The organism is Buttiauxella massiliensis, assembly GCF_902500225.1.
Lineage (GTDB): Bacteria > Pseudomonadota > Gammaproteobacteria > Enterobacterales > Enterobacteriaceae > Buttiauxella > Buttiauxella massiliensis.
In genome coordinates, this window is record NZ_LR722652.1 from 1 (window position 1) to 115,343 (window position 115,343).

At 49.7% G+C, this 115,343-nt stretch carries 118 protein-coding genes, 1 tRNA gene, 1 other RNA gene and 1 pseudogene (1 of these 121 running past the window's edge); 50 read left to right on the plus strand and 71 right to left on the minus strand.

Annotated elements, in window-relative coordinates; all coding sequences use genetic code 11:
- Positions 1–1,106: 1,106 nt before the first annotated feature.
- The 21 genes from GC128_RS08555 to GC128_RS08660 form a co-directional block, all read right to left on the minus strand.
- Positions 1,107–2,218 (minus strand): IS3 family transposase gene (locus GC128_RS08555; protein ID WP_151993943.1). Its coding sequence is split into 2 segments (ribosomal slippage): positions 1,107–1,957 and positions 1,957–2,218, totalling 1,113 coding nucleotides; the frame shifts between segments, so codons are not numbered across the junction.
- 296 nt (positions 2,219–2,514) lie between these two features.
- On the minus strand, positions 2,515–3,312 hold the full coding sequence (locus tag GC128_RS08560) for a helix-turn-helix transcriptional regulator (RefSeq protein WP_151993944.1): 798 nt from the start codon (positions 3,310–3,312) through the stop codon (positions 2,515–2,517).
- Between the two features lie 472 nt (positions 3,313–3,784).
- Positions 3,785–4,093, minus strand: coding sequence for a CcdB family protein (locus GC128_RS08570; RefSeq protein ID WP_151993945.1), 309 nt, complete (start codon positions 4,091–4,093; stop codon positions 3,785–3,787).
- Positions 4,094–4,095: 2 nt separating this feature from the next.
- Entirely contained in the window at positions 4,096–4,335 is a 240-nt protein-coding gene (locus GC128_RS08575; protein ID WP_151993946.1) for a type II toxin-antitoxin system CcdA family antitoxin, read from the minus strand.
- 107 nt (positions 4,336–4,442) lie between these two features.
- Entirely contained in the window at positions 4,443–4,691 is a 249-nt protein-coding gene (locus tag GC128_RS08580) for a CopG family ribbon-helix-helix protein (RefSeq protein ID WP_151993947.1), read from the minus strand.
- A gap of 53 nt (positions 4,692–4,744) precedes the next feature.
- A complete protein-coding gene (locus GC128_RS08585) occupies positions 4,745–5,578 on the minus strand; it encodes a DUF4942 domain-containing protein (protein ID WP_151993948.1) in 834 nt (277 codons plus the stop codon).
- 139 nt (positions 5,579–5,717) lie between these two features.
- Positions 5,718–6,389, minus strand: coding sequence for a metallophosphoesterase (locus GC128_RS08590; RefSeq protein WP_151993949.1), 672 nt, complete (start codon positions 6,387–6,389; stop codon positions 5,718–5,720).
- A gap of 41 nt (positions 6,390–6,430) precedes the next feature.
- The gene (locus GC128_RS08595) at positions 6,431–6,784 is read right to left on the minus strand and encodes a TA system toxin CbtA family protein (protein WP_151993950.1); all 354 of its coding nucleotides are present in this window, start codon (positions 6,782–6,784) and stop codon (positions 6,431–6,433) included.
- Between the two features lie 17 nt (positions 6,785–6,801).
- Positions 6,802–7,155, minus strand: coding sequence for a type IV toxin-antitoxin system YeeU family antitoxin (locus GC128_RS08600; protein WP_151993951.1), 354 nt, complete (start codon positions 7,153–7,155; stop codon positions 6,802–6,804).
- A gap of 17 nt (positions 7,156–7,172) precedes the next feature.
- Entirely contained in the window at positions 7,173–7,646 is a 474-nt protein-coding gene (radC, locus tag GC128_RS08605; RefSeq protein WP_151993952.1) for a RadC family protein, read from the minus strand.
- A gap of 38 nt (positions 7,647–7,684) precedes the next feature.
- Positions 7,685–8,506: a DUF932 domain-containing protein gene (locus tag GC128_RS08610; RefSeq protein ID WP_151993953.1), complete on the minus strand. Its 822-nt coding sequence runs from the start codon at positions 8,504–8,506 to the stop codon at positions 7,685–7,687.
- A gap of 86 nt (positions 8,507–8,592) precedes the next feature.
- The gene (locus GC128_RS08615) at positions 8,593–9,063 is read right to left on the minus strand and encodes a hypothetical protein (protein ID WP_226812034.1); all 471 of its coding nucleotides are present in this window, start codon (positions 9,061–9,063) and stop codon (positions 8,593–8,595) included.
- Positions 9,064–9,185: 122 nt separating this feature from the next.
- The gene (locus GC128_RS08620) at positions 9,186–9,869 is read right to left on the minus strand and encodes a hypothetical protein (RefSeq protein ID WP_151993954.1); all 684 of its coding nucleotides are present in this window, start codon (positions 9,867–9,869) and stop codon (positions 9,186–9,188) included.
- 264 nt (positions 9,870–10,133) lie between these two features.
- Positions 10,134–10,685 carry a hypothetical protein gene (locus GC128_RS08625; protein WP_226812036.1) on the minus strand — a complete coding sequence of 184 codons (552 nt, stop codon included), beginning with the start codon at positions 10,683–10,685 and terminating at the stop codon, positions 10,134–10,136.
- A 25-nt stretch (positions 10,686–10,710) separates the two neighbouring features.
- On the minus strand, positions 10,711–11,742 hold the full coding sequence (locus GC128_RS08630; RefSeq protein WP_151993955.1) for a hypothetical protein: 1,032 nt from the start codon (positions 11,740–11,742) through the stop codon (positions 10,711–10,713).
- Positions 11,743–11,959: 217 nt separating this feature from the next.
- A complete protein-coding gene (locus GC128_RS08635) occupies positions 11,960–12,925 on the minus strand; it encodes a 5'-nucleotidase (protein ID WP_151993956.1) in 966 nt (321 codons plus the stop codon).
- A gap of 104 nt (positions 12,926–13,029) precedes the next feature.
- Positions 13,030–14,766 carry a P-loop NTPase family protein gene (locus GC128_RS08640; RefSeq protein ID WP_151993957.1) on the minus strand — a complete coding sequence of 579 codons (1,737 nt, stop codon included), beginning with the start codon at positions 14,764–14,766 and terminating at the stop codon, positions 13,030–13,032.
- 64 nt (positions 14,767–14,830) lie between these two features.
- Entirely contained in the window at positions 14,831–17,965 is a 3,135-nt protein-coding gene (locus tag GC128_RS08645; RefSeq protein ID WP_151993958.1) for a type I restriction endonuclease subunit R, read from the minus strand.
- Between the two features lie 15 nt (positions 17,966–17,980).
- The gene (locus GC128_RS08650; protein WP_151993959.1) at positions 17,981–19,177 is read right to left on the minus strand and encodes a DUF4268 domain-containing protein; all 1,197 of its coding nucleotides are present in this window, start codon (positions 19,175–19,177) and stop codon (positions 17,981–17,983) included.
- Positions 19,170–20,600, minus strand: coding sequence for a restriction endonuclease subunit S (locus GC128_RS08655; protein WP_151993960.1), 1,431 nt, complete (start codon positions 20,598–20,600; stop codon positions 19,170–19,172). Before GC128_RS08655 ends, GC128_RS08650 begins: the two co-directional genes overlap by 8 nt.
- Positions 20,590–22,296 (minus strand): class I SAM-dependent DNA methyltransferase, encoded by a 1,707-nt coding sequence (locus tag GC128_RS08660; RefSeq protein ID WP_151993961.1) that lies wholly within the window; start codon positions 22,294–22,296, stop codon positions 20,590–20,592. The genes GC128_RS08655 and GC128_RS08660 overlap by 11 nt, the downstream gene beginning before the upstream one ends.
- Before the next feature lie 213 nt (positions 22,297–22,509).
- Between GC128_RS08660 and GC128_RS08665 the strand changes: the two genes are divergently transcribed.
- Entirely contained in the window at positions 22,510–23,487 is a 978-nt protein-coding gene (locus tag GC128_RS08665) for a toll/interleukin-1 receptor domain-containing protein (protein ID WP_151994250.1), read from the plus strand.
- A gap of 40 nt (positions 23,488–23,527) precedes the next feature.
- Here the strand turns inward: GC128_RS08665 and GC128_RS08670 are convergent, their stop codons facing one another.
- Positions 23,528–24,409 (minus strand): phosphorothioated DNA-binding restriction endonuclease, encoded by an 882-nt coding sequence (locus GC128_RS08670; RefSeq protein WP_151993962.1) that lies wholly within the window; start codon positions 24,407–24,409, stop codon positions 23,528–23,530.
- Positions 24,410–24,879: 470 nt separating this feature from the next.
- Here GC128_RS08670 and GC128_RS08675 point away from each other — a divergent pair, with 470 nt between their 5' ends.
- The 5 genes from GC128_RS08675 to GC128_RS22975 all read left to right on the plus strand — a co-directional run bounded on the left by GC128_RS08675 (position 24,880) and on the right by GC128_RS22975 (position 29,171).
- Positions 24,880–26,475 carry a phosphoethanolamine transferase gene (locus GC128_RS08675; protein ID WP_151993963.1) on the plus strand — a complete coding sequence of 532 codons (1,596 nt, stop codon included), beginning with the start codon at positions 24,880–24,882 and terminating at the stop codon, positions 26,473–26,475.
- 72 nt (positions 26,476–26,547) lie between these two features.
- Positions 26,548–27,444: a helix-turn-helix transcriptional regulator gene (locus GC128_RS08680; protein WP_193216234.1), complete on the plus strand. Its 897-nt coding sequence runs from the start codon at positions 26,548–26,550 to the stop codon at positions 27,442–27,444.
- A gap of 70 nt (positions 27,445–27,514) precedes the next feature.
- Entirely contained in the window at positions 27,515–28,156 is a 642-nt protein-coding gene (locus tag GC128_RS08685) for an EcsC family protein (protein ID WP_151993965.1), read from the plus strand.
- 395 nt (positions 28,157–28,551) lie between these two features.
- Positions 28,552–29,007: a hypothetical protein gene (locus GC128_RS08690; protein WP_151993966.1), complete on the plus strand. Its 456-nt coding sequence runs from the start codon at positions 28,552–28,554 to the stop codon at positions 29,005–29,007.
- Between the two features lie 11 nt (positions 29,008–29,018).
- Complete coding sequence (locus GC128_RS22975) at positions 29,019–29,171, plus strand: hypothetical protein (RefSeq protein WP_193216235.1); 153 nt, start codon at positions 29,019–29,021, stop codon at positions 29,169–29,171.
- Between the two features lie 27 nt (positions 29,172–29,198).
- Here GC128_RS22975 and GC128_RS08695 read toward each other — a convergent pair whose 3' ends face one another.
- Both GC128_RS08695 and GC128_RS08700 read right to left on the minus strand, forming a co-directional pair.
- Positions 29,199–29,651: a putative zinc ribbon protein gene (locus tag GC128_RS08695; RefSeq protein ID WP_325063688.1), complete on the minus strand. Its 453-nt coding sequence runs from the start codon at positions 29,649–29,651 to the stop codon at positions 29,199–29,201.
- Positions 29,608–30,171 (minus strand): YagK/YfjJ domain-containing protein, encoded by a 564-nt coding sequence (locus GC128_RS08700; RefSeq protein ID WP_151993968.1) that lies wholly within the window; start codon positions 30,169–30,171, stop codon positions 29,608–29,610. The genes GC128_RS08695 and GC128_RS08700 overlap by 44 nt, the downstream gene beginning before the upstream one ends.
- Here GC128_RS08700 and GC128_RS08705 point away from each other — a divergent pair.
- Positions 30,165–30,404: an NUDIX hydrolase gene (locus tag GC128_RS08705; protein WP_151993969.1), complete on the plus strand. Its 240-nt coding sequence runs from the start codon at positions 30,165–30,167 to the stop codon at positions 30,402–30,404. The genes GC128_RS08700 and GC128_RS08705 overlap by 7 nt on opposite strands.
- Before the next feature lie 386 nt (positions 30,405–30,790).
- Here GC128_RS08705 and GC128_RS08710 read toward each other — a convergent pair whose 3' ends face one another.
- On the minus strand, positions 30,791–31,543 hold the full coding sequence (locus tag GC128_RS08710) for a hypothetical protein (protein WP_151993970.1): 753 nt from the start codon (positions 31,541–31,543) through the stop codon (positions 30,791–30,793).
- 197 nt (positions 31,544–31,740) lie between these two features.
- The gene (locus GC128_RS08715; protein ID WP_151993971.1) at positions 31,741–31,956 is read right to left on the minus strand and encodes a helix-turn-helix transcriptional regulator; all 216 of its coding nucleotides are present in this window, start codon (positions 31,954–31,956) and stop codon (positions 31,741–31,743) included.
- A gap of 389 nt (positions 31,957–32,345) precedes the next feature.
- On the opposite strand from GC128_RS08715, the gene GC128_RS08720 reads away from it, so the two are divergent.
- Positions 32,346–33,638 (plus strand): hypothetical protein, encoded by a 1,293-nt coding sequence (locus tag GC128_RS08720; protein WP_151993972.1) that lies wholly within the window; start codon positions 32,346–32,348, stop codon positions 33,636–33,638.
- A 9-nt stretch (positions 33,639–33,647) separates the two neighbouring features.
- Here GC128_RS08720 and GC128_RS08725 read toward each other — a convergent pair whose 3' ends face one another.
- Both GC128_RS08725 and GC128_RS08730 read right to left on the minus strand, forming a co-directional pair.
- Positions 33,648–34,913, minus strand: a complete 1,266-nt coding sequence (locus GC128_RS08725) for a tyrosine-type recombinase/integrase (RefSeq protein WP_151993973.1) — start codon at positions 34,911–34,913, stop codon at positions 33,648–33,650.
- A gap of 200 nt (positions 34,914–35,113) precedes the next feature.
- Positions 35,114–35,198: transfer RNA gene (locus GC128_RS08730), tRNA-Leu, on the minus strand.
- A gap of 274 nt (positions 35,199–35,472) precedes the next feature.
- On the opposite strand from GC128_RS08730, the gene GC128_RS08735 reads away from it, so the two are divergent.
- The 5 genes from GC128_RS08735 to sstT all read left to right on the plus strand — a co-directional run bounded on the left by GC128_RS08735 (position 35,473) and on the right by sstT (position 40,932).
- Positions 35,473–36,489 (plus strand): HNH endonuclease, encoded by a 1,017-nt coding sequence (locus GC128_RS08735; RefSeq protein WP_151993974.1) that lies wholly within the window; start codon positions 35,473–35,475, stop codon positions 36,487–36,489.
- The gene (locus GC128_RS08740) at positions 36,489–37,082 is read left to right on the plus strand and encodes a class I SAM-dependent methyltransferase (RefSeq protein ID WP_151993975.1); all 594 of its coding nucleotides are present in this window, start codon (positions 36,489–36,491) and stop codon (positions 37,080–37,082) included. The genes GC128_RS08735 and GC128_RS08740 overlap by 1 nt, the downstream gene beginning before the upstream one ends.
- A gap of 73 nt (positions 37,083–37,155) precedes the next feature.
- Complete coding sequence (locus tag GC128_RS08745) at positions 37,156–38,154, plus strand: Gfo/Idh/MocA family protein (RefSeq protein WP_151993976.1); 999 nt, start codon at positions 37,156–37,158, stop codon at positions 38,152–38,154.
- Between the two features lie 268 nt (positions 38,155–38,422).
- A complete protein-coding gene (locus tag GC128_RS08750; RefSeq protein ID WP_151993977.1) occupies positions 38,423–39,391 on the plus strand; it encodes a TerC family protein in 969 nt (322 codons plus the stop codon).
- Positions 39,392–39,687: 296 nt separating this feature from the next.
- Positions 39,688–40,932 (plus strand): serine/threonine transporter SstT, encoded by a 1,245-nt coding sequence (gene sstT / locus GC128_RS08755; protein WP_151993978.1) that lies wholly within the window; start codon positions 39,688–39,690, stop codon positions 40,930–40,932.
- 33 nt (positions 40,933–40,965) lie between these two features.
- On the opposite strand, the pseudogene GC128_RS08760 reads toward sstT, so the two are convergent.
- The 3 genes and pseudogenes from GC128_RS08760 to uxaC form a co-directional block, all read right to left on the minus strand.
- Positions 40,966–41,511: pseudogene (locus tag GC128_RS08760) on the minus strand (YgjV family protein).
- Between the two features lie 88 nt (positions 41,512–41,599).
- Positions 41,600–43,087, minus strand: a complete 1,488-nt coding sequence (locus GC128_RS08765; RefSeq protein ID WP_151993979.1) for a UxaA family hydrolase — start codon at positions 43,085–43,087, stop codon at positions 41,600–41,602.
- Positions 43,088–43,105: 18 nt separating this feature from the next.
- Entirely contained in the window at positions 43,106–44,515 is a 1,410-nt protein-coding gene (gene uxaC, locus GC128_RS08770) for a glucuronate isomerase (protein WP_151993980.1), read from the minus strand.
- Positions 44,516–45,005: 490 nt separating this feature from the next.
- Here uxaC and GC128_RS08775 point away from each other — a divergent pair, with 490 nt between their 5' ends.
- From GC128_RS08775 to GC128_RS08825, 11 genes are all read left to right on the plus strand, one after another.
- Positions 45,006–46,301, plus strand: a complete 1,296-nt coding sequence (locus tag GC128_RS08775) for an MFS transporter (RefSeq protein ID WP_151993981.1) — start codon at positions 45,006–45,008, stop codon at positions 46,299–46,301.
- Between the two features lie 126 nt (positions 46,302–46,427).
- A complete protein-coding gene (gene exuR / locus GC128_RS08780; protein WP_034461334.1) occupies positions 46,428–47,204 on the plus strand; it encodes a transcriptional regulator ExuR in 777 nt (258 codons plus the stop codon).
- Positions 47,205–47,538: 334 nt separating this feature from the next.
- Complete coding sequence (yqjA, locus tag GC128_RS08785) at positions 47,539–48,201, plus strand: DedA family general envelope maintenance protein YqjA (RefSeq protein ID WP_064515935.1); 663 nt, start codon at positions 47,539–47,541, stop codon at positions 48,199–48,201.
- Positions 48,202–48,212: 11 nt separating this feature from the next.
- Complete coding sequence (gene mzrA, locus GC128_RS08790) at positions 48,213–48,590, plus strand: EnvZ/OmpR regulon moderator MzrA (RefSeq protein ID WP_034461332.1); 378 nt, start codon at positions 48,213–48,215, stop codon at positions 48,588–48,590.
- 170 nt (positions 48,591–48,760) lie between these two features.
- A complete protein-coding gene (locus GC128_RS08795; RefSeq protein ID WP_151993982.1) occupies positions 48,761–49,129 on the plus strand; it encodes a DUF1090 domain-containing protein in 369 nt (122 codons plus the stop codon).
- A 35-nt stretch (positions 49,130–49,164) separates the two neighbouring features.
- Positions 49,165–49,470, plus strand: a complete 306-nt coding sequence (locus GC128_RS08800; RefSeq protein ID WP_034461328.1) for a DUF883 family protein — start codon at positions 49,165–49,167, stop codon at positions 49,468–49,470.
- A gap of 2 nt (positions 49,471–49,472) precedes the next feature.
- Positions 49,473–49,871: a phage holin family protein gene (locus GC128_RS08805; RefSeq protein WP_064515930.1), complete on the plus strand. Its 399-nt coding sequence runs from the start codon at positions 49,473–49,475 to the stop codon at positions 49,869–49,871.
- Positions 49,868–50,158 carry a YqjK-like family protein gene (locus GC128_RS08810; protein WP_151993983.1) on the plus strand — a complete coding sequence of 97 codons (291 nt, stop codon included), beginning with the start codon at positions 49,868–49,870 and terminating at the stop codon, positions 50,156–50,158. The genes GC128_RS08805 and GC128_RS08810 overlap by 4 nt, the downstream gene beginning before the upstream one ends.
- Positions 50,159–50,358: 200 nt before the next feature.
- Positions 50,359–50,751 (plus strand): DoxX family protein, encoded by a 393-nt coding sequence (locus tag GC128_RS08815; RefSeq protein WP_064515925.1) that lies wholly within the window; start codon positions 50,359–50,361, stop codon positions 50,749–50,751.
- 78 nt (positions 50,752–50,829) lie between these two features.
- The gene (locus tag GC128_RS08820; protein WP_151993984.1) at positions 50,830–51,822 is read left to right on the plus strand and encodes a glutathione S-transferase family protein; all 993 of its coding nucleotides are present in this window, start codon (positions 50,830–50,832) and stop codon (positions 51,820–51,822) included.
- Between the two features lie 105 nt (positions 51,823–51,927).
- A complete protein-coding gene (locus GC128_RS08825) occupies positions 51,928–52,311 on the plus strand; it encodes a DUF805 domain-containing protein (protein ID WP_151993985.1) in 384 nt (127 codons plus the stop codon).
- Between the two features lie 92 nt (positions 52,312–52,403).
- Here GC128_RS08825 and GC128_RS08830 read toward each other — a convergent pair whose 3' ends face one another.
- Positions 52,404–53,294: a LysR family transcriptional regulator gene (locus GC128_RS08830; protein ID WP_034461321.1), complete on the minus strand. Its 891-nt coding sequence runs from the start codon at positions 53,292–53,294 to the stop codon at positions 52,404–52,406.
- A 106-nt stretch (positions 53,295–53,400) separates the two neighbouring features.
- Here GC128_RS08830 and GC128_RS08835 point away from each other — a divergent pair, with 106 nt between their 5' ends.
- Complete coding sequence (locus GC128_RS08835) at positions 53,401–54,102, plus strand: pirin family protein (RefSeq protein ID WP_151993986.1); 702 nt, start codon at positions 53,401–53,403, stop codon at positions 54,100–54,102.
- 33 nt (positions 54,103–54,135) lie between these two features.
- Entirely contained in the window at positions 54,136–54,306 is a 171-nt protein-coding gene (locus tag GC128_RS08840) for a hypothetical protein (RefSeq protein WP_226812040.1), read from the plus strand.
- 1 nt (position 54,307) lies between these two features.
- Here GC128_RS08840 and GC128_RS08845 read toward each other — a convergent pair whose 3' ends face one another.
- From GC128_RS08845 to GC128_RS08880, 8 genes are all read right to left on the minus strand, one after another.
- Complete coding sequence (locus GC128_RS08845; RefSeq protein WP_151993987.1) at positions 54,308–55,615, minus strand: L-cysteine desulfidase family protein; 1,308 nt, start codon at positions 55,613–55,615, stop codon at positions 54,308–54,310.
- A gap of 43 nt (positions 55,616–55,658) precedes the next feature.
- Positions 55,659–56,981: an SLC5/6 family protein gene (locus GC128_RS08850; protein ID WP_151993988.1), complete on the minus strand. Its 1,323-nt coding sequence runs from the start codon at positions 56,979–56,981 to the stop codon at positions 55,659–55,661.
- A gap of 508 nt (positions 56,982–57,489) precedes the next feature.
- Positions 57,490–58,587 (minus strand): AAA family ATPase, encoded by a 1,098-nt coding sequence (locus GC128_RS08855; protein WP_151993989.1) that lies wholly within the window; start codon positions 58,585–58,587, stop codon positions 57,490–57,492.
- 226 nt (positions 58,588–58,813) lie between these two features.
- Positions 58,814–59,192: RNase P RNA component class A (gene rnpB, locus GC128_RS08860), an RNA gene on the minus strand.
- Positions 59,193–59,234: 42 nt separating this feature from the next.
- On the minus strand, positions 59,235–60,380 hold the full coding sequence (gene garK, locus GC128_RS08865) for a glycerate 2-kinase (RefSeq protein ID WP_151993990.1): 1,146 nt from the start codon (positions 60,378–60,380) through the stop codon (positions 59,235–59,237).
- Between the two features lie 58 nt (positions 60,381–60,438).
- Positions 60,439–61,329 carry a 2-hydroxy-3-oxopropionate reductase gene (garR, locus tag GC128_RS08870; protein WP_151993991.1) on the minus strand — a complete coding sequence of 297 codons (891 nt, stop codon included), beginning with the start codon at positions 61,327–61,329 and terminating at the stop codon, positions 60,439–60,441.
- A gap of 27 nt (positions 61,330–61,356) precedes the next feature.
- On the minus strand, positions 61,357–62,127 hold the full coding sequence (gene garL, locus GC128_RS08875) for a 2-dehydro-3-deoxyglucarate aldolase (protein ID WP_151993992.1): 771 nt from the start codon (positions 62,125–62,127) through the stop codon (positions 61,357–61,359).
- Between the two features lie 37 nt (positions 62,128–62,164).
- Positions 62,165–63,496, minus strand: a complete 1,332-nt coding sequence (locus GC128_RS08880; protein ID WP_151993993.1) for an MFS transporter — start codon at positions 63,494–63,496, stop codon at positions 62,165–62,167.
- A 377-nt stretch (positions 63,497–63,873) separates the two neighbouring features.
- On the opposite strand from GC128_RS08880, the gene garD reads away from it, so the two are divergent.
- The gene (gene garD / locus GC128_RS08885) at positions 63,874–65,445 is read left to right on the plus strand and encodes a galactarate dehydratase (RefSeq protein ID WP_151993994.1); all 1,572 of its coding nucleotides are present in this window, start codon (positions 63,874–63,876) and stop codon (positions 65,443–65,445) included.
- A 146-nt stretch (positions 65,446–65,591) separates the two neighbouring features.
- Here the strand turns inward: garD and GC128_RS08890 are convergent, their stop codons facing one another.
- Entirely contained in the window at positions 65,592–66,521 is a 930-nt protein-coding gene (locus GC128_RS08890; protein ID WP_151993995.1) for a LysR family transcriptional regulator, read from the minus strand.
- 132 nt (positions 66,522–66,653) lie between these two features.
- Between GC128_RS08890 and GC128_RS08895 the strand changes: the two genes are divergently transcribed.
- The gene (locus GC128_RS08895) at positions 66,654–68,048 is read left to right on the plus strand and encodes an MFS transporter (RefSeq protein WP_151993996.1); all 1,395 of its coding nucleotides are present in this window, start codon (positions 66,654–66,656) and stop codon (positions 68,046–68,048) included.
- A 51-nt stretch (positions 68,049–68,099) separates the two neighbouring features.
- Here GC128_RS08895 and GC128_RS08900 read toward each other — a convergent pair whose 3' ends face one another.
- Complete coding sequence (locus GC128_RS08900; protein WP_151993997.1) at positions 68,100–69,053, minus strand: sugar kinase; 954 nt, start codon at positions 69,051–69,053, stop codon at positions 68,100–68,102.
- 10 nt (positions 69,054–69,063) lie between these two features.
- Entirely contained in the window at positions 69,064–69,897 is an 834-nt protein-coding gene (locus GC128_RS08905) for a DeoR/GlpR family DNA-binding transcription regulator (protein ID WP_151993998.1), read from the minus strand.
- A gap of 332 nt (positions 69,898–70,229) precedes the next feature.
- Between GC128_RS08905 and GC128_RS08910 the strand changes: the two genes are divergently transcribed.
- From GC128_RS08910 to GC128_RS08955, 10 genes are all read left to right on the plus strand, one after another.
- Entirely contained in the window at positions 70,230–71,084 is an 855-nt protein-coding gene (locus GC128_RS08910; protein ID WP_151993999.1) for a tagatose bisphosphate family class II aldolase, read from the plus strand.
- A 10-nt stretch (positions 71,085–71,094) separates the two neighbouring features.
- The gene (gene pfkB / locus GC128_RS08915; RefSeq protein WP_151994251.1) at positions 71,095–72,009 is read left to right on the plus strand and encodes a 1-phosphofructokinase; all 915 of its coding nucleotides are present in this window, start codon (positions 71,095–71,097) and stop codon (positions 72,007–72,009) included.
- Between the two features lie 24 nt (positions 72,010–72,033).
- Positions 72,034–73,464, plus strand: a complete 1,431-nt coding sequence (locus GC128_RS08920) for a PTS fructose transporter subunit IIC (RefSeq protein ID WP_151994000.1) — start codon at positions 72,034–72,036, stop codon at positions 73,462–73,464.
- Positions 73,451–74,260, plus strand: coding sequence for an HPr family phosphocarrier protein (locus tag GC128_RS08925; RefSeq protein WP_151994001.1), 810 nt, complete (start codon positions 73,451–73,453; stop codon positions 74,258–74,260). Before GC128_RS08920 ends, GC128_RS08925 begins: the two co-directional genes overlap by 14 nt.
- A 208-nt stretch (positions 74,261–74,468) precedes the next feature.
- Positions 74,469–75,740 (plus strand): tagatose-bisphosphate aldolase subunit GatZ, encoded by a 1,272-nt coding sequence (gene gatZ, locus GC128_RS08930; RefSeq protein ID WP_151994002.1) that lies wholly within the window; start codon positions 74,469–74,471, stop codon positions 75,738–75,740.
- Positions 75,741–75,749: 9 nt separating this feature from the next.
- Complete coding sequence (gatA, locus tag GC128_RS08935) at positions 75,750–76,214, plus strand: PTS galactitol transporter subunit IIA (protein WP_151994003.1); 465 nt, start codon at positions 75,750–75,752, stop codon at positions 76,212–76,214.
- Positions 76,215–76,237: 23 nt separating this feature from the next.
- Positions 76,238–76,522, plus strand: a complete 285-nt coding sequence (gatB, locus tag GC128_RS08940) for a PTS galactitol transporter subunit IIB (protein ID WP_151994004.1) — start codon at positions 76,238–76,240, stop codon at positions 76,520–76,522.
- A 4-nt stretch (positions 76,523–76,526) separates the two neighbouring features.
- A complete protein-coding gene (locus tag GC128_RS08945) occupies positions 76,527–77,906 on the plus strand; it encodes a galactitol-specific PTS transporter subunit IIC (protein ID WP_151994005.1) in 1,380 nt (459 codons plus the stop codon).
- Between the two features lie 45 nt (positions 77,907–77,951).
- The gene (gene gatD / locus GC128_RS08950; protein ID WP_151994006.1) at positions 77,952–78,995 is read left to right on the plus strand and encodes a galactitol-1-phosphate 5-dehydrogenase; all 1,044 of its coding nucleotides are present in this window, start codon (positions 77,952–77,954) and stop codon (positions 78,993–78,995) included.
- A 138-nt stretch (positions 78,996–79,133) separates the two neighbouring features.
- Positions 79,134–79,907 carry a DeoR/GlpR family DNA-binding transcription regulator gene (locus GC128_RS08955; protein WP_151994007.1) on the plus strand — a complete coding sequence of 258 codons (774 nt, stop codon included), beginning with the start codon at positions 79,134–79,136 and terminating at the stop codon, positions 79,905–79,907.
- 38 nt (positions 79,908–79,945) lie between these two features.
- Here GC128_RS08955 and GC128_RS08960 read toward each other — a convergent pair whose 3' ends face one another.
- Positions 79,946–80,593 carry a hypothetical protein gene (locus GC128_RS08960; protein WP_193216237.1) on the minus strand — a complete coding sequence of 216 codons (648 nt, stop codon included), beginning with the start codon at positions 80,591–80,593 and terminating at the stop codon, positions 79,946–79,948.
- Between the two features lie 112 nt (positions 80,594–80,705).
- Entirely contained in the window at positions 80,706–81,572 is an 867-nt protein-coding gene (gene rsmI, locus GC128_RS08965) for a 16S rRNA (cytidine(1402)-2'-O)-methyltransferase (protein WP_064515879.1), read from the minus strand.
- 62 nt (positions 81,573–81,634) lie between these two features.
- Here rsmI and GC128_RS08970 point away from each other — a divergent pair, with 62 nt between their 5' ends.
- Genes GC128_RS08970 through dolP form a run of 4 tightly spaced genes read left to right on the plus strand, consistent with a single transcriptional unit; the run spans position 81,635 to position 85,258 of the window.
- The gene (locus GC128_RS08970; protein ID WP_151994008.1) at positions 81,635–83,710 is read left to right on the plus strand and encodes a penicillin-binding protein activator; all 2,076 of its coding nucleotides are present in this window, start codon (positions 81,635–81,637) and stop codon (positions 83,708–83,710) included.
- A complete protein-coding gene (locus tag GC128_RS08975; protein WP_151994009.1) occupies positions 83,668–84,063 on the plus strand; it encodes a YraN family protein in 396 nt (131 codons plus the stop codon). The genes GC128_RS08970 and GC128_RS08975 overlap by 43 nt, the downstream gene beginning before the upstream one ends.
- A gap of 19 nt (positions 84,064–84,082) precedes the next feature.
- Positions 84,083–84,673, plus strand: coding sequence for a DnaA initiator-associating protein DiaA (diaA, locus tag GC128_RS08980; protein WP_034461282.1), 591 nt, complete (start codon positions 84,083–84,085; stop codon positions 84,671–84,673).
- A gap of 9 nt (positions 84,674–84,682) precedes the next feature.
- Positions 84,683–85,258: a division/outer membrane stress-associated lipid-binding lipoprotein gene (dolP, locus tag GC128_RS08985; protein ID WP_151994010.1), complete on the plus strand. Its 576-nt coding sequence runs from the start codon at positions 84,683–84,685 to the stop codon at positions 85,256–85,258.
- A 673-nt stretch (positions 85,259–85,931) separates the two neighbouring features.
- Here dolP and GC128_RS08990 read toward each other — a convergent pair.
- The 10 genes from GC128_RS08990 to GC128_RS09035 form a co-directional block, all read right to left on the minus strand.
- Positions 85,932–87,842 carry a BglG family transcription antiterminator gene (locus GC128_RS08990; RefSeq protein ID WP_151994011.1) on the minus strand — a complete coding sequence of 637 codons (1,911 nt, stop codon included), beginning with the start codon at positions 87,840–87,842 and terminating at the stop codon, positions 85,932–85,934.
- 15 nt (positions 87,843–87,857) lie between these two features.
- Complete coding sequence (locus tag GC128_RS08995; protein ID WP_151994012.1) at positions 87,858–88,964, minus strand: lactonase family protein; 1,107 nt, start codon at positions 88,962–88,964, stop codon at positions 87,858–87,860.
- Between the two features lie 25 nt (positions 88,965–88,989).
- On the minus strand, positions 88,990–89,730 hold the full coding sequence (dagF, locus tag GC128_RS09000) for a 2-dehydro-3-deoxy-phosphogluconate aldolase (RefSeq protein WP_151994013.1): 741 nt from the start codon (positions 89,728–89,730) through the stop codon (positions 88,990–88,992).
- A complete protein-coding gene (locus GC128_RS09005) occupies positions 89,727–90,845 on the minus strand; it encodes a DgaE family pyridoxal phosphate-dependent ammonia lyase (protein WP_151994014.1) in 1,119 nt (372 codons plus the stop codon). Before GC128_RS09005 ends, dagF begins: the two co-directional genes overlap by 4 nt.
- Complete coding sequence (locus GC128_RS09010; RefSeq protein ID WP_151994015.1) at positions 90,829–91,962, minus strand: amidohydrolase/deacetylase family metallohydrolase; 1,134 nt, start codon at positions 91,960–91,962, stop codon at positions 90,829–90,831. The genes GC128_RS09005 and GC128_RS09010 overlap by 17 nt, the downstream gene beginning before the upstream one ends.
- 117 nt (positions 91,963–92,079) lie before the next feature.
- Positions 92,080–92,721, minus strand: a complete 642-nt coding sequence (locus GC128_RS09015; RefSeq protein ID WP_064515863.1) for a DUF4310 family protein — start codon at positions 92,719–92,721, stop codon at positions 92,080–92,082.
- Positions 92,722–92,732: 11 nt separating this feature from the next.
- Positions 92,733–93,509 (minus strand): DUF4311 domain-containing protein, encoded by a 777-nt coding sequence (locus tag GC128_RS09020; protein WP_064515860.1) that lies wholly within the window; start codon positions 93,507–93,509, stop codon positions 92,733–92,735.
- Between the two features lie 23 nt (positions 93,510–93,532).
- Positions 93,533–93,829 carry a DUF4312 family protein gene (locus GC128_RS09025; RefSeq protein WP_151994016.1) on the minus strand — a complete coding sequence of 99 codons (297 nt, stop codon included), beginning with the start codon at positions 93,827–93,829 and terminating at the stop codon, positions 93,533–93,535.
- A gap of 2 nt (positions 93,830–93,831) precedes the next feature.
- Positions 93,832–94,194, minus strand: a complete 363-nt coding sequence (locus GC128_RS09030) for an SFCGS family glycine-rich protein (RefSeq protein ID WP_064515856.1) — start codon at positions 94,192–94,194, stop codon at positions 93,832–93,834.
- 17 nt (positions 94,195–94,211) lie between these two features.
- Positions 94,212–94,547, minus strand: a complete 336-nt coding sequence (locus GC128_RS09035; RefSeq protein ID WP_064515854.1) for a glycine dehydrogenase — start codon at positions 94,545–94,547, stop codon at positions 94,212–94,214.
- 613 nt (positions 94,548–95,160) lie between these two features.
- Here GC128_RS09035 and GC128_RS09040 point away from each other — a divergent pair.
- The 4 genes from GC128_RS09040 to GC128_RS09055 all read left to right on the plus strand — a co-directional run bounded on the left by GC128_RS09040 (position 95,161) and on the right by GC128_RS09055 (position 97,564).
- On the plus strand, positions 95,161–95,655 hold the full coding sequence (locus tag GC128_RS09040; RefSeq protein WP_151994017.1) for a glutathione peroxidase: 495 nt from the start codon (positions 95,161–95,163) through the stop codon (positions 95,653–95,655).
- Positions 95,656–95,992: 337 nt separating this feature from the next.
- Positions 95,993–96,325 (plus strand): type II toxin-antitoxin system RelE/ParE family toxin, encoded by a 333-nt coding sequence (locus GC128_RS09045; RefSeq protein ID WP_151994018.1) that lies wholly within the window; start codon positions 95,993–95,995, stop codon positions 96,323–96,325.
- Between the two features lies 1 nt (position 96,326).
- Positions 96,327–96,629 carry a NadS family protein gene (gene nadS / locus GC128_RS09050; protein WP_151994019.1) on the plus strand — a complete coding sequence of 101 codons (303 nt, stop codon included), beginning with the start codon at positions 96,327–96,329 and terminating at the stop codon, positions 96,627–96,629.
- Entirely contained in the window at positions 96,626–97,564 is a 939-nt protein-coding gene (locus tag GC128_RS09055; RefSeq protein WP_151994020.1) for a LysR family transcriptional regulator, read from the plus strand. The genes nadS and GC128_RS09055 overlap by 4 nt, the downstream gene beginning before the upstream one ends.
- On the opposite strand, the gene mdcH is transcribed toward GC128_RS09055, so the two are convergent.
- From mdcH to mdcA, 8 genes are all read right to left on the minus strand, one after another.
- Positions 97,548–98,456 carry a malonate decarboxylase subunit epsilon gene (mdcH, locus tag GC128_RS09060; RefSeq protein ID WP_151994021.1) on the minus strand — a complete coding sequence of 303 codons (909 nt, stop codon included), beginning with the start codon at positions 98,454–98,456 and terminating at the stop codon, positions 97,548–97,550. The genes GC128_RS09055 and mdcH overlap by 17 nt on opposite strands.
- A 2-nt stretch (positions 98,457–98,458) precedes the next feature.
- The gene (locus GC128_RS09065; RefSeq protein WP_151994022.1) at positions 98,459–99,076 is read right to left on the minus strand and encodes a malonate decarboxylase holo-ACP synthase; all 618 of its coding nucleotides are present in this window, start codon (positions 99,074–99,076) and stop codon (positions 98,459–98,461) included.
- Positions 99,077–100,036, minus strand: coding sequence for an AEC family transporter (locus GC128_RS09070; RefSeq protein ID WP_151994023.1), 960 nt, complete (start codon positions 100,034–100,036; stop codon positions 99,077–99,079).
- A 133-nt stretch (positions 100,037–100,169) separates the two neighbouring features.
- Complete coding sequence (mdcE, locus tag GC128_RS09075; protein WP_151994024.1) at positions 100,170–100,970, minus strand: biotin-independent malonate decarboxylase subunit gamma; 801 nt, start codon at positions 100,968–100,970, stop codon at positions 100,170–100,172.
- Positions 100,967–101,800: a biotin-independent malonate decarboxylase subunit beta gene (locus GC128_RS09080; RefSeq protein ID WP_151994025.1), complete on the minus strand. Its 834-nt coding sequence runs from the start codon at positions 101,798–101,800 to the stop codon at positions 100,967–100,969. Before GC128_RS09080 ends, mdcE begins: the two co-directional genes overlap by 4 nt.
- Entirely contained in the window at positions 101,793–102,092 is a 300-nt protein-coding gene (mdcC, locus tag GC128_RS09085; RefSeq protein ID WP_151994026.1) for a malonate decarboxylase acyl carrier protein, read from the minus strand. The genes GC128_RS09080 and mdcC overlap by 8 nt, the downstream gene beginning before the upstream one ends.
- Positions 102,093–102,101: 9 nt before the next feature.
- A complete protein-coding gene (locus GC128_RS09090; protein WP_151994027.1) occupies positions 102,102–102,986 on the minus strand; it encodes a triphosphoribosyl-dephospho-CoA synthase in 885 nt (294 codons plus the stop codon).
- Positions 102,986–104,641 carry a malonate decarboxylase subunit alpha gene (gene mdcA / locus GC128_RS09095; protein WP_151994028.1) on the minus strand — a complete coding sequence of 552 codons (1,656 nt, stop codon included), beginning with the start codon at positions 104,639–104,641 and terminating at the stop codon, positions 102,986–102,988. The genes GC128_RS09090 and mdcA overlap by 1 nt, the downstream gene beginning before the upstream one ends.
- Positions 104,642–105,003: 362 nt before the next feature.
- Between mdcA and GC128_RS09100 the strand changes: the two genes are divergently transcribed.
- Positions 105,004–105,354: a type II toxin-antitoxin system RelE/ParE family toxin gene (locus GC128_RS09100; RefSeq protein WP_151994029.1), complete on the plus strand. Its 351-nt coding sequence runs from the start codon at positions 105,004–105,006 to the stop codon at positions 105,352–105,354.
- Between the two features lies 1 nt (position 105,355).
- Complete coding sequence (locus GC128_RS09105) at positions 105,356–105,655, plus strand: helix-turn-helix domain-containing protein (RefSeq protein WP_151994030.1); 300 nt, start codon at positions 105,356–105,358, stop codon at positions 105,653–105,655.
- A gap of 56 nt (positions 105,656–105,711) precedes the next feature.
- On the opposite strand, the gene GC128_RS09110 is transcribed toward GC128_RS09105, so the two are convergent.
- From GC128_RS09110 to pmbA, 3 genes are all read right to left on the minus strand, one after another.
- Complete coding sequence (locus GC128_RS09110) at positions 105,712–106,296, minus strand: hypothetical protein (RefSeq protein WP_151994031.1); 585 nt, start codon at positions 106,294–106,296, stop codon at positions 105,712–105,714.
- A 68-nt stretch (positions 106,297–106,364) separates the two neighbouring features.
- Positions 106,365–106,751, minus strand: a complete 387-nt coding sequence (gene cybC / locus GC128_RS09115) for a cytochrome b562 (protein WP_151994032.1) — start codon at positions 106,749–106,751, stop codon at positions 106,365–106,367.
- A gap of 53 nt (positions 106,752–106,804) precedes the next feature.
- Positions 106,805–108,157, minus strand: a complete 1,353-nt coding sequence (gene pmbA, locus GC128_RS09120; protein WP_151994033.1) for a metalloprotease PmbA — start codon at positions 108,155–108,157, stop codon at positions 106,805–106,807.
- A 99-nt stretch (positions 108,158–108,256) separates the two neighbouring features.
- On the opposite strand from pmbA, the gene yjgA reads away from it, so the two are divergent.
- Positions 108,257–108,808, plus strand: coding sequence for a ribosome biogenesis factor YjgA (yjgA, locus tag GC128_RS09125; RefSeq protein ID WP_064515802.1), 552 nt, complete (start codon positions 108,257–108,259; stop codon positions 108,806–108,808).
- A gap of 45 nt (positions 108,809–108,853) precedes the next feature.
- On the opposite strand, the gene GC128_RS09130 is transcribed toward yjgA, so the two are convergent.
- Both GC128_RS09130 and mpl read right to left on the minus strand, forming a co-directional pair.
- Positions 108,854–109,381: a GNAT family N-acetyltransferase gene (locus GC128_RS09130; RefSeq protein WP_151994034.1), complete on the minus strand. Its 528-nt coding sequence runs from the start codon at positions 109,379–109,381 to the stop codon at positions 108,854–108,856.
- 58 nt (positions 109,382–109,439) lie between these two features.
- Positions 109,440–110,810 carry a UDP-N-acetylmuramate:L-alanyl-gamma-D-glutamyl-meso-diaminopimelate ligase gene (mpl, locus tag GC128_RS09135; RefSeq protein ID WP_151994035.1) on the minus strand — a complete coding sequence of 457 codons (1,371 nt, stop codon included), beginning with the start codon at positions 110,808–110,810 and terminating at the stop codon, positions 109,440–109,442.
- Between the two features lie 174 nt (positions 110,811–110,984).
- Between mpl and fbp the strand changes: the two genes are divergently transcribed.
- Entirely contained in the window at positions 110,985–111,983 is a 999-nt protein-coding gene (gene fbp / locus GC128_RS09140; protein WP_034492895.1) for a class 1 fructose-bisphosphatase, read from the plus strand.
- A 208-nt stretch (positions 111,984–112,191) separates the two neighbouring features.
- Here the strand turns inward: fbp and GC128_RS09145 are convergent, their stop codons facing one another.
- From GC128_RS09145 to ytfT, 3 genes are all read right to left on the minus strand, one after another.
- On the minus strand, positions 112,192–113,757 hold the full coding sequence (locus GC128_RS09145; protein ID WP_151994036.1) for a methyl-accepting chemotaxis protein: 1,566 nt from the start codon (positions 113,755–113,757) through the stop codon (positions 112,192–112,194).
- Positions 113,758–113,836: 79 nt separating this feature from the next.
- A complete protein-coding gene (gene yjfF, locus GC128_RS09150) occupies positions 113,837–114,838 on the minus strand; it encodes a galactofuranose ABC transporter, permease protein YjfF (protein ID WP_151994037.1) in 1,002 nt (333 codons plus the stop codon).
- Positions 114,825–115,343, minus strand: the 3' portion of a protein-coding gene (gene ytfT, locus GC128_RS09155; protein ID WP_193216239.1) for a galactofuranose ABC transporter, ATP-binding protein YtfT. Its footprint extends 513 nt past the window's final position; the window shows 519 of its 1,032 coding nt (coding positions 514–1,032); its start codon lies beyond the right edge, outside the window; its stop codon occupies positions 114,825–114,827. Before ytfT ends, yjfF begins: the two co-directional genes overlap by 14 nt.

Genomic DNA, 115,343 nt, shown 5'->3' on the forward strand with positions numbered 1-115,343 from the left:
CTAAATGAATTACTGCTTGGTCACTCTTCAAGACTTGATATTTTTTTGATACCCGAAGGTATCTGAGATATCAATCCTGCGAGTGCCCACACAGATTGTCTGATAAATTGTTAAAGAGCAGTGAGTTAGACGCTTTCGCTTGCTAACTCGAGGTGGCGTATATTACGCTTTCCTCTTTCAGAGTCAACCCTTAATTTCAGGATATTTGACTCTCATCGCCGCCGTTACTCTGTGATGTTGTTCACATGTTCCGTGTCGATGGAGGCGCATTATAGGGAGTTCTTCTGAGGCTGCAAGCCTAAATATGCAGTAATTTGACTGACTGCTGCAATCCCCAGCAAAACCCCGCCTTATACGCAGTTGTTCACAAAGTTATCCACAAAACTGATCGACTCTCCTTGATAAACTAATCTCAAAGTCAGTACTAACGTCATCAGGACCACCAGAAACGCCCCATGAAGACGCATTTTTCTGCCTCACCGCTCCTTCGCGAAGCCGAGGTTGCCGTTCCTAACCGCGAGATCTGCCTTAAACATGCCACCTCCTGTTCTTCCTTCTATATATAGAAGGCGTAAGAAGTTTGGCGACATGGAGAGCAAGGCTTTTGATGGAGGCAGCATCGTGCGTGAATGTATCCGGCTTCTCCCAAGTGAACAGTTGTTACAGCCGAGCCACGATGAACCCCACACACATCGTTCCTTTATAAGTACACTTCGGGCTTTCGGTACTATCTGCTTTCGGCCTGCGTCGATTCGCAGCTGTGTTATCAGCTTAAACACAGCAAACCAGTGAAACGCATGCGAACCGGTTTAGCTATATAAATGTACGCTGCACGATGATGTCTTTGTCGACCTGTTCGTGAACTGCGTGATGGGTGCCTGGCGCGTAATAAAGAAGGAAATCGTTAAGCCGGAGATTTACGCGGGGAGCCAAGCTTGGGTGTTGCTGGATTTAGATTAGCCCAACTACAAAGATGATTTTGCTTTTGCTTGAGCAAGCAGTTGCATTTTATCCAGGTCAGATAGCTTTCCCCAACTTAATGTCAGCTCTGCTAATTGATCATCAACCATATAGAAGTAAGCAAGCGGGATGTAAGCACACCCGTTTTAGTTCCACGCACTTTTTGAGATTTCCGGGTTATCAGCCATCAGCCGGTATTCTTCCGGCGTCAGGTTATTCAGGGATTCATGAGGCCGCTCGCTGTTATATTCTGACAACCAGCGCTCCGTGATCTCCCGTGCTTCATTCAGTGTTCTGAACAGGTAAAAATCCAGTATTTCGGTCCGGTACGTTCGGTTAAATCGTTCGATAAACGCGTTTTGCGTCGGTTTGCCTGGCTTGATAAATTCCAGCATCACGCCATGCTCCTTAGCCCATTGTGCCAGAGCCAGTGATATCAGCTCCGGTCCGTTATCCATCCGCATCTTCAGTGGATATCCACGGTTTGCCACTATCCTGTCCAGCACCCGCACAACCCGCTGCGCCGGGATATTCAGGTCAATTTCTATCGCCAGAGCCTCGCGGTTAAAATCATCCACGACGTTGAAAGTCCGAAAACGTCGGCCACATGTCAGCGCGTCGTGCATAAAATCAATCGACCAGCTCTGGTTGAGTGCTTCCGGCGTTGCCAGCGGAGCCGGATTGCGCACCGGAAGACGTTGTTTCCCCTTGCGGCGAAAATTGAGTTTCAGCGCGCAGTAAATCCGGTGCACGCGTTTGTGGTTCCAGCCGTGCCCTTGTCTACGAAGCACCTGAAAAAGCTTCTTAAATCCGTATCGCGGATAGCGTTCTGCCAGTTCAGTCAACGCCAGGATCACCGGTTCATCACGCCGGGTATCGGGCTGATAAAAATACACCGTCCTGCTCAGCGAAACTGTCCTGCATGCCTGGCGGATGCTCATGGAAAATTGTGCAGCCAGATAGCTGACAAGTTCCCGCTTTATCGCTGGTTTTAAAGCTTTTTTTCGATAACGTCCTTCAGCGCCCGGCATTCCAGACTCAGATCGGCAAACATCTGCTTCAGACGACGGTTCTCGTCTTCAAGATCTTTTATTTTTTTGATATCAGCGGCTTCCATCCCGCCATATTTCTCCTGCCAGTTGTAGTAGCTGGCTTCGGAAATAGCGGCCTCGCGGCACACATCTTTGACGGTGCGCCCGGCTTCAACAGACTTCAGAACGGCGATGATCTGGTGCTCGGTGAATCGGATCTTACGCATAGTGATCTCCACAGGTGACATAATCAGTATGTCGGAAGAACTCTAAAAGTGAATGGCGCGGATTACGGGGATGCTTACACTAGGAAGAATGGTCAGGCAAAGCCTTGCGGGGACTGGATTTTAGACATAAAAAAAGACCTCAGTTGAGGTCTATTTACATACATATGGTGCGAAGGCCGCACCGCATTTTACGACGTAACTTACTGAAATAAATAACATTACAAAGCAAGATAACCGCCAGATATACTCACATGTATACTCAATGCTATTCTCTGGAAAATCAGCTAACTCAATGATTACTCGTCATCTTCTTCCACAGGCTCCAGCGCGTCAAGTGCGACTCGCACCATGGCAATAGAACCGATACGGATAAAAGCATCTTCGCCATCCTCATCGGTTAGCATATAGCGCTCCGTTGCTTCAGCATCGCTATCAAGCATTTCAAAGAACGCATTCAACTGACCGATTTCGCCCGTCTCTTCATTTGTTGCCACATCAGCCTCAACACTCAGCGGTATCTCTGGTCCGCCGTTCACCAGCGTGATATGGACATTAAAATAATCGTCTTCATAGTCATCATCCTCTTCGCTCACGATGGGTGCAAAGCCATCAGACAGGAACTGGTGAAATACCACTTCACGAATATTTAACGCGTAACGATGCTCGGCGGAATCAAAAACGAAGAAACATTCTGTGTTTGGCGCGGTTTTTTCCTGAAAATAATAATAAAACCGCCGCTTATCCGCAGCCGAAATGGGTAGCAACAAATAGTCCTGCTGCCCCTGCAGCCAAAGCTTTACGGTCCAGAGACCACTATCCATTTCAATGCCACTTGAGGCTATCGTCTCAAGATCTTCATCAGTTTTACGGCGCTTACTACGGAAGTCGTTTATCAACCGATCGCTTTCCGGGAACACGACGTTTAAAGGTTTATCCAGGGCATTGCATATTGACTGTGCGAGGCCCAGCTTCGCGGCAACCGCTCCTGTTTCGATACGTTGGATTTGCTGCTGACTGGTGCCGACCATAGACGCCAGCTCGCGTTGAGTGATCGACAACTGGGTACGAAGTTGTTTGATGTTGTTTTGCGGCATAGTGTCACCCTTCAGATCAGGCAGATGCGATCATTAAAACACAGATAAGAGTATAAAACACATAAATGAGTAAAGCGAAAGGTAAGAGAAGAGGATAATGTGACTGATATCAAAAGCATAAAGATCATTAATAGACGCGAAAGCCCCTATTTAAGGTCTTTTGTGTTTACCTATAGCGAAATTTACCATATGTACGGAAAAACCATTTTCAGATGTCTTTTTGTTACGCAATCTCTGCCGGGTTGGTCGGGATACGCATTTAAGCTGAATAATGTCTAAGCAGGTGGGGGTTGATACACGGGGTGAAGAAGCGATCCGCCAGAGAGGACTGGATAATTTACGCCCGGTAGTGGAAAAAGAACTGCTGCATTATGACATTCTGTTTTGCCTGTCAGAAACGGCAGCAGTCAGTAGGATGTTAACAAAGGCGAATCGTGCCGCGAGCAACTCCCCATGCAGGCCTGCAAGTAAGTTAAAAACCATCAAAGATAAAGTCGAGCGAATTTTTAATGGTTTGCCGGTATGAACGGGCATCCATCACCTCATCACCAATCTGTGACAGCCTGATACTGGCCATTTCGTGAGTCATAACCAGATAGTCATTCCCTTCCACATTCAGAGTAGGCGTCAGGCGCTTAACCGGATTATTTACCAGGCTGCTCACAGGAAACAGCGGGATAACCAAGCGAGTATGCAGCTCATCAATAATATCGCTCTGCACATCAAGTAAATAAGGATAAGCCTTGCTGTTTCCTTTATTGCGATAAACCACGTATTGCATGGTTAAAACGTCCTGTAATCGTCCGACAAAAGGCCGTGCTCATCAGTAATACGATTGAGCTCCTGCAAACCTGCTTTGTTTTCAGCTTTCCAGCGTTCAACACCTGTGGCACTGATTTCCTCTTTCAGCGCAGCGGTAAGCACCGCAGACAGATTGATACCTGCATCACGGGCTTGCTGAAGCAGTACAGGTTCCAGCGTGACGCTGACAGTCTTTTTATGTCGTACACTCATACCTGGCATAAGGCCTCCTGAAATTACACGTGTAGTTAACACATGTACCTAGTATGGGGAAGATTTAAGCAAATCGCAATGGGAGGTGACTATCGGGGGAGCGGCATCTTTGCTTGTCAGGCATCCTTTAAACGATTGGCAAAATCTACCATATCCGAGTGGCTCACCACTTGACTAGCATCCACACCGGCAAGACCGATCTGGATGTTCTGGTGACGTCGTTCTCTTTCAGCCAGAAAACGGGTCAGTGCTTCATTAATAACCCAGTTCTTGGAAAAGCCTAATTCAATAGCCAGATGTTCAACAGCTGCGGCCAACTCCACGGAAATTTGTACATTGATGGTTTGTGTTGTGAGCGAATTCATTAAGATTACCTCGCTAAAAGCCCTGGGTGAGTTTGATAAAGCAATGCTTATCCTCATTTCGCTGGCAGCGCCCCCGGATAGTGCTTCGCCACGATATCATTCATCTTCTCTACCAGATCCAGACGTTTAAACGTGATATGCCCACTTCCCTTCTGGAAATAGCGAAGGGTGAAGAGATCGTCCTCAAACACCTGCTCACGCGGGTTATCGCGAATAAAATCCATAAACCTGATGGAAACATCGTATCGGTTATCGGGAATGGTTTTGCCATCCAGCAGGCACAACATTCTCTCCAAATCGGCTAGCTGATCACGCCGCCAACCCCAGTTCAGGCCGAAGCCCCATTTGTCATACTTCACCAGGCTGTTGATGATGATCCGTTTGCCGAAATAGCAAGGATGGTTTGTTTTGTAGTCCCAGCTTAATCCTTTAAACACGTTGATAATGCCGCGCTCGAATACCTCCTGTTTGTTGTGATGCAACTGCTCAAAGGTGTTGAGGATATTGGCTTCACTGATCGCCGGGAGATCGCCCTCCTCCAGATTCTTCGCCCACTGGCTGCGGGCTTCTGCATCCATCAACGTCAACATGCCAGATTTGAGCATAAGATCACGCCATATGCTGCGGTCGATATTGCGGGTGATCACAGGCATCGCTTTGTCGACAGGTTGAACCAGCCAGCAGTCAAACGAATGCCCCTGACGCATTGCCCAATGATCCGCTACGTCGCCACCAATGCCGGAAGTTAGGCGCGAGATAGCATCAAGCTGGCGGATCAGCACTTCAATCTGCTTCAGAGCAGCATCACGCCCCGTTACGATTCGTTCAATATTGGTCGAGCAAATCAGCTCGGTGTGGTCGGTTAAGACTTCAGCTTCTGTTTGCATGATATTTTGTCCGTACAAAACAAAAGCGCCTGCCGGGAGTGGCAGGCGCATTATGCGGTGAATAAAGAGTGTGGGAAGGTCAGAAAGGTAAATCGGGAAAGCGGCTCGCAGGAAATGATGCGGCCTTACACTGATTTCATTACAGTTGCGATTCACCTCCCTGAATTTGTAGTAGCGTCAGGTTGTCAACGAACACGGCACCGGTATCGATATAGTACTGATTGGCGAATTGCTGCGGTGTTTGCAGCGGCGTATGACCGAAAATAAACTGGTCAGCGCCGTTGATTGCCTTAACCTGCCCATGAGATGACGCGGCAATGCGATCCCGGCTCCAGAGGATCGCCTCTTCATTGACCGGTTTGCCGAAGATGTAGTGATTATCAGGATAATCGGCATGGCAAATAACAAACCTTTTACTCTGGATTGTCACTTCAATAACCAGTGGCAGTGCGGCGATCTGCGGCAACAACGCCCTGACCCGCTGCTCATCTTCAAGATCCAGTTCAAAAAACCAGCCACCGCCGTTCACCCGCCAGTGTTTCGTACTGCCACCATTCAGCAGGCAGTCCAGCAGCATCTGTTCATGATTGCCGAGCACTGACAGAAACCACGGGCGGGTAAGCAACGCCAGACATTCAACGTTTTCCGCCCCGCGATCGGCCATATCACCGACTGAAATCAACAAATCCTGCGAGATATCGAATCCGATGCTGGTTAGCTTTTTCAGCAACAGGCTATGACAACCATGGAGGTCACCGGTAACCCAAATGTTGCGCCAGTCAGCGCCGTTAATGTGTTGGTAAACAGACATTTTCACCTCTGCGTTAACAAGAACATTCAGGCTACTAAAGGTCAGTGACATAACCTGTCAGCGGCAGATAGTGAAGCAACCATTAATCTGCACGCATGACGGGCACGCTGGATATCCAGCGGAGTGAGAAACGGTTCCTGAGCGTCGGCGGTGAAACCATGCCGATCGATACGTACCAGCCCACAGCGATCCACAATGAAGTTCACCGCGTCCATTGGCGACAGAGAGCGATCGATATGTTCCTGAATAACCGCATCGTCACAGAAGGGTGTGTCGTTCAGTGCAAGGCCGTAATGACGATCCAGCAGATACGTCAGCAGCTTTTGCCAGGCTTCCAATGGAGACAGGCGTGGGGAAGCCGCTGCCGCTGAAGACAGTGATAAGGCGTGTGGCATAGGGATTTCCTTGTATATCAGAGCAGGAGGGTTTTCGTTTGGCTTGATGGATAGATGGTGATATAGACGTAGCCGTAACTGCCGTTGGTATCGGCATCACAGCTCAGACCGTTCAGCGAGACGCTAAAGCGTTTTGCCTGACGAGGGTCCAGTTGACCACTTTTCAGTGCCGCCTCCATCTTCTTAACAAACCGTGGAAACGTGCGGTTCAGCGTCTGTAACTGCCTCCGTGTGAACTTGCCGTTAAAACAAGAGCGATCAGGGAGGTAATGCAGTCGCTGACCTTCCTGGACTAACCGTGCACCAAACGATGGTGTGATATCGTCTCGCAGGCCCCACCAACACTGATCAGATGTAGTGTTCTTTTCCATGATGATTTCCTGTGTAGTTATAGCCAGCCGCGTTCCGCGAAAGAAATGGTATCGCCACCAGCAATAATGAAGTGATCCAGCACGCGTACATCCACCAACGCCAGGGCTTTGATGACCTGGCTGGTGAGGTGTTTGTCCTGCTGGCTGGCCTCTGCGGCTCCTGATGGATGGTTATGTGCCAGAATCACTGCCGCCGCATTATGGCGCAGCGCGGATTTCACGATTTCGCGGGGATGAACCTCAACGTGATTAATAGTGCCGAGCGCAAGCGTTTCGTATTCCAGCAGGCGATGCTGGTTATCGAGGTAAAGCACCATAAAAGCTTCACGCTCCTGCTGTGAGAGATTCAGCTGTAGCCAGACTTTTGTGAACGTTGTGGCAAGAAATTGCTCGCCGGGGTGACGCTGGTATTTTTCCAGCAGACGCATTGCCCGGCGAATAACACGCTGCTCATTGGGCGGAAAGGCTGGAGTTAATATCAGTTCAGACATAGAGATCCTTTTAACAGCATGTGATTAAGATGAAAGATTCATGAGACGTGTTGCAGCATGTTCTCTGCCAACACCCACAGAGCGCGGTTCAGTTTGATATCGCCATCGATACCCTGAATGGCGCGGGTATGGCGGCGTTTGCCCTGTGCCGAACGACCGTTTAGCCCGCCTTTTATCAGATTCTCCTGTACACGCTGGAAAGTGGTCCACAGATCGCTCTTCTCATCCTCCCAACGCCGAGCGCTCAGCACCTGCGTTTCAGTGATGGGGTGATGTTCTTCACCGTAGCGATACGTCAGCACGGCACGGGCATAAGCTTGTTGATTTTCCGGCGTGAGCGTAATGGCCTGCATTGCTTCTTTGCCCTGCTCGATACGGTCGAACACATCGAGTACCTCATACGCGCCTTCAATCACCTGCCCCACCACATCACCTTTATGTGGAATGCGGATGTCACCGAAGGACTGACTGCAAACCAGACCATTCGAACAGACCTGGCGATACATTCCCGGCAACATGCGGTAACTGCTGGTACCGTCATGGCTGTTGAGCAGCACGATTTCCTGAACTTCCTTTTGGGTGATTTGCCCGGCACGACGCAGGCGCAGCATATGCTTTGTGTATTCACGGCGATCAGGGTCACGCACGCGAGCCTGACAGGCGAAGAACGGCTGGAACCCTTCATGTTGCAAGCTCTCAAGTACGTTGATAGTCGGGATGTAGGTATAGCGCGAACTGCGTGAAGTGTGCTTATCGTCGCCAAAAACGCCGGGAACAACGCGCATCAACTCATCGTGGGTCAATGGGCGGTCGCGGCGAATTGAAGTTGCCGCGCCATAAAGGGTGGATAATCGGGTCATAGTGAGATTCCTTATAAACGGCAAAAAGCCCGGACACATCGGTGTCCGAGCTTTATCAAAGAGATATTTTCTGCTGATGCAACAACTCAGGACTGATTCATACAATCCTGCCAGGTGATGCCTTTCAGTGCTTCGTTAAGCCCACGGGCGCTGAATGGCTTTGAATCACCGGTCTGGCGGGAAGTGAAAACAATGGTGTCACTTGCTTTCGCGTGCGCCAGCGCCTCAAACACAAGCTGCGCCGGAACCGGCTCGTTCGGGAACATCGTATCGTTACTCAGCTCATAGGTTTTGTTGTTGATCCGCAGATACAGATCATCCAGCGCTTCATCAGATCTGGCCGACCAGTTTTCCTTTTGCGAGCTAAGCGTGACCAGCATCTGTTTGTTACTACAACTGACCGTCAGCGCCTGTCCGGCACGGTTCTGCGTGTTCAGGGCGAACTCCATGCCACCGGTGTTGCCGTACCAGTTCCCCCATTCCTGTTCAGTAACAGCGGCGGAAACACTGGCAGAAATCAGCAGGACGGTGGATAAAGCAATGCGTATTTTATTCATGAAAAAACCTCATTCATCAGAATGTTAGAAATGGATTATTGAAGGTTTGGGAGAGAGATAACATACCAATGGTCAGTGACACAGCCTATCAGCAAGCCATGGCGATAAGAGAAAATGTTGTTTCAGTCTGGGAGACGGGGGATGGCATCCAGAAAGGTAGTACGGGCAATACCACCAATAGTGCGAGTAGAAGCCATGTCCACAGCACCGCTGACAACACCGCCCGCCAGCGGCACCAGACGGATCATGCTTTCCGCGCTCACCAGCCCGGCGCGGGTGACGAGCAGCGCCAGAGTTTTCTCTGCCACCTGCTGCGTTATTGTCACCGCCCAGCGGTTGATAGACTGAAGCGACAATTCATGTAACAACGCTTTTGCCGCGTTACCACACAGGCATAAACCTGCAAGTGCTCGGATGCGCTCGTCAGACAGTCGGTGTTGCCCAAGACAAGCAATCGCCGCTACCAGTCGGGTCTGGAGAAACAACACGCTGGTAACATTCAGCGGCAGCGTAACAGGCAAAGCCACTACACCACCGATGCCGGAGAGAAAGCCACTGCTACCTGCTTTGATACTCTCCCAATGGACTATATTGCGGGAGGCGAGCTGCACATCACCGTTGGCGTCTTCAAGATAGCGAGCAGCGAGCATTTCGGCTGATTCGGCACCTGCGATGCCGCTGACAGCTTTATCGTAGAGCCAGCCGACAATGGTGTGGAAAGAGCGTGGGTGAGCGGTTTCGGGGGACTCATCGGTATCGTCATCTTCGTAGTATTCAGCGTCTTCGTATTGATTGTTCAAATCCATATCACTCCTTTGTTATCAGACAGATAAAAAGAAGGCTGGGACCATCGTGAAGATGATTCCAGCCGGAGGTTCATAAGGGTGATATGGGTGTGAAAATATTTGGATTCGCTGGCGTAAGTATCTTCTACTGAATAGTTACCCAGCCATTAAGCGGATATGGTAGTAATCTGTGCACCCGCCAACAATTTGCTCAGGGACCTGAATGACCAGTGTTGTAAATGCGTGATTCAGGGATGAGGAGTGTTGTTGTGGAAAATTAGAAATTTAATTAATTCTGACTTGTTTATTCTCTGAATAAATATATCGAAACTTATCACCATATATGGATTCAATATCCAGAATAAAATCCAACCTAGATGATTCTAACGTCGCTAACATTAACATCAGAGAATCAAGTGAACAGCTCTTATCTGTTCCCCTTGCCTCAATCAGAAACGTTTCGTCCCCAACTCTGAAGGAGTCATTTGGTCGTGGGCCACCAACGACGAAACACTTTGCATTTAGTCCAAGAGAGCTCACTGCACCAAGAAATACATTGTTATTGATAGGATTAACCTTTTTTCCATCGACAGTGACAGAAATGGCAGAAACAAATGCTGTTCCCATCCCATTATTGATGATGTAAACACCCGATTTGTTAATTCGGCCATCATTGGCAAAGTAGGCATTAACTCGTGGTTCGACAGAAATATGGTTGTGTCGAATTTGTTCCTTTCCTTGCCAGATTGTGAAAAAAAGAGAACCGATAGCAATAATAATTCCCGCTGATGCCAGAACTGTATCTCTGTATTCTTTAAAAAACGCTCTTATATCCATAACCGCCTTCCCTTTATTGATTTAACTAATCACTCACGCGATTAAGGATCCTTTCCAGGTATTCCCCGAGCTGATGTTTATGCAACAAGGCTCCAACGTCTCGCGCCCAGGATTCCCCCTCGCCGAGAATAGCCCGACTGTGAGTTGAAGCGTACAGATAGCGGGTATCATAAAGATTAATCAACGTCTGGTTCACCCCATCAACGCTACATTCAGGGTTTTTACGCTGTTGTTGCTCCAGCGCCCGGACAATACGAGCCTGATGTTCAGGATCTGACGGAAACTCCCTTTCATTCAGTTCACTGAGCACCAGAAACAGAGGCGGGATACCTTCTTCAATCGCCGCCTGAAGACGATAATGACCATCCAGGATCACAAACGATGCCAGCCCGGCAATGTACCAGACCAGCACAGGTGGTAACGTCCCCTCACGGCATTTTTTACGCCACCATTTTAGCCGCCCGGCATCGGTTTTTATCGAGTAACGCCCTAGCAGCAAATTACCGCCCCACCACCAGTCCACCAACCTGACTTTTTGCGGATCCGTTAAATCAGGGAAATCTTCGCCATAGAGAGTCCAATCACAGCCAATATTTCCCGTACTGGCTGGCGAATTAAAACACCAGTGTGCAACCGGTACAGTCTGTTGGCAGGAGTATGGCGCAGTACGGTTGACCAAATCCATTGGTCTCAATAACCAACGACGCGTAGGTAACAGTGGTTCAGGGGCACCCATCAGTTGCCGGGCAAAATAGCGACACCATCCACTTATCCATGCCTGCTTTTTAACTGACTCCACATCGGCCGATGTCACAGGAGGCAACAAGTCCTGCTGACCGGGATGATCGGCATTAAACACCAGCCAGACGCCGGAATGATCTTTAAGCATTGAAGCCCAGAACAATGTCTCTCCCTGAAGCTGAAGCGCCATACGCCCATGGTGACCACTTAGCATCTCCATCGCCTGATCGGAGTGTTGCTCACCCCGGACCATTAACTCCAGTCCCTGCCAGGTGTTATTCCGATCAAGTAAATCCTTCCACCAATATTGCGCCATTTACCATTCCCTGTGACTTATTTGCGAACAGTTTAAGGTAGCCAAAGAGCGTTACATAATGAAGAAATTTATGAGGCATGATTTCTCATTCGCATTCTGAGTTTCCGACTACCAAACACTTCCCCCTGGGTTAGATCTTGCTGGCGTTGAGATTGTACTGGGTGCGCTATGCTGCTTGACCGTCGACAAATATTACTGCGTCATAGCTTTGGACGCTTTATGACGCTTCACTCTTAAAAAGCTCAGAATTACTGGCATAAGGAACCTTCCCTGAAGGAACAACGCTTGCTGCAGCATTCAAATGCACATCCTGATCGTCAAAGAAAATATGCGGCTTAAATGCCTTCAGAACTTTTGTTTTTTCAACACCGCCCAGAAAAAAAGCTTCATCAACATAAACTCCCCAACTTCTCAGCGTTTTAATAACTCGCATTTCCGAAGGGCTGTTTCTGGCCGTCACCAGTGCAATACGGACAGGAGAATACTCAACCCTTGTCGGTAGTCGCTCCTGAAGCTTGGCTATTTTTTTTAGCAAAGTGGCATATGGCCCCTCAGCCATTGGGATATCTTGCTGTGCATCCTCCTGGGCATGAAAAGCAGCCATACCTTGAGTCTTATAAACTAACTCACTTTCATCAGAGAAAAGCACGGCATCACCGTCAAACGCAATGCGGACCTGCCCTTCCGGTATATCGGAGGCGTCGGAAGGTGGATCTTTTAATATAGCGGCGGCGCAAAACCGGGAATCAATGACCTTTTGGGCATCTTCGACATTGGTAGTTAAAAACAGATCGACATCAAAAGCATCAAGGTAATCGGCAACGGTTTCGCCTGCGGTAAAGGCAGTGCGTGTGATATCGAGTTTGTCATGACGAATGGTATTCAAAACGCGGATACCGGTATCAGGACTGTTACGCGACATTACGACAACTTCAACTAACGGTGATTTATCATCCGGTTGACGATGCTGGTTGAGCCCCAGAAGAGCTTTGACTAAGGGGTAACCTGTACCAGGCTGCAAAGGTTGGTTTTCGTGCTCCAGCATATAGGCGCGATACTTTTCGATAGCACTATCGGGATCGGTCGCATAAGTTTCGCGAAACGTGCGATCGGATTCGCTCATGTCAAAAAGCGCCGTTGCGCTAATGCCGATAACCAAGGTGTTACTTAAATCTAAAGGCATTATTACTCTCCTTACACGAATATAAAAAGAACCACCAATGACACTAACAGAAAAATTTTGATAAATAGCCCAAAACATTAGCTTGGGCTATTTACCCACCTGTGCTATTTACAATTATCAATTGACTTAACAACGACCCCCTTCATTTTATCTTTGAATTTTTTAAAACTTTCAACTTGAGAAGAATCGACCACCACGTCATTAATAATAGTGGACACTGCATTTCTTCTCTTTATGGTTGAGCCAGCACCTGCAAATAAATAAGATTCTTTCCATTTTTCATATGGTTCAATGATTAAATTATTGCGAATAAAACCAAGAATAAGTTTATTGAACTCTCTTTTTATTTTATCAATGCTCTTTTGTTTTAAATTATCAACTGCATCACACTCCCAACTTGTTGGCGATGACAAGAAACCACCAATATATTGACTTGCAACCTCTTCAAAATCAGTAATTGGCATAAACATTCTGAATTCATCTATATTTGAATACATCCGCCTGTTAAATGCCTCTATTGTTTTCCAATGCTCCTTATTCAGTAATCTATTGTATTTTGATTTAAAATTATTAGAGGTGGTGTTTATATGCAATGCTAATAATTCGAAGTCATATCTCGGCTCTATAAAAACATCATAATTATCAATCATGGAAACTGTACTTTCGAATATCGAGTTAAAACCGAGCATTAACCTCTCATTGTATTCAGACTTATCAAGATTACCAACAAAATAGATATCATCAATAGCAATATTGCATTTTACATCTTCTTTTTTTAATGCATCCAGTACATTGCTAAGCCCATCTTTTACACAGTCAATTCTTTCATCATCGGTAGGTTCATCAGAATCATAAGGTATAACTTCATCAAGTTTAGTAAAGATCAGCTTTAGTTTATCACCATACCCACGCTGAAATATGCTTTTCAATGCATTTTTACCACCAGCAATAAATGGTTTCTTTGATTCTTCAATAAGCAAAATGGAATTTACATCATAAAAGAAATCATAATGTCTGGCATCTAACTGGGCACTTTCTTTCGTATTATGACCAATACCCTCACCATCAATAATGACTATTTCCGTGCTATCACTTACCCATTCTGATTTGAGCGCCCCACTCACTCTGGAATATTCAACAACAGGGGATATCGATTCTTTATCACTTGATAGTATTTTTTTGCATTTCGTAATAAAAATTTCTTTTTCTGGGGAACTAAATTTGTATATCTGTGATTCGTTATTTAATTCTTTCCCATCACAAATTGACATTACAACCTGCTGGACCGCACCCAATATTTCATTTTGGATACATTCAACTTTATCATTAAGTTCATCAATAGCAAAGCTGATATATTCATCCTGATCAGTAATATCACCTTTAAATATTTCTTTTAGTTCATTTATTTTTTGAGAAAGCAATGGAGTGAGCAAAACAACTTTTTTAGCAAAACCTTCAATATTATTTACATCAAGAAGGTAATATAAACGAAACCGCTGATCGCTTGTCTGACGCAAGCTTCTTATAACGTCATCACCTTTCAATGATTTTTCCAACGCTTCCTTTAGTATTTCCTTAATATATCCTTTAATTTCAGCAACGGATTTTAATAAAATTGTCAATTCAAAATCAGAAGACTTGCATATTACATATTCAGTTGGTGCAACAGTTGTTCTATTCTGTCGGGTAGTTGGGAATTTAGTGTTTTCAGTCCCTAGAACCTTTCGAATAAAAGTTGTTTTTCCTGCACCAGTATCGCCTAAAAGATATATTTTAGGGATTCCTTTAGGGATTGGGCTTACTTTATCTAATTGTTGCTGTATTTCACTATATTTGCTCACGACTGTGCCTCTTAACTAATGATGATTTAGCTATGGCTGGCAGTTGACAGGGCCAGCCCAAAATTCACATCGTCCAGTGATTCGAAATCACTTCCGCTTGTTTCAGAATCAGTTCTACTGCATCAGGTGTTTTATCAGGTGGATACTTATAACGACGCAGTGTCTGACGAACCAGAATACGCAACCTGGCCCGAACGCTCTCGCGCACTTGCCAATCTACGGTGGTGGATTGCCGTAGCTTCAGCGTCACTTCTATCGCTAGCTTCTTAAGCACCTCATCTCCTAATTCCCGAACGGCGCTTTCGTTTTCTGCTAATGCGTCGTAGAAAGCAATCTCATCAGGATTTAGGCCAAGTGCATCATCACGCGCCATTGCGGACTGAAAATCCTTCGCCATCTGGATCAGCTCTTCAATCACCTGTGCCGTCTCAATAGCCCGGTTGTTATATTTAATTAACACCGCCTGAAGACGTTCCGAATACTTCTTCTCCTGCACCACGTTATTTTTTGTGCGGGACTGGATACCATCATTAATCAGTTTTTCCAGCAACTCTACCGCCAGGTTACGATACGGCATATCGTGGACTTCCTGCAAAAACTCATCAGAAAGTAAGCCAATATTGGGTTTATCCAGCCCGGCTAGTGTGAAAATATCATCCACGCCGTTAGCAATTACGGCATTATCCAGAATCTGTTTCAGCGCGGAGTTTTTCTCGGCCTGACTTATTTTTTTGTCCACGCTGGTAAATTTGCTGATAGCGGCCTTCACCGCAGACAAGAACGCAATCTCCAGTTTATAAGGCTGCGCCGCATCCAGCGTACAGCAAAGCGACCAGGCTTTGGTAATTGCCAGTACGTTATCAAGAAAACGCTTCTTACCGTCTTCAAGGCCGAGCACGTAGTTTGCAACAGGCACCAACAGCTTTTGTGCGTAAGCTTCAAAGCCGGTGTAGTCAAAACCCGCTGACGTTGCTGTTTTGGCAAACATACCGTGGATGATGTCTAGCTTTTCCAGCATAATTGCCAGTGCTTCTTCGGCATTAATGGTCGCATCGCCTTTACCGTTTGCATCGGTATAGGTTTTCAGTGCCAGTTTCAGTTCATTGGCGATTCCGATGTAATCAACCACCAGCCCGCCGGGTTTATCTTTAAATACCCGGTTGACGCGGGCAATGGCCTGCATCAGGTTATGTCCGCGCATTGGCTTGTCGATATACATAGTGTGACAGCAGGGGGCGTCGAAGCCGGTCAGCCACATATCGCGCACAATCACCAGCTTCAGTGGATCGTTCACATTCTTGAAGCGTGACTCTAGTCGTTTTTTAGTTCGCTTGTTGTAGATATGCGGTTGCAGCATTGCCTTATCGGACGCTGTACCGGTCATCACGATTTTGATTTGTCCTTTTTCAGGATCGTCATTGTGCCACTCTGGGCGTAGCGCGATAATTTCATCGTAAAGATGGACGCAGATTTCTCGGCTCATCGCGACAATCATCGCCTTGCCGTCCATTACGGTATTGCGCTTCTCAAAGTGGGAAATCAGATCAGCGGCAACCTGCTGGAGACGAGGTTTAGCACCAACCAGTTTCTCCAGACGGCTCCATTCACCTTTGGTTTTTTCACGCAGGTCCAACTCATCATCTTCAATCAGTTCATCAACCTGATCGGAGAGCGCCGCCAGTTCTTCATGATTGAGATCGAGTTTCGCTAGCCGGGATTCGTAGTGAATAGGCACTGTTGCGCCATCGTCCACCGCATCCTGAATATCGTAAATCGAGACGTAATCGCCAAATACAGCGCGGGTATCGCGATCCTCTGCCGAAACCGGTGTTCCAGTAAATCCCAGAAACGAGGCGTTGGGCAGCGCGTCACGCATATGTTTAGCGTAACCGTATTTATAGACGCCGGTTTCCCGGTCCAGGTTGGCTTTCATGCCGTACTGGCTGCGATGCGCTTCATCGGAAATAACAACGATATTGCTGCGCCCATTGAGTACCGGATGGGCGTTTTCCCCTTCTTCCGGGGAGAATTTCTGCACGGTAGTGAAGATAATGCCGCCTGCATCGCGAGTAGCAAGCAGTTCCCGCAGTGCTTCGCGGTCATCCGCCTGCACTGGCATCTGTTTTAGCAGTTCCTGCGCCTGACAGAAGGTGCCGTAAAGCTGACCGTCCAGATCGTTACGATCGGTTACGACCACAATCGTCGGGTTGCCCATCTCCGGCTGTTGTAGCAGTTTGCCGACATAACAACACATGGAGATGCTTTTACCGGAGCCCTGCGTATGCCAGACCACACCTGCTTTCTTACTGCCTGGCTGAATGTTGCTGTGCAGGGCTAGTTGCTTACCGGTAGCAGCGACGATCGTTGCCTGCACGGCCTCACGTACCGCGTGGAACTGGTGATAACCGGCTATTTTTTTAACCAGCCTTTCGTCATTGTTCTCGAATAGGATGAAGTAGCGGATATAGTCGAGCAACAGTTCCCGGTTAAAGAACCCCCGCACCATGGTTTCCAGTTGCCATTCCAGCAGGGGCTTGTCATTTTCATTACTGATGGTCTTCCACGGCATAAAACGTTCTTCCGTGGCTGTCAAAGAACCCACACGTGCCAGATAGCCATCGCTGACAATCAGCGCTTCATTGCTGATAAACAGATCGCGAATTTCATCTTTATAGGTCTGTAACTGGTGGTAGGCATCCCAGATATCTACTTTGTCGTCGATGGGGCTTTTCAGTTCCACCACCGCCAGCGGCAATCCGTTAATAAAGCAGACGATATCCGGGCGACGAGGCTGTTTCGTCCCGCTGATGGTCATCTGATTGACCACCATAAAACGGTTGTTTTGCGGCTGGTTAAAATCCACCAGCAAGGCATGGTCGTGGATAAGTTCTTCGTCGCGGCGGTACTGAACCGGTACACCTTCCAGCAGCCAGTGATGGAAGGCTTTGTTACTGGCAATCAGATCCGGGCTTTCAGCACGAGTAATACGGGAGATAACCTGTTCGAAGACGTCTGCGGGCAGATGCGGGTTGAGTTTTTGCAGGCAGGAGGTCAACACGGGTGTCAGGAATACATCATGATAGCTGGCGCGTTGCGGGTTACTACCATCAGGAGCAATATCCGGCCCGTGATGAATTTCCCAGCCTTGTTCGGCAAACCACCCCAGGCAAAGCTGTTCTAAGTCGTCTTCAGTCAGCATCGGTAACGTCCTGTGTTAAACGTGTTCGGCTTCTTCTATTGTATTTTCAACTTCATCATGCCCGTTAAAGGTTTGTTTAATCAACTGATTAAGATCCGGTAGATAAGTGAAAAATGCTTTTTCAAAAGCTGTCATGCTTTCGATCAACCAATCGATCATCTCCGGCCAGTTTTGCTCATCAGAAATACCGTTAATCGGTTTTTTAAAGCTAATTCGGCAGGATTTTTTCTCTGGTAGAGGTTGCCAGATCAATTCGTGTCCAAAACGATTTTCAATTAATTCTTTGCGTTCATATAGCCAATTAAAAGCGAATGTATTGCTTTGAGCCGAAGGTTTGGCAATCCATAATTCAACTCGAATCTCCTTCTTACTGAAAATCAAGTTATACGAAACGCTGCTGATACCAGAGCCTGCACTTAACCAGTGGTCTGTTGATGGGCTGATATTGTTGTAAAGGGTGCAAGTACTAACGCGGAATTTTTCTAAGGCTTGCGTCCAAAACGCTTTGCGTAAATGGTGGCGCGCTTTTGATTCCCCAGTGGTTGATTGCTCTTCAGCTTCTTTCTGTGCCATGCCGATCATATAGGATTCCGCTTCTGGCGTAGGGATGACCTGCCTGATATCAATGAGCACATCGTTACCATAACGGTAAGGTGTAACTTTGAAGCACTGCGCTCGGATGTTGAACTGCATCAACCAAAGAGCGGTGTTCGTCACCTCTTTGCGAAAATTCGCAGCGACCATCATGATGCGTTGCGATCGGCTCTGGTTAATTTGCACCTCTTCGAGGCTATCGTACTCAAGGAATTCCGCCAGTACGTCAGCCGCAGGCCTGGCTTCGTCTGGTTCGTTCAAGTCAAGATAACGCTGGAAGATCTCAACAATGTGTTCTTTACGCAGATTAGCGCAGTACCCCGCATACTTCAGCGCCTGCCAGACAACATCGCGCCCAGAGTCATCAAGCTTATTTTCAATGATCACCAGATTGCCGTCTTTGTCGATCGCCAGCAGGTCAAGTCGCTCTTTGGTGTCGTCAAACCCGGCAAACTCTTTTTGAATAATAAGTAGCTCGTCATCGCTATTACGGGTCAACGCCTGCGGGTGCTTCGCCAGCCATTCCTGTAAGTGGTAACGTTCGGTAAAACCAGCGTTGCTAAAGGTGGTTTCCTGAAGCGGTTGCAGGCTATTGCTGGGCTGATCGACTTTAAACATAGTCAGCTTCCTTTGCCGTTTCGCTGGATTTTTTCACAACACCTCCAGCTTCCAGTAGAGTGATTTCGCCAGAAAGGAGTTTGGGGAGTAAAGCATCCCGGAGTTTTGAAAGTTGAATATTTTCTCTATTGTGGCTTTCAATATAAGAATAAAATTCTTTCACTTTATTTGAGAAAAGACTAGTTAACTCTACAGTTGGCTCTATACATGACCATTCCATTATGGCTTTTTTGTCTCCTCTGGGCATTTTCACACCTTTTGAAGTTTGCATCATAAAGTCAAAAAATGAGTCTTGATAAAGAACATTATATAAATATTCGGCTGTGATATTTTTTTTATGTTCGAAAGCTAAAACATCCGCAGAGCGTCCCCCTGAAAATCGGGCAAGCCAGATTTTTTTAAAATAAGGACGTATATTTGAAATTAAAATGTGTCCAGATTTAAAAGATGGTGTGGTATTAGCTGAAGGTAGTGATGTAGCACGCTCTATCCCCATTTTTTTACCGAGCATATTTTCAGTAGAGACATATGTATCTTTGGTTAATTCAGATACATTGACCTTCCCTGATGCGAATGAGGCTATGTTATTTAATCGAACTAAACGCCAACCTCTAGGTATTTTAACTAAATCAATATCCTGCATTGCTGACGGAAACAACTCTGCCGCAGCCTTGAGTTCAGCATATTTTTCAGGATAAACCTGCTCAAATACAGTCAAAGAACCAGCGTCTTTTCCAGAAATGGCTGTCATAGCAGCAAACGTTGCTTCTTCCTGCGAGCCACCGGCTTCTAGTACCGCAATTTTGACTTTTACAGGTTCAAATTCGATAAACCAGCTTTTGAACAAGGTCTGAGCCATTTGTTCCAATGTTTGATTGATACGATTATTGATCCTGATTTTTTTATCAAGTGATTCGAGTTGGTCTGCTATCCATTTTTGGATAACCATGCTTGGCTTATATACATCTAGTGTTTCGATATTTGCTTTTGTCAGTGCATTACGAGTAGCTCCTGCACTTGCAAGAGTTAAAAGATAATTTTGTTGTGTCGGTGAAGCCAAGAAATAGCGGAGAAATTTGGCATCAAATTCTTTCGGGTCTGGACGAATTATAGCCACATGCTGATTAACCCTTGCAGGCAGAAACTCTTGAGGAGCAAGACAAACTCGCGCTACAGAATCTCCGGTAATATTAAGTAAAATATCATCAACCTGAACGGCAACATTACTTAACTTTTCAGCGTGATCTGCGGTAATGTAAACCAAACCTTCTGGTCTAAAGCCAGCATTATATATATTCTGGCTCCGGATAAGGCTGATATCTCCTGATGTAAGATAAACATTAGCCCCTCCTTTGGGAGTGGCACCACTACCAATTTTTAGACAATAATCACCAAGTCGAACGCAAGGCCTGTTAACACTCATATCCCAGCCCTCCCAGATTTGCCTTAATTTGCTTCTCCAGTTCAGCTCCTTCCGCCAGTTGTTCTTTAAGCTGGGTCGTTAGTCGTTCCATCTTTTTCGCAAATGGCTCGCCATCTTCATCTTGTTCAACGGCACTAATGTAGCGTCCTGGAGTCAAGACAAAATCTTTTGTCTTTATGTCGTCCAACGTGGCAGCAAAGCAGAAACCGGCTTTATCTTCATAATCTTTATCCGTCTGCCAAGCATGGAAAATATCAGCAATTTTCCTGATATCATCCGTCGAAAAATCGCGCAGTACACGATCTTTCATAAAACCAATCTGGCGAGCGTCGATGAACAACACTTCACCTTTACGGTGTGCTTTACCGTTGCCGCCCGATTTATCTTTGGTCAGCAGCCAGATACAGGCTGGAATTGGAGTATTAGTAAATAGTTGCCCTGGCAGGGACACTATGCACTCCACCAGGTCCGCTTCAATAATCGCCCGGCGGATTTCACCTTCACTGTTGGTATTGGAACTCATTGACCCATTCGCCAACAGTAGCGCCATCGAACCTTTCGGTGCCAGATGGTGGATCATGTGCTGCATCCAGGCAAAATTGGCATTGCCCTGTGGCGGTGTGCCGTACTGCCAGCGGACGTCATCTTCCAGCTTAGCATTCCACCACTCTTTCATGTTGAATGGTGGATTCGCCATGACAAAATCGGCTCGCAGGTCTGGGTGCTGATCGTTCAGGAGTGTATCGGCGTTCTGTTTACCAAAGTTAAAATCGATACCGCGAATCACCATGTTCATCGCCGCCAGACGCCAGGTGGTAGGGTTGGATTCCTGCCCATAAACGGAGATATTGCGTTTTTGCTCAGCAGCGTTGTAATGCTTTTCATCAGCGTGCGCTTCGATAAAGCGATCGCTGGAAACGAAGAAGCCCCCGGACCCCATCGCCGGGTCGTAAACGCGCCCTTTGTAAGGCTGGAGCATTTCCACAATCAGTGTGACGATACTTTTTGGCGTGTAGTATTGCCCGCCCTGCTTGCCTTCCGCCAGCGCGAACTGACCAAGGAAATACTCGTAGACGTGGCCGAGGATATCTTTGCTCTTCAAATTGAGCTTCACGCCATTGTATTTAGGCTCGCTGAAGCTGGTATCGGAGAAAACGTTGATCAGACTGATCAACAGATCGTTGCCAAGCTGGTAGTGGCCGATACGGTTAAGGATGTTTTCCAGCTTTGGGTTACTCTTTTCGATAGTATCCAGAGCGATATCAATCAGCTTTGATACTGACGTCATGACGATATTTTTACCACTATCGTCTTTCCCCAGAATCGTCCCCACTGGCAAAGCAGCATTGGTTTTTAGCGTTTCCCAGCGAGCCAGTTTGGGAACCCAGAAAACATTTTTCTCAGTGTAGTAGTCCTGGACTTCCAGCTCTTCTAAAATCGCCTGTTGATAGGCTTCTTCCGTGTCGTAATCATCACGAGATAGTGCGTAAATGTTGTCCGGGTTGGATTTGTCTTCAAACAGCCCTTTCAGTTCCTTCCGACGTGCGTCAAAGGCATCTGAAACATACTTCAGAAAGATCAGCCCCAGCACCACATGCTTGTAGTTGGCGGCGTCCATATTGGCACGCAGCTTGTCTGCGGCTTTCCAGAATTTAGTATCTAGATCGTTCAGAAATTGCTGTTCAGCGTTGTCCATCAAAACCTCAAAAAATCAGCTATGCCTGGCTCGGTGTCCAGGTTGGGTAAAAAGTGGTGAATGTCGGGGATCATACCCTGATGGCAAAGTGATACCAAGACGAAGAGCTGATTTCTCGATGAACAGCTTGTGGCAAAAGGAGATTACTCTTTTACACTTATGGCGCAAAATGACGGTATTTTATTGTTTCTCTACCGGAGTCTCTTACGCCCTATGACCACTCTCGTCTTTTCCTATTCCCATGCAGATGAAGCGTTACGCAATGAGCTTGAGAAGCATCTCTCTCCCCTTAAGCGAACCGGGAAGATCACCACTTGGCACGATCGCCGTATCGTTCCAGGACAAGAGTTTGAACATCAGATCGATCTGTACTTTTCGCAAGCAGATATCATATTGCTACTGATCAGCAGTGATTTCATTAATTCTGATTACTGTTATGAGGTTGAGATGACCAATGCGCTTGAGCGTCATCACCGGGGCGAGGTGGTGGTCATTCCTGTGATCTTAAGAGATTGTGCCTGGCAGCAGTTACCGTTCGGCAGCATTATGGCGGCGACAATCGACGGAAAGCCTATCACCAGATTTGCCAGCCATGATGAAGGCTACGTTCAAGTCGTCGATGCCGTCTCTCGCGCCATTGCCAATATGGAAGCGAAAAAGCCGCAGCAGAGTTCGCAACATCGTTCTTCGGTTCCAGCACATCCAATGTTACAGGCAACTGATACCATTCTTACTCCACGGTCCAGCAACTTGTCTCTGCCAAAGAGCTTTACCGACCTCGATAAAGATCTCGCCCGTCGTAAGGGTTTTGAGTATATAGCTCGTTATTTTGAAAACTCATTGGACGAACTCAAAAAGCGTCATGCTGGGTTAGAGGCTGATTTTCATCAACGTGATGCAGACTCCTTCACTTGTGCTGTTTATGCCAACGGCAGCAAAGTTGGTCAGTGCGGCATTTGGCGCGGGAGTAGTCATATGGGATTCGGAGATATCTGTTATAGCCAAAACGGCGTGACTCACAACAGCTGCAATGAAAGCCTGAGTGTTGCAGATAATGGGCAAACTCTTGGTTTTCGTCCAATGATGGGATTTGGCTACAGTAATTCAAGAGATTCGTTACTCACAAACGAAGGGATGGCAGGACACCTTTGGGATATGTTCTTCGCATCAATACAACAACGATCGCGTTAAGAGCTACAGGACTCAAGGGCGAGCAGTCATTGCCCTTGAGTTAAATCTTCAATGCGCCCCTAAACACCTCTCGCCGATGCCATTCAACAAACCCGTCACCAGGGTAGTTGTCCTTAACCTGCGGCAACGCGATTTCTCTCCCGGCAAAATCCCAGAACAGGCGCTGTACCACCCCGCCCCCATTCACCGCGTCAGAAACTACCACGCACATATTTTCATCCAGGCCAATTGAACCGCGATCGAAGGCTTTATGGTGAATCGCGCACAGCGCGATGCCATTAGGCACTTCGCATGGACCGTGGTGTTGTTTCCATCTGATATGGGCAGCTTCAAGGGCTATCGGCGCATTGTCGTGCCGCATATTGAATCCGCAGATTGCGCACTGGTAGTTATAAGCACGGAGCACCATCTGGCGGAACTGTGGATCACGCTGTCTGAGTGAATGCTGAATATCGAATCCCATCTCATCGGCAATATCATCCTGAATGCTTGTTGGGAAATGGGTTTCTAGGATCTGATGTGCCAGCGAGTCGATTAGCTTTCGGTTTTTAACCAGCAGAGAAAAATTGTCGGCATCAAATCCACCAGCAACGTTATGTTCGGTGAGCTCGCGCCGGGGAGGCTGGCGACTTCCAGTAGTTGAACATAACTCTGCGTTTTGTAGTTCCCAGAAACCATCGCCCTTCAGCCGCCAGAATGGCATATCCGGACGCTGCTCTCGGCGCTGTGGCCCGTAGCGTTCCAGGAGGTCTAACAGTGGTTCATGAATTTCAGCACTATAATTAAACAGACGACCGTGGCCCCGTCGGTAATGCGATAGAACATACAACAGCAATAAAGGCTTATGCGGCGCACGTTGTTCGCCTTTGCGCCAGATAGTGATGTTCGCTATCGCCTGCTTTAAAGTCTTATCGAGGGTCATCAGATCAGAGAGTCCATGTACATATATTTGCGATGATGCTCGCAACATACTGTGCAATCAAGGCGTTATTACATAGAAAGCGACCTCAGCATGATCATTAAATGCGCCATTTCATCTATGTCATTTATGGTTTTCTATCGGACAGCACTTTTATACGTACTAACCTGAACTACTGACAGGCCAATGACATCCATGTTTTTCAGCCCTTCAATCAAAAGATCGCCTCCCATCGATAAATAATCCTTGTTATTGATAAGGTTTATCGATCGAACCGATCGATTCTTTTCACCAAACCTTTCAACGACTGGCAGTATGATCGCCCCTCATTGAATACCCCTTCCCGATAAAGGGACGTTATGTTGCACCGGCACTCCCTCCACCAGCTCTTTTTACGGTAACGGCAACCGTTACCTGAAACGCTAATAACACATCCTTTTAATCAATGCCCTGCGATACGGGCAGGGTGAACTATGTCTCAAATCCAAACCGATGCTGTTGTTACACCACGCCTTTATACGTGGTTGGGCTTTATTTTTGCCGCAGCGTTGGTAGCAGCAATCAATATTCTGATTGCTCCCGTTCATCAGGTCTTTCACCGGGTTCTGGTATTTTCGCTGCTGATGCTGACACTCGCGCAGATACGCCATACGGGCTGGTGCCGTCTGGTTTCATTAATTGTGCTGTCTTTTGTTGCGCTGGATTTAACACTGACGCTATGGGCCTGGTTCAGTTTCCACTCGGCGTTCAGTTACGGTTTCGCGCAAAGCGTGCTGGAAACCAGCGCGACTGAAGCGTTTACGATGCTGGAACTTTATTGGCGCTATGTGCTGCTGTTTATCGGAGTACTGGCGCTGCTATTGCTGAGCGTATCGTTCACGCCCACCCTGCCCCGACGTTTTCGCCGCTGGCCCGTGATTGCCCTGATTCTTTTGCTGGCAGGCTACAGCGTGCAGGCAGCCCTCCACCAGTGGCGTCGCAATAATCTGCAAAGCCCGGTGCAACGGGTGCTGACCTCTACGCCGCTCAGTAATACCAGCGTGTTTTTGCAGGCGCTGAAAGATAAGCAGCTTATTGCCTCTGTGACCAAAAATGCCCCGCGCTATCAGCTTGTGGTAAGCGACACGGGGATTGATAACTACGTGCTGGTTATCGGTGAGTCTGAGCGCACCGTAAATATGAGCATTTACGGCTACGAACGTGAAACCACACCGGCACTGGAGGCGCAACGCAAAAACCTGCTGCTGTTTACTCAGGCCATCAGTGGTACGCCGGTCACGATTACCGCCGTGCCGCTGGCGCTCACCGCTGACACACCGGAAAACCACGACATCAGCCACTACAGCGACAACATTATCAATGTGGCAAATCAGGCCGGTTTCACTACGTACTGGTTCAGCCGCCAGGGCAGCGGTGGTGCGCACAACAACGTCATTACGGCTATCGCTTCTGGCGCACATCACAGCCAGTGGGTGAATTCGGGCTACGACGATGCCCTGCTGCCACTGTTCCGCCACGCCCTGCAACAACCCGGTAAGAAACTCATCGTTCTGCACTTATATGGCAGTCACGAAAATGCCTGTGACCGCTATCCGGTAAACGCTGCCGTTTTTACCGGCAGCAACCCAGCCGATGACTGCTATGACAACTCGGTACGCTTCACCGATTCATTAATGGACCAGTTGTTCAGTGAGTTGCAGGGTTCCCGTTCCTCGCTGCTGTATTTCTCTGACCACGCCCTGATGCGCGAACCTGGTAAGGCTGTCGTGTATCACCATGCCGGAACACGCCCACCCCGCGAGGCATTACAGGTGCCGATGTTTCTCTGGTTCAGCCCACAGCTGGCGATGCAAAACATGACGGTCGGCGACATGAATACCCTCTGGTCTACGGTCAACAATAACCGGCTGGCGGAGCTGTGGATGGGCATTACGCGCAAAGGTGAAGTAACCGAGTCGCTGAATGAGTATCTACACCGGAATTCTGGTCAGGCTGAAGTGATGGACACTACCGGGCGGGTGTACCCGTGGAGCGAACTACCACATGAAAATAATGACATTGCACAATAGGCCACTGACAAGATGTGTCATTGGTCGTTGCTACGCTGTCGGCGTTCAACACTTTGCAGAAGGATTACTGTAATGGCGAAAGTGTCTAAAGATGCCACCCGCCTTTTGGGCATCATGATGATGTTGTTCCGGAATAATGCTGTAACACGCTCACAACTGGTTGACGAGTTTGCTGTCCACGAACGCACTATTTACCGCTATCTGGCCGCACTTCGTGATATGGAGCTGATCCAGTTACAGGAAGGCGAAACCTACGTTCGAACACCCGCAGCAGACCTGATTAAGCAGTCTGGCCTGTTACGTTCTTTTGCTGATTTTGCCGACGTCAGTAAGTTCCTGCCGGTAGGACGCGCCGATTTCTGGCAAAAGCTTCCTGCTCGTATCGATGAAAAGCATATCGTTGTGACCACTTCCACCAGCGAAGCAGACGTACAGGTGGATTTACAACACCACTTTGCCCTGCTGGAAAAAGCTATCCAGGAACGTCGCTATTGCCAGTTCAGCTACAAAAACACCTTACGTAAGATTGAACCTTACAGCCTGTTTTATTTCGATGGTGTCTGGTATCTGGCGGCAGCAAAGCAACAACAGATAAAAATGTTCAGGCTCAGCGGCATTAAATGGGCGGAGTTAATGGATAAAACATTTACCCCCGATCCCGTCATAAGCGCCATTTTGCATCAGCAAAAAACGCCCTGGTGCAGCCCTGAGCGCACCACGGTTATGGTCAACGTTGCTTCCGAAGTCGCTGATTATTTTCGCCATCAGGAACAGTTACCAGACCAGGAGATCATTGAATCCCGTGCGGATGGATCTTTACTGCTGACCACACAAATCTCTCATCAAAAACAGCTGTTCCCAGTGATCCGCTTCTGGCTGCCGCATCTGCGCATTGTTGAGCCGGTGGAATGGCAGCAGCAGTTAGAAGAGGAACTCAAAACCGTTCTGGGCGTGTGCGATACGCCATAGCGATCTGGCTCTAATGCCGCGCAGCAATCAGAGTGAAAACAATTAATTAACTTTTTACAGGGAAATAAATATGAAAAATCCGCTGACTACCGAAGCAATCCAACAGGCGCTGGAGTGGTCTTACGATAAAGCAGTCAACAGCAACATACCAGGCCTCGACAATGCGCGGGAAATGGCGCAGGACTATCTGAAGCAGGAAGGAGAACTTGTCGATAATGTGAACTCTCTCATACGATGGCAGAACACTAAAGCTGGTGCCGCCGGATTTGCCACTGGGTTAGGCGGCCTTCTGGTTATGCCTGTCACCCTGCCCGCCAACATTACCAGCGTGCTGTATATCCAGATCCGTATGATCGCCGCAATCGCTCACATGGGCGGACATGATCTGTACGATGATCGGGTGAAAAGCTTGGTTTTCCTCTGTCTGTGTGGCAGCGCGACTAACGAAGTGCTCAAAAAAGCAGGTGTCCAGGCTGGCGAGAAACTGGCGATGGTTGCTATCAGAAAAATACCTGGGGAGATGATTAAAGCTATCAACAAAGCGGTAGGGTTCAGGCTACTGACTAAATTCGGTGCTAAAGGCGTGGTCAACATAGGAAAGATGGTTCCTGTTTTAGGTGGTGTTATTGGCGGCGCATTTGATGGTTTTGCCTGCAACACTATCGGAAACGTTGCCCGAGATACTTTTATTGAATCCACTTCTGCGGAATAAATCCGATGCCGATGATCATCTTGTTTCTGCTGATTTTTGGCGGATTCATCGCATTGACACGAGGCAAACTACCGAGCTGGTGCTATGTCGTCGCCTGGTTTTCATTTCCCGTGTTCGGCACAGCATTCATGCTCTGGCTTTTCATTTTTTCAGGATGGTATTAGCGGATGTGCATCAGTGAGCAAAAATACCTGGTATACAGTTGCCCCGCATGCAACTGGAAAAAAATAGTGCCTGGCACTGGCGATTGTATTCTTACTATCGGGTGCCCTCGCTGCCATCATTACCCCTCAAAAATTATCATTACCCGTTCATACCTGAATGCGTGGTTACACCGTTATCAGCCAAGCCGATTCCTATCAAATTAACTTAGGGCACTAAAAGGAACTAAACTTATGAAAAAATTAACATTAATCACCCTCGCGGTTTCTTCTTTGCTACTCAATATGGGTCTTGCCCAAGCAACCGTCTCATCCTGCAAGCTCAAAAATGGCAGCGCCGTTGCCGTAGATTTTCACGGTATCGGCGTGGATTACATCCATACCAACAAAGCCGGTACCGTCGATCTGCGTCTTCCGGCCACTGCGTATGGTTACTTTCAGGGTGCAAGTGGAAATTCCACGACGTACTACCGCTTCGCTAAAGGTGACTATAGCTACGTGGTGATATCCCTTGATGCCAAAGGGGATGTCTGGGATGGCCTGACGGTCTACAAAGGATCGAAACTGATTTCCCAGCAGGAATGTCAGGGCTATTTCGATACGCCGTTGGCTCAGCCTGATCCCAATAATGGCGTGATTAAAAACGAGACTGACTCGAAAGAGGCAGAAACCTTCAGTTATACGCCATAGACCGGAACGTTATGCCTGCAATCCCTGCGTTGTTGATCATCTTCGGAATGCTCTGGCTACTGATCAAGCACCCGAAGCGCTTTATTATTGTCTGGTCGCTGATGATGGGTATCGCCATTCTGTTTATCGGCAGCATTTTGTTTATTGCACTTTACCTTCGGTAACATCGATGGGGCTGTGCGCCCCATCGCTCATGCAATATCCTGCGCTTCTCTACTGTAAATCCCATGACCGCACTTCGGGCAGCATTTTTTACCCGAGTAGTCATGGTCACATTCAATACAGTGCCAATGACGGACGACTTCTACTGGCTGTAGTTTCTGTACCCGGCTCTGCAACTCGAGCTGTTTGTGCTCCGTCAGTGAAAGACCATCGAAATAAGCACACTTCTGCAACTGCGTTTGGGTAAGTACTGGCGTGTCATGCTCAAACCAGGCCTGCACTCCACCAGAAGCACGATGAAAACGCATCGGACAATCACAGTGGTGACAGGTAAATAATGATATTGAATCAGAGGCCACATCTGACGCCCTGACGACATGACCTTCTGCATTTAAGGCCATAAAGGCTTTTCTTATACGCACAGGAAACTCCCCCAGCTCATTGCTTACGTGGACGGCCACGACCATTTGGCGCGGGTACATCGCTAAGACCAAAGCAGTAGTTGCGGTAATCTTTCTGCTCTTTCTTCGCCAGATAGCCAAGTGCACGCTGTAACTGCGCTTGCTGAGTTTTATCGTCGTAATGCAGCACCCGTTGCCCATCGAAGGTGTGGTAAGACTGGCGTTTTGAACCGTCGTAGAACCAGCCATCACCATTCGTGAAACAACGCCACCAGTCTGTCAGCGCATCGATAAATTTGCCTGGCATCCGGTAGTGTTGCGCATTGAGGTAAAACACCGCGTGGTAGTGAATACCGTGGCGGGGAGTAAATTCCTGTACCCAGGCATAACCGACGATGCCATCCAGCTCATGCAGAGCGTACTCAGCCAGGCGGTGCATCTCGCAGCTAAGCCAGTCACTGCGCCGTTGATGGTCCAGCGCCGTGTCCCGTTGGAAGAAGAAATCCATACGAAACGGTTTGAGTCGGGAATACGTTTTTTGCAGGTCATCAGAATGTGAACGGAGAAGCGCCAGAAGGTGTGGGTCGGTGGCGTATGACATGTTTTGCTCCAGATTGCGGATGGTTACATGTCATGGGTGAGTGCGGTAATTTTTTACTGCGGCTGATCGTTACTACATCTACGCAGGTAAATGGGCTGGAAATTACCGCCAGCGGATGGAGTGAAAACGAGAAGATCGCTATAAGCAATTATCACTGGTGGAATATGGGTGAGTTGAAGAACACCATCGACATTGTTTTTCCCACTGATATTCCGGCTATTCTGCTGTGGTAATTTGGAACGTGTCAGTTCCATTTTGAGCGACATACACGCGAGATAAATACATTCACCCTATAAAACTAAAAAAACGCAGCACGATGCGATACAGATCGTTTAATCGGGGATATTGCTCCCTCTTCTCGTTGTCATCGTATAATTTCAGAACTCGTTACTGTGATATACTTCGAGGTCTATATTGTTTGCATATTATTATTAATTGATGCCGGATGATATTGTCTGATGGTAGTGGTCAAACATGACAAAAGAAACACTGCTAATAACATTAACAAGCCTTTAATCGAATTTTATGGCAAGCCAGCCGGTAATACCCACTCGCACCTGATTAACAAAAATAAATAAAAAACCCGCATCGTCATCAGACAATGCAGGTTCAGTTTGAATCAGAATCCGGCGTAGCTCTCGCCATCTTCAATCAGGTTATTCCATTCATCCAATGCTGCCACAATGACATTCAGCATTAGCTTTTCAAGGTTCGTCGCCCACCATATGGAATAGCGCAACCATTCGTTAGGGGATGGTTTGATTCCATCGATAGCCAGGTTCTCATTCACTATTGCGCGGGCTTCATTCGCCAGTAAATAAGCAATGCCATCCGGTAATGCATGTCCATACGCATTTATTTGCACCAGCAGATCACAGGTACGGTCACGCCACCAGAGATATTGCGGGTTCTGGCGTAAAGCGTCTCGTCGCCATTCCAGTCGGGTATTTGTCAGTGCCCAGATTTCCAGTAACACGTCGTGTTGTTCATCGGCCGTCGCGCATTCAACGGGCTGGCTGTATAGCCGATGTGACGATGAAATTCCGTCCGGGACCAGAATAGCCGCGTGACGTTGAAAGCACTGTAAGAGCGGTTCGTGGCATTCTGTTCGGTAAGCGTCGAGACCTCTTAGCGTCAACACCAACATCGCGTGCTCTGTCAGTGAACGCAGGTGAACAACTCCGCGTGTATCGTTATCCGTCTGGCAGATAAGGGATGCGACCTCTTCCATCAGCCGGGTTTCCTGAGGCGTTTCCGTTATCAGGCCTTGTGCATCGGTCTCACATAACGCAGCGAAATCAGCCTGTTCAAGGACATCTTCGCCATTCTGAATCTGTGCAGCAAACAAGTTGTGGTTAAAGTGGCTAAGCATACCGGCTATCTCCTTAAATCGAATTAAAGAAAACGCCGCCAGGCAGTGAAAGATTGAAGTTCTGTGTCCGGCAGCGCGTTACATACCGGGAGGCAGTTACGTAAAAAAACACAGCGAGAAGCCCAGCCGCAGGCAGCACTAAGCCGCCCGAGGCCGGGTTTGAATTGAAAACAAGGAAGGGAATGACTTGAGAGGGGTTAAGCGGCGTCAGCGACGCTACGGGAAGCCGCGATACGCGCCAGCAACCAGGCTTCGATTTCGCTTTTCAGCCAGCGCGACGCGGAGCCAATCTTAATCTGCTTAGGGAATTTGCCATCTCTAATCAGCTTGTAGATGAACTTGTCGCTGGTGCCGATAAATGCTTTGAGGAACTTCATATCGACGAGCTGGTCGTTGAGTAGATCGGTATTCATGGGGAGATTCTCCATTGGAAAAAGGGTATGGAGAGCGGTTAGAAATGTTACAAATATGCTCTCATTAGCATCCTCCGGCTATGTTAGAAAAAACAGATAACAGACCCGCGATACAGCTTCAATCACCTGAACACCAGTGCATGCTGTTACGGCCATTGGCGCTCGGAAGAGAACAACTCAAATGGAATTTAAAAAAACAGCATTTACGAATAGATATAACACCTCTGAGGTCTTGACTACGCTAAGTCTGAAAAATTTAATTCCAAAAATTTATAATATAATGCCATCTATTTAGTAATAAAAAATCATGTGATTTGAGTATCATAATTCACAGTATCAGATAGCTATAATGACAAAGAAATACCTATTTAAATCAGACAGGGATAGTGATGAAAAACGAAAAGCAAAATGTAAGCAAAACCAAAAAGAAACAAAATACCAACAATGATTTTACATTACTGTTCGCAGGTGCGGCTAATATCCAGTTCACTGGTAGTTGGGAGAAGTTGCTTGGTGAGTTAAAAGTTGCGCAGGAACATTACGCCATTGTGTCATACGACTTCACCCTCCGAGACGGACATACCTTTGGCAAAGATGGGATAGTGATACCCAATAAAACAGAGCAATCCTCTGTTGATAATTGCCAATCCTCCCCAGAAAAAACCGACGTCCAACCGCGCTCAGGGCTAGATGATTTTCTCAAAAAAACTTCTACTATTATAAGTGGGCAGTCTGATCCATCAGATAGAAAAATCGATCGTTCAGCACTACGTTACAAAATTATCACTCCTGCGAGTATCGATAGAATTGCACGAGGGAATAAAACAGCAAAGCGGGCCATACTTACCTCTTTTGATACTCTTGCCGATCTTAATAATTTCTTAATAAATAAAGGCTCATCACAAAATCCATTTGAATATGCTGAAGTCATTTACAATGCAATGATCATCAAGCAAGCATTGCGAAAAAAACAGATATCATTTGACGCGTTACTTGAACATTTTCGGATGATCAAAAAAAGTAACCGCAAAGAAAAAATCGTCAGTTTCAGAATATATCTGGCATTAAACACAATAGACTATAACAAACCTTATTATGAGCAGTTCGATTTAATCACCAAAAGTACCACTAAGCTAATGAAAAAACTTAACGCTAGTAAGATAAAAGATAACATCAAAGGGCATTTCTGGATGGCACTATTCAATAAATTCACACGCACAGAAAATGGTTGCGTGGGAATTCATTTAAACATTTATCTTAACGATACGCCTACTCAACACTTCGTTGAAGATATCGGCATGTTATGGCAAGAAATTTGTCAGGGCGCAAGCATACCTATTTCAAAACATGGAACATATCGCCCCGATGATTTTGTAAGGGGAGATATTGGTGGATACCAGCCCATTCCCAATCGCCTGAGTCATACTGAAAAAGATACGAAGGATCACCGAAGTGCAATTGTCATGCTTCCCTCTCCCAGCGGAAAGAATAAATCCATTCCCTATATGCTTGTCCAACCAGAAAAGAAAGCTCTCTTTGAAAAATATCTCTTCGACCTTGCCCGCGAAAGTTTCTGCCCCCCGTTTGTTACTACATTTAGTACATCATCAGTAGTCGGCTATAAAAAGCGACAAAATGAAGGAGATAAGGCAGCGGAGGACACTCCCATTATGCCGCATTAATTTTAATGATTACTTCACGGGTGTATTAACCTTCGCATAATCAAACGGGCTAATACCTTTTTCACGGTTTGCATCCAGGAAGTCAGCCCACCATTGCAGCATTAGCTTGCGTTCGTCCAGATGCTCGGCTTTGTGGATATACGCCGCACGAACGGAGTTACGTTCCATATGGCTCATCTGGCGTTCGACGGCATCCCTTGACCACAGCCCTGATTCAATCAGCGAGCTACAGGCCATGGTACGGAAACCGTGGCCGCAGACGTCTACTTTCGTATCGTAGCCCATCACCCGCAACGCGCTATTGACCGTGTTTTCGCTCATTGGTTTACGCCGATTGTGATCGCCAATGAAAATCAGATCATGCTCACCGCAGAAATGCTTTATCTGCTTCAGGATCATCAGCGCCTGCTTAGACAGTGGCACCAGGTGCGGAGTATGCATCTTTGATCCCCGATGCGAGTGTTTAACACCGTCTATCGGATCTCGCTCTGACGGGATCGTCCACATCGACGTTTCAAAATCGATCTCCGACCAACGGGCAAAACGCAGCTCGCTGGAACGAATAAAGATCAGTAGGGTTAACTCTGTTGCCCAACGAGTCAGCGGTCTGCCGGTATAGCCATCTATTTTGTGCAGCAGCTCTGGAATACGTTTTAATTCCAGCGCCGGACGGTGTTTTCGGTTAGCAGAAGCGACAGCGCCTGCCATCTCTTGCGCAGGGTTGTAATCAACTAATCCGCTTTGCACCGCGTAACGCATAATTGCCGTGGTGCGTTGTTGGAGGCGTGACGCCACTTCCAGACGTCCGGACAATTCTACGACCTTAATCGGCGCTAACAAATCACGGGTGCCAAGTTCGGTAATCTTCCGTGCACCGATAGCCGGGAAAAGATTGTCTTCCAGGCTTTTCAGCACACGGTTAGCGTGATCTTCCGACCACGTTTTGTTGGTGGCGTGCCACTCTCTGGCGACGACTTCAAACGTAAATACCGCTTTCGCCTGCTCTTCCTTTTCGGCTCGCTTGTGTTCACGAGGATCAATACCGGCTGCGACCAGCTTTCTGGCTTCTTCCCTTTTCTGCCTGGCATCGGCCAGCGAAATTTCAGGATAGATACCAAATGCCAACAAATGTTGTTTTCCGCCAAAACGGAAGCGGAAGCGCCAGTACTTTGAGCCGTTAGGTTTTACCAGCAAAAACATGCCGTCGCCATCAACGAGCGAATACTCTTTTTCCGTGGGTTTTGCAGAACGTACTTTAGTGTCTGTCAGGGCCATAATGGTCATCCTTCCATAGAACTATCGTGAGTATACAAGCAATATCGAATCGGCAGATATACTCATTAGTATACTCACAAGCAGATTGATGTGGGGGAATTGGGATTTACTTCAGTTGAGAGGAAAAGCGCGTAAAGCCTTGTACAGCGCGGATTTCAGGCATAAAAAAAGACGTCTATTGACGTCTAATTTTGCATATTTGGTGCCGAAGGCCGGACTCGAACCGGCACGTCTTTCAACGGTTGATTTTGAATCAACTGCGTCTACCGATTTCGCCACTTCGGCACGAAGAGGTATGCGGAAAACGTTGGGGATTATACCTGTCGTGCTTCACCTTGCAAGCCCCATTCTATCGTTTACGTGCTAAGTGCTGAAAAAATCAGCGCATCTTCAATTCCTTACCCTTTCTACTGCTCTGCACAGCCTTTACCGCTCACAAATTCACTAAATCTATCGTTCCCCGGTTTACATCACCTTTCATTTGTTATGTGATCCCGTTACGGGTTTCACTAACTCGCATCCCCTTCTGCTCTGCCAAACCGTAACAGGGAAATCGTGAATGAACTTTTATGAGGCTGACCCTACGCTTGAGAATTACTGGCGCGGTGTGATCCTTTTTGGAAGAAATGTCGCATCTTACAAATTTGCTCTCGCACATGCTTTGTACGAGGTGGATAAGTCGGGCGGCGATCTCGTCACTCTGGAGGATCTGGCCGTTCCGTTCAGTCGCCATCTTTGTGAACATCTTTTGCATGCACCAAAACAAATTACATCGCGTGGCAGTCAGTATCTGGAAGCCTGCGTGCAGTTTAATAACGGCGAAATCAATCAGGACAAACTGACGGAAACGACGGTGCGTCTCGGTTTTAACAATGTGATTGATGCTTTCCACAATGTGAATGCGGGCGAAATTGAGAAACGTTTTTTCCTCGATGAGCGCAAAACTCACAAAGGGATTCGGCTGACGGATAACTTCTATTTGTTGGGCGAGCGGCAGCAATATCAGAACCTGACGTTTGAAACGACTGCCCGCTGGAATCTGGTTGAGCAGGCCTGGGCGATGGGCGTTTCCCGTAACCTTGTGGCGGTTGAGTTCGATGAAGACAACCAGCTTCTGTTTAGTCGAGTGAATGCGCGACGCGTGGATATCACCAGTTGTCGGGATAGCCTGAATGGCTACCAGAAAGGGCGCTGCTTTTATTGTTTCAAGCCCATCAGCCTGACTCCGGGCGATGAAGAACTGGCTGATGTTGACCACTTTATTCCCTGGGCGGCGCGTGGTGAGGTCAACAATATCAATGGCGTGTGGAATTTAGTGCTGGCGTGCAAATGCTGTAATCGTGGCATTGCGGGTAAATCATCACGTTTGCCGAGCCGTGAATTGCTGCAAAGGCTTCACGCTCGCAATGAATATTTTATTCAAAGCAAATTGCCACTGCATGAAACTATTGTGAATCAGACGGGCAAACAATCCGCGCAGCGCAAAGACTTTCTTGCGCAGAACTGGCAGGCTGCCAAAAACAACAGGCTGTTCCATACCTGGGAACCGAAAGCAGAAGGCGAGGCAACACTCTGATGGCTCACAATGATTTTCAGAACAATTATTACCAACACAATGCGCAGGCGTTTTTCGATGGCACGGTAAATGTCGATATGAGTTCGCTGTATGAATCATTTACCCGCCATTTACCGCCGGGCGCAAAAGTGCTGGATGCAGGTTGTGGTTCCGGTCGTGATGCAAAAGCTTTTCAGGAAATGGGTTACCAGGTTGAAGCGTTCGATGCCTCGTCTAAAATGGTGGCTTTGGCAATGCAGCACACAGGTTTATCTGTGCAGCAAATGACGTTCGCCGATGTCAGTGTGCAGCAACGATTTGACGGCATCTGGTGCTGTGCATCTCTGCTCCACGTTCCGGCTCAAGATTTGCCCAGTGTTATGCAGAAACTGGCGGATGCGTTGAAACCCGATGGCATCTGGTACGTGTCGTTCAAGTATGGCGATAGCGAACGTGAAAAAGACGGGCGTCGCTTTACGGATATGAATGAAAGCAGTCTGGAACGTTTACTGGAAGCCGCGCCGCAAATTGCCATTGAAACAATGTGGACGACGCTGGACAAGCGCCCTGAACGTGACGAGATGTGGCTGAATGCACTTCTCAGAAAACGCTAGCCCAACACTGGTTTTCCCAATACATCGTGATAGTCTTTCAAACACACCCCGCCTTCGGAGATAGCACCCGTTTATGATACGCCTCGCTGTTATTGGAACTAACTGGATCACCCGTCAGTTCGTCGATGCTGCCCACGAAAGTGGCAAATATAAACTCACCGCGGTCTACTCCCGCTCGCTGGAACAAGCGCAAAGTTTTGCTAGTGACTATCCAGTGGAACATCTTTTTACCAATCTGGAAGCGATGGCGCAGAGCGACGCGATTGATGCGGTATACATCGCCAGCCCAAACTCTCTGCACTCCCCGCAAACGCTGCTGTTTTTAAGTCATAAAAAGCATGTGATCTGTGAGAAGCCGCTGGCGTCTAATTTGCAGGAAGTGGAAGCGGCGATTGCCTGCGCGCGTGAAAACCAAGTTGTGCTGTTCGAAGCGTTTAAAACCGCGAGCCTGCCGAACTTTATCGCCCTGCAACAGGCATTACCCAAAGTGGGCAAGATCCGCAAAGTGCTGCTCAACTATTGCCAGTACTCTTCGCGCTATCAGCGTTATCTCGATGGTGAGAATCCAAATACCTTTAATCCAGCGTTCTCGAACGGCTCGATTATGGATATCGGTTTTTACACGCTGGCCTCGGCGGTGGCGTTGTGGGGCGAGCCGTATTCGGTGCGCGCAACGGCCAGTCTGCTGGAAAGCGGTGTCGATGCCCACGGTTCGGTGCAGATGAATTACGGTGATTTTGATGTGAATCTGCTGCACTCAAAAGTGAGCGATTCCACTATTCCAAGCGAGATTCAGGGGGAAGCTGGTTCGTTAGTTATCGAGAAGATTTCTGAATGCCAGCGTATTACCTTTATTCCGCGCGGCGGCAAGCCGCAGGATCTGACGCAGCCTCAGCATATCAATACTATGCTGTATGAAGCCGAAGTCTTTGCTCGTCTGGTGAATGACAACGAAGTTAACCATCCAGGGTTGATCACCTCACGCTCCACAGCATTACTGAGTACGGAGATCCGCAAGCAAACGGGCGTGAAATTCCCGGCGGATGATGTCTCTACTCAGCAACCGGCGTAAAGGTATGTAAAAGCCGGGTATCAGCATGTTGACGGATTGTAGCATTCGTAATATTTTGTTACCCGCAAAGGGGAGTAACTTCATTGTCGGTTAATCGTCATTACGGTGTGAAAGCACCCGGTTACCGAGCAATACGAATGGCTTTTTATACAAAAAACCATTCCGTGTTGTAAGTGAGACCTTGCCGGAAGGCGAGATCCCTGTTGCAAGCATTAGCGGCTGGCGTCTTCCGACGTTGGCCGTTTTTGTTTTTATAGGAATAATTTTTATGAATAGTGTCGGCACTCCATTACTGTGGGGCGGTTTTGCCGTCGTGGTCGTCATCATGCTGGCTATCGACCTCTTTTTACAGGGGCGTAAAGGCTCGCACACCATGTCCATGAAGCAGGCGGCAGCGTGGTCCCTGGTCTGGGTTTCGCTTTCGCTGCTGTTTAACGCAGCCTTCTGGTGGTATCTCACCGGGACATCTGGCCGTGAAGTGGCGGATACGCAAGCTCTCGCCTTCCTTACCGGTTATCTGATTGAAAAAGCGCTGGCGGTGGATAACGTCTTCGTCTGGCTGATGCTGTTCAGCTACTTTGCTGTTCCTGCTGCATTGCAGCGCCGCGTGCTTGTCTACGGCGTGCTGGGCGCGATTGTGCTGCGTACCATTATGATATTCGCGGGCAGTTGGCTGATTTCCCAGTTCGAATGGCTGCTGTACGTGTTCGGCGCATTCTTGCTGTTCACCGGTATCAAAATGGCGCTGGCGAAGGAAGATGAAGGCGGGATTGGCGATAAACCGCTGGTACGTTGGATTCGTAGCCACCTGCGCATGACGGATAAAATTGAAGGCGAGCACTTCTTTATTCGTAAGAACGGTATTTTGTTCGCAACGCCGCTGCTGCTGGTGCTGATTCTGGTTGAGTTGAGCGACGTGATTTTCGCGGTCGACAGTATTCCAGCGATCTTCGCGGTAACGACCGACCCGTTCATCGTGCTGACGTCGAACCTGTTTGCCATCCTCGGCTTGCGTGCTATGTACTTCCTGCTGGCAGGCGTGGCTGAGCGCTTCTCCATGCTGAAGTACGGTCTGTCGGTGATCCTGGTGTTTATCGGCGTGAAGATGATGATTGTCGATTTCTACCACATCCCAATCGCAATTTCGCTTGGCGTGGTGGGCGGTATTCTGGCGTTCACTCTGATTCTTAACGCTATCGTGAACTACCGTAACGATCAGAAAAAGCTCGCGAAGTAAGATTTTTGTCGGATGGCGCTATCGCTTATCCGACCTACGAAACCCTTCAAACCCCGTCTATGGCGGGGTTTTTCTTTTTATAGCGCCAACTGCATGAAGTGTTGCTAATGTCACATATTTGTTAATATTTAGTTATAAAACCTAGCCTGTACCGAAATAATCAGTGATTACTACTTACTACCCTGCGACATTTCCTTATACTCGACCAGGCAAACACATTTCTTTACATCCGGTCAGAAAAGTACCTCAGAGTACAGACACAGGATGGGACGACATACAACACAGGAAGGTTATTCATGGCTACACAATCTCCGGGTATTCTTAAACGCCTGGCACAGGGCAGTCTGGTCAAACAAATTCTGATCGGACTGGTGCTGGGTATCGCACTAGCGGCAATTTCGAAACCGGCAGCAATCGCTGTCGGTCTGCTCGGGACATTATTCGTTGGGGCACTGAAAGCTGTCGCACCGGTGCTGGTTCTGATGCTGGTGATGGCGTCTATCGCCAATCATAAGCACGGTCAGAAAACAAGCATCCGTCCGATTCTGGTGCTCTATCTTCTGGGAACATTCACCGCCGCGTTAACTGCTGTGGTCGTGAGTTTCGTGTTCCCTTCTACCTTGCATCTGGTGACCGGCGCTACCGATATCACGCCACCATCAGGCATTGTGGAAGTTCTGCGCGGCCTGTTGCTGAGCATGGTTTCTAACCCCATTGATGCATTGCTGAAAGCCAACTACATCGGCATTCTGGTGTGGGCTGTGGGCCTGGGCTTTGCTCTGCGTCACGGGAATGAAAGCACTAAAAACCTGATTAACGATGTTTCTGATGCGGTGACGTTCATCGTTCGTGTCGTGATTCGCTTCGCCCCTATCGGTATCTTCGGTCTGGTGGCATCAACACTTGCGACGACTGGCTTTGAAACGCTGTGGAGCTATGCGCAACTGCTGCTGGTGCTGGTTGGTTGTATGTTCGGTGTGGCGCTTGTCATCAACCCGCTGCTGGTGTTCATCAAGATTCGTCGCAACCCGTACCCGCTGGTGTTCGCCTGCCTGCGTGAAAGTGGCGTAACCGCCTTCTTTACCCGTAGTTCTGCGGCCAACATTCCGGTGAACATGGCGCTGTGCGAGAAGCTGAATCTGGATCGCGATACTTATTCCGTTTCAATCCCACTGGGCGCAACCATCAACATGGCTGGCGCGGCGATCACCATTACCGTGCTGACGCTGGCGGCGGTGAATACGCTGGGTGTGCCAGTTGATTTACCAACCGCGCTGCTGCTTAGCGTGGTGGCGTCACTGTGTGCTTGCGGGGCGTCTGGTGTGGCGGGGGGATCTTTGCTGCTTATCCCACTGGCATGTGGCATGTTCGGTATTCCGAATGAAATTGCCATGCAGGTCGTCGCAGTCGGCTTTATCATCGGCGTGTTGCAGGATTCTTGCGAAACCGCACTGAACTCCTCTACCGACGTGCTGTTTACAGCTGCGGCTTGCCAGGCCGAAGATGCACGTCTGGCAGACAATAATCCGTTACGCGGTTAATGCTCAAAGCTCCCTGCCCTTCGAGGCGGGGAGTTATCCCTCTTGTTGTTGAACCTCTTTTTCGACCTTAAACGGGTCAATGCCCCGCCTTTGCATCCGCCAGAAGCGAATAATATTCAGGCCGTTCATCACCAGAAAACTCCCTTCGATTAACGTTCCGCCAATCGATCCCAGCCAGAAGTTATGTGCCACCCAGCATGCGGTGGAACACCACATCACGCAGCGTGTGGTCAGCCCTTTGCAGCGAAATAGCGCCCAGGTACTGGCAACGGTGCCGAAAATCGGCAGCAGTTCCATGGCGTGATTGAATTTCGACAGGCCCAATCCCAGCGTCAGCGCGATAAAAATCCCCATCACCCACAGGCTTCGGGTACGCAGAGAAATCACGGTTCGGATGGCGTTAATTTCCGCGCTCATGCCCGCCGGGCTTCCGCCCATTAAGAAGAAGTGAACACCGATGATGGCGCTGTAGGCTGCCAGTTGTAACTTGAAGCGCCGTTCATCACGGTTGATGAAGGTGGTAATCCCGACCAGAAACGCTAAAACGCCGACGCCCTAGGCAACCCAATACGCGGTCATGACAAATCCTTGTGAGTAAACATGAGGCGAAAAAAAACGGCATTCCGAATATCAAAATGCCGTTTCATGTTAGCACCTGCTCAACGCTTTACAACGTGACGCCGCTCTTAAAGATAGCCAACTCGCGGAAATCATTACGTTCGTTACAGGTTTTTTTGCCGTTAGCGATATCAACAATGGTGTCGATAAATTCGGTCAGCAGCGTGTTCATATCAGTGCCGTGCAGCAGTTTGCCTGCGTCAAAATCGATCCAGTGTGGCTTTTTGGTCGCCAGTTCACTGTTGGTTGCGATTTTAACCGTTGGCACAAAACCGCCGTACGGTGTACCGCGCCCGGTACTAAACAGCACCATATGGCAGCCTGCGCCAGCCAGCGCACTGGTGGCAACTGCATCGTTACCCGGTGCGCTTAACAGGTTCAGGCCAGGCGTTTTCAGGCGCTCGCCATAACGCAGCACATCAACCACTTCGCTCTCACCGGCCTTTTGCGTACAGCCGAGGGATTTTTCTTCGAGCGTCGTGATACCGCCAGCTTTGTTCCCTGGTGATGGGTTCTCGTAGATCGGTTGGTTGTGTTCGATGAAGTATTGTTTGAAATCGTTCACCATGGTGACGGTTTTTTCAAACGTTGCTTCATCGCGGCAATGGCTCATCAGGATGCGTTCTGCGCCAAACATTTCCGGGACTTCTGTCAGCACAGTCGTGCCGCCATTAGCCACCATAAAGTCAGAGAAACGGCCGAGCATTGGGTTCGCCGTAATACCGGACAAACCATCTGAACCGCCGCACTCAAGGCCGAACTTCAGCTCGCTAATTTTGCCTGGTTCACGTTTGTCGTGACGCATGACTTCGTACAGGGCTTGCAGTTGCTCAAGCCCGGCTTCAACTTCGTCGTCTTGCTGTTGGCAAACCATAAACTTCACGCGGGATTCATCGTACTCACCCAGCGTTTCACGGAAGGCGCTCACCTGGTTGTTTTCACAACCGAGACCAATCACCAGCACCGCACCCGCATTTGGGTGATGCACCATGTTTTGCAGCATGGTGCGAGTGTTGACGTGGTCTTCACCCAGTTGTGAACAACCGAACGGATGGCTGAACAGGAACACACCGTCGATATCTTCGGCGTCGTGGTTCTGTTTCAGGAAACGATTCTGGATCTGACGCGCGATGCCGTTTACACAACCCACGGTCGGCAGGATCCACAACTCGTTACGCACGCCTACTGAGCCGTTTTCACGACGGTAAACGCTCACATCGCGGTCTGCAGCCTGGCTTGCCAGAGACTGGAAATCAGGTTGATAGCTATACTCATCCAAATCGTTCAGATTAGTACGCGCATTGTGTGAGTGAATGTGCTCGCCGGCTTCAATCGTCGCCAAAGCATGGCCAATTGGTAAACCGTATTTAACTACGTTCTCACCTTGCGCAATGGTAACCAGCGCAAATTTATGGCCACGAAGCACCGGCTGGCGCAGAGTCACCTCTACACCTTCAACGGTAACCACTTCACCTTCAGCCAGGTCCACTAACGCAACAGCGACGTTATCTTGCGTATGGATCTTAATGTATTGCATATCAACCTCAGAGCCTGATTAGTTCAGTTCAATGCCAAAGTAGTCTCGGGCGTTGTTAAAGCAGATGTTTTCCACCATTTGGCCCAACAGCTTGATATCAGCTGGAGCTTCGCCCGCTTCAACCCAACGGCCAATCATCTGGCAAAGGATGCGACGGAAGTATTCGTGGCGGGTGTATGACAGGAAGCTACGGCTGTCAGTCAGCATGCCAACGAAACGGCTCAGAAGACCCAGTTGCGCCAGCTGCGTCATTTGACGCTCCATGCCATCTTTCTGGTCGTTGAACCACCAACCGGAACCAAACTGCATTTTTCCTGGCATACCTTCGCCCTGGAAGTTGCCAATCATGGTGCCCAACACTTCGTTATCGCGTGGGTTCAGGCAATACAGAATTGTTTTTGGCAGTTCGTTGTTTTCGTTTTGTTTGCTGAGCAGGCGAGACAGTTCTTCAGCCATTGGACGATCGTTGATGGAGTCAAAGCCCACATCAGGTCCCAGCAGTTTGAACTGGCGCAGGTTGTTGTTACGCAGCGCACCAATGTGGTACTGCTGAACCCAACCGCGACGGGTATATTCCGCAGCCAGCCAAACCAGTACCGCAGTTTTGAACTGTGCAACTTCGTGCTCGCTTGGGGTTTCACCGGAAAGACGACGAGCCAGAATGCCGTCCAGAGTCGCTTCGTCTGCTTCTGCAAACAGAACAACGTCCAGTGCGTGGTCGGAAACTTTACAACCGTGTTCAGCAAAGTGATCCAGACGCTTGTTCAGTGCAGTTTGCAGATCGGAGAAACGGCGAATGTCGGTATCAGACACTTCAGCCAGTTTGCCGATATACTCAGCAAAAGTAGCTTGTTCAATGTTGAACGCTTTATCCGGACGCCAGCTTGGCAGCACTTTGGTTTCAAACGCGTCGAGCGCGATTTGGCGGTGGAAACGCAGATCGTCAATTGGGTCATCAGTCGTACCGACCATTTTCACATTCATCTGCTTCATGATGCCACGCGCAGAGAAGTTGTCCTGAGCCAGTAACTCGTTACATTCGTTCCAGATTTCATCAGCAGTTGTTGGAGACAACAGTTTGCCAGTGATACCGAATGGACGACGCAGTTCGAGGTGAGTCCAGTGATACAGCGGGTTACCGATAGTGTGCGGAACAGTTGCAGCCCAAGCATCGAACTTCTCGCGGTCAGACGCATCACCAGTACACAGACGCTCTTCCACACCGTTAGCACGCATTCCACGCCACTTGTAGTGATCACCTTTTAACCAGATGTCATACAGGTTTTTAAAACGATAATCTTCCGCAACCTGCTGTGGCGGCAAGTGGCAGTGATAGTCAAAGATCGGCTGATCGGCTGCAAACTCATGGTACAAACGGCGGGCAAATTCGGTATCAAGCAGAAAATCTTCAGTCATAAACTGGGCCATTATAGGGTTCCTCTGTTCATAGCAGTTCGATGCTTGCGCATAATGCAAATAAAGTTATCACACCAATTTCTGAAGGCCGAGTGGATTTTTGTGGTATTCGTCACAAAAACCACACTTTTATTGTTAATATTGTGTTTAAAACAAAGCCGCATCCCGCGCCAGTTCTGGCCTGCAAGCCCCTACCCCCTTGGAGTGAGCTGATCGACACTTTTGTGATATCACTCAACTTTTGAAGCTGTATGACAAGTTATCTTTCTGCCGTCGCAATACATAGGTAATGGAAATACATCAGACGCTGACATATCGAAAAGCGCATAACGGTACGGAAACCGGAATTGCCACAGGCAGTTTTTTACATATGGCAAGGTACGGGTCGTACCGGGTGATACCCCCGGATATGAACCCCTTTATAGATCAAACGCTCTGGCAGCAGTGCCGGACGTACGACCACATGATGTGCGGTTGTTTATAAGACGGGATGAAATTCTAAATGCGAAAGATTCAAGGCTTGCGCTGGTACATGATTGCCCTGGTAACCATGGGTACCATTCTGGGTTATCTGACACGTAATACGATTGCGGCTGCTGCACCGACTTTGATGGCAGAGCTGCATATTTCCACTCAGCAGTATTCCTACATTATCGCTGCTTACTCAGCTTGCTACACCATCATGCAACCTGTTGCAGGTTATGTGCTTGATGTACTGGGTACGAAAGTGGGCTACGCATTCTTTGCTGTCGCATGGGCAATTTTCTGTGGTGCAACTGCACTTGCGGGAAGTTGGGGTGGTCTGGCAATCGCTCGTGGTGCCGTTGGTGCTGCAGAAGCGGCTATGATTCCAGCTGGCCTGAAAGCCAGTAGCGAATGGTTCCCGGCTAAAGAGCGTTCAATCGCCGTTGGTTACTTCAACGTAGGTTCCTCTATCGGCGGCATGATTGCTCCACCATTAGTGGTTTGGGCGATTGTGATGCACAGCTGGCAGATGGCTTTCATCATCTCCGGTGTACTGAGCTTTGCATGGTCAATGGCATGGTTGATTTTCTACAAACATCCACGCGATCAGAAACGTCTGTCTGAAGAAGAACGTGAGTACATCATCGGTGGCCAGGAAGCGCATCACCAGACTAACAACAGCAAAAAAATGAGCGCCTGGAAAATCCTGCAGAACCGTCAGTTCTGGGGTATTGCTCTGCCACGTTTCCTTGCTGAACCAGCCTGGGGTACTTTCAACGCTTGGATCCCATTGTTCATGTTTAAAGCTTACGGCTTTGACCTGAAGCACATCGCGATGTTTGCCTGGATGCCAATGCTGTTTGCTGACCTGGGTTGTATCGTTGGCGGCTACCTGCCACCAATCTTCCAACGCGTATTCGGTGTGAACCTGATTGTTTCTCGTAAACTGGTTGTGACCATGGGTGCGATTCTGATGATTGCTCCAGGGACTATCGGCCTGTTCACCAGCCCGTACGTTGCAATCGCTCTGCTGTGTGTTGGCGGCTTTGCTCACCAGTCACTGTCTGGCGCACTGATCACTCTGTCTTCAGACGTGTTCGGTCGTAACGAAGTGGCAACGGCGAATGGCCTGACCGGTATGGCAGCCTGGACCGCGAGCACCATGTTTGCTCTGGTTGTTGGCGCACTGGCTGATACCCTTGGCTTCAGCCCACTGTTCGCTGCACTGGCAGTATTCGATATCCTCGGTGCTATCGTTATCTGGACCGTGCTGCAAAACAAACCAATCAGTGAGTTGAACGACTCGAAAAAAACGAAGCAAGCTATAGCCTAATCGGTATCTCAAATTTGTTTACAAAGCCGCCCACGGGCGGCTTTTGTGTATCTAGAATGTGGAGCCAAACTTTGAAAAGTGGTATAACAAATAAGGTTACCCGCAGGACCTTTCCCGGAGCTACAGATGGAAGTTATGGAACCACGTCGTCTTTATCAGCAATTGGCAGCTGAACTTAAACAACGCATCGAAAACGGTGTTTATCTGGTTGGGGAAAAACTCCCGGCAGAGCGCTTTATTGCTGAAGAAAAGAACGTGAGCCGCACTGTGGTTCGTGAAGCGATTATTATGCTGGAAGTGGAAGGCTACGTTGAAGTACGTAAAGGCTCTGGCATCCACGTAATCGCCAATCAGGCGAAGTACACCAACCTTCCTGATGAACAGTTTGAGTTCGCAAGCTTTGGGCCATTTGAGCTGTTACAGGCTCGCCAATTGATTGAAAGCAATATCGCAGAATTTGCCGCCACCCAGGTTACAAAGCAAGATATTGTCAAACTGATGGAAATTCAGGAAATGGCGCGTAATGAGGAAAGTTTCCGCGATTCAGAGTGGGACCTTCATTTCCACACTCAAGTTGCTCTGGCCTCACAAAATAGTGCACTTGCGGCCATCGTGGAAAAAATGTGGAGCCAACGTATCCACAACCCATACTGGAAAAAACTTCACGAACACATTGATAAACGTACTGTGGACAACTGGTGTGAAGACCACGACCAAATTCTTAAGGCACTGATTCGTAAAGACCCGCATGCCGCTAAACTGGCGATGTGGCAACATCTGGAAAATACCAAACAGATGCTATTTGATGCGACCAGCGATGATTTTGAATTTAACGCCGATCGCTACTTATTTGCAGATAACCCGGTCATTCATCTCGATACTGCCGCAAACGGTCAAAAATAGTCATTTTCCCGCGCGAGGGTAAGCAAACCAACCAATAGTGTCAGCGTTTGTAAATACCCTCGCCAGCCCCCCTACGACTCATCAAAATCAATCCTCAACAAAGCACAAATACTGTGACGCATTAGACAGAGCTTTGTTACAATTAGATGCAATTTCACTGTCGGTGTTAGCTTTGCTAATAACCTGCCCGGTCGCATTCACACGGAGTTGTGGCGCGTATGGGTAATGAGCTGTGGATTGTAGGCGGCAACCACACCAAGCATAAATACATCAAGCCGCGTTCTACCAGGCTGACATTGATCAGCGGTCTTAACCGATGTGCCAGGAACACTGAATGGAACTTCTCTCGCAACTGTTGAACGCTCTCTGGAGCCAGGATTTTGAAACGCTCGCCAATCCAGGAATGATTGGCATGCTTTATTTCGTCTTGTTCATGATTTTATTCCTTGAAAACGGCCTGTTGCCTGCAGCCTTCCTACCCGGCGATAGTTTGTTAGTTTTGGTCGGTGTGCTGATTGCCAAAGGGGCAATGGGTTTTCCGGAAACGCTACTTTTACTGACAACCGCCGCAAGCCTCGGCTGCTGGCTTAGTTATATTCAAGGGCGTTGGCTTGGTAATACGCGAATCGTGCAAAACTGGCTATCGCATCTTCCCGCGCATTATCACCAGCGTGCGCACAACCTGTTCCATAAACATGGCTTGTCTGCATTGCTGATTGGTCGCTTCATTGCTTTTGTTCGTACCCTGTTACCAACTATTGCTGGTTTATCTGGTCTGAACAATGCGCGTTTCCAGTTCTTCAACTGGATGAGCGGCCTGTTATGGGTACTAATCCTCACCACGCTAGGATATCTGCTCGGTAAAACGCCAGTATTCCTGAAATATGAAGATGCATTGATGTCCTGCCTGATGCTGCTACCAGTCGTGTTACTGGTAATTGGTCTGATCGGTTCGTTGATTGTGCTTTGGCGTAAAAAATACGGTAACCGCAGTTAAGAGGGATAACGATGAAAACACATTTTTTTCGTGGCCTAAGGGCCACGATGTTGATTGGCGCAATTGCCGCGGCCTCGATACTGATATGGTCGGGAATGCAGCGCACTGAGTCCACACTTGAGATTCGCTCCAGCCAACAAGGCATCAGCATGCCTGACGGGTTTTATGTCTGGCACCACCTTGATGCCAACGGTATTCGCTTTAAAAGTATTACGCCTGACAACAATTCGTTATTGATAAAGTTTGATTCGAGTGCGCAAAGCGAGGCTGCTAAAGCCGTGTTATATAAAACGCTGCCACATGGCTACGTCATCGCTCAGCAAGATGAAGATGACAGCGCCAGCACATGGCTTACGCGTGTGCTTAACGAAAATATCCGCATTGGTTAACCCTTTCCTGCAATCCTAATTTGCTAATGGGGATTGGGTTTTTACTCAATTCCTGACTATGCTTGTTTTTACTTAAACCGCTACAAATCATCACATTCGTTTAATTTCTGGACTTTTTGTATGCTTAACCTTGCGGGTAAACGTACATTCACAATGGAAGGTTTTTTATCATGAACATTCGTACCGTATTAGCTATCGCCCTGTTATCTCTGACATCTGCCGCACAAGCGAACTCACTGTGCAGTGAAAAAGAGCAGGATATCCAGCGAGAAATTGGCTATGCGGAAAAACATCAGAATCAAAATCGTGTTAATGGGCTTAATAAAGCGTTGAAAGAATTGCGCGCCAATTGCACAGACAGCAGCTTACGCGCCGCCCATGAAAAGAAAATCAACGAACAAAAAGCTGAAATCACCGAACGTAAAGCAGATCTGCAAGAAGCGCGCGCCAAAGGCGATGCTGATAAAATTTCAAAACGGGAACAGAAACTGGCTGAAGCTGAGCACGAGCTGAAAACTTTGCAGGCTCGTGATTACTAAGTTCAAGGATCAACCTCAAACACCTGGAGAGAACCATGTCAAAAGATACTACATCAGAACATTTGCGCGCTGAGTTGAAATCCCTGGCAGACACCCTTGAAGAGGTGCTGAGTGCATCGACGGATAAGTCAAAATCCGAACTTGAAAAGTTGCGTGGTAAAGCTGAAAAAGCACTGAAAGAAAGCCGTGTACGCCTGGGTGATACCGGTGATGTTATTGCTAAACAAACCCGTGAAGCCGCCGCGAAAGCTGACGACTACGTGCGTGAAAACCCATGGACCGGTGTTGGCATTGGTGCGGCGATTGGCGTCGTACTCGGTGTCCTGCTGACGCGTCGTTAATTATGCCTGAATCCCATCAACCTCAAGGTCCAGGTAAAGGCGTTCTAGGCATTGGCCAGCGCCTTGTCACTATCATCGTTGGGATGGTGGAAACGCGTGTGCGGCTTGCAGTGGTGGAATTGGAAGAGGAGAAAGCACATCTCATCCAGTTACTACTGATGCTTGGGTTAACCATGCTGTTTGCTGCATTTGGCTTAATGAGTCTTGTGGTGCTGGTTTTCTGGGCCGTCGAGCCGCAATACCGCCTGAACGCCATGATCGCGACAACAGTCGTCCTGTTGGGTCTGGCGTTCATTGGTGGTATCTGGACTCTGCGTAAATCGCGTCAATCCACCTTGCTGCGCCATACTCGTCGCGAGCTCGAAAATGACCGTTCATTGCTGGAAGATGACAAACTATGAGCCAACGCGAGCTAGATAAACGCAAAGCATTTTTACTCAGCCAGATTCAACAACAACGGTTGGATTTAAGTGCAAGCAAGCGCGACTGGCTTGAAGTGACAGCGACTTATGATAGAAGCTGGAACACATTGATTAGCTTACGCCGGTACGCAGTTGTCGCCAGCAGCGTTATGGCTATCTGGACAGTGCGCCACCCAAGCTTCCTGATGCGCTGGGCAAGGCGCGGGCTAGGCGCCTGGAGTACGTGGCGTCTGATTCGCAACACAATACAGCCGCAATCGCATTAGTACCCAACGCCGCCTTATTCAGGCGGCGTTTTTATTAATCAGTAATATTGAAAAACATCGACAGTTTTCCTTGCTAACAATCCCTTAACGTCACGTCTATTATCCTCCCCATCAACCGCAGTCACCGGTAACTACCGGAAACTGCAAAGACAAACATCCCTGGGCTGATAGCACCCACAAGAGATTCGCTGGAGAGTAAAATGAAAAAATTAGATGATGCAGGTGTTCTGTTAGCTCGTGTCCTGATGCCGATTCTGTTCATCGTTGCAGGTTGGGGCAAAATTAACGGTTATGCCGGCACTCAACAATATATGGAAGCGATGGGTGTTCCTGGGTTCTTACTGCCATTGACCATTCTGCTTGAGTTTGGCGGCGGCCTGGCGATTCTGTTCGGTTTCTTTACTCGTACCACAGCGATTATCACTGCAGTGTTCACGATTCTGACAGCGTTCTTGTTCCACGGTGATTTCAGCCAGGGCATGAACTCAACCATGTTTATGAAGAACTTCACCATCGCCGGTGGTTACCTGTTACTGGCTATCTTCGGACCAGGTGCATACAGCATCGACCGCATTCTGAAGAAAAACTGGTAAGGTTCTATACTTAGTTTCACTAAAAGCGAAGGTTAATCCCTTCGCTTTTTTGTTTTTAAGGCTCACGAGGAGAATGAAATGGGACAATTAATTGATGGCGTGTGGCACGATGTCTGGTACGACACCAAATCCACTGGCGGCAGTTTCAAACGCTCAGAGTCAGCTTTTCGCAACTGGCTGACGGCGGATGGTGAACCCGGCCTAACCGGTAAAGGTGGTTTTGCTGCCGAGAAAGATCGCTACCATCTCTATGTTTCCCTCGCCTGCCCTTGGGCGCACCGCACGTTGATCATGCGCGCCTTGAAAGGCCTCGAGTCTTTCATTTCTGTATCCGTGGTTAACCCGCTGATGCTGCAAGATGGCTGGACGTTTGATGATGATTTCCCAAACGCTACCGGTGATGGCTTATATCAGCATGAATATCTTTATCAGCTCTATTTACAAGCTGACTCTGATTACACCGGGCGCGTTACCGTACCTGTTTTATGGGATAAGAAAACGCAGACTATCGTCAGTAACGAATCCGCTGAAATCATCCGTATGCTCAATTCCGCGTTTGATGCGCAGGGGGCTCGCGCTGGTGATTATTACCCGACGGCATTACGTAGCCAGATTGATGAGCTAAATAGTTGGATTTACGACAGCATTAATAACGGCGTATATAAAGCCGGTTTTGCCACCTCTCAAGAAGCTTACGATGAAGCCGTCACCAAAGTATTCGAGTCACTGGCACGCGTTGAGCAGATCCTCGGGCAACATCGATATTTAACTGGCGACCAACTTACCGAAGCGGATATTCGTTTGTGGACCACACTGGTGCGTTTCGACCCGGTATATGTCACCCACTTTAAATGCGACAAACACCGCATTAGTGATTACCTGAATGTGTACGGATTCCTGCGCGATATTTATCAGATGCCAGGCATTGCGGAGACCGTCGATTTCGCACATATCCGTAACCATTATTATCGCAGCCACAAAACCATTAACCCAACCGGGATTATTTCCATTGGCCCCGCTCAGGATTTGAATGAGCCTCACGGGCGCGACGAACGGTTTAACAAGGGTTGATAAAATTCATATGAACTATGATTTACGTAAAATCTATTCACGGCTATTCTTGAAATAGATCGCTTACAGATCAAGTGATTGATAAAAAATCAAGGCGGGCTACAAATGGATTGGTATTTCAAAGTTTTAAAAAATTATCTTGGCTTTAGTGGACGTGCACGCCGCAAAGAGTTCTGGATGTTCATCCTGGTCAACCTTGTGCTCACCGTGGTTTTAAGCATTCTGGATAAGATGTTAGGGCTACGGATTGCGGGGGATGAAGGTCTGCTGACGACGGTTTACGGCGTACTGATTTTTCTGCCTTACTGGGCCGTACAGTTCCGACGCCTTCACGATACCGACCGTTCAGCCTGGTGGCTACTGCTGTTGTTAATACCGTTGGTGGGCTGGTTGATTATTCTGGCGTTTAATTGCCAGAACGGCACGCCAGGCGAAAACGAGTACGGCGCGGATCCAAAGCGCCTGGATGCACGATTCGTTAGTGAATAATAATTTAAGAATTGTGGCGGCTAGCGCAGCGATTTCCCGCCCAACAAACTCACTTAAAAAGGGTGGCGCAGCGCGAAAGCTGCCCACCCTTTTTATTTCAATAATTTTGGAATTTCACGCAGGCACCAGGCTTTTGCTTCGCCCATGCTATCGCGTCGCCACGCCATGATAATGTCAATTTCATTGGTGTATTCTGGGCTCACCACACGTAGTCGCCCTTCAGCAATGTCCTGCTCGACCATCGGATAAGGCATTGTCGCTACACCCAACCCGGCCAGCAATGCCTGGCGTTTATCTTCCATGCTACTTACCGTAAGACGCGGCTGTTTATCCAGTAACTGCACTGTCAGCACAGGACGTTCCCGTGCGGTATCAGCAACCGCGATACCTCGATACTTCACGCGCGTCACCTCTGAAAGCGGCTCCGGTTCATTATGAATCGGGTGATCAGGTGCCGCGACATAAACGCTCATCACCTTATACAGCTTGCGTGAGTTAATCTCAGATGAAGAACGGAAGTGCATATCCGGAGCAATCACAATATCCGCCCGACCTTGCTCTAAACGCTCCCATGAACCTGCCAGCACTTCAGTAATAATCGACAGCTGCGTGTCAGCTTTACCGGCAAGTTTTTCCACCAGCGGATACAGCTTCGCCGTCGGCACCAGAGCCTCTGTAACAATGGTGAGATGCGTTTCCCAACCACGCGCCAGTGCTTCGGCGTCAGTGGTAAGTTTTTCAGCCGCTTCGAGTAAAACTCGCCCGCGTTCGAGCAACATGCGCCCGACGTTAGTAAATTTGGTGCGATGGCCTGAGCGGTCAAACAGCACAACATCCAGCTCTTCTTCCAGCTTCTGCATGGTGTAACTCAGTGCCGATGGCACGCGCCCCAGCTCATCGGCGGCTGCGGCAAAACTTCCGCGTCGGTCAATTGCATCCATGACCCGCAATGCTTCCAGCGTCAATGCTCTCTCTTTAGCCATCTCGCTCTCATTCAGGAAATTTGAACATACCAAGCAGATTAACTGGCTAACAATGCAGCGTCCAGAGCTTTACCATGGGTACAGTGTAAAAAGAGGTCAAGAAATTATGATTACGCCAAGAACTGCCAAACAATGCGGGAAAGCGGACTATGGATGGCTGCAAGCCCGCTATACGTTTTCCTTCGGTCACTATTTCGACCCAAAATTGTTGGGCTATGCTTCGTTGCGCGTACTCAACCAGGAAGTGTTAGCACCGGGTGCGTCATTCCAGCCACGAACCTATCCGAAGGTTGATATTCTCAATTTGATTCTTGAAGGCGAAGCGGAATATCGCGATAGCGAAGGCAACCACGTTCAGGCTAAAGCGGGGGAAGCTTTACTGCTTTCAACTCAACCAGGGCTGAGTTACAGCGAGCATAACCTGAGTAAAGAGAATTCTCTGACGCGGATGCAGCTGTGGCTTGATGCTTGCCCCGAGCGCGAAAATCCACTGGTGCAGAAAATCACGCTTACAGATGGGTCACAACAATTACTGGCCTCCCCGGATGGCAGTAAAAAGAGCTTACAACTGCGCCAACAAGTATGGATTCATCAGATTGAACTGGAGAAAGGCCAGCAGTTGAGCTTCCAGTTGCACGGCCCGCGTGCTTATTTACAGTCAATTCACGGTACGGTTCACGCTGTAACATCTGCCGAAGAAAAAGAAGGGCTTACCTGTGGTGACGGCGCTTTTATCCGTGATGAAGCTAACATTACGCTGGTTGCAGATACCCCATTGCGTGCATTGCTGATAGATTTACCGGTCTGACCAGTATCAGGAATGGACCAACAGGAGTTATCCGTGAGCAAGAAATCATCGACGAAGAAAACGGCCAAAAAAGCAGTGTCAGCGGTTGTGGTTGCGACAACAACCGCTGATGTCGAGCTGAGTTACGACGAGATGCTCAACGAACTGGAAGCGATTGTTGTCGAAGCTGATGTACGACTGGCGGAAGAAGAAGCCAGCCTCTGAATTACGCGACCTTACTTGCCATAATCGCAATAATCTGACGATCGGTGTGCTGCATTGCCTGGCTTGCCAGCGCACAAAGATTACGGATCGACTGCTCCACATCATGAGCAACGATCCCTTCATTCCCGCTGACCGACGTATTATCGAGTGCCATCAGCACCGCTTTCCATGCCGAAGCGGCGCTGGTAGACACTTTCATCGCACAGCTGTTTGAAGCACCATCGCAAATCATCCCGCTAACATCACCAATCATATTGCTGATAGCCATTGAGATGCTCTTGTAGCTACCGTCGATGAGCCAGGTGATCCCTGCCGCTGCCCCCATCGCTGCGGTGGTTGCCGCGCACAAAGCAGAGAGTGCCGGCAACTGATGGTGAATATAAATCGCCGTCAGATGCGACAGTATCAGCGCCCGCGCCAGTTTTTCACTGTCACATCCGAGATGCTCAGCCACCACAACCACCGGCATTGTCGCGGCGATACCTTGATTGCCTGAGCCCGAGTTGCTCATTGCCGGAAGACACGCGCCTCCCATACGCGCATCGGAAGCGGCGGCCGTACGGATCATAATGTCGCTCAACAGATCCTTTGCCATCAGGCCACGATCAAGCTGGCGCTGTAACGTCGAACCGATATGCAAACCGTACTGCGCTCGCAAACCTTCCCGGGAAAGCTCGTTATTCAACAAGGCCGCGTCGAGAATAAAACCAATCTCATCAAAGGGGACACCCTGGGCAAACTCAACAATCTGTTCAAGGCTGACATTTTCCATAGAGCAGGCTTGCGCCTTCCCTTCCACCTGGCCATCTTCAGCGACGTCAAACAGCACATCACCGTCTTTCTCGATTCTGATCACTCGGGTATGTTCGCCCGCGATGACCACCGTTGCCGACTCTTTGGCGGTAAAAACCGTCACGCTGGTATACAAAATCTCATCGCAAGGTTGTTGAATGCTGACCTTCACATCGCCACGTGCCAGCAGCAGTTTTGCGGCTGCAATCGCTTCAACTGGCGCACCTTTCAGCACTTCCAGCCCCGCAAGTGGGTCGCCCCCAAGTGCTCCCACCGCAGCGGCGATAGGCAGACCGACCATCCCGGTTCCCGGAACGGTAACGCCCATACCATTTTTCATTAGATTCGGTGAAACGCGAGCCACGATGCGTGTCACTGGCCCCGCCAGATGCGAGGCAGCCAATGCGCTTGCCAGTGCCAACGAAATGGGTTCTGTGCAGCCCACTGCGGGCTTCACATTTTGTTTCACAGCCAGGATGAGTTCAGCCCATGCCGGGTTAATTGCAGAATTTGCCATTTTTTAGCCTTAACGCTTATATCCAGAAAACACATGCCTGCAATCAGGAGAATGCAAGGAATGGAGAAATACACAATAAGAGGCCAGTGATAATAATAATGACCAGTGAGACACCTTTATATTTATGCAATGCCGGGACTTTATAGACCAGCCACGCTGGAATTAAGCACCCTACCATGCCAAATATCGGGCTACAGATTGAGGTAAAACTTAATACCGGAGCGTTCAGCACAATCGCACTCCACGCCAGTAAGATGGCGAATACCATAATTCCGCGCTGCACCCATTTCTCATTGATTTTCTCCGCAGACATTTTGCGACGCAGAATATTAATCACGATACCTTGCGTTGCTTCACGGAACCCGAGATAAACCCCAAAGAAGGCGGTCATAACAGCGAAGATATTTAATATTACGCTGACCACTGTGACCCATGCACCGGCATCTCCGTTAATAAACTGGGCGGCAATAGCCAACGCTGAAATATTTTGCTCATACGCTTTTACCGCCTCGTCATGCCCCATCGCCAGAGTAAAAGAGACTGCATAAAAGAAAACGGTCACAAACAGAATGCCGAAAGCGATATTCATCGCACGCAGCGCTTTGAAACGAGCCACTTCGCGTGATTTTTCTTTAGAACGGTACGAAATAACCATCGGGCTGAGCGTCTGGATAAACAGAATAGACGTCAGCGTAAAGGGCAGCGTAATAATCGCATTCTTCAGCAGCAAGCCCATTGGCGGCAGCGTACCTGCGTTATACAAGTGCCACATCCCGACCATTGAAACACCCAGCGCGGCGACCACTAAAAGCTTGGTTAGCACCATGTATCTTGAAACTTTAAATAAGAGCTTTTCACCACGCGATGAGATGGCGACCAGAATACAAATCAGCACCAGGCCATAGAAGGGGTTATCTGATAACAGTCCTTCTGTAACGCCAAAGGTATGTAAATAAGAGGCGCTGTCATTAGTGATGGCTGTGGAGTAAACAAACATCCAGATAACCAGCATGATGAAATAGAGCAAACCCAATAATATCCCCCAATTTTTACCCAAATAACCGCTTATCACACTCGGGTAATCTTTACACTCCGGGGACTCTGCCAGCGTATTAATAAATAAACGCTGAAACAGATACATTGCTGGATAACCAACTATCGAGGAAAGAAGGAAAACCCATAATCCCATTAACCCAACCTGAACGGGTAAGAATACTATTCCCGCACCAATTGCCATGCCAATACTCATAATGATCCAGCCGACATCAGTGCTGTCAAATTTGGTGGCGGCTTGCCATTCACTTTCAGTCATTCCTGCACGACTTGATGCCGGAATATTAACGGCAGTAATGCTTCCTGTTTCCATAAAAATGCTCGCTTTAATGTGTAGGTTTTAATTATGAGTGTTCATTACAGAGTGATTTCCCAGACCATTAAAAACCTGAATGCGTGTTTTCTGGTCTTATTCGAATGTAAAAAGGATAGCGCGTGCGGAGGAGAAAAAATTTGCTACTCCATCTGCGAATTCTCAATAAAAGAGCAAATAATTCTCCATTCAGAGAAATATCTTCAGTTTTGATTCACATTTTTCATTTTGAGTAGTAAATAATTATTTAGGCAGTTGAGGTGATTTCTTAAGATATTGTTTTTAAAAAGTTTTTAATGAATATTTATCTAAAGCTGAATTCGGACCCAGCAAGGCAATGTGAGCTGACGCAACAAGCGAAGTTAATAGCGTGTAACATCAGAGAACATGTATTTTGATGCACTTCACACTCTGGCATCGCTTTAGCAGGAACCTCTGATTATTGTTTCAATAAGGTTAAGGTTAAGATTTTTTCCCTGCCATTAAGACATTTGCTTACAGTAAACGATCACGAGAGACGGTTTACACAAGTTTCCCCGTTCTCAATCCCCAGTTGATAGAGCGTAAACGGCGTGTGCTTTTCGATAAGTGTCGCCAGTTCAGGCGAATGGCTGGTGAGCCAGATTTGCGTGTAACGACTCGCTTCTGCAATCAGGCGAGCCAACGCGGGTAACATCTGTGGATGCAGGCTATTTTCAGGTTCATTCAATGCAATAAAGCGCGGTGGACGCGGGCTAAGTAACGCCACAGTCAGGCACAAAAATCGTAATGTCCCATCAGAAAACTCAGCCGACTCCAGCGGGCGGTTAATCCCCTGCCGGTGCATCATCATCTGAAAACGTCCGTTACTGTTATCACAGAAAAATGTGCATTCAGGGAAGGCTTCACCCAGCACCTCAAACAGTAACTCGCTATCACCAATTTCAACGATGGTCTGGAACGCGGCGGCCAGGTTTAGCCCATCACCCGCTAACACTGGCGAACGATAACCAACCTGCGGCAAGCGCAACCCGGCTCCTTTCGTGATATCGAACTCATGGTAGAAACGCCAGTTACGTAGCGTTTCGCGGGCGCTGGAAACTTCGGGATAAAGGTGTGGCTCGCCAAGTTGGCCGAACAACGATTCGTTCTCGTAGAGTGTGGCGGCGTGCGTGACTTTCTCACCGTTAACATCGTTGAGAAAAACAGCCTGGTTGCGACGATGCATAATTGACGAAGAAGGTCGGCGGCGAAAACCACTCAGCCAGATTTGCTCTTCTTTTACGATAGGATCGAGATCGAACATCGTGGGGTACGGTAATTTGTCCGGGAAGCCGACCTGCAATTCATATTCAAAGTCGTCGGTATCTACTGCAAGCGTCATACGCCGTGGCGCACTGGCATACCCTTTGGCGCGGGAGCCTGCCCACATAACCTTTTGGATCCCACCTTCATCAGACAGCCAGTGTGACAACTGCCCCATCGCCGCGCCGTGGATCAAATGGATTGCTTTATAGATATTGGATTTCCCGCAGCCATTTGGGCCGAAAACCACGTTCAGCCGCCCCAAATCGATGGAAAGTTTACGCACCGAGCGGTAGTTGTCGATGTACAGAGACTTGATCATGGCGGTGCGGAATCCGGTGATGGCGGGAGTCGTATTATGGCAATTGTTCTATATATACCCTAAATAATTCGAGGTGCATCGCGGCGACAAGAGAACAAGTCCCGATGAGCTTACTCCAGTAAGCGATTTGGGCGAGTGAGCGTAGCCAACAAAGAGGCAGCGCGAAGTATGACGGGTATAAACAAAACGCCCGCACAGTTTTCACTGTGCGGGCGTTTTGTTTAATGGTTGAAGCTGACCGATAAGCCGGGTTCTGTCGTGGACAGTCATTCATCTAGGCCAGCAATCGCTCACTGGCTCAAGCAGCCTACCCGGGTTCAGTACGGGCCGTACCTTATGAACCCCTATTTGGCCTTGCTCCGGGTGGAGTTTACCGTGCCGCGAACTGTTACCAGACGCGCGGTGCGCTCTTACCGCACCCTTTCACCCTTACCTGATCCCGCTTGCGCGGGCCATCGGCGGTTTGCTCTCTGTTGCACTGGTCGTGGGTTACCCCCCCAGGCGTTACCTGGCACCCTGCCCTATGGAGCCCGGACTTTCCTCCCCTCCGCCCGTCTCCTTCCGAAGAAGGACGACGACGAAGCGGCGACTGTCTGGTCAGCTTCGGCGCGGATTATAGAGGGTTTGCCCCTCCATGTCACGCATGCTTAACGAGTGATGTTCATCCCAATCTCAACGGTTGCCGCAATATCACGCGAAGCACGGTAAATATTATCGAACGCATTTTTCAGCGCTTCTTCCAGTGTGCCGATACTATTGAGCACGCTAAACACGGCATCAATGCCGTACTGATGAACAATAGCAACATCACTGGTCAGCGAACCGGCAATCCCAATCACGGGTTTGTGGTACTTTTTGGCTACCGCAGCCACGCCTACCGGGACTTTGCCGCGGATACTCTGACTGTCCATACGCCCTTCACCAGTCACCACCAGCGAACAATCGTGAATATGTTCTTCAAGGCGCAGGGCTTCAGTCACTATCTCGACTCCACTACGCAATTCCGCGCCGAGAAACGCCATCAATGCCGCGCCCATGCCGCCTGCCGCACCCGCTCCGGGGGCATTTTTCACATCGATGCGTAAATCTTTTTTAATCACATCAGCAAAGTGAGCAAGATTGGCATCCAGCTCAAGAATCATCGCTTCATCGGCCCCTTTTTGTGGCCCGAACACACGTGAAGCACCGTTGTCACCAATTAATGGATTCGTCACATCACAGGCAACGTTAATCACGCAGTCAGCCAAACGGCTGTCGAGACCTGAAATATCAATGCTGTTCAGGCTCATTAAACTGCCACCACCGTGACTAATTTCTTTACCGACTGCGTCACACAGTTTCGCGCCCAGCGCCTGCACCATGCCCGCTCCACCGTCGTTAGTTGCGCTGCCACCGATGCCGATAATAATGTTGCGCGCACCGTTATCCAGAGCCCGTAAGATCAGTTCACCAGTACCGTGCGAAGTCGTAATCAGAGGATTGCGGTTCACGATTGGCACCAGCGCAAGCCCACTGGCTTCAGCCATTTCGATAAATGCGGTTTTACCGTCACCGGACATACCCCAATATGCTGTAACCGGCTCGCCCAGCGGCCCGGTCACCGTAGTGGTGATTTTCTTGCCCTGCGTGGCACTGATCATGGCATCGACCGTACCTTCCCCGCCATCTGCAACCGGGACCGATATATATTCCGCATCAGGAAATATTTCGCGGAAACCTTTTTCAATGGCCTTCGCCACATCAACCGCCGAGAGGCTTTCTTTATAAGAGTCGGGTGCGATTACGATTTTCATAATGTGTCCATGCCAAAAAGTGCCGAGAAAATCGGGCACCGAAAGGTGCCCATCTCTTTTATTTGCTGACTTCTACTTTCGCCAGTTTTTCGTAGTAGCACGCGATTGCGCTGTGGTCATCGTTACCATGGCCGTCTGCACGCAGCGCCTGCATCATTTCCATTACGGCGGCGGTCAGTGGCAATTGAGCGCCAACACCGTGGGAAGTATCCAGCGCGTTTGCCAGATCTTTAATGTGCAGGTCGATGCGGAAACCTGGCTTGAAGTTGCGATCCAGCACCATTGGCGCTTTCGCTTCCAGCACGGTGCTGCCCGCCAGGCCACCACGAATCGCCTGGAATACCAGTTCTGGATTAACGCCCGCTTTGGTTGCCAGTACCAGCGCTTCAGACATCGCAGCAATGTTCAAAGCTACAATCACCTGGTTTGCCAGTTTGGTAACGTTACCCGCACCGATATCACCGGTGTGCACCACAGAACCGGCCATGGATTTCAGCAGGTCGTAATACTTGTCGAAAATTGCTTTGTCGCCGCCAACCATCACAGACAACGTGCCTTCAATCGCTTTAGGTTCGCCACCGCTCACTGGCGCATCCAGCATATCGATGCCTTTTGCTTTCAGCGCTTCGCTGATTTCACGGCTCGCAAGCGGAGCGATGGAACTCATGTCGATAACCACGGTGCCCGGTTTCGCGCCTTCGATAATGCCGTTCTCGCCCAGCGCCACTTCTTTAACGTGCGGGGAGTTTGGCAGCATGGTGATAATCACATCGCACTGCTCGGCGATATCTTTCGGTGTTGCAGCAGTTTCTGCACCGGCGGTGATAAGTTCAGCAATCACCTCGGGATTACGGTCGGCAACCACCAGGGAATAACCGGCTTTGATGAGGTTTTTACTCATTGGTTTGCCCATGATGCCCAGGCCAATAAACCCAACTTTCAGTGTCATAATTCAGTCTCTCTCTTTAGGTGGTAGTTATTTTTTAAAAGAATCAGCCAATTTCTGGGTTGCCGAGCGGAAGCAGCCTAAATCGCTGCCCACCGCCACAAAGGTCGCGCCCCATTCCATATAGCGACGCGCGTCGGCTTCAACTGGTGCCAGAATACCGGCTGGTTTACCGTGCGCTTTAGCGCGAGCAAAGATGTGTTTGATGCATTGCTGCACGTCCGGGTGTGAAGCATTACCCAGATGGCCTAATGCCGCAGCCAGGTCGCTTGGCCCAACGAAAATGCCATCCACACCGTCGGTTGTAGCGATGGCATCAACGTTATCCACGCCCTGCTGGCTTTCGATTTGCACCAGAATCGTGATGTTCTTGTTGGACTGCGCGAAGTAATCCGGCACGGTGCCAAACATATTGGCGCGGTGAGAAACGGACACGCCGCGAATACCTTCTGGTGGATAGCGGGTAGAAGATACTGCCAGCGCCGCCTCTTCCTGAGTCTCAACAAACGGAATCAGGAAGTTATAGAAACCGATATCCAGCAGGCGCTTGATGATTACCGGGTCGTTGGTCGGTGCACGAACCACGGCGGCACTTTCGCTGCCTTTTAATGCCATCAACTGTGGAATGAATGTGGTGATGTCGTTTGGTGCATGTTCGCCGTCCAGCACAATCCAGTCGAAGCCAGCAAGGCCCAGCACTTCGGTGCTGATAGGGTTTGCCAGTGCGGACCAGCAACCGATTTGAGTCTGGTGTGCTGCCAGTGCGGCTTTAAATTTATTTGGGAAAACGTTGGTATTCATCTGTTGCCCTTATTTATTCAGTTATCCGTTGAGTGAATTACTTCTTCAATTCCATACGTTTAATGTCACCCACTACGAACAGATAACAAACCATTGCCATCAGCGCCGAACAGCCTACGAAGATCAGCGCTGCATTAAAGGAGTGAAGTTCAGAAACCAGGTAACCAATCACCAGTGGCGTCACGATAGAAGCAACGTTACCGAACACGTTGAACACAGCACCACACAGGCCAACCATCTCTTTTGGTGCGGTGTCGGCAATAACCGGCCAGCCCAGCGCGCCAAAACCTTTACCGAAGAAAGCGAATGCCATCAGGGTGATAACCAGAGCCGTGCTTTCGGTGTAGTTACAAAGAATGATGGTTGAAGCAAGCAGCATCCCGAGAACAATCGGTATCTTACGAGCAACGGTCAGTGAGTAACCGCGCTTGATTAACGAATCAGAGAATACGCCACCCAATACGCCACCTGCGAAGCCACACAGCGCCGGGATTGAAGCAACCATCCCTACTTTCAGGATCGACATGCCTTTATCTTGCACCAGGTAAATCGGGAACCATGTCAGGAAGAACCAGGTGATGGTATTGATAAAGTACTGACCGAAGAACACGCCCAGCATCATGCGGTTAGTCAGCAACTGCTTGATGTAATGAAGTTTTGGCCCTTCTACCACGGCACCTGGTTTTTTGTGGTCCATATCAACCACTGCGCCGCCTTGAGTGATGTAATCCAGCTCTTCTTTTGACATACGCGGGTGGTCAGTCGGGTTATGGATAAACTTCACCCACAGGAAGGTCAGCACAAAACCGATGCCGCCCATCACGGTAAACACATGCTCCCAACCCCATGCGAAGGTCAGCCAGCCGAGTAAAGGTGAGAACAGCGCGAGCGAGAAATATTGTGCAGAGTTAAAAATGGCTGAAGCGGTGCCGCGTTCTTTTGTCGGGAACCAGGCCGCAACAATACGAGCGTTAGCAGGGAACGATGGTGCTTCCGAGAATCCGAGCATAAAACGCATGATAAACATGGAGATACCCGCATACGCCAGGGGCACCATATCAACAAAGCCTTGCATGAACGTAAACAGAGACCAGAAGAACAGACTGTATGTGTAAACCTTCTTCGAGCCGTAGCGGTCAAGTAACCAGCCGCCTGGGATTTGCATTAACAGGTATGCCCAACCAAACGCCGAGAAAATATAACCCATTGAGATTGCACTGAGCTGTAATTCTTTAGCAACTTCAGTACCCGCAATAGAAAGAGTGGCTCGATCCGCGTAGTTAATCGTCGTTACAATAAAGATAATTAATAATATTAAGTATCGTGTGTTCTTACCTTTTTTCGACTCAACTGCTGTATCCAAAATCATTTTCTACATCCTCTGTTGCGGGTACTTAATTCAAGGATTTTTTATTTATATAAAGCAGTATTTCACGAATATATTTTCGGGATAATACTGCTCTCTGAAATTAACCTGGTGTTTGTCATTCGCAACACAGTATAGCCAGCACAGAACAAATGGACATTAGGCATACGCCCAATAGATAACACTTTAAAAGCCAAATAATTAAACTTATGCACATGTTTGTGGGGTGTATTGCACAATTTCATAGATAACCCTGCCTGGTGGGCAATGCCTCGCAATATAAAGTGATCTCGCTCACATTTTTATTTCTCACGGCCTGACATTCTTTATTTAGCTTGTGAGAAGTCACGATTAGAAAAAAATTCTGGAGAATAGCGGCAATGTCGAATATTGAAATTAAACAACAACCCCCTGGTTCTTTTTATATAAAAGTTCATGAGACAGATAATGTCGCTATTATTGTTAATGATAATGGGCTGAAAGCTGGCACCCGTTTTCCGGATGGATTAGAGCTTATCGAACATATCCCACAAGGGCATAAAGCTGCACTGGTTGATATTCCGGCGCATGGCGAAATTGTTCGTTATGGCGAAGTGATTGGCTATGCGGTGCGTGATATTCCACGCGGCAGCTGGATTGACGAATCATTAGTTGAATTGCCAAAAGCCCCGCCGCTCCACACTTTGCCATTAGCCACGAAAGTGCCTGAGCCACTGCCACCGCTGGAAGGTTATACCTTTGAAGGTTATCGCAATGCTGACGGCAGCGTCGGCACCAAAAACCTACTAGGCATCACCACCAGCGTACATTGCGTGGCAGGTGTCGTGGATTATGTCATCAAAATTATTGAACGCGATTTGCTGCCACGCTACCCGAACGTAGATGGTGTTGTGGGCCTCAATCACCTCTACGGTTGTGGTGTGGCGATCAACGCCCCCGCGGCGGTCATCCCTATCCGTACCATCCATAATATTTCCCTGAACCCGAACTTTGGCGGCGAGATCATGGTCATTGGCTTGGGTTGCGAAAAATTGCAGCCAGAGCGTCTGCTGGAAGGCACCGATGACGTGCAGTCGATTAATGTTGGCGATGCCAGCATCGTGCGTCTGCAAGATGAACACCACGTCGGCTTTAAATCGATGGTCGATGACATTCTTAATGTAGCTGAACGCCATCTGGTCAAACTGAACCAACGCCAACGCGAAACCTGCCCGGCATCTGACTTAGTTGTGGGTATGCAGTGTGGCGGCAGCGATGCGTTCTCAGGCGTAACCGCCAACCCAGCGGTAGGTTATGCCTCTGACCTGCTGGTGCGCTGTGGTGCAACCGTCATGTTCTCTGAAGTGACCGAAGTGCGCGATGCCATTCACCTGCTCACTCCACGTGCCATCAACGAAGAAGTGGGTAAACGCCTGCTCGAAGAGATGGAATGGTACGACAACTATCTTGATATGGGTAAAACCGACCGTAGCGCTAACCCGTCCCCGGGCAACAAAAAAGGTGGCCTGGCAAACGTGGTGGAAAAAGCGCTTGGTTCAATTGCTAAATCAGGCAAAAGCGCGATTGTTGAAGTGCTTTCCCCAGGGCAGCGTCCAACCAAACGCGGCCTGATCTTCGCCGCTACGCCAGCCAGTGACTTCGTTTGCGGCACGCAGCAGGTGGCTTCAGGCATTACGGTGCAAGTGTTTACGACCGGTCGCGGCACACCATACGGTTTGCTGGCGGTTCCGGTAATTAAAATGGCTACGCGTACCGCACTGGCAAACCGCTGGTATGACTTAATGGATATCAACGCCGGCACTATCGCCACCGGTGAAGCGACCATTGAGGATGTGGGTTGGGAGCTGTTTAAATTTATTCTTGATGTGGCGAGTGGCCGTAAGAAAACGTTCTCGGATCAGTGGGGATTGCATAATGCGCTCGCCGTTTTCAACCCGGCGCCAGTGACCTGATACCCATCATACTTCAAGCTGCAGATGCATTGGCTGCACCCGTGCGCCCCGGTCACATAGTTTACTATGCTCCCGGGGTCTTACGGGTTGGCCGCCTTTCTGCAACTCGAATTATTTTGGGTATTCTTATTACGGCAATGATTGCCTTACCCCGGCACTTTCTCGCGACAAACCTTCAACACCAACTGCCGCAGCCAGCGATGCGCCGGGTCTGCTTCCGAGCGCGGATGCCACATTAAAGACACCGTAATCTCATTGGTTTTCACCGGCAGCTCAAAAACATAAAGTCTCGCTTCACCTGAATTGCCATTCAACCCCGGCTGGTTCAGCAGGAATGTAGCTGGCACCAACGCCACTAAATCCGATGCCTGAGCCACCGCAATCGCCGCGGGAAACCCCGGCACCATTGCCGCAATTTTGCGTTGTAAATTCAGCTCTGCCAGCAGTACATCAACCGGGCCAGTTCCTCGTTCATGACGGGAAACTACCACATGCCCCAAATCGGCATACTTCGCGGCGGTAATATCATCCTCTTGCTCAAGCAAATGGCCTTTTCGTACCACGCCGACAAACTTATCCCGATAAAGCGCTGTTAATCGTATTTCTGGTCCCATCTCCCCAAGTACACCGATCTCAAGATCAATTAAACCTTCACGCAGATACTTTGCTGTTTTCTCTGGTTTGGGCATAAAGCGCAGTTGGACCAACGGCGCAACGGCGGCTACCGCAGCAATCAACGCAGCACCAAATATCTCAATAAATCCGGCGTTAGTACGCAGGATAAAACTGCGCTCAAGTGTTGCAAGATTAAAAGCATCCGATGAAGGGCGCAGTATCGCCCGGGCTTCAAAGACGGCATTTTGCGTGCGCTCACGAATCTCTTCAGCATAAGGAGTCAGCACCATATTACGTCCAGCCCGCACCAGCAGCGGGTCGCCAGTGGTGTCGCGCAGGCGGCCTAGTGTTCGGCTCATTGCCGAGGGGCTTAACCCCAGGCGACGCGCAGCCCCTGCCACACTTCCTTCAGCAAGAAGCACATCAAGAGCAATAAGTAAGTTCAGATCGGGTTCAGTCATAAACTCAATAGTAGCGCGCGCGTTGAAATGAGAGAAGGCGCTTGGTGCAGGTTATTAATGCAAATGCTGCGCCTTCCGCCTTATCTCCAGTACAGCTATATTTCTGGCACACCCAAGCGAGAGAATTAAAAAATGGCACTATTTTCCGACCAACCAGGCGATGAAGGTTTGCCTGGCCGTGAGCGCGGCTTAGCGATGGCCGCCGTCATGACCATGACGACCATGGCCGTGTTTGACGGCTCGATGATCAACATTGCCTTGCCGCAAATCGCCCGCTCACTCGATGCTTCATTGGGTGCCACCGTCTGGGTTTCCAACGGATATTTATTATCAGCGGCGATGACACTGGCGATATTTGCCGCCCTGTCCAGCCGCATCGGATTTCGCTCTATTTTCGCCTTCGGTCTTGGCCTTTTCACGTTGGCCTCTGTGGGATGTGCACTCTCATCCTCACTGGATATGTTAGTTATCATGCGGGTTTTGCAGGGTATTGGTGGTGCGGCAACATTAAGTATTGGTCCGGCAATCCTGCGCTCGGTTTTCCCTAACCGCCTGTTGGGGCGAATACTTGGCCTCAATGCTCTGCTGATTGGCACTAGCACTGCCATCGCGCCGATTCTCGGAGGCACGATTCTTTCCACGTTGAGCTGGCAATGGTTGTTCGCGATTAATATTCCGCTGGGCATTATCGCTTTATTACTCACGCTGCGTGTTATTCCCAATAACCCGGCGTTAAAACGCGAACAATTCGATTATGCCGGAGCCTTACTTTCGGCAGTTGCGTTAGGCGCATTGATTATGGCCGCAGATGCATTTACCCATCCCGGCAACGGAGACCTGACCACTGCTGTGATTTTCGCGAGCATCGCGATTCTCACCGGCCTTGCATTTATCTGGGTTCAGCGCCGCGTGACTAAGCCGTTGCTTCCGCTCCATATCTTTGCCTCTTCACGGTTTTCGCTGGCAGCACTCACTTCGCTGGCCTCCTTTGTCAGCCAGGGCATCACGTTCATTGCCCTGCCTTTCCTGTTTCAGAGCGTTTACGGTTACAGCGCACTAGTTTCAGCACTGCTTTTCACACCGTGGCCCATCGGAATTATTCTGGCAGCACCTCATGCCGGACGCCTTGCAGACCGATATTCAGCCACAATAATCTCAACAGCAGGGCTGTGTATCTTCGCCATTGGCCTGACATTGCTGGCTATGCTTCCGGAACACGCTCAAGCGTGGGATATCTGTTTGCGCAGTTTGATTTGCGGGATAGGTTTTGGCTGTTTTCAAAGTCCAAATAACAAAGAAATGTTGTCTAATGCCTCGCGGGAAAACAGCGGATATGCATCTGGTGTTCTGGCAATCATGCGCACCTTCGGGCAGTGCCTGGGCGCCGCGTTTGTCGGTGTGATGATGTCGATTTATGCGCAGAACAGCGCAGTGCATTTCAGCTTGTGGATGGCAGTTATCGCAACGGTGTTAGCTATTGCGCTGAGCGTGAGTCGCGTACGGGGATATAAGTTAGCTGCGGGGTAACCCGCTGTTATTTCTTCCGCCACTAATTGCGGAAGAAATAATAACCGGCCATCAAACAATCTCCGGGCGCTTCATAAATGCTTCAATTTCAGCAAGCGTTGAAGTCCCTTCCATCGGGCCACGCTGTGAAATCGCCAATGAGCCGCTGGCGTTAGCATAAGCTAGTCCGTCCGGCACGCTAAAACCCGCCAGAAACAGGCTGACGAACGTTGCACCAAAGCAATCCCCTGCGCCTGTTGGGTCAACCACTTCAACAGGATAGCCCGGCACGTGATATTGCTCGCTGCTACTGTAATAGCTCGCACCCCGTGGCCCGCGTTTTATCACCACATGTTTGATGCCACGCTTAAATAGACTGGCGACGATTTTGCTTTCATCACGGGATTTGCTCAACCCGAAATAGTCCAGTTCGCCATCGCTTGGCAGGAAGAAATCTGTGTAATCCAGGATGTATTCAAATGCCTGAGACATCTCAGGAATATTCAGCATCTCTTTGCGAATATTGGGATCGAACGATACTGTGCCGCCATTGGCTTTCACAATGCCGATTGCCTTACGTACCGCATCAATTAAGCGAAACGAAAACAGCGACGAACCCATGATATGAAAATGATTACACTGCTTGAGAAGGCGTTCATCAAGATGGTCAGCACTGAGCAGGCCGCAGGCGCTGTTAGGTAGATTAAAGATAAAATCGCGATGCGTCTGGTTACGGTAACTGACAAATGCGCTTCCGGTTGTCGCTTTTTGCAACACAGAAATACCCTGTACATTTACGCCATCACGCGTCAGACGAGCAATATTCATCTCGCCAAATGCATCACTTCCGACGCAACTAAACAGGAGTGAATTGAAGCCCAACTTCGCCACCTGGTCGGCAAAAATGGCTGGAGCTCCGCTAGGATATGGCCCCCAAAATTCCCCAGGAGCGCTAAAACCCTGATTTTCTTTTTTCGCCAGAAATTCGACAAGTAATTCACCAAGTGTCGCGATGGTCACGTTCATACGGTTTCCTTCACCGTGCTGGATGCAGGTCAGGATTAATCCAGGTCAGGCATTCGTTGTTGGTGTAACTATTTGATAATCCAGAGGCAAGAAATCGCGAATGATATTCTGCCGCCACCATCTGCGGCGTTATCACCGCACTGACATTTTCAATCGCCCCAACCGCATGGCGCGCTTCACCGTGCACCGGGCGTTTAGCGATAACCACGACACACTGCGAGCTCGTATTAATCGACTCACGGAGCAAAGCCGCAGTAGCCTCACTGGCAACATTTAGCGTGCCATCGTCACTAATGCTCTCAACAACAACCATGCAGCGCGAAGGTTGATACTGCCTGAGAGACTGGATAGCCAGTTCGCCACCCAGCGTTTGGCCACCAGCTTCCAGAACTCCGCCGAGTAAAACCATTTCACCATCAATGTAATCACGCGCGGGTGCAACATGGGCCAAATCATTAACAACCAGACACAGCTCCCTATACTCAGCCATGAAGGGAATTGATTTACGCAACACGTCACCAGGACCCAAATAAATAGTTTCGCCGTCACGAACTTGGCGGGCAACCTGACGGGCAAGTTCGAGCACGATTGCATTATCTAATGGCTGCGCATGCGATGTTTCACGCCCAGCAGTGACATTCGTTGGTTGAGCAGTATAAATGGCTCCACCAAAGGAGCGTTTTAGATAGCCCTGCTGCTCCAGATAATTGAGATCGTTACGAATCGTGACACCCGATACCGCAAGCATCTCCGCAAGATCGTCCACTTTTATCTCGCCGGTTTTACGGACGATATCTGCGATATCCAGGCGCCTTTTCAACAGACTGGTAGAGGGTTTTGCCACAACATGACCTTTTGGGCTGGTGTTCAGGGTGCATTCCCCGACTAATAACTTTCATTTTTAAATTTCCACTGGGTGAAGTCAAATGCACAACTGAACTCCATGATTGAAAAACAAAAACAATACAATATTTTCAATAAGTTAAAGAAAAATACCAATCTCACCACAACTTACAAAACAAAATTAAAATACATCTAATAACTTTCATTTTATAAAAATGATCGCATTTTTGCGGGAGGGATCACAACGAACAGCGAGGATGATCGCTACATTACTTTCAAAACGAAGGTTAAATTGAAATTAAACTTTAATATTGAAAGTTATCGGAGAAAGTTATGTTCATCATTTCCAGTAAGAATATGCTCATCAAAGCACAACAGTTCGGATATGCCGTCCCAGCTTTTAACATTCATAACCTTGAAACCCTTCAGGTCGTCGTGGAAACAGCTGCAGAAATGCGATCACCGTTGATTGTTGCGGGCACGCCTGGAACCTTTAGTTATGCCGGGATTGGAAACATAGTGGCGATCGCTGGAGATCTGGCTCGTGAATACAATCTTCCTCTGGCGATTCATCTCGATCACCATGAATCCCTCTCGGATATCGAAACGAAAGTTCATGCGGGTATTCGTTCGGTAATGATCGATGGCTCTCATTTTCCTTTTGAAGAAAACGTGGCGCTGGTAAAGGAAGTTGTCGATTTCTGCCATCGTTATGATGTGAGTGTGGAAGCGGAATTAGGGCGTCTGGGCGGTGTTGAAGACGATCTGGTCGTAGACAGTAAAGACGCGCTTTATACCAACCCTCAACAAGCCCGCGAGTTTGTTACCCGCACGGGAATTGACTCGCTGGCAGTGGCAATTGGCACTGCACACGGGCTGTATGCCGCAGAGCCTAAACTCGACTTCGACCGCCTGGCTGAGATCCGTGCTCAGGTGGATATTCCGCTAGTTTTACACGGCGCATCAGGCCTGTCAGAAAGTGACATCCGCCGAGCCATCAGTCTTGGCGTATGCAAAGTGAATGTGGCTACCGAACTGAAAATCGCTTTCTCCGATGCACTCAAACAGTATTTTACGCAAAACCCGAAAGCGAACGACCCTCGCCATTACATGCAGCCTGCGAAACAGGCGATGAAAGAGGTGGTACGTAAAGTCATCACCGTCTGTGGCTGTGAAGGGCAACTGTAAGGAGTGTACTGTGATTTATACACTGACTCTCAACACAGCTATCGACATGAACATTTTTACCGACCCCATTGCCCCGGAGGTGGTGAACCGGACTCACCACACGGAGTATTGCCCTAATGGAAAAGGGGTTAACGTCGCGCTGATATTGAATCACTTTAAAAACCCCGCGCACGTGCTCGGTATCTTCGGTGGTTTTACTGGGCGCTATATCGTTGAGGAGCTACACAAAAAAAGAATAGGCATCACACCTGCCTGGGTAGAAGAACCTACCAGAATTAATATTTTTATTAATGATGGTACACATGAATATAAATTAGTTAATCCTGGCTCTTATATTAATGACGACTGCAAACAGCAAATTATCAATACGATTTCACAGTTAAATGATGCCAGGCACCTGGTCATAAGTGGAAGTTTACCGCAAGGCATAGAAAGTAGTTTTTACGCTGAGATAATGACTTTGTGCCAGAAGAAAAAAATCAATGTCATTCTGGATATTAGCCACCCGGTATTACGTCAGCTTCTGGAATTCAAACCGCTATTGATTAAGCCAAATGATGAAGAAGTGGCGGAGATATTCGGTTTATCTGTCACCAATCATCAGCAAGCCAAAGCAGCACTGGCTGAAATGCACGCACTGGGTGCACAGAATATTTTGCTGACGCTTGGCGCACGGGGAATGTATTTCTCTAATGGAAGTCGCTGTTGGTTTTGTACCGCCCCAGCCATTGAGCTGGTGAGTTCTGCCTGCGCGGGTGATGCTGCCCTGGCTGCGTTTCTCAGTATTTGGCTAAACCGCAATGATATTGAAAGTGCTTTAGCACTCGCTAGTGCAACGGGAGCCGATGTAGCAAGCTCCGCGGGATTAGGTAAGCTCAACGCAATCATGACTTTGCTACCTCATATCAAGGTCGAACAACTGTAGACATAAACTTATATAGGTCTGCTTATGAAAAAAATAATCGCGGTTACCGGCTGCCCTACCGGTATTGCTCATACTTTTATGGCTGAAGAAGCATTAAAGCATGCAGCAAAGAAACTCTCAGTCGATATTAAAGTAGAAACAAACGGAGCGAGCGGCGTAGAAAATGCAATTCTTCCAGAAGATTTAATCGGCATAGCGGGTGTCATTATTGCTGCGGATAAAGACGTTAATCCCGATAGATTTAATGGACTGCCCGTAATTGAAGTTCCCGTTAAAGAAGCTATTCACCATCCCGTAGATTTAATAAATAAAATTCTTAATGGTGAGGTGACTGTAAGACAAGGAGAAAAAAGCACTTCAGCACAACCGATGGAAAAAGAATCCTTCGGCCGTCAGACTTATAAACATCTGATGAGTGGTGTATCGAATATGCTACCGTTTGTGGTCGCTGGAGGGATATTAATCGCTATCTCATTTTTATGGGGTATATATTCAGCCGATCCGAAATCCGTTGAATATAACGCCATTGCAGCCATGTTGATGAAAATCGGCCAACAGGCCTTTTCGATTATGGTGCCAGTGTTCACTGCTTATATTGCCTACTCGATTTCTGGCAGACCTGGCATGGTGGCAGGTTTTGTCGGCGGGCTGTTGGCGAACGCCACAGGCGCAGGTTTTCTAGGCGGCATTATTGCAGGCTTCGCAGCTGGTTATTTAATGTTATGGGTGAAAAATCTTCTCGCTGGTTTACCACGGCAGTATGAAGGGCTGAAGTCGATTTTTATTATGCCGCTGATTGGCGTGCTGGTGATTGGCGTATTAATGGTACTGCTCGGTCAACCTATCGCCGCTATTAATAACGGTATGATGAACTGGCTTGCTTCATTACAGGACTCCAACCCTATCCTGCTGGGTATTGTAGTTGGCGCGATGTGCTCCTTTGACTTTGGCGGCCCAGTGAACAAAGCCGCGTATGTGACCGGCACTTTACTGCTTGGACAGGGGAATTACTTCTTTATGGCAGGAGTTTCCGCTGCCTGCATTACCCCACCGTTGGTGATAGCCCTGGCCACAACCTTCTTCCCGAAAGGCTTTAGTGAAGAAGAGCGCGCCGCAGGGATGGTGAACTACATTCTCGGCTGCACGCATATCACCGAAGGCGCGATTCCTTTTGCGGCAAAAGATCCACTGCGCGTGATCCCGATGATGATGATTGCCTCAAGTGTTTCCGCAGTACTGAGCTATAGCCTGCATATTCAGGTTCCGGCACCACACGGTGGATTCCTGATCCTACCGTTAGTGAGCAAACCCCTGGCATGGGTGCTTTGTATTCTGGCTGGTTCAGCCTGTGGCGCGATAATGCTTGGCAGTTGGCGTTTATGGTTGATGCGCAAACATCCTGCCAATCCAGCTGAAATTCAGGTGCAACAAGGAGGCCAAAATGCAGCTCTGTGAACAGGATATTTACATTAGCAACGAGCCAGCAGATAAGACATTGGCGTTGAAATACGTCGCTCAAAGTTTGGTAGAAGCAGGCCATACCACCAGCGACTATCTGAGCGGGATGCTGGTGCGGGAATCACAAATTTCGACTTACCTTGGCAATGGCATTGCCATTCCACATGGCACGCCAGAAACTCGCGATGCCGTACTCAACACTGGTGTGAAAGTGATTGTGTTTCGTCACGGAGTTGACTGGGAAGACGGGAATGTTGCGCATGTGGTGGTCGGAATTGCCGCGAGGTCTAATGAACACTTGGATATTTTGCGCCAACTTACCCACGCATTAAGTGACGACAGCGTTCCTGCGGCCATTGCACAATCCAAAACGCCCGCCGATATTCTGGCGATTCTTAATGGTCAGGCGTTAATCGAAGATGAACCCGAAACCTTGCCAGGAGGCGAGCAAGCAACGTTTCTGATTCATAACCCACACGGCCTGCACGCCAGGCCAAGCGCTGTTCTGGTTAAAACTGTTAAGCAATTTGAAAGCGATATCACGGTTGAAAGTCTTGATGCCCAATCCAGAACGGTTGATGCTAAAAACTTGATGCGTGTCGTTTCGCTTGGCGTTAAGAGTGGCCAAAGACTGCGATTCATTGCGCGGGGAATTGATGCCAAACAAGCCCTTAATACCATTGGTGAGGCCATTGCCAGCGGCTTAGGAGAAGTCGCCACGCTACCCGCCACGCCTGCACCAGAACGAGCCGCTGACTTGAAGCGAAGTTGGCTAACCCGTTTGTTTAACTAACAATCACTTTCGATTTAAGCGTTCAGTTGCTTCCGGTAACTGAACGTTTTCTTACGTCTCAACACGCCCAAAAACCACAAGCACTTGAATAATATAATCAAATTCTTATTAAGGAATATTTATCAGACATTGATCACGAAAGTGAATAATGATCTTTGCTCTCAATTCAAAACATAACGAAAATAAACAAAAGAAAACGGAGGTTGAGATGAAAGAGATTATTGCACGTCATAAATCGGGTGAGCATATTGGTATCTGTTCTGTGTGCTCGGCACACCCACTGGTGATTGAAGCTGCTCTGCGCTTCGATCTGGAAAGTGACAGAAAAGTGCTTATCGAGGCCACATCAAATCAGGTCAATCAATTTGGTGGGTATACCGGTATGCAGCCTGCGGATTTTCGTGATTTTGTCTATCAGATTGCCAATGAAGTTGGCTTTCCCCATGAACGCATCATCCTCGGCGGCGATCACCTGGGGCCAAACTGCTGGCAGGATCAACCTGCCGAAGAAGCGATGGAAAAATCTATCGCCTTGATCAAAGCCTATGTCGCCGCAGGATTTAGCAAGATTCACCTGGACGCGTCGATGTCCTGCGCAGACGACGCAGTACCGCTCGATCCGCAAATAGTCGCAAATCGTGCCGCCCTGCTTTGCCAGGCAGCCGAGCAAACGGCAACGGACGAACAAAAAAAGCATCTGACTTACGTGATTGGCACCGAAGTACCTGTTCCAGGTGGTGAGTCCAGCGCTATAGAAGGCGTGCATGTTACGCGTGAAAGTGACGCCGCGAATACAGTCGATACACATCGCCTGGCTTTTGCAGCGTTAGGGCTAGAAAAAGCGCTGGAACGCGTGATCGCGATAGTTGTGCAACCTGGAGTGGAATTTGATCATACCCAGGTTATTCACTATCAACCCCAGGAAGCTGAAGCGTTGTCCGCATGGATCAAGAAAACACCGCTGGTTTACGAGGCTCACTCTACGGATTACCAGTCACGTAAAGCCTATCGGGAATTAGTACAAGATCACTTTGCGATACTGAAAGTAGGCCCTGCGCTAACTTTCGCTTTGCGCGAAGCAATTTTTGCGCTGGCCAAGATTGAAAGTGAACTGGTGGCGCCGGAAAAACGCAGTCAGGTTTTACAGGTCATTGATGAAGTCATGCTTAATGAACCCAACTATTGGAAGAAGTATTACCACCCAACGTTTAGCCAGGCGATGGTGGATATCCACTTCAGTCTTTCTGATCGTATGCGTTATTACTGGCCGCACCCGCGCATTCGCCAGAGCGTTGAAAACCTTGTCACCAATTTGAGCGCTATCGCCATTCCTCTGGGGTTGTTGAGCCAGTATTTACCCGTGCAATTCGAGCGAGTGATGACACAACAGTTGCTCGCCACACCGAATAACCTAATCCTGGACAAAATTCAGGATGTGCTGCGCGCTTATCGTTATGGCTGCTCACTTTCTGCTGCCTGAGGAACCACTATGACTCAAATATTTGTACGTACCGGCATTCATTTCGCAGATTGCGAAGCTGCACTGCAACACATCGGTGTAGAGATGCTGGCAAAAGGTGTCGTGCACGAAAGCTACCCGAAGGCTCTGCTCGAAAGAGAAGCCATTTTCCCAACAGGGATCGCACTGGAATGCCATGCCGTTGCTATCCCGCATTGCGAAGCCATACACGCTAAAACTCCGGCGATTTATCTGATTCGTCCTGATGAACCAGTGCGTTTTCAGCGTGCCGATGATGATGACGATATTCCAGTGACATTGATTATTGCCCTAATTGTCGAAAACCCCGAAGCGCAATTGAAGTTACTCAAGCGCCTATTTAGTGAGCTGCAAAACCCAGAAGTGATGGATTCGCTATTAGCAGCACCGTCATCACAACTGGGCGAATTATTCCGAAACACTCTACTCGAACCGCAAATGAGCGCGGCTTCGTAAGCATAATAAGACGGAGATACCCTATGAAACGTAAAGTAATTGTTGCCTGTGGCGGGGCTGTTGCAACTTCCACAATGGCAGCTGAAGAAATTAAAGAACTCTGTGAAGCCCACAGTATTCAACTCGATTTAGTGCAATGCCGAGTGACCGAAATCGAAACCTATATGGACGGTGCAGATCTCATCTGCACGACCGCCCGTGTCGACAGAACTTTTGGCGATATTCCGGTGGTACACGGAATGCCATTTATCTCCGGCGTAGGTATCGAAGCATTGCAGCAGAAAATTCTCACCATCCTCGCGGAGTAGAGCCATGTTTAGCGAAATCATGCGTTACATCCTCGACCTTGGTCCCACCGTTATGCTGCCGGTAGTGATCATCATCTTCTCGAAACTGCTGGGAATGAAACTTGGGGACTGCTTTAAATCCGGCCTGCATATAGGTATCGGTTTTGTTGGCATCGGGTTGGTGATTGGTCTGATGCTCGATTCTATTGGGCCTGCGGCAAAGGCTATGGCCGAACAATTTCAAATAAACCTTCACGTTGTCGATGTGGGCTGGCCTGGTTCATCGCCAATGACATGGGCATCGCAAATCGCGTTGGTCGCTATTCCCATTGCCATTGCGGTTAACGTGTTAATGCTTGTCACCCGTATGACGCGTGTGGTGAACGTTGATATCTGGAATATCTGGCATATGACTTTCACCGGTGCGCTGGTGCATCTTGCGACAGGATCTTACTGGCTAGGGATTCTAGGTGTTGTGATTCATGCTGCGTTCGTTTACAAGCTCGGTGATTGGTTTGCCAAGGATACGCGAGATTACTTTGAGCTTGATGGTATCGCCATTCCACATGGCTCCTCGGCCTATCTGGGGCCAATTGCGGTACTGGTCGATACCATCATTGAAAAAATCCCAGGCCTGAACCGTATTCATTTCAGCGCGGACGATATCCAAAAGCGATTCGGTCCATTCGGCGAGCCAGTTACAGTCGGCTTTATTATGGGGATTGTGATTGGTGTGCTGGCGGGTTATGACGCTAAAGGTGTATTGCAACTGGCAGTGAAAACAGCAGCGGTTATGCTGCTTATGCCACGCGTGATCAAACCTATTATGGATGGTTTAACCCCCATCGCGAAGCACGCCAGGAAACGCCTGCAAGCCAAATTTGGTAGCCAGGAGTTTTTGATTGGTTTAGACCCGGCGCTGCTGCTCGGCCATACCTCTGTCGTTTCAGCAAGCCTGATCTTTATCCCGCTGACAATCCTTATTGCAGTGTTGGTTCCAGGAAATCAGGTCTTGCCATTTGGTGACCTGGCAACCATCGGTTTCTTTGTCGCTATGGCAGTCGCAGTGCATCAGGGAAACCTGTTCCGCACGCTGATTTCTGGCTCCATCATCATGGCTATCACTCTGTGGATTGCCACGCAAACCATCGGTCTTCATACGCAACTTGCAGCAAATGCTGGCGCGCTGAAAGCGGGAGGCATGGTGGCCTCAATGGATCAGGGCGGCTCGCCAATTACCTGGCTGCTTATCCAACTGCTGACCTGGCAAAACATAGTCGGATTCTGCGTGATTGGTGCAATTTACTTCACTGGCGTACTGCTCACCTGGCGCCGTGCACGCAATTTTGTGGCTCAGGAGAAGGCTCTGCTTTCTGAGAACAAACCAGCCAGTTCCGCTTTGTAAACCTTCGGGGGGCCGCGGCTCCCCACTTCCTTTCTGGAGTTCATTATGAAATCAGTGGTTATCCATGCTGAGGGCGAGATACGCGTTGAAGAACAGCCAATACCTCACCTTCATGAAGATGACGAAGTGCTAGTACGTATTCATTGGTCAGGATTGTGCGGCTCTGACATTCCACGTGTGTTCCACAATGGCGCACATTTTTACCCAATAACGCTCGGTCATGAATTCAGCGGTATCGTGGAGCAATGTGGTAATGGCATAGAAGATTTACAGCCCGGTGATGCGGTAGCCTGCGTGCCGTTGCTGCCCTGTTTTAAATGCCCTGAATGCCAACGCAGTTATTTCTCGCTTTGTAAAAACTACTCTTTTGTCGGATCGCGCAGCGACGGTGGAAATGCCGAGTTTATCGTCATGAAACGCGCAAATATATTCCCACTGCCGAAAGGTATGACGCTTGCGGACGGCGCTTTCCTTGAACCCATTACGGTGGGTCTACACGCCTTTCATTTGGTTAACGGCTGTGAAGGCAAAAATGTGGTGGTGATTGGGGCAGGAACTATTGGTCTGCTGGCTTTACAGTGTGCTGCCGCATTGGGCGCGCGATCGGTAACCGCCATTGATATTAATCAGGAAAAGCTAGATCTCGCTTTACAACTTGGCGCAACTCAAGCATTTAACAGCAAGGAGAAGAGTGCTGCCGAAATTCGTGAACTGATGCGGGAAATGCGTTTTGATCAATTGGTGCTGGAAACGGCTGGCGCGCCACAAACTGTTGAGCTGGCAATTGATATAGCCGGGCCACGCGCGCAACTTGCCCTGGTGGGAACGCTGCATAACGATCTCAATCTGCCTTCAGCATTGTTTGGGCAAATCCTGCGTAAAGAAATGAGCATTACCGGCAGTTGGATGAACTATTCCGGGCCGTGGCCAGGAGAAGAATGGCGAACAGCCGCACGCTTGCTGGCTGAGAAAAAAATTAAGCTTGAACCACTCATCGCGCACGTTGGCGAGCCAGAAAGCTACGCTGCCGCAGTGAAGGCTTTAGGTGGAAAACCCATGAATGGCAAAATCATGCTGAAGCTCGCATGATTTTAGGGCGGAGAATGCTCGCGCTAATCCGCCCAATCATTTTCGAGCCATGACTCACACATTATTTCGAAATTCAGCGTTCCTCTTTCATATCCCTTTCGTTTACACTGAGTGGAGTTAATTATCAGGCAAATCAAGATGAACTCCTTTGAAAGACGCAACAAAATAGTCGACATAGTCAATTCTCAAGGCAGTGCGCTGGTACTCGATCTTTCGAATTCTTTTGGGATCTCGGAAGTTACGATCCGCGCTGATCTGCGCATGCTGGAAGAAAAAGGGTTAGTCACACGATTCCATGGCGGGGCTGCCCGCCCAGGTAGTTATCTGATGGATGCTGAAAACCAAGAAGTTATTCTGGAAGACCGCTACCAACTCGCTAAAGATCCCAAAAAGCGTATAGCAGATGCCGCCGTTAACATGGTTGATGACGGTATGACGGTCATACTCGACAGCGGCAGCACCACACTACTTATTGCCGAAGCTCTACTGAAAAAATCCAATATCACCGTCATCACCAACAGTCTTCCAGCTGCGTTTGCACTTTCGGAAAATCAAGATATTACACTGGTCGTATGCGGCGGCACTGTACGCCATAAAACACACTCCATGCATGGAACACTTGCAGAGCATTCGTTTCAAGGTATCAGTGCCGACGTAATGTTCGTGGGTGCGGACGGTATGGATATGACTAACGGCATCACAACATTTAATGAAGGTTATTCTATCAGCGCCGTCATGGCTGCAGCGGCTCATCGAGTTGTCGCCGTACTGGATGCGACCAAATTCAATCGTCGCGGATTTAACCAGGTACTGCCTCTTGAGCAGATCAACTGTGTGATTACCGATGAAAGTATTCGCGTAGAAGACAAAAAAGCGCTGGAGAAAAGCCAGGTTGAAGTAGTGATTGTTTAGCTTTAATTCGATGATTAAAAACCCGCGAATGCGGGTTTTTAATTTGCAGAGATTAGCGTCTCGATTTTGCGCTTATCTTCAGCAATCCGCACGATACCAAAATGCTCAACATCTGGATGAACACTCCAGATTTTTTCTTCTGGGATGCTGATCCCATCATAAATAGCTTTCGTCCCGTCAAAAGGGAAAAAGAGGCCTGCATCGGAGTCAAGAATGAATACGGACAGAGCATTCGAATTTTTCGCAATCTTCTGCCACAAAGCTTTCCCGCCTTCATACTGCGTATTATCACTCATTAAAATGACACCGCATTTTAGAACCAAAGCTTCATATAATTGCGTAGCGAAACCCAGTTCCTGATAGCGCCTATCAACACAAACGCCTTCCACTTGAAGTACGCTTGAATCTTCCCAGAACCGCTCTACTGAAATGACATTATCGCCAATAGCTTTTTGGTTGTTCAATTCCAACATAGCAACGGCAACATGCCGGGGCTCGCCACTCACATCTTCTAATTCAGCTTTCACAATAGAAGCGCGAGGTGTTTTTTTATCGAAGATAATAAGGTAACGCTTTTCAGCGATGGTTATTTCTTCAATCACTTCAAACGAACGCGCAATCGCTGAGGCACTATAAGAAAGAGGCATCACTATCATGTTTGAATCCCCACGAATCAACACCGGCATAATTTGCTCATCCTGAACAGACTAAAGTATGAGCAAACTACCATCGCTTATTTAAACCACACTAACAATAGTGATACCTGTAATGAAAGAGTGCGAGCATGCTCGGAAAACGCTATTTCTCGCTGTTTTCTAAGGCATATTTATACAGCGCATTTTTCTTCACGCCGTGAATTTCAGCCGCCAGTGCTGCAGCCTTTTTCAGCGGCAGTTCCGTTTGCAGGAGTGCCAGCGTGCGCAGCGCATCGGCTGGCAGCGCGTCATCTACAGGGGCTTTGAAGCCTTCGACAATCAACACCATCTCGCCTTTGCGGCGGTTTTCGTCTTCTTTAACCCAGGCAGCCAACTCACCAATCGGTGCGCCGTGAATCGATTCCCAGGTTTTCGTCAGCTCGCGCGCCAGCACCACATAGCGTGATTCACCAAGCACAGCGCATATATCGTCTAAACTATCGAGCAGGCGATGCGTAGACTCATAGAAGATGAGCGTACGGGGTTCTTGCTCAATGGCTTTTAGTGCATCACGACGGCCTTTGGATTTTGCAGGAAGAAAACCTTCGTAGCAGAAGCGGTCAGAAGGCAAACCCGCTGCACTTAATGCAGCAATCGCGGCACACGGGCCTGGCAGCGGCACCACGCGAATACCTGCTTCGCGGCACGCACGCACCAGATGGTAACCAGGATCGTTAATTAATGGCGTTCCTGCATCAGACACGAGCGCGATGCTTTGCCCTTCTTGCAACTTTGCCAGCAGGGTTTCTGCTTTTTGTTGCTCGTTATGATCATGCAATGCGAACATCCGCGCATTAATCGCAAAATGTTGCAGCAGCAAACCGGTATGGCGAGTATCTTCGGCGGCAATCAGGTCAACGCTTTGCAACACGGCTAATGCCCGCTGTGTGATATCGCCGAGGTTACCGATGGGTGTCGGAACGATGTAGAGCGTGCTGGCAGAAATAGCCGCCGTTTCGAGTTGTTTCATTGTTTCATCCGTATTGCCGATTTAATATTGAACACTGAGATAAAAATTACACTGGATACAGAATGGTACCGTCTAAATTTATTCGTTCTAAAGCCGGGCGTTGTCTGCCTGTTATGTTGGCCGCGCTAATATTCGCCGGCTGTACAACTAAAGCACCAGACCAGTCTGCTGCCCATATTCAGGGCGAGGCGACTGCTGATTCAGCGTATTACCTGCAACAAATGCAGCAAAGTAGCGATGATAGCAAGACCACCTGGCAATTACTCGCCATTCATGCGCTGTTAAAAGAAGGCAAAACTCAGCAAGCTGTTGATCTCTACAATCAACTGCCAAAAGAGATGAATGAAGAACAGGTGCGTGAGCAGAAGTTACTGGCAGTCGAGGTGAAAGTTGCCCAGAAGGATTTTGCTGACGCCAACACGCGCCTGAGCAAAATCGAGCTTTCTACACTCAATAAAAACCAGCAGACTCGCTACTACCAGGCGGTTATCGACGCAAGCCAGAACCGCCCGTCGCTTGGCCTGCTGCGCGCGTATATTGCACAAGAGCCAATGCTGACTGGCCCTGCGCATCAGAAGAATATCGATGGTACATGGCAGGCACTGTCTCAGATGATCCCGGAGCAGATGAATTCGCTGGTCATTAATGCCGACGAAAACACGCTGCAAGGCTGGCTGGATCTGCAACGCGTCTGGAACGACAACCGTAACGATCCCGAAATGCTGAAAGCCGGTATTAAAGACTGGCAAACGCGTTACCCGCAAAACCCAGGTGCGAAAACACTGCCAGCTCAGCTCAGTAATATGCAGAATTACAAACCTGCCTCTACTGAAAAAATCGCACTGTTGCTGCCATTAAGTGGCCAGGCCGCTGTATTTGGTCGCACTATCCAGCAAGGTTTTGAAGCGGCGAAAAATATGGGCTCCGCGCCAGTCGCACAAACTACGGCTCCGGCGCAGGTTGCTGATACCAACGGGCAGCCTGTTGACACCACTCAGGCCGCATTGCCGAAACCCGCAGATCCAAATATGGTCGCAAGCCCGGCGGCGGCATCGGTTGATGATTTAACTCAACAGCCTGATGCAACGCCAGCAGCTCCGGCCCCGCAAGCGGCTCCACAAACACAGCCAGCTGCAGCTGCAGCAGCTCCTGCCAATCCGTCTGCGGAAGTTAAAGTCTACGACACCACCACACAACCGCTGGCTCAGATACTCGCTCAGGCCCAGCAAGATGGCGCAACGATTGTTGTCGGCCCATTGCTTAAAAACAACGTCGATCAGTTAGCAACAACAACTTCCCCGCTGAATATCCTGGCGCTTAACCAACCTGAAAACGTGCAGAACCGTGCAAATATCTGCTATTTCGCCCTGTCGCCAGAAGACGAAGCGCGTGATGCAGCCGATCATATCTGGCAGCAAGGCCATCGTGCCCCGCTGTTGTTGGTTCCGCGTAGCGCCCTTGGCGACCGCGTCACTAAAGCTTTTGCCGATGAATGGTTGAAACTCGGTGGTGGCACGGTACTACAGCAAAAGTTCGGTTCAACGGCTGAGCTAAAACAAGGGATTAACAGCGGTTCAGGTATCGCGCTGAGCGGCACTCCGGTTAATGCCGCAGCCGCTCAACCGGAAGCTGTGACCATTGGTGGGCTGACAATTCCTGCTCCACCAACAGAGGCACAAATTACGGGTGGTACATCCGGTGGCGTAGATGCAGCCTACATCGTTGCAACGTCTGACGAAGTCGCATTGATCAAACCAATGATCGCCATGCGTACCGGCAGCCGCAGCCCAGCGCAACTATATGCCAGTTCGCGTAGCTCTCAGGGTGTAAGTGGCCCGGATTTCCGTCTGGAAATGGAAGGTTTGCAGTTCAGTGAAATCCCGATGCTTGCCGGCAACAATCCATCGCTGATGCAGCAAGCACTGGGTAGCGTGAATAACGATTACTCACTGGCACGTCTTTACGCCATGGGCGTGGACGCGTGGTCACTGGCAAATCACTTCTCTCAAATCCGCCAGGTCCCTGGCTATCAGGTGAATGGCAATACCGGCACGCTTTCTGCAACCCAGGATTGCGTCATTAACAGGAAGTTAAATTGGCTGCAATTCAGTCAAGGTCAAATCGTTCCGGCATCCTGACCCGTCAACAAGCTGGCGCGCGCTACGAATTAGAAGCGCGCCGCTTTCTTGAACGCAATGGACTGCGTTTCATCGCCGCAAACGTCCATTCTCGCGGTGGCGAAATCGACCTCATCATGAAACAAGGCAGCGTTATCGTCTTCGTAGAAGTGCGATACCGCCGCTCAAACCACTTCGGTGATGCAGCCGCAAGCATCACTCGCCGTAAGCAACAAAAATTATTACACACTGCTTCGTATTGGTTAGCCCGCACATCAGGAAGTTTTGATACTGTGGATTGCCGTTTCGATGTGTTAGCCTTCACCGGCAATGAAATAGAGTGGTTAACCAACGCGTTCACCGCAGATGTTTAAAGTAACCAGGTAAACTAACGTGCTCGAAAGAATCAAAGTCTGCTTCACGGAAAGTATTCAAACCCAGATTGCCGCAGCGGAAGCTCTGCCAGATGCTATCTCCCGTGCAGCAATGACACTGGTTCAGTCTCTGCTTAACGGCAATAAAATCCTTTGCTGTGGCAACGGCACGTCTGCGGCCAACGCCCAACATTTTGCCGCCAGTATGATCAATCGCTTTGAAACTGAGCGACCGAGTTTACCTGCCATTGCACTTAATGCTGATAATGTGGTCTTAACCGCGATTGCAAATGATCGTTTACACGAAGAAGTGTATGCCAAACAAGTACGTGCGCTCGGTCAAACCGGTGATGTTTTACTCGCCATTTCGACCCGCGGAAACAGTCGTGATATCGTCAAAGCGGTAGAAGCCGCCGTAACGCGCGATATGACGATTGTTGCACTAACTGGTTACGATGGCGGGGAATTGGCCGGGCTATTAGGGCCACAGGATGTGGAAATTCGCATCCCTTCTCACCGCAGCGCGCGCATTCAGGAAATGCATATGCTGACGGTAAACTGCTTATGCGATCTGATTGATAATACGTTATTCCCTCACCAGGACGATTAAGGAGTACAGATGAAGGCATATAAGCCACTTGCAGTCCTTATTACTGCGCTACTTCTACAAGGTTGTGTTGCTGCCGCAGTCGTGGGTACCGCAGCAGTCGCCACTAAAACGGCGACAGATCCGCGTTCAGTCGGTACTCAGGTTGACGATGGTACGCTGGAATTGCGCGTAAATAGCGCGCTTGGCAAAGACGAGCAAATTAAGAAAGAAACGCGTATCAACGTGAGTGCGTATCAGGGCAAAGTGCTGTTGGTTGGACAGTCGCCTAATTCCGAACTCTCATCGCGTGCCAAACAGATTGCGTTAGGCGTAGATGGCACCACAGAGGTGTATAACGAAATCCGTAACATGGCGCCAATTGGCCTGGGAACGGCGTCTAACGATACCTGGATAACGACCAAAGTGCGCTCTCAACTGCTGGCAAGCGACCAGGTAAAATCGACGAATGTGAAAGTCACTACCGAGAACGGCGAAGTGTTCCTGTTAGGTTTAGTCACTGACAGAGAAGCCAAAGCTGCGGCAGATATTGCCAGCCGCGTCAGCGGTGTGAAGCATGTGACGACTGCGTTTACGATGCTGAAGTAATCCTCCACGGAAGCTGTCTCTTGGTCATCTCTGTGTGAGTCGCGAGACAGTTCCGTTCACCCGATGTTCCGTGTTTCATATAGCCACTGTACCGGTGAACGTCTTAGGGTGGCCGCCGTCACCACCCTAAGAACCCGGACTCCCGGCAAATCAATCGCCGCAAGCGGTAAACCTCCATTTTGCCTCCGTGTCAGGGTCGGTTGCGATTCGTTCCCGACGATCGCGCCCTCCAGCCGTTCCCGACGGCTGGACCCTGCCACCTGGAGTCAAAATGGAGGCGATTGAAGCCGGAACCAAAGGTCAACGTCAAAGGCTAAAAACCACACTGAGCCGGTTTTGACCTTGTTCCCGGTATAAATTGCCCCAGTTTTCTCCATAAGTCAGGGTGGCGCCGTCGGGAACGGCGCCAGTGAGCGATCGTCGGGAACGAGTCGCGAACGACCGTGATGTTGGGGATAAGCTGGGGTTTACCGCGCAGCGGCAATTTAATCACCGGGCGACGGGGTCGCCAGGGGGATGTCGTTATCCCACTGGCACGTTCACCGTTTGCAGGAATGAAAGAGATAACTGAACGCTCGGGTGAACGGAAAATCAACGAGGCTCAAAGATCTCACCCTGACAAAATGCCCGGGTGAGTTGTGACTAAGAGACAACCCCTGCGGGAGAGCCCCCCCTAAAACCGACTCAAACAATCCATTGCCACCGCTTTAAACTCCTCAAAACTCTTACTATCGCGCAAACGCGGCATCGCCCTTTCACGCAGAAACGTGACAAACAGATCGTAAATCGCCATCGCTTCTTCGTACTCGCTTTTACTGATAGCAAGCAAGAAGATGACATGCGCCGTCTCATCTCCCCAGCGAATACCTTGTGGTGCAAGCACTGTGTACACCACGGTTTTGTTCGCCATCAGCCCCAATGAGTGAGGCAGTGCAATCCCCTCGCCCAATACGGTGCTGACGATAGCTTCACGCTCAACCACTGAAGGGTAAAAATCGGCCGCTACATAGCCTTCTCGTTCAAGCTGCTGGCAAAGCATGCTGAACAACTCCTGCTGAGTCATCGGCTCATCAACCACCCGGAAATGGCTGGCATCAAAGAATTTTTCCAGCATGTATGGGCGTGTGCGATCCACCAGCACCAGCTTGCCCAACTGTTCAAGTTGGTACTCTGTCGGGAATGGGGCCACCACCACAGTAGGCTTTTGTTTATCGCTAATGCGCGCCGTGGAAATAACAAAATCCTCTTCCACGTCGTCGAGCTGTTCATAATCGCGCAGGGAAATGATCCGCGTGACCTCAATTTGAGGGTATTTACGCAACAGCATCGCCTGAATCATGCGTACCGTGGAGTTCCCGGTATCGCAAACCAGCAGCACGCGCGGATGGCGCTGATAACCAATGTTGTAGTGCCGCTCAAGTCCCACCCCAATATGTAGCACCAGGAAACCAATTTCGTTTTCGCTGATGACATATGGCGTGTATTTCCCCCAGCTCGACACCGCCGCAAGCGTCATGTCATAAGCCATCGGGTAGTGCTGTTTAATATTGCCTAGCAGGGGATTAGGAATATTTATCTGATAGCGCACACGGGTAATCATAGTTTTGATATGCGTGAGCAAATCAGCATGTAGCTGCTTATCGGTCAGTAGGTTGTAGTTATAGTTGTTGTTGATAAAGCTCAGAATATAATTCACCAGCGCTTCATCGTCGTCAGCACTGATAGCGCTCGCCGCCACCGCTTGCACCTGGCGCGAGGCAATATGAACTTGCAGCCATTGCTCTTCCGCCTCGGAAAGCGCTTTACCAGCAAGCTCCTGTAACAGTACGGTGATTTGTTTTGCGGCTTCACGCACCGCTTCGTCTACATTGTCAGCGCTAAATTCCGGCAGCGGGTAACCCTCACTGATACGGCGAACCGCAACGGCGCAATATAAACGGATAAACTGTTCACCTTCGTCAGTCAGGCGGATACGGCAGCGCGTAAAACAATTGTGCAGTTCTGCCGCCAGTTGTTCTGGCACTCCTGCATTGAGCACTTCTTCAGTCAGCAGTGGATTTTCGCAATCTTCCTGCGTGAGTTTCCAAAGCAGATCGGTCAGACAGGCACGCACCGACATTTCACTGCCAAACAGCTTCATGCCGTGGCGCGGGCGGGTTTCAATCGTCAAGTTGTAGCGTGCCAGCCAATCACGAACCTCAGCCATATCGCTTTGCAATGTCGCACGGCTAACAAACCACTCTTCGGCCAGATCTTCGAGTTTTAAAGAGAAGGCTGACGTCAGAAAACGCACCACTAAATAGTGCACGCGTTCCGGGGAATTACGGGGAATACGCAGCTGACGTGAAGGCTGCTGCTGGAGTTCTTCATACAGCGCTGGGTCTGCAATATTGAGCTGATAACCCGCTCCGCGATTCAGGACAAACTGCGCGCCATGCCCGACCATCAGCGCATTTAAAGCGGTAATATCCGCGCGTACAGTGCGGGTAGAAACGGATAATCGCCGTGCCAGTTCATCCTGGAGCAGCGTCTCGTTTTGCAGCATTTCAAACAGTTGGGCCAGACGTTGGTTTGGGAATCTCACGGCCGTTTCCTTTCGTTAATCGGGTGCAGCACCTGTCAAAACCATCTGTGACGGGCTGCCAACCGCAATGTAATCCTCAACAAAATTCAGTTTTCCAGTCGGCTGCGCCACGCTAAAACGCGCGATGTTATCGCTGCGCTGATTCATTACGTACAGATACTTTTCATTATGGCCGAGCGTTAGCGTGCGCGGGTAATCACCCCGCGTCCAGACGTGCTCCACAAGTTCCAGCCTGCCATTCGCAGCAACGCTAAAATGGCCGATGCTGTTGTGCAAACGGTTCGCAACATACAGCTGTTTCCCGTCTTTGCTCAACACCAGGCCTGACGCAAAGCTAGTGCCCTTGAACCCCTTAGGTAGCGAGGAAATGCTCTCGCCCTCGGTTAGTGTTCCTTTGGCTACATCAAGTTGGTAGTGGGTAAGCGTAGAAGATTCTTCGTTGATCAACCATAAGCCATCACCCTTTGGCGTGAATACAAAATGGCGTGGCCCTGCACCTTGCGATGAGGCGTCAATATAGGGAGGATCGTTTGGCGTGAGCTCGCCGTGGGTTTTATCGAAACGATATTGATAGATCCGATCGAGTCCAAGATCGGTGGTAAAGATGAATTTACCACTCGGATCGGTGGCGATCATATGTGCATGCGGGCCACTGTGGCCGCTGGCCGCAAAACTGCCTTCCACGGCGGCTTCTGGTTTTTTGGCGCCCGCTGGCCCTGCATCCTGTTGAATATCCGTGGCCTGGCCCAGGCTGCCATCGCCCTTGACTGGCAATACGGCAACGGAACCGCTGCCGTAATTCGCCACCAGCAAATGCCGCTCGTCCGGCGTAAGCGTGAGATAGACCGCCCCAGCACCGCCCGATGAAACCTGATTCAGTTCAGTAAGATTGCCATCATCCCCAACACGCAACGCTGCAATCACGCCGTTTTCAGTTTCGCTTGCCACATACAGCGTTTTACCCTCTTTCGAGGCGGTGAGCTGCGCGGCATTCGGCAGTTCACTGACCAGCGTTTTGCGGGTCAGTGCACCGGTTTCGGCATCGACATTAAAACGGTAAATCCCTTCACCATTTGGGTTGTAGGTACCGACCCAGGCGAATTGCGTTTGTGTTGCGGGCATTGATGATCCTCATGGTTATCAGGTTTTAGCCAACCAACTTCTTCGTCATATCCAGCAAAGTGCGCACATCTTCCGGACGTGTATTGCCGCTCGCTTTATCAATAATTGAGCTGTAAATATGCGGAATGATCTTACTCACTCCCGTATCCAGTGCGATCTTCAGGATTTCTTCGTAGTTCTCAAGATCGATCCCGCCAGTCGGTTCCAGCCAGAAATCGTGTTTTGCACAAGCCAGTGCCACCGCATGGAACTCATCACGGTATTTCAGGCCACCCATCGGGAAATATTTGATTGAGCTGCCGCCCATATCTTTGAGCAACGCGATAGCGGTATCTACCGGCACAATACCGTCAGAAGAAGCTGAACTCAGTGGGCCGGTGGAAATTTTTACCATCCCGACCATTCCCGTTGGAGAAACCAGGCCATTGACCACGCTTTCATTTTGCCCAAGCAACGCACGACTTGCACCCACGCCGGTAAACACCTGGTTTACGTGCTGCGGTTGCACCTGGCGGGAGATTTCACTCACCATTGCCGACTGGTTTGGGTCACCTGCGCCAAGGCCAACAGAAAGCGCATTTTCGATCAATGCCGCATATTCACGCATATCCGCTACGGCAGTTGCTACATCAGGGTAATTTTTAGAAAGCACGCCGACCAGAACATGGCCTTCTGCAGCGTCATAAATCTCTTTCGCGTTATCTTTCGAACCCGCCAGCACATTCAGGCATACACGGTCACGATAAAAATTCGGGGTCAATTTCATGCCTGTTTCTCCTTGCTGACCAATGCCTTAATGCATTGATAGATAATCTCTAACTGTTGCGAGCTGACGCTACGCACATCGGCTTCGATAATCCCTTCGTTGGCTTTGTAGCCACGGAAGAAAATCGCATATTCGCCCTGTTTCAGCGCGCTCACCAACTCGACGGTGCTGACGCCAATCGCCGCTTCATCAAACTTAATTTCAGTACGGGCGATGTCGCGACCGGCTGCATCCCACACCACGCGGGCTGTGATCCCCTCAAGGGTGTTGAGGCTCTCGATAAACGGCGTCATTTTTTCGACCATCTGTGCGCCGCTTTCTTTGGCTGCCGTTAAATAGTGTTCGATAGCGCTGGTCAGGCCAAGAATACCTTCTTTGCCGACTTTCATGGCGCGGCCAATGCCGCCTGTTTGCAGCTTCACCCACTCAACATACTGCGCTTTGCCAATTACCAGGCCGCTGGTTGGCCCTTCAATGGCTTTTGCGCCGCTGTAAATCACCAGGTCAGCACCTGCGCGGTAGTAGCACTGCAAATCTTCTTCCGCTGCTGCATCAACAATCAGCGGCAGGTTATGTTTGCGCGCCACGACAGCAGCCTGCTCTACGCTAAGCATGCTTTTCTGAACCGAGTGATGCGATTTGATATACAAAATGGCGGCAGTGCGTGGGGAGATGGCAGCAGCTAATTGTTCGGCAGAACATTCGTTGGCATAGCCCGCTTCCACCACTTTGCCACCACCGAGATAAACCATCGTGCCCACCGGCGCGCCGAAGTTCACGTTGTGGCCTTTCGGCAACACAATTTCGTTGTTCTCAAGTGGCGTGCCGTGCAGGTTTTCAATCAGCCAGGCGTTGTCCTTCACAAGCACTGCCGCCACAGATTGCGCGATACCCGCAGATGCGCAAGACACTACTGTTGCGGCTTCAACATCCAGCAGCCTGGCGATGTACTCCCCGGTTTTGTTCACCAGGTCTTTCATCTCAAAATAGTGATTCATACCGTTGGTCACGGCTTCAACCACTTCCGGGCGCGGGGTAGAAACACCGAGTGCCGTCATGCGGCCAGAGGCATTAATGACTTGTTTTAAATTATATTTCTCATAAATCGAAGACATGTTCTTGTTTCCCTTGTTCGGTCGTAAACCATTTCCCGGAGCGAACGGCGGCAAGTGCCACCAGCAGTTGTTCGCCCTGGAGCGTCTGATTTTCGGAATCGGTAAATACCGTCGGCTGGCGGCGTTGGGCAAAAATCGTCAGGTCGCCATCAAGCCCCACAGACAAACGCCCTTTATTCGTCAGGCGTAAACCTTGCGCGGCATGCGTGGTAACGCAATCAATCACTTGTGGCAGCGACATGCCAATGGAGAGGAATTTGGACATCACCACGCCGAGGCTATGTACCGGGCCGTTAATGCGGTTGCGGCAGTAAATATCGGAGCTGATGGTGTGTGGCAGAATTCCTTTGCTGATGGCGATTTTCGCTACTTCGAAGCTGAAACTGGCAGAACCGTGGCCCACATCAAGGCGCACGCCACGCTGAATGGCGCTTGAAATTGATGCCCGCAATTCACCGGCAGATGTCAAAATGCGGTTCGGTTTGCCGTTGTAGCAGTGGGTAATGATGTCACCGCTTGTCAGCAAATCGGCAATTTCATCAAGGTCAGGCGGGTTATTACCGATGTGTACCATCAGCGGTAATTTACCGTTTTCGCGCTGGATTTCTTTCGCGCGCTCCAGCGGTTTAATGCCGTTGGCACCCACTACGCTGCTGCTCATGCGCGCTTTGATGCCAACGATAAAACCAGGATGGCGTTTCACCGCATCACGTGCGGCGATTTTGTCGATATTCGTCATATCCGACAGTTCGTTCTGCGCAATCAGTCCAACGCGAGAGATGTTCAGTAACGCATAAACATCCGTCGTCGCTTTGCGAGTTAGCTCGTAAAACTCGTCGATATCGTCAGCGCCTGTGCTCCCGGCATCAACAACAGTCGTCACGCCTGTATTAATGCCGATACTGTCCGGGTCATCGTGATAGATGGGGGATTTTTGGTAACAGTGGACGTGGGAATCAATCCAGCCTGCGCTGACATAATATTCACCATTGAGCTGGCGTTCTTCTTGCGCCTCACCCGTGATTTCGCCAAGTGCGGCAATTTTTCCATCCTTCAGCGCGATGTCGATAACGGTGTCATCCACCAGACACGCGTTGCGCAGGATTAAGTCGAACATGGTTTTCTCCTTCAGAAAGATCCCGTAGCCGATTATTAGGGGAAGTTCAGGGAATTGGTTCCCGGAGGGATGCCAAGCCCTGAAATCGCCCCGGGTATCTCCAGCCCCCGCTTCGGCCTACAAAGCAATCGGGAAGAATGCTCCAAAAAGCATCGCGCCAAGAATCGCGCCACCGGTAATCGGCTTGTTCCACAGATAAAACAGCAGAGAACCAATCAGCGAGCCAATACCAATCGGAATAGAAGCGGTCATTGCGCTCAGGATAATCAACGGGCCAAGGAAGCGGCCGGATGCGTTACCCGCGCCCATCATGACGTCTGCCCCGTAGGTTGAGTTGCTCTGGTTGACGGTGAATTTACGCGCCAGAATAATCACATAACCAATCGCCAGGCCAATCACCAGCCCCGTCACCAGCGATGCCGCAAAGTTCGCAACCGGGAAGATAATGCCCGCGCCGAGTAACAGCGCTGGAACGCCAAGACCTACGCCGGTTTGAATCGCCCCGCCGATATCCAGAATCCCGACCAGCGAACCTTCAATGATGCGGGCAAACAGAAAGCTGGCACCAAACGCGGCGACTGCGCCATACACACCGGTATCAATCCCGGCACGCAGCATGGAAACAAACGCCACTTCGTTGAATGCCCCAATGCCGTAGAGGTAATACATGTGTGTCCCGGCGAACACGCCGGAAGAAAGCAGGCCAACGAAAATCGGGAATGACCAGTCGGCGTACCAAAAACCTTTATTCGTTTCCATCACAGGCTCCCTTATTTTCCGCTCATCGAGTTATGGATCAGACTGAGCCAGTCCGGCACGGTCAGATGGAAGGATTCGATCATTTTCATATCGAAGCCACGGAAGAAGCCACTCAGCACAAACAGCGCGATAATCGCCACCATCATCACTTTAGTGACGTGGTTCCAGCCGCTCTCTTCCACGCCTTTACCAATCAGGATGCCAAGCACCAGACCAGGTACGGCGTTGCCCATAATCAGTTGCGCACAGCCACCGAAAATAGTGGCCCAGAAGCCTGATTTTTTACCGGCATCAATCGCCGCCAGCCAGAAAATCACTGGCATGATGATGGTCACCAGCAAGTTCGCCGCAGGGACCAGCACTTTTACTGCGGTAACCTGTAGTGCAGCGGGAACGGCAGACGCGGTGGTGTTAAGGAAGGCCACTACAATCATGCCGATGATGCCGCACGCGACAGCCATTTTGCGTGGATCGTGCAGGGTCTCAGCCACGTTGCGATTTTTCATCATCAACGCGGCGGCACCCCAGTGTGGGATAATTCGGTGGTCAACGTCCTGAGTAAAAGCACCCGCAGCAACGGACGACGCCCAGGCGTTGAAGAAGAAACCTAAACCAAATGAGAAGTGTGAAGCCGGGTCGCCTTCGCAGGAGTTCAGCTCGCCGAGGGTACGAAAAGCGCCCATACCTTGCGTGGTCGGCGCATGAAACATACGTGCAGCCCCGGCGCCCACTCCAACGCCAACCAGACCGCCGATGATTAGCGATTTTATTAATATAATTAAGAACATCTGTCTGTCCTTTCTGTGTGATTTTATTGGGGGATGAAGTCTACTTTGTCCATATTGATGGCCGTCACACTGACCGAAACATCCAGCTCCACGCTGAACATCTGTTTTTCACGTTTCAGAAAGAAGAACAAAAAAGCCTCTTTCTTGACCTGCACTCGCGCCTGAACAACCTGCACATCCTGTGGCTCAATACGCAGTAAAATGTGGGGAGATGACTTCATAACCGAGCCCTGAACATGATTCAGGGCATCAGCAAAGGCCTTGGCTTTAGTGTCGCCACGACCTTTCACTCTCACCGTTTCGGAGAAGTGTTCTTTCATGCTTAGTTACCGTACTTCTTAGCCCAGGCCAGAACTAAGCGCTCGCCCAGTTCTTCTTTATCCATAAAGCCGAAGCCCAGCACGTTGTTGCCTTCGTTGATGGCGGTGACGCCCTCTTCAACTGAACGCATACCGTATTTGGCTTTATAACCATGTTTGGTTTGCGCGGTGATGGCACCTGCGCCGCCACTGCCACAGAAAGAGATGCCGAACGTGGCATTTTCAGCTTTCATCACATCGCCAAGTTTCATATCAGCGGCAACACCAGGAATAACCACGGCACGGCCGCCTGCTTTCTCAATCCCTGCTGCCACTTTTTGGCCTTTACCCAGGCGGTCGCCGATCACTACGGTAATTTGTTCCATCTGAATCTCCTGATTATTCAAAGATTGTCTTTCGCGACTTCGAAATGCACTGACAGCAACCACGCCTCTTCAACCGGCAGATTGCCAAACTGTTCGACGACTGCTTTTGCCATTTCCAGAGAGTCATCAGAAATTTCCTCAAACAGGCTTTCTTCAACTTCTGGTAACGGTTCGCCGGTCAGTGACCGGTGCGCCATGGCGCGAACGTGGGATGTCAGCATCTGCTCCTGAACTGCGTTTGGCGTAATGTTTCGGCCTTCCAGCAGCGTCCTGATAAACGCCAACACTTGCTCCGTAAGTTGTGTGGCGTCGGTACTTCCGGCGTCATTAACCTTTACCGCTCCGTTATTCACACTGCATACCTCGTTTACTGATATGGCTCTAAGGTATCGGCGAGGGTTAAAGGTTTGTAGCGAGTTGTTTTCCACTTTGAAGTGGAAATCCCAGAGGCAAGAGTGATATGCGCCACAAAAAGCGGCCGATTCATGATAATCCGCTGGCTTAATGTGATTACAGTCACGGATTAAAGAGGTCGAATCTATTGGTGACAGTGATAGTTTTTGAGCAAAATTGTGATATGAGGGACGTTTTGCGGGAAATATTGGAAAGACTTATGAGTGGGGATTGGGAGTTGGTTGCGGGTTAGGTTAAGACTGAGATACCCAGGGCGGCCACCAGGTTTGGCGTCCCTCCGGGAACCAAATCCCGGTGTTTCCCCTAATTCATTGGCTTTTGTGAATAATGTTAGCCAGGGAATAGTTGGAGAAGGATTTATAGTTCTTTTGATGGATTTGGTAGTACGGGCATAATCAGGGAGTGACAGTCGCTTAAGTCCTGTGAGTTCAACGGGTCGATGCAACGCTATCCTTAAACAAGGGGACGTTGCCATGAAACACAGAACGCGTATTTACTACACGCTACGTGGCAATGCTAACGTCAAACTGATTCTGCTCTGAGGATTCCGACATGACCACCTTTCATCAATTTACTGCCACCAGCCTGCGTGGCCAGCTCATCTCTATGGCCGACTACGCTGGCAAGCTGGTTCTGGTGGTTAATACCGCCAGCCATTGTGGCTTCACGCCACAATACGCAGGCCTTGAAGCGCTCTACAAGAAGTACGCCGCCCAGGGTCTGGTGGTGCTTGGTTTCCCCTGCAACCAGTTCGGTAAGCAGGAACCCGGCAACGCCGACGAAATCGCGCAGACCTGTCACATCAACTACGGCGTGAGCTTCCCGATGTTCGAGAAAGTAGAGGTCAACGGTGCGGCAACGCACCCGGTGTTTCGTTACCTGAAGGATGAATTGCCCGGTGTGCTGGGTGGGCGAATCAAGTGGAACTTCACTAAGTTCCTGATCGGACGCGACGGCAAACCGCTCAAGCGTTTTGCACCGATCTCCACCCCGGAGAAAATGGAAGCCGCAATCCTTGCTGCACTTGAAATCAAAATGTCCCTTTAATTCGAACCATTCACTTTTAGAGATCTTCCCACTGGAATAAAGCCGAAATTATTGCCTCGCTGCATGAGAAAGGCTCTTCACTGCTGCTCTCACGCTCGAAGCTAATCGGGCATCTTCAATTTTAGCGAATGCGCTTTCTCACCAATTCCCTCCTGATCATTATCTTCATAACAAACTGTTTTTGAACGATAAACTTACTTGTTGCGAGGTTCTACGCAAAGTTGCGCGATAGCGTTAGAGGAGCTGTGAGAAATTCGTAGAATGAATTTTCAAGCCCCAAAAAGTGTACAGCGTACCCCTTGCAATGTACTCTATACCCAGACAAGGAAAGTCCCCGGTGAGCCATGCGCTAGAATTTATCGAAACTTCGATATTCACCCGACAGATAAAGCAAATCGCAACGGATGATGAGCTTAAAGATCTACAAAAACAGCTCATTGAATCTCCAGCTAAAGGTGAACTGATACAACAAACTGGTGGGTTGCGAAAAATCAGGATGGCAACGGGTTCTCAGGGCAAAAGCGGAAGCGCCAGAGTCATTTATTTTCTCGCAACCAAAGAGGTCGTCTATCTGGTGATGGCCTACCCGAAAAGTACTAAAGAAAACCTGACTGATGCGGAAAAAGCAGATCTCCAGAAATTGACGAAAATAATGAAAAACGAGGTGTGATATGAGCTTTTTTGACGACCTGAAAACGTCCCTTGAAGAAGCGGTCGACATTAAAAATGGCATTCAGTCTCCCGCACGTGTCACCCGTTATGAGATCGCTGATGTTAAGGCAATCAGGGAAGAGTTGAATGTATCGCAGAGCGAGATGGCCAAGGCACTTGGTACTAGCGTTGATACCATCAAAAGCTGGGAGTCCGGAAGGCGTAACCCAACCAGGCTGGCTGCAAAAGTGCTGGCCGTTATTCAAACTAACCCCACTTTTTTCCAGGAACTTGCAGCAGTGCAGGATTCAGGCCATCAATGAAAATAGACGCAGAAATCACTTTCCGAAAACTCGAAATATTCATGTCGTTTATGGAAAAGGGAAATATAGCCCGTACTGCTGAGGCGCTGGGGATCAGCGGCGTGAGCGTGCATCGTGCGCTTCATACGCTTGAAGAAGGCGTGCGCTGCCCGCTGTTTATCCATAAAGGCCGTAATCTGGTGCCACTGCCAGCGGCTTTAACCCTGCTTGAACACAGTAAAGAAGCGGTGGAATTGATGGCGCGCGGGATCGTGGAAACACGACAAGCCGCCGGTGTCGGGCAAGGGCGTTTGCGCATTGGTACGCTGTATTCGTTAACGCTTGAAACGGTGCCACGCCTGATTATGGGCATGAAGTTACGCCGCCCGGAACTGGAAATGGATCTCACCATGGGTTCCAATCAGATGTTATTAAACATGCTTGAAGATGGCGTGCTGGATGCGATTTTGATTTCTATTTCAGAAGGCGAGATCGACCGTAATCGTCTTGAAGTGCTGCCGTTATTTCAGGATGATATTTTCCTCGCCGCCTCCAGTACTTTCCCACTCGATACCAGCAAACTTGCCGATCTTCGTGATTATCATAGTGAGAAGTTTGTTTCGTTAGCCGAAGGGTTTGCGACCTATAACGGGTTCCAGGAAGCGTTTCACATTGCAGGTTTTGAGCCTGAGATTGTGACGCGTGTGAACGATATTTTCTCGATGATCAGTCTGGTACAGGCAGGTGTGGGACTGGCATTAATGCCGGGGAGAATGAAGAAAGTGTATGAAAACTCAGTGCAACTGCTGAAGCTCGCCGAGCCTTATCAAATGCAGCAATCCATTGCGATTGTCTTTGCCCGCAATCGCGAACACGATCCAAACTTGCTGGCACTTGCGGCCGAAGGCCGCATGTACGCCCGCTCGTTTATTGATAAGCCTAACGCGCTGCTTTAGCCCGTTCGGCGAGACGCTGGAGCACCGTCACGCTGTTGTTTTCAGCACAAACCATTTCACCCTCGCGGAATGCCTGGCGCGTGAGTCCGGTCAGCACGCTGCCCGGCGGCATTTCAATCGCCAGACGGACATCGCGTTCGTTGGCGGCAATCATCGCGTCACGCCAGCGCACAGTGCGCGACATATTCAGCGCTAAATCTTGAGCAATTTGCTCAGGTTGCCAGGCCACGCGAGCCGTGCTGCCGCTGAGATACGTGCAGCGCGGGCGGTTCAACGTTACATCAGCAAATGCCTGTTGCAGTTTTCGTGCAGGTTCAGCCAGTAATTCACAGTGCGACGGCACGCTAACCGCCAGTTGTTTGGCTTTCTGCGCGCCAGATGCCAGCGCTTTTTGTGCCACGGCAGCCATATCTTCTTCACGCCCGGCAATCACGATTTGCTGCTCGGCGTTGATATTGGCGATGTACGTTCCGCTGCCTTTCACCAGCCGCTCAACCTGATTGAGTTGCAAGCCAGTAATGGCAGTTAAACCATAACCTTGCGGATACGCCTGCTCCATTAAGTCGCCACGCAGCGCGACTAAACGCAGCGCATCTTCAAAACTTAATGCCCCGGCCACCACAGCCGCCGGAAACGCGCCAATGGACAATCCGCAGACCATATCGGGCAGCACGCCGTTGCGCTCGAGTTCTTCGGCGCAAGCCACGCCAGCAATCAACAGGCAAAGCTGAACGGCGCGGGTATGTTTCAGGGCATCTTCGGTATCGAGCGTATCGGTTTCATCGCCTAATACAGCGCGAACACGCGTCATAATGTCGCCATCTTGCGGTAACTTCTGCAACATGCCAGCACATTGCGTTCCCTGTCCGGGGAAAGTGAAGAGAATTTTCATGCTTATCCCTTTAGTGCCCACGGGTCACTCACCAGTTGCGGCCCGTTGTTGGTTTTCAGCAATACACGTCCGTCGCGTAGCCATTCCGCCAGCGCAAAAGCGCCCTGCGGCGTTTCGATTTGCGTATCAGCGCGGCATAACAAATGGCCGATAACTTGCTGCCATTCCAACAATGCTTCGCGCGCAACGCGCTCGGGGCAACGGATGATTAAGTCGAGGTCGCTTTGTGCATGAAGCACCGGGACTTCCGTCGCCAGCGCGTAGCCAACACTTCCGGTAATGCCCCAAACCCAGGGCCATTCACACAGTGCGAGTTGAATTGCCCCCTGAACAGGCGGCATCGAAACAAACGGAGATTTGACTAACAGATCGCGGGAAGCCAGAGATTCCGGGAAAACGACACGTTTAACTTTTGTGCCGTTTGCCCATCCGGCTGCCCGCTGGTCGCGGCGCATTCCACGAACGCCTACCGGAATGCGCCCTTCACGATTCACATCACGCCGCACCACCACCGGAAGCTGAGGCCGCCACTGGCTTGCCACCCACTCTTCGCTCACATCTTCGAGCGCATCACGGTCGCTAAGCCAGAGTAAGTCGTGGGGACGTGGTGTGTTCATGATTTACATTCCTGAAGTCAAAGAGATAAACAGCGGTAACGACAGGATAGAGAGCACGGAGCTAAGCAGCAAGACAGCTTCTGCATCCGGCGATTGCACGCCGAAACGGTTGCCGAATACCACGCCGAAGAAGCCCGCAGACAGCGCAATCATCAGGATCGCGGTGATGGCAACCGGCCCAGTCAGACCCAACGCCAGCACGATACCCCATGCGATGAACGGTTGAATCAGCAGTTTGGTCACGGTTGCAACGCAAACCACGGTGTTGATTTTCAGCTTACGGGCAGAAAGGATCACACCGGTCAGGAACAGTGCCGCAGCGGTCGCAGACATACCCAACGGTTTGATTGCCGACAGCAGCAAGTCAGGCATACGAATACCAATCGCCGATAAAATCACACCCAGCAGCGGGCCCCAGACGATAGGTTTTTTCAGCGAACGCCACATCAGAACAGGCAGCATTGCGAGGGTTGAACCCACTGCTTCGCCAGCTGCACGCGCTTTTTCACGCTCCAAAATCATCAGGCAGAACGGTGTCATCAACACGGAACCACAAGCGATAGAAACCGCAACGGAAAGAGAGGTTGCAGAACCTTCGCCCAGAACGCTGCCCAGAATTGGCAGGCCAAGCGCCGCATAGTTTGGTAACGCAACAGTCAATGTCAGTACAGCCGCATCCTGCGGAGATTTTTTGAATACTTTGGTCGCCAGGAAATAAATCGCAGCGTAGGTAATCCACATCGCCAGAACCAGCACCACACTCATCGGTGACTGTTTGACGATACCTGCCCACGGCGTTTGAACCGTTGCGCTAAACAGCGCGGCTGGCAGGGCGAAATCCATTACAAAGATATTGAGCAGGGAAACATTTTTGTTATCGACCATCTTTGCTTTGCCAGCGAAAAAGCCGAGCAGCATGATGACAAAAATGGGCGCAAGCGCATGAACAATTACGTAAGTCATAACTTCACCTGTAGTTAAAAAAAGAATTCCAGCACCGGTGCGATGATTATTATTTTCAGGCGGTTAATTTTTATAGGGCACTCTAACGGTGCCCATTATTACCGTCTGGCAGGTCTGTCTTTTTAAACCATCGTTACCAGGCTGCGCGCATACGCTCACGAACCAACGCCGAGCTATGGCGATTCTTAGCATTCAGTCTGTTTTTCAGTGTGTTATCGGTACGTGCTTCACGAACTGCGGTGACCAGTGCCGCATTTACTTTGTCCATATCGTCGCTTTGCGGTGCTTCCGGATGAGCAATTTCAAGCAATGCAGATAACAGACCCAAGGTTTCGTAGTTGCTGATGTCATAAGCCATCGGCGGGATGGTGGCGGCCAGCTTTTCCAGCGCTTCCACGGTACGCAGTGTGATACGCGCTGCGGACTCTTTACCCATCGCATGGATCATCACGCCGGAATCGTTGAACGCAATCAGGCGGTTTGCCTGGTAACCGTGTGCCAGAAACGCACCGGACATCGCTTTACCAACAATCAGCCCAACAACCGGGTGGCCCGCCAGACGCGCATTGGCATAAGCCGCTGCCGCACCGGCCAGTGCCTGGTGGATACCGAACGCTTCTTCGCGGCGGCCATAAGCCTGGCTCGGAACGTCGATCACCGCCACGATGGCGCGTTTCTCTGATTTTTCAGCATCTTCGGCGATGGTTTCGCTAACTACTTTCGCCAGCGTCCAGCCTTCGAGCAGGCCCACTTCCCCGCCTTTAGCGCGTGGATAATGGTTATTTTCGTCTGGCACGACCGCGATAAAACGGGCGGCTTTGCCATCAACGCTGCCATCGGCAACCTGAACGGAAGCGCACAGGCCAGCCATACGTGGTGCGTTAGCAGTGAGTTTGTCCAACCAAATGGCGGCGCGATTCAGTTTCTGGCTCATGCGCGTTTCTCCCCAAAAAGCTGTTTAATCTGTTCGGAATCAGCCTGTTTCGTAGTATCGAAATTACTCAGGCGTTCGAGATACCACGCATAGTTATCGGTGCGATGCGCAGCAGGAACACCTTGCGCGATTGCCGCGTTAACCGCTTCTTTAACCGCGTTAACGCCATCGCCCACCAGCGTTTCGACCAGGCCGCTCTCAAAGCGAACTTCGCCGCCGGTCATGCTCCAGATAAACGGACGGTTACGTGAATCGTATTCGTCGATACCCGCTTCCTGTTCGATAACCTGCGGGCCATTCAGGCCCAGACGCGCTTCACGAGTCACGATTAAGTGACTGCAAAGTGCGGCGGCGATTGACATGCCGCCAAAGCAACCGACTGTTCCCGCGACGACGCCGATAACTGGCGTGTAACGGCGCAAGTCCACGATCGCTGCGTGAATATCCGCGATTGCTGCAAGGCCAAGGTTCGCTTCTTGTAAACGCACGCCGCCGGTTTCGAGGCATAAAACGGCCTGAGTCGGAATGCCGTTGCGGTTATCTTCGGCTGCCAGTTCAAGCGCTGCGGCCATTTTCGCGCCGGAGACTTCGCCCATGCTGCCGCCCTGGAAAGCGCCTTCGATAGCAATCACTACCGCCGGGCCGCCATTAATGGTGCCTTTGGCAACGACCATGCCGTCATCGGACTGCACCACGATGCCCTGCGCTTCTAACCACGGAGAAACGATGCCTTCGAACGGGTCGAGCAATTCGCGGAAACTGCCGTCATCCAGCAGCAAACGCGCACGTTCGCGCGCTTTGAGTTCGATAAAGCTGCTGTCGTTACGCATGGCTCACCCCTTCAAATACTTGTTCGATACGAATGCGTGCCACACCTGGCGTCGCGCCAAAATCGTGGATCTGCATCTGCCCGGCGGGAATGCTGCTCAGTGCGCCAAGGCGCTCAAACAGGGCTTTCCAGCGCTGCTCGCTGTTATCAACAGACGTGGTAATGGCGATAGTCAGGACGTCGCCCTGAGTCGCGGTAAACAGAACTTCCATATCACCGGAGCCAACTACACCCGCCAGCGCTTTGCCGCTAACGGTGCGAGTTGCCGGAAATGACAACGTAATGTGTTCCATAACACCCTCTTAAAAGTGTGAATGTTGCGGTAATGGGGTAATCGTCGCGTTATCGTAGGCGATGCGGTCAATCAGCAGCGTGGCGGCCAGCAAATCTGCGGCCCCACCCGGTGAGGCATTGAGTGCCAGCATCTCTTTATCGAGCCAGGCGAGCGCCGCGCGGCCTTGAGATGTTGCCGTACCACCAGCAACCAGTACGCTACGCGCGCCGTTTTGCATCGTTTCCAGCCCTTCAAGGCCTGCACGTGAAAGCACGCAGGTATCGCTAAGCGAGGTCATAATGGCCATCAGTGCATCAAGCCGCGCCTGCGGTTCCGTTGCTCCGTTCTGGCGACTGCGGCGCAGTTGCGGCAACGCCAGTTGCATGATGTGCGGGAAGCCAAGTTGCGCCTCTTCGCGAGCGCCGGGAACCTGATAACGCCGTGTTGCGAGTAGCCCCTTACTGAAAACTTTTGGTGCTGAACTGTCTGGCAGGCTGGCAAGTTTTGCGGCACTTGCCGCAATTTCTTCACTGCTGCCTTCAAGGCCGTGCATCGCGGCGGCAGAGACCAACAAACCGAGCGCCCAGATAGCGCCCCGGTGAGTATTCACTCCGCCTGTAGCCATCATCATCTGCGCCTCACCTTCACGACCTAAGCGGCCGACGAGTTGGCGCAGAGCGATATCTGCCGGGCGCTGCCAGCTTTGCAATGCCAGCGCATGAAACGTCGGGGAAAGGCTGTGCGCAGAGCGCTCCATCAATTCCAACGTCAGGTCGTGATGTGCACCACTTCCCCGACTGTCCACAAGACCAGGTTTCGGGCTTAAGCGTGCTTCTGTGATCAAGCTTTGGGTGGCAACCCTTGCAAGCCATGCAGCGCTGCCTTCACTCCCAATCTGTGGCTGTAGTTTCATTACCAGCTCCGGAATTTCGCAGGTGGGTTATACAGACCGTCAGACCATTCGACTAAATCCGCCACGCTGCTGGCTGCCAGCAGAGAACGGGTTGCGTCGGTGCGACGAATGCCCATATCTTCCGGGAAGACCACTTTGCCGCTTTGGCGCAGTGCGGCAACGCGTTTAGCATCCACGCCCAAACCGATATCTGTAATACCTGCAACTGATGCCACCATCGCGCGGCGTTCTTCCATGCTTTCAGCACGATACAGATACGCGATGCCTTCTTCAGTCAGCACGTGGGTCACGTCGTCGCCGTAAATCATGACCGGAGCCAGCGGCATACCGGAGGATTTAGCCACGTCCACCGCATCGAGTTTTTCCACGAATGTTGGCTTAACACCCGCCTGGAAGGTTTCGACCATCTGAACAACGAGCTTACGGCCGCGCTGCATCAGGTCTGGTTGAGCCTGCATCGCAAGCCAGGCAGCCGTTGCATGGCGACGACCATGTGGGTCATGGCCCATGTTTGGCGCACCGCCAAAACCAGAAAGACGACCGCGAGTCACCGTAGAGGAGTTGGCGTAGCCATCAACCTGTAACGTGGAACCGATAAACATATCGACGGCGTACTGGCCCGCCAGTTGGCAGAATGCGCGGTTAGAGCGCATGGAACCGTCGGCACCGGTAAAGAACACATCCGGGCGAGCGCGCACGTACTCTTCCATGCCCAGTTCGCCGCCGAAGCAGTGAACGGTTTCAACCCAGCCGCTTTCGATAGCAGGAATCAGCGTTGGGTGCGGGTTCAGCGTCCAGTGCTTACAGATTTTGCCTTTCAGGCCGAGCTGTTCGCCGTAGGTCGGCAGCAGCAGTTCAATGGCGGCAGTGTTAAAGCCGATACCGTGGTTGAGCGATTGAACCTGATGTTCTGCATAGATGCCTTTAATCGCCATCATCGCCATCAGAATGTGTTCTTGCTTGATAAGACGCGGGTCGCGGGTAAACAGCGGTTCGATAAAGAACGGTTTGTCGGCCACAACTACGTAGTCAATCCACGAGCCGGGAATATCCACACGCGGAAGATCGCATTCGTCATCAACCAGTTCGTTAACCTGAGCGATAACAATACCGTCGTGGAATGCAGCAGCTTCGACCAGTGCTGGCGTGTCCTCGGTGCTGGCGCCGGTATACAAGTTACCTTTGCGGTCAGCTTTAAAACCGGCAATCAGTGCCACGTTTGGTGCGAGATCCACATACAAGCGGGAATAGAGTTCGATATAAGTGTGGATTGCGCCAATCTCTAACTGACCGTCTTCAAGCAGCTGCGAGATGCGCAGGCTTTGGGTGCCAGAGAAGGAGAAATCGAGCTTGCGGGCGATACCTTTTTCAAAAATATCAAGGTGTTCGCTACGCCCGACACTCGGCATAATCATATGCAGGTCGTGAACTTTGGATGGGTTGACTTCGGCCAACATGCGGGAAAGGAAGTCCGCTTGTTTTTGGTTATTGCCTTCAAGCACCACGCGATCGCCTGGAGCGATCAGTTTTTCCAACATTTCGACAAGGCTATCGGTTGGAAGCACCTTGCCCTGCACGTTGGTGGAAGCCATACGACGCTGTTTCTCGGTGCGGCGTGTGTTCCACTGGCGTGCTGGCTTTTGGAAAGCCGTCATTTTAACCTCCTGATTCAGCCAATCATTCTGATTTGCTTTAGCTTGGTTAAATTGTGCGCCTCACTGGTTAGACCATCAATTAAGCTCGGGGAACAATCATTAGCCTTAGAGTAATAATGGATTTTTGGTTTTGTGATCGGGGTGGAAGGCGAGCACTGAATTGATGGGCTAGCGACTTACCTAAAAATCCAACTTACGAGAAAGGCCGCATCGTGAAGCTGTGAAAATAGGATGCTGGCAGCTAGTTTGTAGAATGCGCTCGATTCTTCACGAGAAAAGCGCAATTTTCATTTCGCTTTCTTTTAAGTTCATAGCTAAAAGGCTATGATTGAACAATAGCCTTCTGGCTATGGGATAAAGTGATGTGGAACGTTCTGACAACGGAAGTTTTTGATCAATGGTTTTTAGCGCAAAACGAAATGCTCAGAGAAGATGTCCTTGCGATGATGGGGTTCCTTGAAGAGTTTGGTCCGCATTTGGGTCGGCCGTATGTCGATACCTTAAAAGACAGCGTATTTCCCAACATGAAAGAACTTCGTATTCAGCATGCCGGAAACCCGATACGTGCCTTTTTCGCTTTTGATCCACAACGCCAGGCCATCATTTTATGTGCTGGTGATAAAACCGGGAAAAACGGGCAGCAATTTTATCGCAGTATGATTCTGCGGGCTGAATCAGAGTATCGTAATCACTTGGCTAAACTGGAGAGGTAATATGTCTACTTACAAAGAGTTGCTGTCACAACAAAGCCCTGAAAGCCAACAGCGTATTGCTAAAAAAATCGAAGTTTTACGCCAGGAATTAATACTCAGCCAGTTGCGTGAAGAGCTCAATATTTCACAGACTGAATTGGCCCGAACCATTGGTGTATCACAACCAACGCTCGCAAAAATTGAGAAAACCGGCAATGACCCACGGTTATCAACTCTTAAACGTTATGTGACAGCGCTGGGTGGGGAACTGAGTATTGATATCACTCTCCCTAACGGAAAGCGGGTGGCGTTTCACCTTTGACTGAAAAAACTCTCCTCTTCCCACGATGCAGAAAGAGGAGTTTAAAGCATCAGCTATTATGATTTAGCCGGGTGGGCAGTGATTTTGATTGAGTCGGTGTAAGTCACGCGCACGCTTTGGTTTACTTTCAGATCTTTCAATTTTGCCTGAACTTTAGGGTCTTCAACGGTTACCGTTTTTTCCTGACCTTTTGGCCCTACGAAGGTGATTTCATTCTTTTTCAGATCGATGTGTTTAATTTTCAACTGAACGTTAACCTGGCGAAAGGCTTCGTGCTCAGGTGAGCCACTGGTCGCTTTTTCCATCCCTTTGGTGGTTGAAGCCGTAGGTGCGGCTTTATCAACGTTGGTATCAAAAGCAATGGCTACGGAACGCGTAACGGTAGTATCAACCGTATCGCCCGCTTTGATATTCGCCAGCGTACCGGCTTCTTGCGGAACGTTCAGAGAGACTTTATTCCCTGCTTCCCCTTCCAGCACCACAACATGATTTTTTTGATCAACAGAAACAACTTTCGCGGAAAAATGATCGGCCTGGAAATCACCTGCTACAGGCAGGACGGTGGCATTGGCGGACATAATGCTGAATGCCAGTAGGGAAACAGTAGCAGCACCTTTGATGAAGGTTTGAATCGGTTTCATAAATCAGATGTCCTTATAAGATAAACAGATATGTTCCGGCCCCTTAGGGGTTAGGGGCCAGTATGAGCTTAGCGGTATTTTTTATGGTAGGCATTGCGAGTGGTTTTAAATTCTTCTGCTGCTGCCTGCGCTTCTTTCACTTTGCCTTCGTTGGCAAGTTTCAGCGCACCGTCAATCTGTCCAACCAGTAAATCCAAACCGTGACGATAATCTTTCATCTCGGCACTATCTGCCGCTTTGTTCTCGAGTTTTGGTGGTGTGCCCTTTTGCGCATCCAGCGCTGCGGTTCGCATATTGTTTAGCGAGGTTTTTAACTCTGCCGCATTTTCGGTCTTCAATACGGTTTTGTAATTTTCAGCGATGGTATCCATGTCATCGCCTACATCTTTCGCCATGCTCGTTGCGGAAAATAACACGGTCGATACTGCCAACATTGCAATTAATTGCTTACGCATTAACTCACCTTTTTTATTAGAAAGGCGCGGCAGGACGCGCCTGTTACGGTTAACTACTGCCCAGCAATTTTCATTTCTGGGAGCAACACTGAACCACATTGAATATTACTGCGCTTCTCAATATCACTACCAATTGTGACCATTTCACGCCACATATCTTTCAAGTTTCCGGCGATAGTGATTTCGCTCACCGGATATTGAATTTCACCGTTCTCAACCCAGAAACCGGACGCGCCGCGAGAGTAGTCGCCAGTAATGCCGCTTACGCCCTGACCCATCAGCTCGGTCACCACCAGCCCTGTGCCCATCTCTTTAAGCATACCCGCGAAATCCAGGCCGCGCCCTTCGATACGCCAGTTGTGGATACCACCCGCATGACCGGTGCTTTTCAGACCCAGTTTGCGCGCGGAATAGTTGGTCAACAGCCACTGTTGCAGGACACCGTCTTTGATAATGTCGCGGCGTTCTGTGCGAACCCCTTCGCTATCAAATGGTGTAGAGGCCAGGCCTTTGAGCAAATGTGGGTGCTCTTCAATGGTCAGCCATTCCGGCAGGATTTGTTTGCCAAGAGAATCCAGCAGGAACGTGGATTTACGGTAAACCGAGCCACCCGCAATCGCGCCAACCAGGTGACCGAACAGGCCCGTTGCAGCTTCAGCCGCAAAGATGACCGGCGCTTTCATGGTAGACAGTTTGCGAGGAGACAGGCGCGCTAATGTGCGGCGAGCACATTCGATACCCACCGATTCAGGGCTGTCGAGATCTTCCATCGCACGGCCAATGGTGTAGGCGTAATCACGCTCCATCTCACCATTAACTTCTGCGATAACACAGCTAGAAAGCGAATGGCGCGTTGAACAGTAGCTTTGCAGCATACCGTTGCTGTTACCGAATACTTTAATGCCGTAGTGGCTGTTAAAACTGCCGCCTTCGGTATTATTGATGCGCTTATCGACGTTCAATGACGCATTTTCAGCGCGAGCAGCCAGCTCAATCGCGCGGTCAGCGTCCATTTCCGTTGGGTGGAAAAGATCCAGGTCTGGCGCTTCATAAGCCAGTAACTCTTTATCTGCCACACCGGCAAACGGGTCTGGAGAGGTGTAACGGGCGATATCCAGCGCCGCCTGCACGGTGCGCGCTACGGCATCCGGGCTAAGGTCTGTTGTGGATGCGCTACCTTTACGGTTTTGATGATAAACGGTGATGCCTAACGCACCATCGCTGTTAAATTCGACGTTTTCCACCTCACCGTATCGGGTACTTACGCTGATACCAGTGGTTTTACTGACGGCAACTTCTGCGCCATCGGACTGAGCGGAAGCCAGTTCCAGCGCCTGAGATACCGCTTGTTCCAGAACCTGACGTTGTTGTGCTACTTGCGTGTTTACTTTCATCGCTACTGCCATAATGTAAGGTGAGTGAATTAAGTCTAACCCAGAACAGAACAATTTCGCAGTGAACAGGCTTTACTGGTAGAATTAGCCACTTTTTTTAAGGAGCCTAATATGACTAAGCAGCCCGATGACTGGCTCGACGACGTACCAGATAACGAAAATGAAGACGAAGATGATGAGATTATCTGGGTCAGTAAAAGCGAAATTAAACGTGATGCCGAGGAGTTAAAACGCCTGGGTATGGAACTGATGGAGTTGGGCAAAAATGCGCTCGACAAAATCCCTCTTGATGAAGATTTGCGTGCCGCTATTGATTTGGCTCAGAAAATCAAAAAAGAAGGCCGTCGCCGTCAGGTTCAGTTAATTGGCAAAATGATGCGTTCGCGCGACATGGACCCTATCCGCGTAGCACTCGATAAACTGAAAAACCGTCACAACCAACAAGTCGCACTGTTCCATAAACTGGAAGCACTGCGCGATCGTTTGGTTGAGGAAGGCGATGATGCAATGAGTGAAGTGTTAAGACTTTACCCAGAAGCTGACCGCCAGCAATTACGTGTACTGATTCGTAACGCACAAAAAGAAAAGGCCGCAAATAAGCCGCCAAAATCTTATCGCCAGATTTTCTCATATCTGCGCGAACTGGCTGAAACCCAGGCCTAAAAAATGCCCGCAAATTTGCGGGCATTTTTATTAGTGCCTGGCATATTAATCCCGCCCCATTACCACACTGGATAAATCCGTATTAAATCGCTGATATTGATCGCTGCTAATCGCATGCGGGTAGCTCAAAACAATCAGCTCATGATCTGATATATCAATGTGGTAAGTCGGATGATAATGATTAAATCCATTCTCATGGAAGCCGAGCTTTTGATAAAATCGCAGGCGTTTCTGGGCAATATCAGTCGTTAACGGATCGATCTCCAGAATGGTCAGCGGCTGCATTTGCAGAAACTGGCTCAACATTCTTTTGCCATATCCTTGTGCCCGTAATTCCCCGTTTACCGCCAGATGCTCAATGTAGGTGTAATCACCAAAACTCCATGACGCAATCATGCCAATAAACTGCTCACCATCAAACCAGGCTTGCAAAGTGTAGTTTGGACTACTGAGCGCACTCACCTTAGCTTCGGGTTCACGTTTCTCATGCCATGGAAAAGCGCTTTCATATAACGCATCCACGGGCGAAAACCACGGAGCATCAGGAGAGGTAATACGTTTAACTGTGAGCATATTGGTAGGCCAGGAAATGCCAGCCCGATGGCCGAGCTGGCATGGTAGGGGAGTACGATTACTGGTTATCTGATTTTTTAGCCAGTGCATCCAGCAGCTTCTGGTGAATACCACCGAAACCACCGTTGCTCATCACCAGAATATGGTCGCCAGGTTGAGCCGTTTTCACCACCATATCCGCCAAAGTGTCGACATCTGCACTCCAGTGAGCAGGCTGAATACAGGCTTCTGCCACTTCAACCACTTGCCATGGAATATGCGGAGGCTGAAGTAAGAAGACTTCGTCTGCACGACCTAAAGAAGGTGCCAGATCATCTTTGCTCAGGCCCATTTTCATGGTGTTAGAGCGTGGCTCAAGCACCGCGAGAATACGTGCGGTACCGCCAACTTTGCTACGCAATGCCGAAAGTGTTGCCAGAATCGCCGTTGGATGGTGAGCAAAGTCGTCATATACCGTAACGCCATGCGCTTCGCCACGTAATTCAAGGCGACGACGGGCATTGATGAAGCTATCAAGTGCTTTCGCGGCATCTGCCGGGGTAACACCCACATGGCGTGCCGCGGCAATCGCCATCAGCCCGTTATGCATGTTGTGTTCGCCAACTAGCTGCCAGTGAACTTCTCCGACACGCTCGCCATCCAGGTACACTTCCCAGTTGGATGCATCAGGATTAAGCTTCTTCGCCTGCCAGTGGCCTTGCTCGCCCACCAGCTCTTGTTCACTCCAGCAACCCATTGCCAGCGTCTGCTTAATGTTGGTGTCGTTCTCAGGCCAGATGATTTTCCCCTGCCCCGGCACAATACGCACCAGATGGTGGAACTGTTTCTGAATCGCTTTCAGATCGTCAAAGATGTCCGCGTGATCAAACTCAAGGTTATTGAGGATCAACGTACGCGGGCAGTAATGCACGAATTTGGAACGCTTATCGAAGAACGCACAGTCGTATTCGTCAGCTTCAATCACAAAGAATGGGCTATCGCCCAAGCGTGCAGAAACATCGAAATTACCCGGTACGCCGCCGATCACAAAGCCAGGCTTGTAGCCACAGGCTTCCAGAATCCACGTTGCCATACCTGCGGTGGTAGTTTTACCGTGAGTCCCCGCCACAGCCAGTACCCAACGGTCGCGCAGCACAAAATCGTGCAGCCACTGTGGGCCAGACATGTAAGGAATACTTTTCTCAAGCACCGCTTCAACGCACGGATTTCCACGCGTCATTGCGTTGCCGATGATCACCAGATCCGGCTGTGGATCGAGTTGGCTTGGGTCGTAACCTTGAATTAATTCAATACCCTGCTCTTCAAGCAGAGTGCTCATTGGAGGGTACACATTGGCATCCGAGCCCGTAACCTGATGGCCGAGTGAACGAGCCAGCATAGCAAGGCCGCCCATGAACGTGCCGCAAATACCCAAAATATGAATACGCATAAAACTATCCTTTTATTATTTGGCGCACATTCTAACCGTATGTTGGATGCTGGCAAATCGCATTTAAGTTAATTCCGTATTTTGCTGGCGCGATTCACCTGTACGCTACTATTTGAATCTTTGTTAGGATTGTTGCAGTCGTTTCATTTAATTAACTGAAGCAGGGAAAGTGTTATGAAAACGTTAGGTGAATTTATTGTCGAAAAGCAGCACGAGTTCTCGCACGCAACCGGTGAACTGACTGCCTTGTTGTCGGCAATAAAGCTCGGCGCAAAAATCATCCACCGTGATATCAACAAAGCAGGTCTGGTTGATATTCTGGGTGCCAGCGGAGCTGAAAACGTTCAGGGCGAAGTGCAGCAAAAACTTGACCTGTTCGCAAACGAAAAACTGAAAGCAGCACTGAAAGCCCGAGGGATTGTGGCCGGTGTTGCTTCCGAAGAAGAAGATGACATCGTTGTTTTCGAAGGCGCGGAACATGCCAAGTATGTTGTACTGATGGACCCACTTGATGGTTCATCAAACATCGACGTGAACGTATCAGTTGGTACCATTTTCTCCATCTATCGCCGTATTACGCCGGTAGGCACTCCTGTCACCGAAGCCGATTTCCTCCAGCCCGGCAACCGTCAGGTCGCGGCGGGTTATGTGGTTTACGGCTCTTCAACCATGCTGGTTTATACCACCGGTTGTGGCGTTCATGCCTTCACCTACGATCCTTCCCTTGGCGTGTTCTGCCTGTGCCAAGAGCGTATGCGCTTCCCGGAAATTGGCAGCACCTATTCCATCAACGAAGGGAACTACATCCGTTTCCCGCAGGGTGTGAAAAAGTACATTAAGTTCTGCCAGGAAGAAGATTCCAACACCCAGCGCCCGTACACCTCACGTTATATCGGTTCTCTGGTTGCCGACTTCCACCGCAATCTGCTGAAAGGTGGGATTTATCTCTACCCAAGCACCGCAAGCCACCCACAAGGGAAGCTGCGTTTGCTGTATGAAGGCAACCCGATGGCGTTCCTTGCAGAACAGGCTGGCGGTAAAGCGAGTGATGGCAAAGAACGTATTCTGGATATCATCCCGGAAACCTTGCACCAGCGCCGTCCGTTCTTCGTTGGGAACGAACATATGGTCGATGATGTAGAACGCTTTATCCGTGAGTATCCGGATGCATAAATTTTACCCTCACCCTCCCGGAGGATGAGGGTAGATTTATACCCTAAATAATTGAAGTTGCATCAAGGCGGCAAGTGAGCAAATCCCGATGAGCTTACTAGGGTAAGTGATTATTAGGCCCATTCATGGGCCTACCCCTTCGGGCCGCTGCTAGCAGCGTTCAAATCTGCTTTCAGCAGATTTGAACGCTGCCAACGCAGATGCGGCTTCAAGTATGACGGGTACACCTGAACGTCGCCATCGCAGCCACCAAATGCTGCGACTGCTCTTCAAGTGAGCGCGTAGCTGCTGTTGATTCCTGAACCAATGCCGCATTTTGCTGCGCTGCCTCATCCATCTGGCTGACCGCGATATTCACCTGTTCGATACCATAACTTTGCTCGTTCGAGGCGTTAGCGATTTCACTCACCAATCTGGTCATGCGCATCACCTCTTCAGCGATTTCATCCATCGTTTCCCCGGCTTGCTGCGCCAGTTCACGACCTTCGCCAACATGATTTTGCGAGTCCGAAATCAGCGTGCGGATCTCTTTTGCTGCATCAGCACTGCGGCTTGCCAGAGTACGAACTTCGCCCGCCACTACCGCAAACCCGCGCCCTTGTTCACCAGCACGCGCCGCTTCTACAGAGGCGTTCAGCGCCAGGATATTGGTCTGGAAGGCGATGCCGTCGATAACGCTCAGGATGTCTGCAATACGGTCAGAACTACTGGAGATATCACGCATTTTCTCAATCACATAGCACACCATTTCACTGCCGCGATCGGCTGTATCAGAAACGTCTTTCGCCAGTTTATGCGCCTGCTCGGCGTTGTCGGCGTTCTGTTTCACCGTCGCGGTAATCTGCTCCATGCTGGCGGCAGTTTGCTCAAGAGAAGTGGCGGTCGATTCAGTGCGCTGGGCAAGGTTCTGGTTGCCTGCGGCCAGTTCGCGGCTGCCGGTATCAATTTGCGAGCTGGCATCGCGCACGCGGCTTACCGATTCCATCAAGGAATCTCGCATGATGGTAATTGCCGTCGCCAGGCGGCCAAATTCGTTATTGCCAGCTGGTGGCAACGTCTGGGTTAAATCACCTTTGGCGACAAACTCCAGTTGCTCAATCGACTGATTCAACGGCTTGAGCAGTAAATAGCGGAGCGCCAGCCATACCAGCACGATTATCCCGGCGGTGAGCAGTGCGGCAATAATAATTAGCGTAAGGACGATTTTCTTATGCAATTGCACCGCTTCAACTTCGCTGTTGCCGCGCGCCTCGCCCCACTGTTTGAAAATCTCCACATCGGTATCAAACTTTTGCGACAGCGGAATCAGTGTCTTTTCCAACAGGTCATAGTAATCGTCAGGGCTTTGTTTGGTGAGCGCTGCAAGCATCGGGTTGATGCCTTTTGCGAGGTAGTCCGCATAACTCTGCGATAAGTTTTGAATCAGGCGATTGCCCTCTTCGTCGCCGACGCCGCTGTCGATAAACTCTTTTAGCTGCTGTTGAGCCGCCGCCACATCACTGGCAACGTAATCGGTAGATTTGGTGGCATCTTCCAGCAGGCCAATTTCCATCTGGCGAACCGCCTGCCCTGCACCGTTACGCGCACGTAGCAACGAAACATAGCCATCAGACAAGCGCACCATCTGCTCGCCCTGTAGGCGATTGATATTCTGGAGTGAGGTTGAGCTTTGTTGCAGAGCAAAAATGCCCATGCCGCTGACAAATAACAACAGGAAGGTCATCACTGCCAACAGCGTCAGCAGCCCCGTGCGAATAGACAAATTTTTCAACATGCTCTTTTCCCGGTGACAAAACGATAGAAACGATGGAGATGTTATCGACCGTCACCGGGTAAACATTAGACAAAGCGAGTCAGCTTTGACCGGGCGTTACGTTAATGCGTTTCACAGGCGAGCTTTGGCGGTTTTCCCACAGCACCGTCAGGCCGCGTTGCAGGGCGATGAAAATAAACAGCAAAATGCCGATAGCGATTTTCGTCCACCACGAACTTAGCGTGCCGTCAAAGTTGATATAGGTCTGAATTAGCCCCTGGATAGCCACACCAAACAGCGTGCCGAGCACCGTTCCCACGCCACCGCTTAACAACGTGCCGCCGATAACCACAGAGGCAATCGCATCCAGCTCAACACCCATTCCAGCCAGCGCGTAACCCGCAGAGGTATAGAGTGAAAAGACGATTCCTGCCAAAGTCGCCAGCCCGGTAGAGAGCATATAAATGCGAATCGTGGTGCTGCGGGTGGAAATCCCCATCAGGTTTGCCGAAGTTGCGCTTCCGCCAATCGCATAAACCTGGTTACCAAAACGGGTACGGTGCGCAAGGAAAATGCCAATCACCACCACGGCCAGCATCAGCAGGCCCATGGCACTCAAACGTCCTCCGCCGGGAATACGCCAGGCAAGATTTGAAAGGGTGTCGTAAATCGGGTGATCAATCGGAATCGACTCTTCCGAAACCAGATAACTGACCCCACGCAGGAAGAACATCCCGGCAAGCGTGATAATAAAGGCTGGGATTTTCAGCGCGTCGATAAGCAGCCCCATAAACGCACCGAACGCGCAGCCCATCAGCAGCACCAGCGGGAAGGCCACCAGCGGCGACAAACCCCAGAAGCCAATCGCTTTGGCGAGGAACACGCCGGTAAAGGCGATCACCGAACCGACAGAAAGATCGATACCGCCCGAGAGGATCACAAAGGTCATGCCGACGGCAATAATTCCCAGAAATGCGTTATCGGTAAGAATGTTGCAAATCACACGCGTTGATGCGAAGCCGGGGAATTGCGTCAGGCAATACAGATACCCCAGCACAAACACCGCCAGGGTAATCATCAACGGCAAGTTACGTTTGATCATGGCGACGGAGTCCTTTGAGCAAAGCAATAAAACGCGGCGACTGAACAATCAGCACGCACATCACCACCACCGCTTTCACCACCTGGTTAAGCTCAGGCGGGAAGCCAGAAAGCAAAATGCCGGTGTTCATGCCCTGAATGATCAGCGCACCAATCACCGAAAGCGCGATGTTAAAACGCCCGCCCATCAACGAACCGCCACCGATGACTACCGCCAGAATAGCGTCCAGTTCCAGCCACAATCCGGCGTTGTTGGCATCAGCACCGCGAATATCGGCGGTAACGATAATCCCGGCGATGGCAGCGCACAGGCCACTCAACACGTAAGTCAGCATCACGACGAGGCGGGTATTTACCCCGGCATTTTTCGCCGCGCGAATGTTAATCCCAACCGATTCGATAAACAGGCCCAGCGCCGTTTTGCGGGTAAATAGCCAGAAGACAAGCAGCGTTGCCAGCACAATAATCACGGGTGTCGGGAAGAAGAACAGCGAACCGCTGCCCAG

Excerpts from the sequence above, each read along its gene's own strand:
- gatD (WP_151994006.1), top strand. The coding sequence starts at position 77,952 with ATGAAATCAGTGGTTATCCATGCTGAGGGCGAGATACGCGTTGAAGAA.
- GC128_RS08655 (WP_151993960.1), bottom strand. The coding sequence starts at position 20,600 with ATGAGTGTTAACAGGCCTTGCGTTCGACTTGGTGATTATTGTCTAAAA.
- GC128_RS08705 (WP_151993969.1), top strand. The coding sequence starts at position 30,165 with ATGACATGTTTTGCTCCAGATTGCGGATGGTTACATGTCATGGGTGAG.
- GC128_RS08835 (WP_151993986.1), top strand. The coding sequence starts at position 53,401 with ATGATTACGCCAAGAACTGCCAAACAATGCGGGAAAGCGGACTATGGA.
- GC128_RS09055 (WP_151994020.1), top strand. The coding sequence starts at position 96,626 with ATGAAAATAGACGCAGAAATCACTTTCCGAAAACTCGAAATATTCATG.
- gatA (WP_151994003.1), top strand. The coding sequence starts at position 75,750 with ATGACTCAAATATTTGTACGTACCGGCATTCATTTCGCAGATTGCGAA.
- fbp (WP_034492895.1), top strand. The coding sequence starts at position 110,985 with ATGAAAACGTTAGGTGAATTTATTGTCGAAAAGCAGCACGAGTTCTCG.
- GC128_RS08945 (WP_151994005.1), top strand. The coding sequence starts at position 76,527 with ATGTTTAGCGAAATCATGCGTTACATCCTCGACCTTGGTCCCACCGTT.
- GC128_RS08685 (WP_151993965.1), top strand. The coding sequence starts at position 27,515 with ATGAAAAATCCGCTGACTACCGAAGCAATCCAACAGGCGCTGGAGTGG.
- GC128_RS08810 (WP_151993983.1), top strand. The coding sequence starts at position 49,868 with ATGAGCCAACGCGAGCTAGATAAACGCAAAGCATTTTTACTCAGCCAG.
- GC128_RS08600 (WP_151993951.1), bottom strand. The coding sequence starts at position 7,155 with ATGGAAAAGAACACTACATCTGATCAGTGTTGGTGGGGCCTGCGAGAC.
- GC128_RS08970 (WP_151994008.1), top strand. The coding sequence starts at position 81,635 with ATGGTACCGTCTAAATTTATTCGTTCTAAAGCCGGGCGTTGTCTGCCT.
- GC128_RS09100 (WP_151994029.1), top strand. The coding sequence starts at position 105,004 with ATGTGGAACGTTCTGACAACGGAAGTTTTTGATCAATGGTTTTTAGCG.
- radC (WP_151993952.1), bottom strand. The coding sequence starts at position 7,646 with ATGTCTGAACTGATATTAACTCCAGCCTTTCCGCCCAATGAGCAGCGT.
- gatZ (WP_151994002.1), top strand. The coding sequence starts at position 74,469 with ATGAAAGAGATTATTGCACGTCATAAATCGGGTGAGCATATTGGTATC.
- mdcE (WP_151994024.1), bottom strand. The coding sequence starts at position 100,970 with ATGAGCCAGAAACTGAATCGCGCCGCCATTTGGTTGGACAAACTCACT.
- GC128_RS09110 (WP_151994031.1), bottom strand. The coding sequence starts at position 106,296 with ATGAAACCGATTCAAACCTTCATCAAAGGTGCTGCTACTGTTTCCCTA.
- GC128_RS08795 (WP_151993982.1), top strand. The coding sequence starts at position 48,761 with ATGAACATTCGTACCGTATTAGCTATCGCCCTGTTATCTCTGACATCT.
- GC128_RS08570 (WP_151993945.1), bottom strand. The coding sequence starts at position 4,093 with ATGCAATACGTGGTTTATCGCAATAAAGGAAACAGCAAGGCTTATCCT.
- GC128_RS09130 (WP_151994034.1), bottom strand. The coding sequence starts at position 109,381 with ATGCTCACAGTTAAACGTATTACCTCTCCTGATGCTCCGTGGTTTTCG.
- GC128_RS08775 (WP_151993981.1), top strand. The coding sequence starts at position 45,006 with ATGCGAAAGATTCAAGGCTTGCGCTGGTACATGATTGCCCTGGTAACC.
- yqjA (WP_064515935.1), top strand. The coding sequence starts at position 47,539 with ATGGAACTTCTCTCGCAACTGTTGAACGCTCTCTGGAGCCAGGATTTT.
- GC128_RS08830 (WP_034461321.1), bottom strand. The coding sequence starts at position 53,294 with ATGGCTAAAGAGAGAGCATTGACGCTGGAAGCATTGCGGGTCATGGAT.
- exuR (WP_034461334.1), top strand. The coding sequence starts at position 46,428 with ATGGAAGTTATGGAACCACGTCGTCTTTATCAGCAATTGGCAGCTGAA.
- rsmI (WP_064515879.1), bottom strand. The coding sequence starts at position 81,572 with ATGAAACAACTCGAAACGGCGGCTATTTCTGCCAGCACGCTCTACATC.
- GC128_RS08735 (WP_151993974.1), top strand. The coding sequence starts at position 35,473 with ATGAACTTTTATGAGGCTGACCCTACGCTTGAGAATTACTGGCGCGGT.
- GC128_RS08920 (WP_151994000.1), top strand. The coding sequence starts at position 72,034 with ATGAAAAAAATAATCGCGGTTACCGGCTGCCCTACCGGTATTGCTCAT.
- GC128_RS08560 (WP_151993944.1), bottom strand. The coding sequence starts at position 3,312 with ATGCCGCAAAACAACATCAAACAACTTCGTACCCAGTTGTCGATCACT.
- GC128_RS08910 (WP_151993999.1), top strand. The coding sequence starts at position 70,230 with ATGTTCATCATTTCCAGTAAGAATATGCTCATCAAAGCACAACAGTTC.
- GC128_RS08925 (WP_151994001.1), top strand. The coding sequence starts at position 73,451 with ATGCAGCTCTGTGAACAGGATATTTACATTAGCAACGAGCCAGCAGAT.
- GC128_RS09025 (WP_151994016.1), bottom strand. The coding sequence starts at position 93,829 with ATGAAAGAACACTTCTCCGAAACGGTGAGAGTGAAAGGTCGTGGCGAC.
- GC128_RS08590 (WP_151993949.1), bottom strand. The coding sequence starts at position 6,389 with ATGTCTGTTTACCAACACATTAACGGCGCTGACTGGCGCAACATTTGG.
- GC128_RS08900 (WP_151993997.1), bottom strand. The coding sequence starts at position 69,053 with ATGAACGTGACCATCGCGACACTTGGTGAATTACTTGTCGAATTTCTG.
- GC128_RS09010 (WP_151994015.1), bottom strand. The coding sequence starts at position 91,962 with ATGTTCGACTTAATCCTGCGCAACGCGTGTCTGGTGGATGACACCGTT.
- GC128_RS08995 (WP_151994012.1), bottom strand. The coding sequence starts at position 88,964 with ATGCCCGCAACACAAACGCAATTCGCCTGGGTCGGTACCTACAACCCA.
- GC128_RS08960 (WP_193216237.1), bottom strand. The coding sequence starts at position 80,593 with ATGCCGGTGTTGATTCGTGGGGATTCAAACATGATAGTGATGCCTCTT.
- GC128_RS08745 (WP_151993976.1), top strand. The coding sequence starts at position 37,156 with ATGATACGCCTCGCTGTTATTGGAACTAACTGGATCACCCGTCAGTTC.
- GC128_RS08890 (WP_151993995.1), bottom strand. The coding sequence starts at position 66,521 with ATGACTGAACCCGATCTGAACTTACTTATTGCTCTTGATGTGCTTCTT.
- GC128_RS08740 (WP_151993975.1), top strand. The coding sequence starts at position 36,489 with ATGGCTCACAATGATTTTCAGAACAATTATTACCAACACAATGCGCAG.
- garR (WP_151993991.1), bottom strand. The coding sequence starts at position 61,329 with ATGACACTGAAAGTTGGGTTTATTGGCCTGGGCATCATGGGCAAACCA.
- GC128_RS08845 (WP_151993987.1), bottom strand. The coding sequence starts at position 55,615 with ATGGCAAATTCTGCAATTAACCCGGCATGGGCTGAACTCATCCTGGCT.
- GC128_RS22975 (WP_193216235.1), top strand. The coding sequence starts at position 29,019 with ATGCCTGCAATCCCTGCGTTGTTGATCATCTTCGGAATGCTCTGGCTA.
- GC128_RS09040 (WP_151994017.1), top strand. The coding sequence starts at position 95,161 with ATGACCACCTTTCATCAATTTACTGCCACCAGCCTGCGTGGCCAGCTC.
- GC128_RS09030 (WP_064515856.1), bottom strand. The coding sequence starts at position 94,194 with ATGGAACAAATTACCGTAGTGATCGGCGACCGCCTGGGTAAAGGCCAA.
- GC128_RS08700 (WP_151993968.1), bottom strand. The coding sequence starts at position 30,171 with ATGTCATACGCCACCGACCCACACCTTCTGGCGCTTCTCCGTTCACAT.
- GC128_RS09070 (WP_151994023.1), bottom strand. The coding sequence starts at position 100,036 with ATGACTTACGTAATTGTTCATGCGCTTGCGCCCATTTTTGTCATCATG.
- GC128_RS08610 (WP_151993953.1), bottom strand. The coding sequence starts at position 8,506 with ATGACCCGATTATCCACCCTTTATGGCGCGGCAACTTCAATTCGCCGC.
- GC128_RS08650 (WP_151993959.1), bottom strand. The coding sequence starts at position 19,177 with ATGTTTAAAGTCGATCAGCCCAGCAATAGCCTGCAACCGCTTCAGGAA.
- GC128_RS08665 (WP_151994250.1), top strand. The coding sequence starts at position 22,510 with ATGACCACTCTCGTCTTTTCCTATTCCCATGCAGATGAAGCGTTACGC.
- GC128_RS08620 (WP_151993954.1), bottom strand. The coding sequence starts at position 9,869 with ATGGATTTGAACAATCAATACGAAGACGCTGAATACTACGAAGATGAC.
- garK (WP_151993990.1), bottom strand. The coding sequence starts at position 60,380 with ATGAAAATCGTAATCGCACCCGACTCTTATAAAGAAAGCCTCTCGGCG.
- GC128_RS08710 (WP_151993970.1), bottom strand. The coding sequence starts at position 31,543 with ATGCTTAGCCACTTTAACCACAACTTGTTTGCTGCACAGATTCAGAAT.
- GC128_RS08715 (WP_151993971.1), bottom strand. The coding sequence starts at position 31,956 with ATGAATACCGATCTACTCAACGACCAGCTCGTCGATATGAAGTTCCTC.
- GC128_RS08690 (WP_151993966.1), top strand. The coding sequence starts at position 28,552 with ATGAAAAAATTAACATTAATCACCCTCGCGGTTTCTTCTTTGCTACTC.
- GC128_RS08820 (WP_151993984.1), top strand. The coding sequence starts at position 50,830 with ATGGGACAATTAATTGATGGCGTGTGGCACGATGTCTGGTACGACACC.
- cybC (WP_151994032.1), bottom strand. The coding sequence starts at position 106,751 with ATGCGTAAGCAATTAATTGCAATGTTGGCAGTATCGACCGTGTTATTT.
- GC128_RS08660 (WP_151993961.1), bottom strand. The coding sequence starts at position 22,296 with ATGGACAACGCTGAACAGCAATTTCTGAACGATCTAGATACTAAATTC.
- GC128_RS08675 (WP_151993963.1), top strand. The coding sequence starts at position 24,880 with ATGTCTCAAATCCAAACCGATGCTGTTGTTACACCACGCCTTTATACG.
- GC128_RS08800 (WP_034461328.1), top strand. The coding sequence starts at position 49,165 with ATGTCAAAAGATACTACATCAGAACATTTGCGCGCTGAGTTGAAATCC.
- mdcH (WP_151994021.1), bottom strand. The coding sequence starts at position 98,456 with ATGAAAATTCTCTTCACTTTCCCCGGACAGGGAACGCAATGTGCTGGC.
- GC128_RS08670 (WP_151993962.1), bottom strand. The coding sequence starts at position 24,409 with ATGACCCTCGATAAGACTTTAAAGCAGGCGATAGCGAACATCACTATC.
- GC128_RS09145 (WP_151994036.1), bottom strand. The coding sequence starts at position 113,757 with ATGTTGAAAAATTTGTCTATTCGCACGGGGCTGCTGACGCTGTTGGCA.
- GC128_RS08625 (WP_226812036.1), bottom strand. The coding sequence starts at position 10,685 with ATGGATATAAGAGCGTTTTTTAAAGAATACAGAGATACAGTTCTGGCA.
- GC128_RS09020 (WP_064515860.1), bottom strand. The coding sequence starts at position 93,509 with ATGTTCTTAATTATATTAATAAAATCGCTAATCATCGGCGGTCTGGTT.
- GC128_RS08645 (WP_151993958.1), bottom strand. The coding sequence starts at position 17,965 with ATGCTGACTGAAGACGACTTAGAACAGCTTTGCCTGGGGTGGTTTGCC.
- GC128_RS08725 (WP_151993973.1), bottom strand. The coding sequence starts at position 34,913 with ATGGCCCTGACAGACACTAAAGTACGTTCTGCAAAACCCACGGAAAAA.
- GC128_RS08765 (WP_151993979.1), bottom strand. The coding sequence starts at position 43,087 with ATGCAATACATTAAGATCCATACGCAAGATAACGTCGCTGTTGCGTTA.
- garD (WP_151993994.1), top strand. The coding sequence starts at position 63,874 with ATGTCGAATATTGAAATTAAACAACAACCCCCTGGTTCTTTTTATATA.
- GC128_RS08880 (WP_151993993.1), bottom strand. The coding sequence starts at position 63,496 with ATGATTTTGGATACAGCAGTTGAGTCGAAAAAAGGTAAGAACACACGA.
- mzrA (WP_034461332.1), top strand. The coding sequence starts at position 48,213 with ATGAAAACACATTTTTTTCGTGGCCTAAGGGCCACGATGTTGATTGGC.
- GC128_RS08585 (WP_151993948.1), bottom strand. The coding sequence starts at position 5,578 with ATGCAAACAGAAGCTGAAGTCTTAACCGACCACACCGAGCTGATTTGC.
- GC128_RS08630 (WP_151993955.1), bottom strand. The coding sequence starts at position 11,742 with ATGGCGCAATATTGGTGGAAGGATTTACTTGATCGGAATAACACCTGG.
- GC128_RS08815 (WP_064515925.1), top strand. The coding sequence starts at position 50,359 with ATGAAAAAATTAGATGATGCAGGTGTTCTGTTAGCTCGTGTCCTGATG.
- GC128_RS08615 (WP_226812034.1), bottom strand. The coding sequence starts at position 9,063 with ATGAATAAAATACGCATTGCTTTATCCACCGTCCTGCTGATTTCTGCC.
- GC128_RS08575 (WP_151993946.1), bottom strand. The coding sequence starts at position 4,335 with ATGCCAGGTATGAGTGTACGACATAAAAAGACTGTCAGCGTCACGCTG.
- GC128_RS09080 (WP_151994025.1), bottom strand. The coding sequence starts at position 101,800 with ATGCGTAACGACAGCAGCTTTATCGAACTCAAAGCGCGCGAACGTGCG.
- GC128_RS09005 (WP_151994014.1), bottom strand. The coding sequence starts at position 90,845 with ATGTCTTCGATTTATGAGAAATATAATTTAAAACAAGTCATTAATGCC.
- yjfF (WP_151994037.1), bottom strand. The coding sequence starts at position 114,838 with ATGATCAAACGTAACTTGCCGTTGATGATTACCCTGGCGGTGTTTGTG.
- GC128_RS08720 (WP_151993972.1), top strand. The coding sequence starts at position 32,346 with ATGAAAAACGAAAAGCAAAATGTAAGCAAAACCAAAAAGAAACAAAAT.
- uxaC (WP_151993980.1), bottom strand. The coding sequence starts at position 44,515 with ATGGCCCAGTTTATGACTGAAGATTTTCTGCTTGATACCGAATTTGCC.
- dagF (WP_151994013.1), bottom strand. The coding sequence starts at position 89,730 with ATGAAATTGACCCCGAATTTTTATCGTGACCGTGTATGCCTGAATGTG.
- nadS (WP_151994019.1), top strand. The coding sequence starts at position 96,327 with ATGAGCTTTTTTGACGACCTGAAAACGTCCCTTGAAGAAGCGGTCGAC.
- GC128_RS09105 (WP_151994030.1), top strand. The coding sequence starts at position 105,356 with ATGTCTACTTACAAAGAGTTGCTGTCACAACAAAGCCCTGAAAGCCAA.
- GC128_RS08955 (WP_151994007.1), top strand. The coding sequence starts at position 79,134 with ATGAACTCCTTTGAAAGACGCAACAAAATAGTCGACATAGTCAATTCT.
- GC128_RS08695 (WP_325063688.1), bottom strand. The coding sequence starts at position 29,651 with ATGTACCCGCGCCAAATGGTCGTGGCCGTCCACGTAAGCAATGAGCTG.
- GC128_RS08580 (WP_151993947.1), bottom strand. The coding sequence starts at position 4,691 with ATGAATTCGCTCACAACACAAACCATCAATGTACAAATTTCCGTGGAG.
- GC128_RS08850 (WP_151993988.1), bottom strand. The coding sequence starts at position 56,981 with ATGGAAACAGGAAGCATTACTGCCGTTAATATTCCGGCATCAAGTCGT.
- GC128_RS09090 (WP_151994027.1), bottom strand. The coding sequence starts at position 102,986 with ATGAAACTACAGCCACAGATTGGGAGTGAAGGCAGCGCTGCATGGCTT.
- GC128_RS08805 (WP_064515930.1), top strand. The coding sequence starts at position 49,473 with ATGCCTGAATCCCATCAACCTCAAGGTCCAGGTAAAGGCGTTCTAGGC.
- pmbA (WP_151994033.1), bottom strand. The coding sequence starts at position 108,157 with ATGGCAGTAGCGATGAAAGTAAACACGCAAGTAGCACAACAACGTCAG.
- mpl (WP_151994035.1), bottom strand. The coding sequence starts at position 110,810 with ATGCGTATTCATATTTTGGGTATTTGCGGCACGTTCATGGGCGGCCTT.
- garL (WP_151993992.1), bottom strand. The coding sequence starts at position 62,127 with ATGAATACCAACGTTTTCCCAAATAAATTTAAAGCCGCACTGGCAGCA.
- GC128_RS08635 (WP_151993956.1), bottom strand. The coding sequence starts at position 12,925 with ATGCCTTTAGATTTAAGTAACACCTTGGTTATCGGCATTAGCGCAACG.
- mdcC (WP_151994026.1), bottom strand. The coding sequence starts at position 102,092 with ATGGAACACATTACGTTGTCATTTCCGGCAACTCGCACCGTTAGCGGC.
- yjgA (WP_064515802.1), top strand. The coding sequence starts at position 108,257 with ATGACTAAGCAGCCCGATGACTGGCTCGACGACGTACCAGATAACGAA.
- gatB (WP_151994004.1), top strand. The coding sequence starts at position 76,238 with ATGAAACGTAAAGTAATTGTTGCCTGTGGCGGGGCTGTTGCAACTTCC.
- GC128_RS09015 (WP_064515863.1), bottom strand. The coding sequence starts at position 92,721 with ATGGAAACGAATAAAGGTTTTTGGTACGCCGACTGGTCATTCCCGATT.
- dolP (WP_151994010.1), top strand. The coding sequence starts at position 84,683 with ATGAAGGCATATAAGCCACTTGCAGTCCTTATTACTGCGCTACTTCTA.
- sstT (WP_151993978.1), top strand. The coding sequence starts at position 39,688 with ATGGCTACACAATCTCCGGGTATTCTTAAACGCCTGGCACAGGGCAGT.
- GC128_RS08855 (WP_151993989.1), bottom strand. The coding sequence starts at position 58,587 with ATGATCAAGTCTCTGTACATCGACAACTACCGCTCGGTGCGTAAACTT.
- GC128_RS08825 (WP_151993985.1), top strand. The coding sequence starts at position 51,928 with ATGGATTGGTATTTCAAAGTTTTAAAAAATTATCTTGGCTTTAGTGGA.
- GC128_RS08595 (WP_151993950.1), bottom strand. The coding sequence starts at position 6,784 with ATGCCACACGCCTTATCACTGTCTTCAGCGGCAGCGGCTTCCCCACGC.
- mdcA (WP_151994028.1), bottom strand. The coding sequence starts at position 104,641 with ATGACGGCTTTCCAAAAGCCAGCACGCCAGTGGAACACACGCCGCACC.
- GC128_RS08750 (WP_151993977.1), top strand. The coding sequence starts at position 38,423 with ATGAATAGTGTCGGCACTCCATTACTGTGGGGCGGTTTTGCCGTCGTG.
- GC128_RS08895 (WP_151993996.1), top strand. The coding sequence starts at position 66,654 with ATGGCACTATTTTCCGACCAACCAGGCGATGAAGGTTTGCCTGGCCGT.
- GC128_RS08680 (WP_193216234.1), top strand. The coding sequence starts at position 26,548 with ATGGCGAAAGTGTCTAAAGATGCCACCCGCCTTTTGGGCATCATGATG.